The 115,343-nt window shown below is 39.3% G+C and carries 118 protein-coding genes, 6 tRNA genes and 3 pseudogenes (1 of these 127 running past the window's edge); 40 read left to right on the top strand and 87 right to left on the bottom strand.

Going from position 1 to position 115,343, the window contains the following annotated elements:
• Window positions 1-407: 407 nt before the first annotated feature.
• The 3 genes and pseudogenes from J580_RS15060 to J580_RS15070 all read right to left on the bottom strand — a co-directional run bounded on the left by J580_RS15060 (window position 408) and on the right by J580_RS15070 (window position 3,244).
• Window positions 408-1,494, bottom strand: a pseudogene (locus tag J580_RS15060) (DUF6670 family protein).
• A gap of 17 nt (window positions 1,495-1,511) precedes the next feature.
• The gene (gene pssA / locus J580_RS15065) at window positions 1,512-2,345 is read right to left on the bottom strand and encodes a CDP-diacylglycerol--serine O-phosphatidyltransferase (RefSeq protein WP_032004784.1); all 834 of its coding nucleotides are present in this window, start codon (window positions 2,343-2,345) and stop codon (window positions 1,512-1,514) included.
• A gap of 41 nt (window positions 2,346-2,386) precedes the next feature.
• The gene (locus J580_RS15070; protein ID WP_016143005.1) at window positions 2,387-3,244 is read right to left on the bottom strand and encodes a 23S rRNA (adenine(2030)-N(6))-methyltransferase RlmJ; all 858 of its coding nucleotides are present in this window, start codon (window positions 3,242-3,244) and stop codon (window positions 2,387-2,389) included.
• A gap of 117 nt (window positions 3,245-3,361) precedes the next feature.
• Here J580_RS15070 and J580_RS15075 point away from each other — a divergent pair, with 117 nt between their 5' ends.
• Window positions 3,362-3,967 (top strand): 2OG-Fe(II) oxygenase, encoded by a 606-nt coding sequence (locus tag J580_RS15075; protein ID WP_017386964.1) that lies wholly within the window; start codon window positions 3,362-3,364, stop codon window positions 3,965-3,967.
• Between the two features lie 67 nt (window positions 3,968-4,034).
• Window positions 4,035-4,562, top strand: a complete 528-nt coding sequence (locus J580_RS15080; protein WP_002119538.1) for a hypothetical protein — start codon at window positions 4,035-4,037, stop codon at window positions 4,560-4,562.
• 62 nt (window positions 4,563-4,624) lie between these two features.
• On the opposite strand, the gene J580_RS15085 is transcribed toward J580_RS15080, so the two are convergent.
• From J580_RS15085 to J580_RS15100, 4 genes are all read right to left on the bottom strand, one after another.
• The gene (locus J580_RS15085) at window positions 4,625-4,870 is read right to left on the bottom strand and encodes a DUF2789 family protein (protein ID WP_032004786.1); all 246 of its coding nucleotides are present in this window, start codon (window positions 4,868-4,870) and stop codon (window positions 4,625-4,627) included.
• A 172-nt stretch (window positions 4,871-5,042) separates the two neighbouring features.
• The gene (locus J580_RS15090; protein ID WP_002119517.1) at window positions 5,043-6,029 is read right to left on the bottom strand and encodes a malate dehydrogenase; all 987 of its coding nucleotides are present in this window, start codon (window positions 6,027-6,029) and stop codon (window positions 5,043-5,045) included.
• Window positions 6,030-6,240: 211 nt separating this feature from the next.
• The gene (locus J580_RS15095) at window positions 6,241-6,903 is read right to left on the bottom strand and encodes a ribonuclease T2 family protein (protein WP_005804634.1); all 663 of its coding nucleotides are present in this window, start codon (window positions 6,901-6,903) and stop codon (window positions 6,241-6,243) included.
• A gap of 57 nt (window positions 6,904-6,960) precedes the next feature.
• Window positions 6,961-8,904 carry a lytic transglycosylase domain-containing protein gene (locus J580_RS15100; protein WP_032004787.1) on the bottom strand — a complete coding sequence of 648 codons (1,944 nt, stop codon included), beginning with the start codon at window positions 8,902-8,904 and terminating at the stop codon, window positions 6,961-6,963.
• A gap of 287 nt (window positions 8,905-9,191) precedes the next feature.
• Between J580_RS15100 and miaB the strand changes: the two genes are divergently transcribed.
• From miaB to ybeY, 3 genes are read left to right on the top strand one after another with little or no spacing between them, the layout of a single operon-like run.
• Entirely contained in the window at window positions 9,192-10,643 is a 1,452-nt protein-coding gene (gene miaB / locus J580_RS15105) for a tRNA (N6-isopentenyl adenosine(37)-C2)-methylthiotransferase MiaB (protein ID WP_002119558.1), read from the top strand.
• A 37-nt stretch (window positions 10,644-10,680) separates the two neighbouring features.
• Window positions 10,681-11,769 carry a PhoH family protein gene (locus J580_RS15110; RefSeq protein WP_002119513.1) on the top strand — a complete coding sequence of 363 codons (1,089 nt, stop codon included), beginning with the start codon at window positions 10,681-10,683 and terminating at the stop codon, window positions 11,767-11,769.
• A 9-nt stretch (window positions 11,770-11,778) separates the two neighbouring features.
• Window positions 11,779-12,255: an rRNA maturation RNase YbeY gene (gene ybeY / locus J580_RS15115; RefSeq protein WP_002119528.1), complete on the top strand. Its 477-nt coding sequence runs from the start codon at window positions 11,779-11,781 to the stop codon at window positions 12,253-12,255.
• Window positions 12,256-12,307: 52 nt separating this feature from the next.
• On the opposite strand, the gene J580_RS15120 is transcribed toward ybeY, so the two are convergent.
• On the bottom strand, window positions 12,308-13,192 hold the full coding sequence (locus J580_RS15120) for an energy transducer TonB (protein ID WP_032004788.1): 885 nt from the start codon (window positions 13,190-13,192) through the stop codon (window positions 12,308-12,310).
• Window positions 13,193-13,424: 232 nt separating this feature from the next.
• Here J580_RS15120 and J580_RS15125 point away from each other — a divergent pair, with 232 nt between their 5' ends.
• From J580_RS15125 to J580_RS15135, 3 genes are all read left to right on the top strand, one after another.
• On the top strand, window positions 13,425-14,096 hold the full coding sequence (locus tag J580_RS15125) for a hypothetical protein (RefSeq protein WP_002119526.1): 672 nt from the start codon (window positions 13,425-13,427) through the stop codon (window positions 14,094-14,096).
• A gap of 158 nt (window positions 14,097-14,254) precedes the next feature.
• A complete protein-coding gene (locus J580_RS15130) occupies window positions 14,255-14,968 on the top strand; it encodes a DUF3108 domain-containing protein (RefSeq protein WP_002119525.1) in 714 nt (237 codons plus the stop codon).
• Between the two features lie 72 nt (window positions 14,969-15,040).
• Window positions 15,041-15,616 carry a xanthine phosphoribosyltransferase gene (locus J580_RS15135; protein WP_002119547.1) on the top strand — a complete coding sequence of 192 codons (576 nt, stop codon included), beginning with the start codon at window positions 15,041-15,043 and terminating at the stop codon, window positions 15,614-15,616.
• Window positions 15,617-15,667: 51 nt separating this feature from the next.
• On the opposite strand, the gene wrbA is transcribed toward J580_RS15135, so the two are convergent.
• Window positions 15,668-16,270: an NAD(P)H:quinone oxidoreductase gene (gene wrbA, locus J580_RS15140; protein ID WP_212750315.1), complete on the bottom strand. Its 603-nt coding sequence runs from the start codon at window positions 16,268-16,270 to the stop codon at window positions 15,668-15,670.
• Window positions 16,271-16,631: 361 nt separating this feature from the next.
• Between wrbA and J580_RS15145 the strand changes: the two genes are divergently transcribed.
• Window positions 16,632-17,879: a YihY family inner membrane protein gene (locus J580_RS15145; RefSeq protein WP_032004792.1), complete on the top strand. Its 1,248-nt coding sequence runs from the start codon at window positions 16,632-16,634 to the stop codon at window positions 17,877-17,879.
• Between the two features lie 103 nt (window positions 17,880-17,982).
• Here the strand turns inward: J580_RS15145 and J580_RS15150 are convergent, their stop codons facing one another.
• Window positions 17,983-18,624: a fumarylacetoacetate hydrolase family protein gene (locus J580_RS15150; RefSeq protein ID WP_005078301.1), complete on the bottom strand. Its 642-nt coding sequence runs from the start codon at window positions 18,622-18,624 to the stop codon at window positions 17,983-17,985.
• Window positions 18,625-18,663: 39 nt separating this feature from the next.
• On the bottom strand, window positions 18,664-19,161 hold the full coding sequence (locus tag J580_RS15155) for a YcxB family protein (protein WP_005804627.1): 498 nt from the start codon (window positions 19,159-19,161) through the stop codon (window positions 18,664-18,666).
• A 223-nt stretch (window positions 19,162-19,384) separates the two neighbouring features.
• On the opposite strand from J580_RS15155, the gene J580_RS15160 reads away from it, so the two are divergent.
• Window positions 19,385-20,077, top strand: coding sequence for a nitroreductase family protein (locus tag J580_RS15160; protein ID WP_032004793.1), 693 nt, complete (start codon window positions 19,385-19,387; stop codon window positions 20,075-20,077).
• Window positions 20,078-20,192: 115 nt separating this feature from the next.
• Here J580_RS15160 and J580_RS15165 read toward each other — a convergent pair.
• Window positions 20,193-20,269 (bottom strand) — tRNA-Arg (locus tag J580_RS15165).
• An 88-nt stretch (window positions 20,270-20,357) separates the two neighbouring features.
• Window positions 20,358-20,478: pseudogene (locus J580_RS23555) on the bottom strand (hypothetical protein).
• 372 nt (window positions 20,479-20,850) lie between these two features.
• Between J580_RS23555 and J580_RS15170 the strand changes: the two are divergent.
• A complete protein-coding gene (locus J580_RS15170) occupies window positions 20,851-23,082 on the top strand; it encodes a beta strand repeat-containing protein (protein ID WP_032004794.1) in 2,232 nt (743 codons plus the stop codon).
• A gap of 64 nt (window positions 23,083-23,146) precedes the next feature.
• Here the strand turns inward: J580_RS15170 and J580_RS15175 are convergent, their stop codons facing one another.
• From J580_RS15175 to J580_RS15200, 6 genes are all read right to left on the bottom strand, one after another.
• Window positions 23,147-23,740 carry an HAD-IB family hydrolase gene (locus J580_RS15175; protein ID WP_032004795.1) on the bottom strand — a complete coding sequence of 198 codons (594 nt, stop codon included), beginning with the start codon at window positions 23,738-23,740 and terminating at the stop codon, window positions 23,147-23,149.
• A 105-nt stretch (window positions 23,741-23,845) separates the two neighbouring features.
• Window positions 23,846-23,922, bottom strand: a tRNA-Arg gene (locus J580_RS15180).
• A gap of 39 nt (window positions 23,923-23,961) precedes the next feature.
• A tRNA-Arg gene (locus J580_RS15185) sits at window positions 23,962-24,038 on the bottom strand.
• A gap of 39 nt (window positions 24,039-24,077) precedes the next feature.
• Window positions 24,078-24,154, bottom strand: a tRNA-Arg gene (locus J580_RS15190).
• A gap of 39 nt (window positions 24,155-24,193) precedes the next feature.
• Window positions 24,194-24,270: transfer RNA gene (locus J580_RS15195), tRNA-Arg, on the bottom strand.
• 10 nt (window positions 24,271-24,280) lie between these two features.
• Window positions 24,281-24,371, bottom strand: a tRNA-Ser gene (locus J580_RS15200).
• A gap of 261 nt (window positions 24,372-24,632) precedes the next feature.
• On the opposite strand from J580_RS15200, the gene rnr reads away from it, so the two are divergent.
• From rnr to J580_RS15220, 4 genes are all read left to right on the top strand, one after another.
• Window positions 24,633-27,050 carry a ribonuclease R gene (rnr, locus tag J580_RS15205; RefSeq protein ID WP_005078314.1) on the top strand — a complete coding sequence of 806 codons (2,418 nt, stop codon included), beginning with the start codon at window positions 24,633-24,635 and terminating at the stop codon, window positions 27,048-27,050.
• Window positions 27,051-27,185: 135 nt separating this feature from the next.
• Window positions 27,186-29,240 (top strand): M3 family metallopeptidase, encoded by a 2,055-nt coding sequence (locus tag J580_RS15210; RefSeq protein ID WP_032004796.1) that lies wholly within the window; start codon window positions 27,186-27,188, stop codon window positions 29,238-29,240.
• Between the two features lie 40 nt (window positions 29,241-29,280).
• Window positions 29,281-29,490 carry a YheV family putative zinc ribbon protein gene (locus J580_RS15215; RefSeq protein ID WP_032004797.1) on the top strand — a complete coding sequence of 70 codons (210 nt, stop codon included), beginning with the start codon at window positions 29,281-29,283 and terminating at the stop codon, window positions 29,488-29,490.
• A gap of 11 nt (window positions 29,491-29,501) precedes the next feature.
• A complete protein-coding gene (locus J580_RS15220) occupies window positions 29,502-29,933 on the top strand; it encodes a hypothetical protein (protein WP_005067294.1) in 432 nt (143 codons plus the stop codon).
• A 163-nt stretch (window positions 29,934-30,096) separates the two neighbouring features.
• Here the strand turns inward: J580_RS15220 and J580_RS15225 are convergent, their stop codons facing one another.
• The 5 genes from J580_RS15225 to J580_RS15245 form a co-directional block, all read right to left on the bottom strand.
• A complete protein-coding gene (locus tag J580_RS15225) occupies window positions 30,097-32,292 on the bottom strand; it encodes a TRAP transporter large permease subunit (protein ID WP_032004799.1) in 2,196 nt (731 codons plus the stop codon).
• Between the two features lie 179 nt (window positions 32,293-32,471).
• The gene (rrtA, locus tag J580_RS15230) at window positions 32,472-33,047 is read right to left on the bottom strand and encodes a rhombosortase (protein WP_005078319.1); all 576 of its coding nucleotides are present in this window, start codon (window positions 33,045-33,047) and stop codon (window positions 32,472-32,474) included.
• Between the two features lie 84 nt (window positions 33,048-33,131).
• Window positions 33,132-34,220 (bottom strand): hypothetical protein, encoded by a 1,089-nt coding sequence (locus tag J580_RS15235; protein ID WP_014207738.1) that lies wholly within the window; start codon window positions 34,218-34,220, stop codon window positions 33,132-33,134.
• A gap of 770 nt (window positions 34,221-34,990) precedes the next feature.
• Entirely contained in the window at window positions 34,991-35,380 is a 390-nt protein-coding gene (locus J580_RS15240) for a hypothetical protein (RefSeq protein ID WP_032004801.1), read from the bottom strand.
• A gap of 6 nt (window positions 35,381-35,386) precedes the next feature.
• Window positions 35,387-35,644: a succinate dehydrogenase assembly factor 2 gene (locus J580_RS15245; protein ID WP_002117064.1), complete on the bottom strand. Its 258-nt coding sequence runs from the start codon at window positions 35,642-35,644 to the stop codon at window positions 35,387-35,389.
• 188 nt (window positions 35,645-35,832) lie between these two features.
• Between J580_RS15245 and J580_RS15250 the strand changes: the two genes are divergently transcribed.
• Complete coding sequence (locus J580_RS15250; RefSeq protein ID WP_016143559.1) at window positions 35,833-37,005, top strand: acyl-CoA dehydrogenase family protein; 1,173 nt, start codon at window positions 35,833-35,835, stop codon at window positions 37,003-37,005.
• 49 nt (window positions 37,006-37,054) lie between these two features.
• Here J580_RS15250 and J580_RS15255 read toward each other — a convergent pair whose 3' ends face one another.
• The 30 genes and pseudogenes from J580_RS15255 to J580_RS15400 all read right to left on the bottom strand — a co-directional run bounded on the left by J580_RS15255 (window position 37,055) and on the right by J580_RS15400 (window position 53,268).
• Window positions 37,055-38,545, bottom strand: coding sequence for a flavin-containing monooxygenase (locus J580_RS15255; RefSeq protein ID WP_032004804.1), 1,491 nt, complete (start codon window positions 38,543-38,545; stop codon window positions 37,055-37,057).
• A gap of 181 nt (window positions 38,546-38,726) precedes the next feature.
• On the bottom strand, window positions 38,727-39,104 hold the full coding sequence (gene rplQ / locus J580_RS15260; protein WP_002049717.1) for a 50S ribosomal protein L17: 378 nt from the start codon (window positions 39,102-39,104) through the stop codon (window positions 38,727-38,729).
• 18 nt (window positions 39,105-39,122) lie between these two features.
• Complete coding sequence (locus J580_RS15265; protein WP_002116730.1) at window positions 39,123-40,130, bottom strand: DNA-directed RNA polymerase subunit alpha; 1,008 nt, start codon at window positions 40,128-40,130, stop codon at window positions 39,123-39,125.
• Between the two features lie 17 nt (window positions 40,131-40,147).
• Complete coding sequence (gene rpsD / locus J580_RS15270) at window positions 40,148-40,774, bottom strand: 30S ribosomal protein S4 (RefSeq protein ID WP_000135204.1); 627 nt, start codon at window positions 40,772-40,774, stop codon at window positions 40,148-40,150.
• 12 nt (window positions 40,775-40,786) lie between these two features.
• On the bottom strand, window positions 40,787-41,173 hold the full coding sequence (gene rpsK, locus J580_RS15275; RefSeq protein ID WP_001040166.1) for a 30S ribosomal protein S11: 387 nt from the start codon (window positions 41,171-41,173) through the stop codon (window positions 40,787-40,789).
• A 19-nt stretch (window positions 41,174-41,192) separates the two neighbouring features.
• Window positions 41,193-41,549, bottom strand: a complete 357-nt coding sequence (gene rpsM, locus J580_RS15280; protein ID WP_000090815.1) for a 30S ribosomal protein S13 — start codon at window positions 41,547-41,549, stop codon at window positions 41,193-41,195.
• 106 nt (window positions 41,550-41,655) lie between these two features.
• Complete coding sequence (rpmJ, locus tag J580_RS15285; RefSeq protein ID WP_000867907.1) at window positions 41,656-41,772, bottom strand: 50S ribosomal protein L36; 117 nt, start codon at window positions 41,770-41,772, stop codon at window positions 41,656-41,658.
• A 20-nt stretch (window positions 41,773-41,792) separates the two neighbouring features.
• Complete coding sequence (gene secY, locus J580_RS15290; protein ID WP_014207743.1) at window positions 41,793-43,112, bottom strand: preprotein translocase subunit SecY; 1,320 nt, start codon at window positions 43,110-43,112, stop codon at window positions 41,793-41,795.
• A 45-nt stretch (window positions 43,113-43,157) separates the two neighbouring features.
• Window positions 43,158-43,598, bottom strand: a complete 441-nt coding sequence (rplO, locus tag J580_RS15295; protein ID WP_002116985.1) for a 50S ribosomal protein L15 — start codon at window positions 43,596-43,598, stop codon at window positions 43,158-43,160.
• A gap of 3 nt (window positions 43,599-43,601) precedes the next feature.
• On the bottom strand, window positions 43,602-43,778 hold the full coding sequence (gene rpmD / locus J580_RS15300) for a 50S ribosomal protein L30 (RefSeq protein ID WP_000849088.1): 177 nt from the start codon (window positions 43,776-43,778) through the stop codon (window positions 43,602-43,604).
• Window positions 43,779-43,784: 6 nt separating this feature from the next.
• Entirely contained in the window at window positions 43,785-44,282 is a 498-nt protein-coding gene (gene rpsE, locus J580_RS15305) for a 30S ribosomal protein S5 (RefSeq protein WP_001141025.1), read from the bottom strand.
• A 2-nt stretch (window positions 44,283-44,284) separates the two neighbouring features.
• Window positions 44,285-44,635, bottom strand: coding sequence for a 50S ribosomal protein L18 (gene rplR, locus J580_RS15310; protein ID WP_002049741.1), 351 nt, complete (start codon window positions 44,633-44,635; stop codon window positions 44,285-44,287).
• Between the two features lie 14 nt (window positions 44,636-44,649).
• A complete protein-coding gene (gene rplF / locus J580_RS15315; RefSeq protein ID WP_002116801.1) occupies window positions 44,650-45,183 on the bottom strand; it encodes a 50S ribosomal protein L6 in 534 nt (177 codons plus the stop codon).
• A gap of 13 nt (window positions 45,184-45,196) precedes the next feature.
• On the bottom strand, window positions 45,197-45,592 hold the full coding sequence (gene rpsH, locus J580_RS15320; RefSeq protein WP_002049732.1) for a 30S ribosomal protein S8: 396 nt from the start codon (window positions 45,590-45,592) through the stop codon (window positions 45,197-45,199).
• An 11-nt stretch (window positions 45,593-45,603) separates the two neighbouring features.
• Window positions 45,604-45,909, bottom strand: a complete 306-nt coding sequence (gene rpsN / locus J580_RS15325) for a 30S ribosomal protein S14 (RefSeq protein ID WP_002049689.1) — start codon at window positions 45,907-45,909, stop codon at window positions 45,604-45,606.
• Between the two features lie 9 nt (window positions 45,910-45,918).
• Window positions 45,919-46,455: a 50S ribosomal protein L5 gene (rplE, locus tag J580_RS15330; RefSeq protein ID WP_002116961.1), complete on the bottom strand. Its 537-nt coding sequence runs from the start codon at window positions 46,453-46,455 to the stop codon at window positions 45,919-45,921.
• Window positions 46,456-46,470: 15 nt separating this feature from the next.
• On the bottom strand, window positions 46,471-46,788 hold the full coding sequence (gene rplX, locus J580_RS15335; protein WP_002116820.1) for a 50S ribosomal protein L24: 318 nt from the start codon (window positions 46,786-46,788) through the stop codon (window positions 46,471-46,473).
• A gap of 9 nt (window positions 46,789-46,797) precedes the next feature.
• Window positions 46,798-47,166: a 50S ribosomal protein L14 gene (gene rplN, locus J580_RS15340; protein WP_001982634.1), complete on the bottom strand. Its 369-nt coding sequence runs from the start codon at window positions 47,164-47,166 to the stop codon at window positions 46,798-46,800.
• Window positions 47,167-47,258: 92 nt separating this feature from the next.
• On the bottom strand, window positions 47,259-47,516 hold the full coding sequence (gene rpsQ, locus J580_RS15345; RefSeq protein WP_002116661.1) for a 30S ribosomal protein S17: 258 nt from the start codon (window positions 47,514-47,516) through the stop codon (window positions 47,259-47,261).
• Window positions 47,513-47,710, bottom strand: a complete 198-nt coding sequence (rpmC, locus tag J580_RS15350; RefSeq protein ID WP_000849928.1) for a 50S ribosomal protein L29 — start codon at window positions 47,708-47,710, stop codon at window positions 47,513-47,515. Before rpmC ends, rpsQ begins: the two co-directional genes overlap by 4 nt.
• Complete coding sequence (rplP, locus tag J580_RS15355; RefSeq protein ID WP_002049688.1) at window positions 47,710-48,123, bottom strand: 50S ribosomal protein L16; 414 nt, start codon at window positions 48,121-48,123, stop codon at window positions 47,710-47,712. Before rplP ends, rpmC begins: the two co-directional genes overlap by 1 nt.
• Window positions 48,063-48,879, bottom strand: a pseudogene (gene rpsC / locus J580_RS15360) (30S ribosomal protein S3). The gene rplP and the pseudogene rpsC overlap by 61 nt, the downstream one beginning before the upstream one ends.
• 1 nt (window position 48,880) lies before the next feature.
• Window positions 48,881-49,210, bottom strand: a complete 330-nt coding sequence (gene rplV, locus J580_RS15365; protein ID WP_001982638.1) for a 50S ribosomal protein L22 — start codon at window positions 49,208-49,210, stop codon at window positions 48,881-48,883.
• Between the two features lie 11 nt (window positions 49,211-49,221).
• Entirely contained in the window at window positions 49,222-49,497 is a 276-nt protein-coding gene (gene rpsS / locus J580_RS15370) for a 30S ribosomal protein S19 (protein WP_001138119.1), read from the bottom strand.
• A 13-nt stretch (window positions 49,498-49,510) separates the two neighbouring features.
• On the bottom strand, window positions 49,511-50,335 hold the full coding sequence (gene rplB, locus J580_RS15375) for a 50S ribosomal protein L2 (protein WP_002049686.1): 825 nt from the start codon (window positions 50,333-50,335) through the stop codon (window positions 49,511-49,513).
• Window positions 50,336-50,346: 11 nt separating this feature from the next.
• Complete coding sequence (gene rplW / locus J580_RS15380; protein ID WP_002049693.1) at window positions 50,347-50,667, bottom strand: 50S ribosomal protein L23; 321 nt, start codon at window positions 50,665-50,667, stop codon at window positions 50,347-50,349.
• Window positions 50,664-51,266, bottom strand: a complete 603-nt coding sequence (gene rplD / locus J580_RS15385) for a 50S ribosomal protein L4 (RefSeq protein ID WP_002049755.1) — start codon at window positions 51,264-51,266, stop codon at window positions 50,664-50,666. Before rplD ends, rplW begins: the two co-directional genes overlap by 4 nt.
• A gap of 11 nt (window positions 51,267-51,277) precedes the next feature.
• On the bottom strand, window positions 51,278-51,916 hold the full coding sequence (gene rplC / locus J580_RS15390) for a 50S ribosomal protein L3 (protein ID WP_014207747.1): 639 nt from the start codon (window positions 51,914-51,916) through the stop codon (window positions 51,278-51,280).
• Between the two features lie 58 nt (window positions 51,917-51,974).
• Complete coding sequence (gene rpsJ / locus J580_RS15395) at window positions 51,975-52,286, bottom strand: 30S ribosomal protein S10 (RefSeq protein ID WP_000070912.1); 312 nt, start codon at window positions 52,284-52,286, stop codon at window positions 51,975-51,977.
• Between the two features lie 253 nt (window positions 52,287-52,539).
• Window positions 52,540-53,268 (bottom strand): type 1 glutamine amidotransferase, encoded by a 729-nt coding sequence (locus J580_RS15400; protein ID WP_032004806.1) that lies wholly within the window; start codon window positions 53,266-53,268, stop codon window positions 52,540-52,542.
• A gap of 168 nt (window positions 53,269-53,436) precedes the next feature.
• On the opposite strand from J580_RS15400, the gene J580_RS15405 reads away from it, so the two are divergent.
• The 7 genes from J580_RS15405 (at window position 53,437) to J580_RS15430 (ending at window position 59,603) form a co-directional block, all read left to right on the top strand.
• A complete protein-coding gene (locus J580_RS15405) occupies window positions 53,437-54,627 on the top strand; it encodes a PLP-dependent transferase (protein WP_032004807.1) in 1,191 nt (396 codons plus the stop codon).
• 42 nt (window positions 54,628-54,669) lie between these two features.
• Window positions 54,670-56,217, top strand: a complete 1,548-nt coding sequence (locus J580_RS15410) for a helicase HerA-like domain-containing protein (protein ID WP_017403247.1) — start codon at window positions 54,670-54,672, stop codon at window positions 56,215-56,217.
• The gene (locus J580_RS23560) at window positions 56,207-56,359 is read left to right on the top strand and encodes a hypothetical protein (RefSeq protein WP_155762377.1); all 153 of its coding nucleotides are present in this window, start codon (window positions 56,207-56,209) and stop codon (window positions 56,357-56,359) included. Before J580_RS15410 ends, J580_RS23560 begins: the two co-directional genes overlap by 11 nt.
• A gap of 2 nt (window positions 56,360-56,361) precedes the next feature.
• A complete protein-coding gene (locus J580_RS15415; RefSeq protein WP_014207751.1) occupies window positions 56,362-57,126 on the top strand; it encodes a globin domain-containing protein in 765 nt (254 codons plus the stop codon).
• An 87-nt stretch (window positions 57,127-57,213) separates the two neighbouring features.
• Window positions 57,214-57,651 carry an RrF2 family transcriptional regulator gene (locus J580_RS15420; RefSeq protein ID WP_002116968.1) on the top strand — a complete coding sequence of 146 codons (438 nt, stop codon included), beginning with the start codon at window positions 57,214-57,216 and terminating at the stop codon, window positions 57,649-57,651.
• Between the two features lie 100 nt (window positions 57,652-57,751).
• On the top strand, window positions 57,752-58,528 hold the full coding sequence (yihA, locus tag J580_RS15425) for a ribosome biogenesis GTP-binding protein YihA/YsxC (RefSeq protein WP_002116788.1): 777 nt from the start codon (window positions 57,752-57,754) through the stop codon (window positions 58,526-58,528).
• A gap of 124 nt (window positions 58,529-58,652) precedes the next feature.
• A complete protein-coding gene (locus tag J580_RS15430) occupies window positions 58,653-59,603 on the top strand; it encodes a metal-dependent hydrolase (protein WP_075384066.1) in 951 nt (316 codons plus the stop codon).
• Between the two features lie 45 nt (window positions 59,604-59,648).
• On the opposite strand, the gene J580_RS15435 is transcribed toward J580_RS15430, so the two are convergent.
• Both J580_RS15435 and J580_RS15440 read right to left on the bottom strand, forming a co-directional pair.
• Complete coding sequence (locus J580_RS15435) at window positions 59,649-60,914, bottom strand: dicarboxylate/amino acid:cation symporter (protein WP_032004808.1); 1,266 nt, start codon at window positions 60,912-60,914, stop codon at window positions 59,649-59,651.
• A gap of 109 nt (window positions 60,915-61,023) precedes the next feature.
• A complete protein-coding gene (locus J580_RS15440; RefSeq protein WP_002116924.1) occupies window positions 61,024-61,896 on the bottom strand; it encodes an acyl-CoA thioesterase in 873 nt (290 codons plus the stop codon).
• A 276-nt stretch (window positions 61,897-62,172) separates the two neighbouring features.
• On the opposite strand from J580_RS15440, the gene plsB reads away from it, so the two are divergent.
• Window positions 62,173-64,746, top strand: a complete 2,574-nt coding sequence (gene plsB, locus J580_RS15445) for a glycerol-3-phosphate 1-O-acyltransferase PlsB (protein ID WP_032004809.1) — start codon at window positions 62,173-62,175, stop codon at window positions 64,744-64,746.
• Between the two features lie 46 nt (window positions 64,747-64,792).
• Here plsB and J580_RS15450 read toward each other — a convergent pair whose 3' ends face one another.
• Together J580_RS15450 and J580_RS15455 are read right to left on the bottom strand one after the other, a co-directional pair.
• Window positions 64,793-65,776: a putative solute-binding protein gene (locus tag J580_RS15450; RefSeq protein WP_032004810.1), complete on the bottom strand. Its 984-nt coding sequence runs from the start codon at window positions 65,774-65,776 to the stop codon at window positions 64,793-64,795.
• A 79-nt stretch (window positions 65,777-65,855) separates the two neighbouring features.
• A complete protein-coding gene (locus J580_RS15455) occupies window positions 65,856-66,671 on the bottom strand; it encodes an NAD-dependent epimerase/dehydratase family protein (RefSeq protein WP_032004811.1) in 816 nt (271 codons plus the stop codon).
• Between the two features lie 20 nt (window positions 66,672-66,691).
• Here J580_RS15455 and recG point away from each other — a divergent pair, with 20 nt between their 5' ends.
• Window positions 66,692-68,737, top strand: a complete 2,046-nt coding sequence (gene recG, locus J580_RS15460; RefSeq protein ID WP_005078352.1) for an ATP-dependent DNA helicase RecG — start codon at window positions 66,692-66,694, stop codon at window positions 68,735-68,737.
• Window positions 68,730-69,359: a ComF family protein gene (locus J580_RS15465; protein WP_032004813.1), complete on the top strand. Its 630-nt coding sequence runs from the start codon at window positions 68,730-68,732 to the stop codon at window positions 69,357-69,359. The genes recG and J580_RS15465 overlap by 8 nt, the downstream gene beginning before the upstream one ends.
• A 1-nt stretch (window position 69,360) precedes the next feature.
• On the opposite strand, the gene J580_RS15470 is transcribed toward J580_RS15465, so the two are convergent.
• The gene (locus J580_RS15470; RefSeq protein WP_032004814.1) at window positions 69,361-69,765 is read right to left on the bottom strand and encodes an NUDIX hydrolase; all 405 of its coding nucleotides are present in this window, start codon (window positions 69,763-69,765) and stop codon (window positions 69,361-69,363) included.
• 14 nt (window positions 69,766-69,779) lie between these two features.
• Entirely contained in the window at window positions 69,780-70,361 is a 582-nt protein-coding gene (locus J580_RS15475; RefSeq protein WP_032004815.1) for a TIGR00730 family Rossman fold protein, read from the bottom strand.
• A gap of 157 nt (window positions 70,362-70,518) precedes the next feature.
• Between J580_RS15475 and J580_RS15480 the strand changes: the two genes are divergently transcribed.
• Window positions 70,519-71,532: a magnesium and cobalt transport protein CorA gene (locus J580_RS15480; RefSeq protein WP_002116978.1), complete on the top strand. Its 1,014-nt coding sequence runs from the start codon at window positions 70,519-70,521 to the stop codon at window positions 71,530-71,532.
• Between the two features lie 72 nt (window positions 71,533-71,604).
• On the opposite strand, the gene J580_RS15485 is transcribed toward J580_RS15480, so the two are convergent.
• The 9 genes from J580_RS15485 to dxs all read right to left on the bottom strand — a co-directional run bounded on the left by J580_RS15485 (window position 71,605) and on the right by dxs (window position 80,374).
• Window positions 71,605-71,892: an STAS domain-containing protein gene (locus J580_RS15485; RefSeq protein ID WP_005078357.1), complete on the bottom strand. Its 288-nt coding sequence runs from the start codon at window positions 71,890-71,892 to the stop codon at window positions 71,605-71,607.
• Window positions 71,893-71,903: 11 nt separating this feature from the next.
• Window positions 71,904-72,545, bottom strand: a complete 642-nt coding sequence (locus J580_RS15490) for an MlaC/ttg2D family ABC transporter substrate-binding protein (RefSeq protein ID WP_002116826.1) — start codon at window positions 72,543-72,545, stop codon at window positions 71,904-71,906.
• 26 nt (window positions 72,546-72,571) lie between these two features.
• Entirely contained in the window at window positions 72,572-73,252 is a 681-nt protein-coding gene (locus J580_RS15495) for an outer membrane lipid asymmetry maintenance protein MlaD (RefSeq protein ID WP_005067241.1), read from the bottom strand.
• On the bottom strand, window positions 73,252-74,028 hold the full coding sequence (gene mlaE / locus J580_RS0104325; protein WP_002117010.1) for a lipid asymmetry maintenance ABC transporter permease subunit MlaE: 777 nt from the start codon (window positions 74,026-74,028) through the stop codon (window positions 73,252-73,254). The genes J580_RS15495 and mlaE overlap by 1 nt, the downstream gene beginning before the upstream one ends.
• Complete coding sequence (locus J580_RS15500) at window positions 74,025-74,843, bottom strand: ABC transporter ATP-binding protein (RefSeq protein ID WP_002116999.1); 819 nt, start codon at window positions 74,841-74,843, stop codon at window positions 74,025-74,027. The genes mlaE and J580_RS15500 overlap by 4 nt, the downstream gene beginning before the upstream one ends.
• A 90-nt stretch (window positions 74,844-74,933) precedes the next feature.
• Window positions 74,934-75,143: a hypothetical protein gene (locus tag J580_RS15505; RefSeq protein ID WP_005067237.1), complete on the bottom strand. Its 210-nt coding sequence runs from the start codon at window positions 75,141-75,143 to the stop codon at window positions 74,934-74,936.
• Window positions 75,144-75,249: 106 nt separating this feature from the next.
• On the bottom strand, window positions 75,250-77,112 hold the full coding sequence (locus J580_RS15510) for a DEAD/DEAH box helicase (protein ID WP_002116866.1): 1,863 nt from the start codon (window positions 77,110-77,112) through the stop codon (window positions 75,250-75,252).
• Window positions 77,113-77,517: 405 nt separating this feature from the next.
• Entirely contained in the window at window positions 77,518-78,348 is an 831-nt protein-coding gene (locus J580_RS15515; RefSeq protein WP_032004816.1) for an inositol monophosphatase family protein, read from the bottom strand.
• 121 nt (window positions 78,349-78,469) lie between these two features.
• Window positions 78,470-80,374 (bottom strand): 1-deoxy-D-xylulose-5-phosphate synthase, encoded by a 1,905-nt coding sequence (dxs, locus tag J580_RS15520; protein WP_032004817.1) that lies wholly within the window; start codon window positions 80,372-80,374, stop codon window positions 78,470-78,472.
• Window positions 80,375-80,677: 303 nt separating this feature from the next.
• Here dxs and ribA point away from each other — a divergent pair, with 303 nt between their 5' ends.
• From ribA to aroE, 3 genes are all read left to right on the top strand, one after another.
• The gene (gene ribA / locus J580_RS15525) at window positions 80,678-81,280 is read left to right on the top strand and encodes a GTP cyclohydrolase II (RefSeq protein WP_032004820.1); all 603 of its coding nucleotides are present in this window, start codon (window positions 80,678-80,680) and stop codon (window positions 81,278-81,280) included.
• Between the two features lie 128 nt (window positions 81,281-81,408).
• The gene (gene hemF, locus J580_RS15530; protein ID WP_019767450.1) at window positions 81,409-82,359 is read left to right on the top strand and encodes an oxygen-dependent coproporphyrinogen oxidase; all 951 of its coding nucleotides are present in this window, start codon (window positions 81,409-81,411) and stop codon (window positions 82,357-82,359) included.
• Between the two features lie 179 nt (window positions 82,360-82,538).
• The gene (gene aroE / locus J580_RS15535; protein WP_032004821.1) at window positions 82,539-83,327 is read left to right on the top strand and encodes a shikimate dehydrogenase; all 789 of its coding nucleotides are present in this window, start codon (window positions 82,539-82,541) and stop codon (window positions 83,325-83,327) included.
• 47 nt (window positions 83,328-83,374) lie between these two features.
• On the opposite strand, the gene J580_RS15540 is transcribed toward aroE, so the two are convergent.
• The gene (locus tag J580_RS15540; RefSeq protein WP_032004823.1) at window positions 83,375-85,717 is read right to left on the bottom strand and encodes a hypothetical protein; all 2,343 of its coding nucleotides are present in this window, start codon (window positions 85,715-85,717) and stop codon (window positions 83,375-83,377) included.
• 257 nt (window positions 85,718-85,974) lie between these two features.
• Here J580_RS15540 and J580_RS15545 point away from each other — a divergent pair, with 257 nt between their 5' ends.
• Window positions 85,975-87,798 carry an acyl-CoA dehydrogenase C-terminal domain-containing protein gene (locus J580_RS15545; protein ID WP_002116803.1) on the top strand — a complete coding sequence of 608 codons (1,824 nt, stop codon included), beginning with the start codon at window positions 85,975-85,977 and terminating at the stop codon, window positions 87,796-87,798.
• A gap of 69 nt (window positions 87,799-87,867) precedes the next feature.
• On the opposite strand, the gene J580_RS15550 is transcribed toward J580_RS15545, so the two are convergent.
• Window positions 87,868-88,515 carry a hypothetical protein gene (locus tag J580_RS15550; RefSeq protein ID WP_081403680.1) on the bottom strand — a complete coding sequence of 216 codons (648 nt, stop codon included), beginning with the start codon at window positions 88,513-88,515 and terminating at the stop codon, window positions 87,868-87,870.
• Between the two features lie 248 nt (window positions 88,516-88,763).
• On the opposite strand from J580_RS15550, the gene J580_RS15555 reads away from it, so the two are divergent.
• Complete coding sequence (locus J580_RS15555) at window positions 88,764-89,018, top strand: PspC domain-containing protein (protein ID WP_002116779.1); 255 nt, start codon at window positions 88,764-88,766, stop codon at window positions 89,016-89,018.
• A 63-nt stretch (window positions 89,019-89,081) separates the two neighbouring features.
• Here J580_RS15555 and J580_RS15560 read toward each other — a convergent pair whose 3' ends face one another.
• From J580_RS15560 to J580_RS15575, 4 genes are all read right to left on the bottom strand, one after another.
• Window positions 89,082-90,182, bottom strand: coding sequence for an HPP family protein (locus J580_RS15560; protein ID WP_032004826.1), 1,101 nt, complete (start codon window positions 90,180-90,182; stop codon window positions 89,082-89,084).
• Window positions 90,183-90,314: 132 nt separating this feature from the next.
• Entirely contained in the window at window positions 90,315-91,112 is a 798-nt protein-coding gene (locus J580_RS15565) for a TIGR03915 family putative DNA repair protein (protein WP_032004827.1), read from the bottom strand.
• A gap of 2 nt (window positions 91,113-91,114) precedes the next feature.
• On the bottom strand, window positions 91,115-92,377 hold the full coding sequence (locus J580_RS15570) for a putative DNA modification/repair radical SAM protein (RefSeq protein ID WP_032004828.1): 1,263 nt from the start codon (window positions 92,375-92,377) through the stop codon (window positions 91,115-91,117).
• A gap of 109 nt (window positions 92,378-92,486) precedes the next feature.
• The gene (locus J580_RS15575; RefSeq protein ID WP_032004830.1) at window positions 92,487-92,903 is read right to left on the bottom strand and encodes a lysozyme inhibitor LprI family protein; all 417 of its coding nucleotides are present in this window, start codon (window positions 92,901-92,903) and stop codon (window positions 92,487-92,489) included.
• Between the two features lie 29 nt (window positions 92,904-92,932).
• On the opposite strand from J580_RS15575, the gene J580_RS15580 reads away from it, so the two are divergent.
• From J580_RS15580 to glyS, 3 genes are all read left to right on the top strand, one after another.
• Complete coding sequence (locus tag J580_RS15580; protein WP_032004831.1) at window positions 92,933-93,358, top strand: hypothetical protein; 426 nt, start codon at window positions 92,933-92,935, stop codon at window positions 93,356-93,358.
• Window positions 93,359-93,447: 89 nt separating this feature from the next.
• Window positions 93,448-94,425, top strand: coding sequence for a glycine--tRNA ligase subunit alpha (gene glyQ / locus J580_RS15585; RefSeq protein ID WP_032004833.1), 978 nt, complete (start codon window positions 93,448-93,450; stop codon window positions 94,423-94,425).
• Complete coding sequence (glyS, locus tag J580_RS15590) at window positions 94,425-96,494, top strand: glycine--tRNA ligase subunit beta (protein ID WP_032004834.1); 2,070 nt, start codon at window positions 94,425-94,427, stop codon at window positions 96,492-96,494. The genes glyQ and glyS overlap by 1 nt, the downstream gene beginning before the upstream one ends.
• Before the next feature lie 53 nt (window positions 96,495-96,547).
• On the opposite strand, the gene J580_RS15595 is transcribed toward glyS, so the two are convergent.
• Window positions 96,548-96,832: a YciI family protein gene (locus J580_RS15595; RefSeq protein ID WP_017390992.1), complete on the bottom strand. Its 285-nt coding sequence runs from the start codon at window positions 96,830-96,832 to the stop codon at window positions 96,548-96,550.
• Window positions 96,833-97,017: 185 nt separating this feature from the next.
• On the opposite strand from J580_RS15595, the gene J580_RS0104335 reads away from it, so the two are divergent.
• On the top strand, window positions 97,018-97,467 hold the full coding sequence (locus J580_RS0104335; RefSeq protein WP_032004836.1) for a hypothetical protein: 450 nt from the start codon (window positions 97,018-97,020) through the stop codon (window positions 97,465-97,467).
• A gap of 172 nt (window positions 97,468-97,639) precedes the next feature.
• Here the strand turns inward: J580_RS0104335 and J580_RS15600 are convergent, their stop codons facing one another.
• Window positions 97,640-98,527, bottom strand: coding sequence for a DMT family transporter (locus J580_RS15600; RefSeq protein ID WP_032004838.1), 888 nt, complete (start codon window positions 98,525-98,527; stop codon window positions 97,640-97,642).
• A gap of 108 nt (window positions 98,528-98,635) precedes the next feature.
• Between J580_RS15600 and J580_RS15605 the strand changes: the two genes are divergently transcribed.
• From J580_RS15605 to J580_RS15615, 3 genes are all read left to right on the top strand, one after another.
• A complete protein-coding gene (locus J580_RS15605; RefSeq protein ID WP_032004841.1) occupies window positions 98,636-99,502 on the top strand; it encodes a LysR family transcriptional regulator in 867 nt (288 codons plus the stop codon).
• 147 nt (window positions 99,503-99,649) lie between these two features.
• Complete coding sequence (locus J580_RS15610) at window positions 99,650-100,069, top strand: hypothetical protein (protein WP_005804579.1); 420 nt, start codon at window positions 99,650-99,652, stop codon at window positions 100,067-100,069.
• A 95-nt stretch (window positions 100,070-100,164) separates the two neighbouring features.
• Window positions 100,165-100,599, top strand: coding sequence for a hypothetical protein (locus J580_RS15615; protein ID WP_017387017.1), 435 nt, complete (start codon window positions 100,165-100,167; stop codon window positions 100,597-100,599).
• A 102-nt stretch (window positions 100,600-100,701) separates the two neighbouring features.
• On the opposite strand, the gene J580_RS15620 is transcribed toward J580_RS15615, so the two are convergent.
• Window positions 100,702-102,057: a S8 family peptidase gene (locus tag J580_RS15620; protein ID WP_017387018.1), complete on the bottom strand. Its 1,356-nt coding sequence runs from the start codon at window positions 102,055-102,057 to the stop codon at window positions 100,702-100,704.
• Between the two features lie 35 nt (window positions 102,058-102,092).
• Complete coding sequence (locus J580_RS15625) at window positions 102,093-102,401, bottom strand: hypothetical protein (protein WP_005078399.1); 309 nt, start codon at window positions 102,399-102,401, stop codon at window positions 102,093-102,095.
• A gap of 586 nt (window positions 102,402-102,987) precedes the next feature.
• Between J580_RS15625 and J580_RS15630 the strand changes: the two genes are divergently transcribed.
• Window positions 102,988-103,782, top strand: coding sequence for a hypothetical protein (locus tag J580_RS15630; RefSeq protein ID WP_032004842.1), 795 nt, complete (start codon window positions 102,988-102,990; stop codon window positions 103,780-103,782).
• A 59-nt stretch (window positions 103,783-103,841) separates the two neighbouring features.
• Here J580_RS15630 and astE read toward each other — a convergent pair whose 3' ends face one another.
• From astE to J580_RS15670, 8 genes are all read right to left on the bottom strand, one after another.
• Window positions 103,842-104,816, bottom strand: coding sequence for a succinylglutamate desuccinylase (gene astE, locus J580_RS15635; RefSeq protein WP_032004843.1), 975 nt, complete (start codon window positions 104,814-104,816; stop codon window positions 103,842-103,844).
• Between the two features lie 12 nt (window positions 104,817-104,828).
• On the bottom strand, window positions 104,829-106,172 hold the full coding sequence (astB, locus tag J580_RS15640) for an N-succinylarginine dihydrolase (protein WP_002116805.1): 1,344 nt from the start codon (window positions 106,170-106,172) through the stop codon (window positions 104,829-104,831).
• A 19-nt stretch (window positions 106,173-106,191) separates the two neighbouring features.
• Window positions 106,192-107,661 (bottom strand): succinylglutamate-semialdehyde dehydrogenase, encoded by a 1,470-nt coding sequence (gene astD, locus J580_RS15645; RefSeq protein WP_032004845.1) that lies wholly within the window; start codon window positions 107,659-107,661, stop codon window positions 106,192-106,194.
• Window positions 107,661-108,692 carry an arginine N-succinyltransferase gene (astA, locus tag J580_RS15650; protein ID WP_032004847.1) on the bottom strand — a complete coding sequence of 344 codons (1,032 nt, stop codon included), beginning with the start codon at window positions 108,690-108,692 and terminating at the stop codon, window positions 107,661-107,663. Before astA ends, astD begins: the two co-directional genes overlap by 1 nt.
• Window positions 108,693-108,710: 18 nt before the next feature.
• Window positions 108,711-109,925, bottom strand: coding sequence for an aspartate aminotransferase family protein (locus J580_RS15655; protein WP_032004848.1), 1,215 nt, complete (start codon window positions 109,923-109,925; stop codon window positions 108,711-108,713).
• A 136-nt stretch (window positions 109,926-110,061) separates the two neighbouring features.
• Window positions 110,062-111,333 carry a Glu/Leu/Phe/Val family dehydrogenase gene (locus J580_RS15660; protein ID WP_005078412.1) on the bottom strand — a complete coding sequence of 424 codons (1,272 nt, stop codon included), beginning with the start codon at window positions 111,331-111,333 and terminating at the stop codon, window positions 110,062-110,064.
• Between the two features lie 1,031 nt (window positions 111,334-112,364).
• Window positions 112,365-113,798, bottom strand: coding sequence for an amino acid permease (locus tag J580_RS15665; protein ID WP_032004849.1), 1,434 nt, complete (start codon window positions 113,796-113,798; stop codon window positions 112,365-112,367).
• Between the two features lie 413 nt (window positions 113,799-114,211).
• On the bottom strand, window positions 114,212-115,343 hold the 3' portion of the coding sequence (locus J580_RS15670; RefSeq protein ID WP_032004850.1) for a hypothetical protein. Its footprint extends 146 nt past the window's final position; the window shows 1,132 of its 1,278 coding nt (coding positions 147-1,278); its start codon lies beyond the right edge, outside the window — the gene reads right to left on this strand; it ends in the stop codon at window positions 114,212-114,214.

The raw sequence follows: 115,343 nt of genomic DNA on the forward strand, positions 1-115,343 counted from the left end.
ATTCTGGCTCATCAATTACTGACTTAAATTTCGCTCAAATAAACTTCGAGTAATTTAAACCAATCAATCAATGAAAATTATTTCGATTAATCAATCAGTAAAAATCCACACAAGTTGTTCTTCAATTCTCTTAATGATCTTCTTCCTGGTTCGTCACCAGCAAGCTAGGTCGGCTATATTACTCTTAATCTCTTAAAAGTCAACAGGTAATTTCGATATTTTTAAAACTTAATCTTAAAACCAACTTACCATCAAATTCATCACTTAAAGCAACCAACTCAATTCCAAGTAACTGTTTTTCAACAAGTTTCTATCTGCATCACCGCCGATGGATGTGCATTATAGACCATCTCACCCCCTTTGCAATACCTTTTTTAATATTAGTCCAACAACAGTTCGCTTTTTAATCAAAAACGATAAAAATAGTCATTTTTTATATAAACATGGTTGTAAAAGCATCAATTTATCTAAAATTTTCTCGTCTTGATTCTTTTCTTGCCATCTAAGTGGACGACAATCAATATATTCACAGTATCCACCCTCTCCTTGCAGACACTGTTCATTCCAGCTTAATTGATATTGAAAGCTTCCGACATATCCCGCCGCCAAACCAAACTTATAGTCACCACGGCTTTGTGCATAAAGCTCAAAAATTATTTTTCCATTTTTCTCACATTGCCAAGAAAACTCCCTAGGCAAGTACATCTCTTTACCATTCGGTGTTTTAACCTTTGGATAAACTCGATGGATATGTAAATTTACGTCGTCTGTAAAACTTTCAACAGGCTTCCCAAATTCTTGAATATCTAATCTTGAACATAGGATGATATTCCACTGATTTCTTATTTGTAAGAATGTAAGCTGCGTCGTTTCATTTAAGTTTATAATTTGGCATGTATAGAAACATAAAGACAAGAACGGCAAGTGCAAAGCTCGCGCGTGTTTAAATCGCCCCAACCCTTCAATTTGATATTTCTGTCCTTTATAAAAAATTTCACCTTCACATATACATAGTGTTGACCAATAGTCGGAAACACCCCACTGCAAAGCAGAGGCATTAGATATATTTTCTGGAATCTGAATCGTAAGATCACACCCCATTTCTGGGTCTAATCGTTGAAGGCGAATCACGGGAATTTGCCATTGAATCAGGTCGGTTTTATCAAATTGATATAGCGCCGAATCAAACTGGCATTGGCGTCGAATAGAATATGTTTTTAAATGTCCCACACTATGTTGGCTATTACTTACAAGCACTGTTGCAGTGTCGATAGCTGAAGTTGTAATGCTGTGGGTGTTATAACACAGAGGAATACGTGGCTGTCCTACTAAACTAATATAATTAAAATAACGAAGCGGGGTTGGTAAATTTGGAAGGATCAAGCCTTGATAAACAATTTTAAAAAAGCCACGAGAAGGTTGATAAACAACCCCCTCTTTAGCATTAGGGTCCAGCTGCTGTAATTGATTAATTTCATTTATCAACTTAGGCATACTGAACCTCTTCTATTTTATGTTTTTATTGTTTCATTACTCTTGCGTGCAAATAAAGTCGTAACAAAACCAGATAGAGCATAGATAATTGAAACTGTCAAAATGCCCATTGGAATATTATAAGTGATTGCCGCAAAAATCAGTACTACTGGCAACATAACTACAAAAGGAACGCGTTTACGATCCATCTGTTTGAAAGAATAATATTTAATATTGGAAATCATGAGTAATCCCACAATTACCATAAGAGCAGCATTAATAGTTTGAATCGCAATATCACGTAAATCAAAAATAAAAGGATAATCGCGAGCAACCCAGACGAGTGAAATAATGATAATAGCAGCGAGTGGACTTGCAATGCCGATAAAATAACGCTTATCAACAACGCCAATTTGCACATTAAAACGCGCTAGTCGGAAGGCTGCGCAGGCTGTATAAACAAAACAACAAGCCAGACCAATACGACCTAAATCATGCAAACTCCAGCTATACATCAGCATTGCTGGAGCCACACCAAAAGCTAACAAGTCCGAGAGAGAATCATATTGTTCGCCAAAAGCGCTTTGCGCGCCAATTGCTCGAGCAACTCGACCATCTAAACCATCTAATAGCGCTGCAATAAAAATGGCATAGATCGCTTGATTAAAATCGCCATTCATACTTGCAATGATGGAATAGAAACCGGACAACAGAGCAGCGGTTGTAATTAAGTTAGGCCAAAGATAAATACCTCGGCGCTTCACTTTTTGTCCTTCCGGATTATCTTCTTCTTCAACCACTTCAAATGTAATCCCATCAAATGAATGTTCATTATGAGTTAAATCTTGCTCTGGTTTAGGCGCATTTGTCATTATTTTCTATTCCAAACATGTGCATTGATTTAAGTTAACTGTTACTCACCTACCAACCAGCGAACAGCAGCATGACCACCAGTTTCTTGCATGCGTAGATGCGGGAATAACCACTGTAGTGCTTGGTCTGCTTGTTCAGAGAACTGCCAAGGTGGGTTAATCACTAATAGACCACAACCATTTAGACCTACAGGAGTGTCATCTGGCCACACACAAATTTCACAAACTAACTGACGGCGAATACCCGTTTTAAACATTTTCTTTTCAAAACGCTCAATCATCGCTCGGTCTTTGATTGGATACCAAACTGCAAAAACGCCTGTTGGCCATTTTTTATAAGCTTGTTGTAAAAGTTCAACTAATTGCGGAAAGTCTTTACGTTCTAATTCGTAAGGAGGGTCAATCATAACAAGACCGCGCTTTTCTTTTGGCGGAATTACGCCAAGCAAGCCTTCATATGCATCACGCTCATGTAAACCTGCACGTTTATCACGAATGTTATGACGTAATTGCTGAAATACATCGCGCTGCATTTCAAATATAGTCGCCTTGTCGATTTCACGCATGCCTTGCAGAGCGAACCAAGGAGAACCTGGATAGCTTCCCTTACCTTCTTCAGAACGCAATTGTTCGACTAACTTCAAATATTGCTGGATTGCTTCAGGTGCCTGACGCTTTTCCATATCAGATAGTTGAACTAGACGATGAATGCCTGTGAGAAATTCTCCAGACTTTTGTGCAGGTGCCAGAGATAAATCATATTTGCCTGCCCCTCCATGCGTATCGATATAACGATAAGGTTTATCTTTAGCATTTAAACGGTTGAGAAGCTGTAGCAAAAGCACATGCTTCATAACATCTGCAAAGTTGCCCGCATGGAAATGGTGACGGTAATTCATGTTGACTTTAATTCCTCAATTCAACAAATAGTTTAACATGAAAAAAATATTCTTTCGTAAGGTTGTGATCATCTAAAATAGAGCTGCTTGATATTTTTACGATCTACTCGAGGTTATATGCACTCTCATTCACTTCCTGATTCATGGAATTTGGATCAAATTTTAGATGATTTAAATGCGCATGGCTTTGCCATTATAAATCAAGCATATCCAGATCAATATCGCGCACAGGTTTCTCAAGAATGTAGCCATCATATGGATGAGTTTAGAGAAGCAGGCATTCAAAACGGCGTTGTAAGTAATATTCGTAGTGACCATATTCTCTGGATTAACGATCAACTTCCTATTGCTCAGCAACATATTGAAACCTTAACTTTATTCTCACAAAGTCTAAATCAAGCATTCTATTTAGGGATTAAAGAGGTTGAAGCTCATTTTGCTCGTTATAATTTGGGTGAATTTTATGCTTTACATCGAGACAATCCTCAACAAAAAAATGATCGTATTATCTCAACTGTCTATTATCTACATCCAGAATGGCAAGAAGATTGGGGTGGACAATTACGACTGCAAGATAAAAATGAGAAATGGCATATTGTTAATCCTGAACCCAATCGACTGGTAATATTTCAAAGTGATTTATTACATGAAGTATTAATTTCAAAACAACAAAGACTCTCTATTACAGCCTGGCTTCGTAGTGGAAATTCCATTTGGGTCTAAAGGTTACTCTTTAAATTTGGTAAATGAACCCGATATAAGAGCTATTGATTAAAAAAGGTGATGGCGTATGTCTATTGAAAGTAAAACAATTGTGAACCGAATTGGTGAAACAGACCAACTTTATTTGACTGAAAATACGCCTGAGCTTGCTTTAGAGCGTGCTGAGTTACGCATGCAACTTGTAGTATTAAGTCGTGTTCGCCAAGAACAACTTCATTTCTTACAAGAAGCTATTGTCTTGCTTGAACAAGCTCGTATGGAATATGAAGAAATGCCATTGAGCTTATACCTTAATTTGTCTTTACACTTAGCCAAAGCCTATATGCTTTATTTTGAACTAAACAAAGAAAAACGTTTTGCGCTGATTACTCAACAAATTTTGAAGCCATTAGCACATCATGAACATGCTGATATCTATTTCTTCTTGGCATATGCGTCAGCAGCACGACAAGAGTCAGCATTAACACGACATTGGTTAACTAAATATTTATCAACGTCTACATGTGATCTTGAATTGCTTCATGGCCAACCTGTATTTGACCTTGTACGTCATGAGCCATGGTATAAAGATAAATTAAAAGTAAAAACACATTAAACTCTTAATGCAATAAAGCCTGTTTTACGTATTACTTGTAAAACAGGCTTTATTTTTTGAACTTATTTTTTCACACTGTCTTCATGCAGTTGTTCATTAAGCTCATCAATCACCACAATCCACTCATCATCTTTTTCCCAATGACTCTTCAAAAAATCGCTTTGACCTTTTGACCAAAAAGAAGCTTCATGTAATTTTTGCTCGGCTGGCAATTGATGTGTTTTGATAAAGTTTTCAATACTTTCTTCATCAGAATCTAAACCCAACTGATCAAATAAAAGCTCTAAAGTCGGTTGCTGTTCAAACATTGTTATTCTCCTATAACTTCTTTTAAATCATCTATTAACTAATCTAACAATAAAACGTTTTTACTTGCATGATAGTGTCTATATTTTCTTGTTGCTTTTTGTGTTTGCTTTTTCAGGATTCAATAAAAAAGCACTCTAAAGAGTGCTTTTTTTAACTCATCAAGTTGATGAATTATTTTACCATGTCAGCAATTGCTGCACGCTCTTCTTCAAGCTCATTTAGAGTGAAGTTGATACGCTCACGGCTGAATTCATCGATTTCTAAACCTTGAACGATTTTGTATTCACCGTTTTCAGTTGTAACAGGGAAACCGAACATAACGCCTTCAGGAATACCATAAGAACCATCAGATGGAATACCCATAGTTACCCATTTGCCGTTTGTACCAAGCGCCCAGTCACGCATATGGTCAATTGCAGCGTTAGCAGCAGAAGCAGCAGAAGACAAACCACGCGCTTCGATGATCGCAGCACCACGTTTACCAACAGTTGGAAGGAATACGTCTTTGTTCCAAGCTGGATCGTTGATTTTGTCTTTTAAGCTTTCGCCGTTTGCAGTTGCAAAACGGTAATCAGCATACATTGTTGGAGAGTGGTTGCCCCAAACTGTTAAGTTTTCGATATCAGCAACTGCAACACCAGCTTTTTGAGCAACTTGAGTCAACGCACGGTTGTGGTCAAGACGCAACATCGCTGTGAAGTTTTTCGCTGGAAGATCTGGAGCAGATTTCATTGCGATGTAAGCGTTAGTGTTTGCAGGGTTACCTACAACTAATACTTTAACGTTACGGCTAGCAACTTCGTTTAATGCTTGACCTTGGCCGATGAAAATTTCACCGTTAACTTTTAACAAGTCAGCACGTTCCATACCAGGACCACGTGGACGAGAACCTACCAATAATGCGTAGTCAGCATCTTTAAATGCAACTTTCGGATCATCAGTCCCGATCATGCCAGCCAATAAAGGGAAAGCACAGTCATCAAGTTCCATCATTACGCCTTTAAGCGCTTGTTGTGCTTTTTCAACTGGAACTTCAAGCAATTGTAAAATAACAGGTTGATCTTTACCTAACATTTCACCGCTTGCGATACGGAATAATAAGCTGTAACCAATTTGACCTGCAGCGCCAGTCACGGCAACACGAACGGGTTGCTTCATGTAATTGTCTCCAATGAGTGTCCTTAATCGGGCTAAATAGGAATTCCATCTAACCAAATCATCATAAACGGCAAAGATTGTACTCTAAAGATTTGGCAGATGCATGTAAAAGCGACTCGTTTTCACCAAAAGTCTGATAGAAAATACAAATTAATCTTTACAAATAGATTCAATGTATGGTCAGCATTTCCTTACAAAATGTTGGTAAGCTTTAATAACTACCTTTAATCATGATTTCACCAGGGCAATTCGATACCACATGATTTGCACACTGTTTATATTGACCCTTTACCGTATAACAAACTTTCACTTCTGTTAAGACCACATCTGAACGTGATAATTGACAACTAAAACGGATACCATTTTGAGGTAAGCTGGGATTAAGGCGTACAAACTGCTGTCTTAACGCGGATTGCTGCATTTCAACATTTGTTGAACTTGTGAGACTAGCCGGAATTTTTAAACGTTCAGCAAAATTAATAACCGTACGGAAATATTGGCTTGCATTCATAGGAACGCATCCGCCTACACTTTTCCAAAGCTGTACACGAGCATTATTATCAGGCATAACCCGAGCTACGACTTTGGCTTGCAATGGAGACAAGGTTGCAGAACTGTCTGTTGAGCAATTACTTTGGTTCGTTTCTGGCATGAGGCCTGTAATTGTCAGTGAATATCCTTCAAGACATTTACGTTGTTTTTGTTTAGAGGGATCTAATGCACATGCGGCAGGTGTCATTTGCACATGCATAACATACCCTTGTAAATTAACAGGTTCGGCATGTAAAACGGAACTCATCAACCCTACTCCCGCACAGATGAGCCACCATGCAAGTTGCAAAATTGAACGAAGTTCCAAATATCTATATTTCATTTAATTAAAACTTGAATATGCCAATTAAAAGAAGATCCATCATCAACCACCTTAAAGTTAAGGCGACGTACGCATTGGAATGACTTTCATACGCTGCGATAACGACTGGGCGCCTTGACCCAATATTACGCCGTAATGTGTTGCATTCGTCATAACGTGCTTGACATAGTCTCTGGTTTCTAACAATGGAATTGTCTCAGTATATTGGTCAGCCGAAATTGATTGATAGTCCGGCTGCCAACGTCTAGCCCGATTAGGCCCCGCATTATAACCTGCTGTCGCCAAAACAGGGTTATTGCTTAATTGTCCCTGAATCATCGACAAATAAAATGTTCCATATCGAATATTGGTATTCATTTCATTTAATGCAGCCGGATTATAAGTTTCACCCATTTGACGTGCAATCAACTTCGCTGTATCAGGCATAATTTGCATAAGACCACCCGCCCCAACGTGAGAACGCGCAGAAGTTACAAACCGACTTTCTTGACGCATTAAACCATAAGCCCATGCAGGATCAATTCCTGCATTGTAACTATGACTTACGACATTAGTCTTATGAGGAGTCACATAGCGATAAGTATCATTATGCTTATTTGTTGTACGATCTGCTGCATAAATTGCACGGTCATACCACCCCATGTCATGAGCACGCTTTGCCGCAGCTAAAAGTAGCCCATCGTCATGCTGAAGATACGCTTGACGAACTGCCCAATTCCACTCTCGATTCGTATAAGTTGGATTTGCATTAATACGTTTTAAAGTAAAAGCACGATTAAAGTGAATATTCTGATCTAAACGTCTTAAATCACTTGCTGTCGGCTGATCATCATAAGGTTGGTGGTTATAACGCTCACCTAAGCGATCTTTTGCTAAAAGGTTATGATAGTCATCACCCGCCTGAGCCAGTTTTCTATAAATTTGTTGTGCTGTTGCTTTAGAAGCACTATCACCACGCTGCTCTGACGCACGAGCAAGCCAATATTGCCAGCGGTCTTCTTGTTTTTGGGTTACCGTCATACTATCAATAGCGCGAATTAAACTTTCCCACGCCCCAAAACGAATCGCCTGACGCGCATAAATTTCGGCTTCTTCTGGACTTAATGGATAACCATAACTTGCATCAAAATATTGAAGAACTTCACGATTAAAATTATTTTTCATTACCGTGGTGCCACCAATATAGGCTACCGTACGATATAAATATTTTTGTACATTTTGTGGCGTACCTTGGGCAACACGCTGCACATTTGAAAAAGCATTACTTAAGTCATTATTAGCTAAACGCCCTAACGCGAAAATCAAATAAGCATAATCTGCATCATTTGTTTTAGGCGCACTCCATAAATAATTGAGTGGGTTGGCCTGAATTTGGTTAAGCTGGGCCAAAGAAAGATTCAAGCCCAAAGTTTGTGCTGTCGCGAGCGCCTGTCCCGACAAACCTGCACGCAATTGTACCCATAGACGCTGTTGTTTATCTTGTGCGCTCATTAAAGGGCTAGATAACATCATGCGCCCTAAACCTAAACAAGATTCTGGTTGTGACTCAGTTGCTAACCAAACATCTTTATATTCAGCAAAAACTAATGCATCACCGCTTTTCGCCCGCACCTGTGCCAAAGCACAATTTTCGGCTTGGTCAGGGTTGGTAACATAAGATAAGACGGGTTGAGCAGATGCAAAGTCAGCTTGTTTAACTTTTTCTTCAACATAATCGGCTGCTAATTTTTCAGCCATTGCTGATTGTGGATAGCGTTGAGCAAAGCTTACGATAGAGGCAGTAGGTTGAAAGCCAAGGTTTGTATTAAGTTTCCAATATTCTGGATAGTATCCCAACACATCATTTTGCATAGCAAGCTGATATTGGTCTAATAACGCTGTATTACCACTATTTGCAGCATTTAGTGCATCATTAAACTGCTCTTCGGCAGCATAGGTAAATGAACAACCAAGTAAACACATAGCTCCTAACCAGCTACGATGCATATATTTATTTTTCATTACACGACTATGGATTGATGAGCTCTTTCTACTTGGTCTCATATATATGCTAAACCTTGACTATTCACCTTCAACGCATAGTTTAATTATTCTTCGTGCTTTCTTTTGTTGTGTTATGTAACTCTATGATTCAACATCATTAAAATTCACCTAATTTACTTCACAAAAACCGTGTCATGTTCTGAAAGTTTACTGTTATCGGTTCAGCTCAAATACTGCTATAATAGATGGTTTGACCCATTTTGGGCCAATTTATTCTTTTTTAGATCGATCTGTTAGGAGCCTGCATGACGGTTCAAACCTTCATTCCCAATGGTGCCAAAGCTGCCTCAGAAAACACTGTTACCCAGCCAACGCACACCACTGATGTTTCAATAAAAAAACTTTATATTGAAACTCAAGGGTGTCAAATGAATGAGTATGACAGTCACCGTATGGCAGACCTTTTAGGGGATTCTCACGGTTACGTTTTGACGACCAACCCTAATGAAGCAGACATTCTGCTCATGAATACGTGTTCTATTCGTGAAAAAGCGCAGGAAAAAGTATTTAGTGAATTAGGTCGCTGGCGCAAACTAAAAGACAAAAACCCTGATCTTGTGATTGGTGTCGGTGGATGTGTTGCGTCTCAAGAAGGTGACAACATTCAAAAACGTGCGCCTTATGTAGACATGATTTTTGGCCCACAAACATTACACCGTTTACCGCAGATGCTTGATCAACATAATGCTCAAGTAGAAAAACCTAAAAAAGATAAAATCAAACTGGTTGATATTTCTTTCCCAGATATTGAAAAATTCGACTTCTTGCCCGAACCACGTGTAGAAGGGTTTAAAGCATTCGTTTCTATTATGGAAGGCTGCTCTAAATACTGTTCTTTCTGTGTAGTTCCCTACACACGCGGTGAAGAAGTTTCTCGTCCATTAGATGATGTACTTGCAGAAATTGCAGGTCTTGCGGAAAAAGGTGTCCGTGAAATTTCACTTCTGGGTCAGAATGTAAATGGATATCGCGGTGAAACCTTCGAAGGTGGCATCTGTACCTTCCCTGAATTGTTACGACTCGTTGCAGAAATTCCAGGTATTGGACGTTTACGTTATACAACATCGCACCCACTTGAGTTCTCTGACGAGCTAATTCAGTGTTATGAAGATTTGCCTCAAATGGTGTCACATTTACACTTACCTGTTCAAAGTGGATCAAATGATGTCTTACAGGCAATGAAGCGAAATCATACGATTGATGTTTATATCGACAAGATTGCTAAATTAAGAAAAATACGTCCTGATATGCACTTATCGAGTGACTTTATTATTGGTTTCCCTGGTGAAACTGATGAAAACTTCGCCGAAACACTTCAATTTATCAAAGACTTAGATTTTGATCACTCATATAGCTTTGTTTATTCAAAACGTCCAGGTACACCTGCATCAGACTTACCTGATACTACGCCTGAGCACGTTAAGAAAGAGCGTTTAGCTCAAGTTCAGAAAGTGATTAAACAGTCTAGCATTGAAAAAACTGATGCAATGCTTGGCAAAATTGAACGTGTTCTTATTGAAAAAGTTTCGGACCAAGACCCTAATATTTTACTAGGTACAGCCGATAATACACGTCTAGTCACTTTTGTCGGTGATGCTTCTTGGGTAGGTCGTTTTGCAGAGATCGAGATTACTGAAATTAAAACTTTAAATTTAGTTTACGGTGAGCTCTTGAATCTTGAGCCTGACGTGGCGTAATGTAGAGGTATTCTAAAGTCTACTGAAAGGTTTTCTCTTGACTGCAGCGATTCGACGTACCGTAACATTTCCTGAAATTTCAATGGAACGTTTAAAGAGCATCTTGGGTGCCTATAATGGGCACCTTAAGCAAATTGAACAGCGTTTAGATGTCAAAATTACTCATCGTGGAGATGTTTTTCATATCGATGGTGAGATAGATGCTGTTGGGAGAGCCGAAGCGTTATTGCAACGACTCTACGAAGAGTCTGAGGTATCTCAGCAAATCAGTGCTGATCTGTTGCATCTGTTAATTCAATCTTCTCAAACTGAACGTAATTTCGAGTTAGTTGGAGAAGAAATGGATGAACATGATGCACCAATGGATGTCTATTTCCAAACTCGAAAAGGCCGTATTAACCCACGTGGTGCCAATCAAAAACGCTACGTACAGCGTATTTTGCAAAGCGATATTTCTTTTGGTGTTGGCCCTGCGGGTACAGGTAAAACCTATTTAGCAGTTGCCGCCGCAGTAGATATGCTTGAACGTAATGAAATCCAACGGATTTTACTTGTACGTCCTGCTGTAGAAGCTGGAGAAAAGCTAGGTTTCTTACCGGGTGATTTAACTCAGAAAATCGACCCATACTTACGCCCTCTTTACGATGCTCTTTACGAAATGCTTGGCTTTGAAAAAGTTGCCAAGTTAATCGAGCGTCAAGTGATTGAAGTTGCACCTCTTGCCTATATGCGTGGTCGCACACTTAACCATTCATTTGTAATTTTGGATGAAGCTCAAAACACAACGCCAGAACAAATGAAAATGTTCTTGACCCGTTTAGGTTTTGGTTCTCGTGCAGTGATTACAGGTGATATTACCCAAGTAGATTTACCTCGAGGCCAACAATCTGGTTTGGCACATGCACTACGTGTACTCGAGAACATTAAAGAAATTCATATTACCCGTTTCCATTCCCGTGACGTTGTACGTCATCAACTTGTTCAAAAAATTGTTGAAGCGTATGAAGGTTGGGATGGTGAACAACAGCGTCTTAATGCTGAAGCACGTGCTGAACGTAAAGCACGTCAAGAAGCATTAGTTGCTGAAAACGATACAGCAGCAGACTTGCAACACCAGGATGCTTAAGGATTCATTTTGAAAATCAGTTTAAGTTTACAACAAGACTTTCAATCACCTGAGTTAGAGCTCAAACGGGCTCAACTCAAAAAAATTATTGAGACCACTTTACGCCACGTTGGTTATAAAGAAGATTGTGAAATTGGAGTTGCTTGCGTAGATCTGGATGAAAGCCAGCAACTCAATTTGCAATACCGAGAAAAAGATAAACCAACTAATGTTTTATCTTTCCCAAGTGATATTCCAGAAGAAGTTCTACCAATGCTAGATGCCTTACCATTAGGTGATTTAGTTATTTGTATTCCAGTGGTATTACAAGAGGCTTTGGAACAAAAGAAAACTGCACAAAATCATTTTGCACATCTGTTAGTACATGGTGTTTTACATTTACTTGGTTATGACCATGAAACCAGTGATGAAGATGCAGAAGAGATGGAAGGCTTAGAAATTGAAATTTTAGCAAAACTCAATATTGCTAACCCTTATCAGGAATAATCTGATCATTAGTAAAATGTGGATATCCTAAAAGTTATCCACATTTTTTTAATTAGTGAACCTCAAATTCAGCTTCAGCTGGGTCAAAACGCCAAGTACGTACAATACGCAACTCCGAAATATCTTTCATATTGGCATCAAAATGCCCAAATGGTGCGCCGCGGCGTACTGAAGACTTCGCTGCTTCATCTAGAACTGGATGACCTGAGCTTTCAAGCAAGCGAATTGCACGAATTCCCCCTTGAGCATTCAAAATTACCATTAAACGCACTTCACCTCTTAGCTGTTGCTGTTTGGCTTCTTCAGGGTAATAGCGGTTGCCATAAAGCTCTACTTTTTCACGGAACTTATCCAAATAAGCAGCCGAAGCATCTTTCTTTGCTTGAATACCATCTACTGTTTTTATCTTTTGCTGACGGCTGAAATCTTGTTGGCGTTGCAAATATTGTGCTTCAAGGCTTGCAACCATCGCAGCTTTTGCTTGAAATTGACTTTGTAATTGTTCTAGTTCTTTTTTTCTTTGGCTTGCATCCGCTTGTTTCTGCCAACTCAAAACCGTCATTAAAACTTTTTCTTCAAATTTAAGTTCTCTTTGCTGCTGAATCTTTTGCAAACTTTCTAACTCAGTATCTCCAGTTGAAGCATCATTGAGCATCGGATTTGGAGTATCACTAGAAGTCCGATGAGCTTCACGAAATGCGCCCGAGCCTTGCTGATCTGCTTGCGCTAAAAAATCTGCCTGAACAACTGGCTCATTGCTTGGCCGAATTGAAATTGCAATTTCTTTAGTAGATTGCTCTGACGAGCTAGGCATAGCAAAGTGAATGAGCAACACAAAAATATGCAGTAAGATTGCCAATATTGTTGCAGCAATAAAGACTCGGTCTTGCCACCAATGATGAAAAGGCTCTATGGATAAACTTCTTTTGTTCAACATAATCTTAAAAGCATATAAATGCCTTTTCCCCACGGTTTAATACCGAATAAAATACAAACTGATATTCAAATATGGATAAAAGTGTGATTCACTTCAAATATAGGGTTTTATCCATTTTCATTTTGTCAAAATGTATCAAGTAAATTTGCTACACTGCAATATCAAAACCCGTTTTTTATCATAATAAAGATTGTGTGGGCTCTTTAGTAAATTATCTTCTGGAAGTTCTTTTATGCAAACGCTATTTTCCTCATTAGTCAGACGCCTTCAAAAAGTCTATAAAAAAGCAGAAGCATTCATTGAGGAAGAAAGAGATTTTACATTATCGCAAACCTTTCTGAATGCTACTTTGCAACGTTACGTGACCAATAATGTTGAGTTTTTAGATGACCTACATGCAGATCTTTATCATGACTGGTTAAGATTATATGCAACTATGCATGTAAAAGGTCTAGAAACCACACTATCGGTTGATTTAAAACTGATCCAGATGGAATTTAATAAAGAACAACAACTTTTAGTTTTTGAACAAATTAGCAATACACAAATTATTGAAGCGAAATATAAAAACTTTTGGCAAAAGATCGCCGTAAAAGCCGCAGTTTTTTATTACCATAAAATTTTGAAAAAAGACCCTTTGGGGATGATTCTTGAACGTTTTAATGTAGCAGAAGAACGCGATGAACTCATTTTTCTTGATCTCAACCGTTGGTTTGGCAAAAAAGCCAGCATCATCGAGACATTAGGCAAAGTACATATAAATTACGCACGAGTTCGTGAAGCTGAGTTAGTTGTATTTGGAAATGTGAATTTAGCAGCCTTACTTTCTCGTGATCAGGACGACGATTTTGAAGAAGAATTCGCGGATTCTGAAATAACGCCAATTCAGCAAAAAGATGAATAAACGGTTTATAAATGAAGATGAATTAAATGCCAAAAAACACAAATAGATTACACATTTAGCATAAATCCTGATTTTTTCTCCATGATCAACAGGCATAATATGTTTAAGTTACAGATGCATCAGCACTGACTTTTTAGTCTGTACAAGGATATTTACTTATGGCAACAAAATTTCTGAAATCATTTGGCATCGCAACAGGTATTTCAACAACTTTGCTTTTTGCAGGCTTCTCAAGCCATGCACTTGCCATGAGCCCATTTCAGGCAAATTATCAGTTTACTTATAATAATAAAGGTATGGGGTCGGCTACACGTGCCTTAAGCCAGCAAGGTAATAACTGGACTTATAAATTCACTGCAAAAGCAGGTGGAATTGCGTCCGCAAGTGAAACAAGTAAATTTAGTTTCACCAATGGTAAAATTGGGTCTCAAAGTTTTAGCCGTACCAGCAAAATTTTGATTCATAACAACACCATGAGTATTAACTTTAATCCAAATAGCAAAACTATCTCTACCAAGAAAGATGATAAAGCTCGTTCATTTGCTTGGCAGGCAGGCGTTCTTGATGAGTTAAACGCAGAGTTACAACTGCGTGAAGACTTAAAAAATGGTTCACTGAAGTCGTCTTATCCACTTGCAGATGCAAAAGAAGTGGAGAACCGTCGATTTGTAAAACAAGGTAATGAGAAAATTAAAACCTCTTATGGAACATTCGATACCATTAAAGTGGTTTTACAACACAACAAACCTGAACGCAGTACAATCTTTTGGTTAGCGCCGAAATTAGATTATTTACCAGTTAAAGTAAGTCATATTGATGGTAAAACTTCTTATGGATTGTTATTAACAAGTTATACAGGTAAGACGAATTAAAGCTTGCATTTTTTTGGATGCTTTTTAAAATACGCATTTGCTTTAAAAAGCATCCGTCTAGAGGATTCTCCCGTGCACGCACTAGAACAGAAAATCTTAACAGAAGGTATCGTTCTATCTGATCAAGTCTTGAAAGTCGACGCTTTCTTAAACCACCAAATTGATCCTGTATTAATGCAGCAGATTGGTAAAGAATTTGCCGCTCGCTTTAAAGATGCAGGGATTACCAAGATTATTACCATTGAAGCATCAGGTATTGCACCTGCAATCATGGCAGGGTTAGAACTTGGTGTACCTGTAATTTTTGCTCGCAAATATCAGTCATTGACTTTAAAAGATGACTTATATCGCTCTAAAGTATTTAGTTTTACTAAACAAACTGAAAGCACGATTGCGATTTCAAATAAACATCTTCATTCAACTGATAAAGCATTAGTTATTGATGACTTCTTGGCAAATGGTCAAGCAGCATTAGGCCTGATTGATTTAATTCACCAAGCAAATGCAGAAGTTGTAGGTGTGGGTATTGTGATTGAAAAATCATTCCAGCCAGGTCGTGATTTATTGCTTGAAAAAGGCTACCGCGTTGAATCATTAGCACGTGTTCACTCTCTTACAGATGGCAAAGTTACTTTTGTAAAAGAATAAAATGTATATCTAAAAAAGAGCGGATATCCGCTCTTTTTTATTTGTTCAAAATTAATCTAAAAGCTTTTTAGCAATCTCTCCTAAACGTTTTCCTTGAGCTTCACACAAAATCTTTTCGTCCTGACTTAAGTTCTGGTCATGACGCGGTCCGCTTACATGGCTTGCGCCATAAGGTGTTCCACCTGTTTTAGTATTAGATAACGCTGGAATTCCATTAGGTAATCCCAAAATCATCATGCCATGATGAAATAACGGCGGCAGCATAGTCAGCAAAGTACTTTCCTGCCCACCATGCATTGAACCAGAAGAAGTAAAAACGCAAGCAGGTTTATTATGTAATGCTCCATTGAGCCAAAGACTCGTTGTTTGATCCCAAAAATATTTCATTTCACTTGCCATGTTACCAAAGCGAGTTGGGGAACCTAACGCTAAACCTGCACAATTCGCTAGATCATCTAAAGTACAATAGATATCACCTTCTTCCGGAATGCTTGGCTCGGCTATTGTGACAGCTGGAGCAATATTTGGCACTGTCCGAATTTTCACTGACATACCCGCAGACTCAACACCGTTGGCAATTAAATGAGCCATTTCTTTAGTAGAACCATATTTGCTGTAATAGAGTACAAGAATGTAAGGTTGCATCGGTTTCATAAATTTTGTTAAAAAGAACACTATACGGGATTTTTTATTTTTTTGGCGCAACCAATTTTATGAAATTCTAGAGGTGATTGATGGTGCAGTACAAAAGATAACACGAGCAAATTTATCGGACTCATCGAGTAAAAAGTTTATCTACTTTTGGTAAACCCTTGCTTAGACAACAGAAAGCCTACTTTGTTGAAAAAAGTTTATGGCTACAATTCTTTCTATAGCACATAGTAAACTTACAGAACGACTTTAATTCTATAAGTTATTATTTTGCTTTAATCTACGATTTGAGTTCTTAAGCTCATACTTTGATAAGCTATCAATCGCCCAACATGATGATTAAAAAAATCGGGATAGACGACGCATGTTACAACGTTTTTTAAGTAAGCTTCCTTTTTATAATAAAACCTGGTTTCAGTTCGTTTTATATGTATTTAAGCGTTTTGAAGCTGATCGGTGCCGTGAACAAGCTGGCTCTCTCACCTATACAACGCTATTCGCAGTTGTGCCGATGTTAACAGTTTTTTTAGTAATTATTTCTTCAATCAAAGCGTTAGAACCCGCAAGACAACAGCTGCAACATTTAATCTATAGTAACTTTTTACCAAAGAGCACGATCGCATTTGATAAAGCGCTAAATGCTTTTACAGAAAAATCTAGCAACTTAACCGTTATTGGTGTGCTTTTTTTATTCGTTACTACTGTCTTAATGCTGACCTCAATTGAAACCGTCTTTAACCGTATTTGGCGTGTAAAAGAAACTCGTAGTGGCATTATGGGCTTTATGCGCTATTGGACGATCATCTCTTTAGGTCCCATTATTTTAGGAAGCGCATTTGTTATTTCATCAACAGTTGCATCGATGAACTTATTAAGCAATAACTTCACAGGTTATCAACTTGATGGGGCATTTCTACTCTGGCTAATTTCTTTTGTACTTACTATTTTGGGTTTCTTCATTTTATATTGGACCATTCCCAATCGCACAGTCCCAGTTTATGCAGCAGGAATAGCGGCTTGTTTAAGTGCTGTACTGTTTGAAATACTCAAAAATTTCTTTAGCTTTGTGATGTCAAATTTCACTAGTTATGAAATTATTTATGGTGCATTTGCAGCAGTGCCAATTTTCCTTCTATGGATCTTCCTGTCATGGAACATTATTTTACTTGGTGTAGAAGTAAGTTTTGCTCTAACTGCTTTTCACTCGGGTAAAGAGCAGAAACGTCATCCTGTTTTAATGCTATTAGATATTCTCGAGCTGTTTTATAAAAAACAGAAACTCGGTGAAAGTGTAAGTGACAAAGAAGCTTTAGAAATTTTAGGTCGTGGAGAGATTGGCCGCTGGCCAGCTTATGTACTTTTGCTTGAAGAGCAAAATTTGGTTAAACGTACCGATAAAGATGAATATGTTCTCGCGCGCAATTTATCCCAAGTTGACTTCTGGAGTTTTTTCACTGCTCTCCCATACCCTTTACCATTACGTGAAGATATTCTAAATGTACACGATGACGATGAATGGATGGAAAAAATAGGACCAGCCTTGGTCGAATCTAATGATTATTTAGCAGCAAAACTTTCTATTCCGCTCTCAACAATTTTTGAAGAGAAATAAGAAAGTAAAACTATTTAACAGTATAGGCACTCTTTCCTACCCAATAAAAAACCCTATTATTAAAAAAATAATAGGGTTAAAAATTGGCAATTTTAGGAATGGGTTATGCTTTTACAAAAGTTTCCCATGCAAAATCTTGCGTTGCACCTTTTAATGTCATTTTCAACTGATCGCCTGCATGTAATGGTCCAACCCCAGCAGGTGAACCTGTCATAATCACATCACCTGGTTCTAGTGAAAAAACCTGATTAATATCAGTTAAAAGTTCTCCAATAGTAAACATTAACAGTGCAGTATTACCATCTTGACGCAATTCATCATTAATATGGAAAGTGAATTTGGTCTCTTGCCAATTTGTAATTTCTTTTGTATCAACCCAATCTGCCAAAACACAAGCACCATCAAAAGCTTTAGCTCGCTCCCATGGGTGGCCTTTACTTTTCAGATCATTCTGTAAGTCACGCATTGTTAAATCAAGACCTAAAGTTACTGCTCCAATCGCTTTTAAAGCTTTTTCAGGGTCAGTTTCACCTTTCAAAGGTTGATCAATACGTAACACTAACTCACACTCAAAATGGCAACTGCCCCACGCTGGATTCCAAGAAATACCGTCATTTAAACCAATCAAGCTACTCGGTGGTTTAATAAATAATATAGGGCTGTCAGGCATAGCATTATTTAATTCTTTGACATGATCGGCGTAACTTCTGCCCACGCAAACGATTTTTGAAGGACGTGTATTCATGAGGCTTCCTTTGTTGTTGCGGCTAATAATTCCAATAATTTATTTCTTAAATGTATTTTCAAATATGGTTTGATCTGAAACCTGTGCAAATGCACGCTTTGGTACAATAATTACAGTTTTATTCTTTAGCTCAAGCATGTAAGTCAGTTTGCCTTTAGCAAAAGTTTGCACATCCGTATATTGCATCACCTGCTTACGACCATTGGCATAAAGCTCAAAGTAATCTTGATATAAGTCGATTCCCTGCTCACTCTTTCCAAACTGGTAACGAACAAATTGACGCTTAAATAACATGGGTAAAAGCCAGTAACGCATCAGACCTTGCATCACCAGAAAAAACACGCCTAACCCAACATAATATCGTCCAACCCCAGAGAGACCTAAATAAAATCCCCAAATAATAATTGCGATACTAATTGCAGGTGTAAGAAAACGGGTAAATTGCTTTTTCCCAAATGTCACTAATGAAAATCCATCTTGTGACTCTTCTAAATTCAAATAGTAACGTAAAGATAAAGCTGTTTTTTGCTCAGTCATTGCACTGCATCAATACTCAATAAATCGAAACTATTAGAGCATATTCATTTCAGCTTTAAAATGAATCAAAGGCTATTTTTTATTTTGTTTAAAAGTAGAGCTTATTATGAGATTCGAAGATCAACTACGTTGCATATATAGAACATAGATTCATATTTTTTGAGCTTATTTCAGTTTTTAAAATTTCTACAATAAAAGAATCACCTTCTTAGTGGAATGTCTCATGTCTTTTTTAGCAAAATTATTTGGCTTAAATCAAAAAGCAACTGTCTCAAAAGATGTGGTTACGCAAACCACTCAAGAGTCCTCTCTTTTCAATCAGCCAAGCTTTTTAGAATTAATTAAAAAACGTCGTTCTATTTATTCGATCGGGAAAAACTTACAACATACTCCTTCGGAGATTGGAGGGTTAATTCAAGAAGCGGTCAAACATAGCCCTTCAGCATTTAACTCTCAGTCATCTCGCGTTGTAATTTTATTTAATCAGTCTCATCAAAATTTCTGGAATATTGTTTTAGATGTATTAAAAACTATTGTTCCTTCCGAAGCACTAGCGGGAACTGAACAAAAAATTCAAAGTTTTGCAGCGGGTGCTGGTACAGTTTTATTTTTTGAAGACCAAGATGTGATTAAAGGTCTACAAGAGCAATTTGAATTGTATGCTGATAATTTCCCAGTCTGGTCTGAACACTCAACAGCAATTGCACAATTTGCAGTGTGGAATGTATTGGCTGAACAAGGTATTGGAGCTTCTTTACAACATTACAATCCAATTATCGATGAGAAAATTAATGCTGCTTTTGAAATTCCTGCTCAATGGAAACTAAGAGCCCAATTAGTATTTGGTTCAATTGAAGGCGAAGCAGGTGAAAAAGCTTTTATTGAAGACGAAAGCCGTTTTAAAACATTTGGCTAATTTTTTTCAACTTCAAATCATTTAAGAGCTGGTTGCCATGAGCACTAATTTTTAAATCGAACTAATAAAAAACGGGTACAAAAAAACCGCTATATATAGCGGTTAATTCTTCAAGTGGTGCGCTCAGAGAGATTCGAACTCCCGACCCCTTAGTTCGTAGCCAAGTGCTCTATCCAGCTGAGCTATGAGCGCGTACTTGATGTTGCGCATTATACGCATTTTTTAAGGCTTAGGAAGCCTTTTTTCATCTTTCTGTCATCAAACGTCTAGTTCTTAGCCATCACTCTAGTTTACATAGCTTTGTAGCTAAAGTTATTGAAACTTTGCTCACCAAAGATGTATCTGAAATATTTTTTTTCAAATAAGTTTTATAGAGTTTTTTGAAGCTTTTTGCCATTTATCTAAAAGATAAAGGCTACTGTTTTAGTCAACATTATATAAATAATATATTTCTGGTTGAACCTAACCATTATAAGACTGTTTGAAATTTAACTAAGATAATGCTTCAAATAAGTGAAAATATGATTAAAAAAATAATTAGTTAAAATTATATAATATAAAAATTATTATTATTTTTATGTCTAAATTAAATAAATTATTATTTCTTTAAATATCATTTAATAACAAAAAATGTGACTAAAAATACACATTGACAGCTTTTGAGATCTAACCAATACTAAATCGCAATTATTGAGATACACATCTCATTAATTATAAAGCGCAATAAATAATACTTACTTAAAAATACAAAATTATATAGGAAATAGACCAACATGTTCTTACTAACAAACCTCGTATCTTCGATATCAAAAATTACTCAAGATTTGGGTAATATTGTATCGGTGAACACTACTGTAACTGGTAGCTCTTCTATTGAAGGCCAGATATCAACTTCTGGTTTACTTTCAGATACTCTATCTACAGTAACAAATACCCTTACAACAACCACAACAGGCCTTGTTTCTGATGCCGTTGGTACTGTTACTGGCAGTATCGGTTCTACAAGTCCTGTAGACACAGTAACTAATATTATTGGCGGAGTAACTGGCGGTATTGATCTTGGAACTTCTCCAATTGCTCCAGTTATTGACGTTGTTCAAGGTGGTATCGACATTCTTCAGGGTGTTGAAAGCCTAAAAACTGAAATCATCAACACAGGTATCGACACTGTTGCTGATACTATCATTGGTGTTCTTCCTCAAACTGAACACCCTGTTTCTGAAATTGCTGATCTTGGCACTCTAACTTTCGAAACTTCTCGTGACACAGTAAATGGCACGCTTGAAGTCATTTCCGATCTAGTGGGTGGAGACATTCAAGGCGCAACTGAGTCTGCTACTGGTGTCGTTGAAACATTAATCACTAATGGTACAACTGCGACAGGTATTGTTACTGACGTTGTCGGAAGCATTACAGATGTCGTTGGTGGTGTAACTGGTGGCGTTGATGGCAACCCGCTTGAAGTAATTACTGACATCATCGGTGGCGTAACTGGTGGCGTTGACGGTAACCCGCTTGAAGTAATTACTGACATTATCGGTGGTGTAACTGGTGGTGTTGACGGTAATCCGCTTGAAGTAATTACTGATATTATCGGCGGCGTAACTGGCGGTATCGGTGATGGCACATCTCCAATCGCTCCAGTGATTGATGTCGTTCAAGGCGGTATTGATATTCTACAAGGTGTAGAGAGTCTAAAAACTGAGATCATCAATACTGGTATCGACACTGTTGCTGATACTATTATTGGTATTCTTCCACAAACTGAATATCCTGTTTCAGACCTAGCAGATCTTGGCACTTTAACTTTCGAAACTTCTCGTGACACAGTAAACGGTGCACTTGAAGTTGTTTCTGATTTAGTTGGTGGTGATATCCAAGGTGCTACTGAATCTGCTACCGGTATTCTCGATACGCTGATTACAAATGGGTCAACTGCTACCGGAATTATTAATAACATTATCGGCGGTGCAACAAGTGGTGATAGCCCACTTGGCGTGGTAACCGACATTATTGGTGGTGTAACTGGCGGTGTTAGTGGTAATCCTCTTGAAGTCGTGACTGACATTATCGGCGGTGTAACTAGTGGTGTTGATGGTAACCCGCTTGAAGTAATTACTGACATCATCGGTGGCGTAACTGGTGGTGTTGATGGCAACCCACTTGAAGTAATTACTGACATTATTGGCGGTGTAACTGGTGGTGTTGACGGTAACCCACTTGAAGTAATTACTGACATTATTGGCGGTGTAACTGGTGGTATCGGTGATGGAACCTCTCCAATCTCTCCAGTGATTGATGTTGTTCAAGGCGGTATTGATATCCTTCAGGGCGTAGAAAGCTTAAAAACTGAAATTATCAACACTGGCATTGATACAGTTGCAGATACAATTATCAGCATTCTTCCACAAGCAGAACATCCTGTTTCTGAACTTGCAGACCTCGGCACATTAACTTTCGAAACTTCTCGTGACACAGTAAATGGCACGCTTGAAGTCATTTCTGATCTAGTGGGTGGAGACATTCAAGGTGCTACTGAATCTGCTACCGGTATTCTCGATACGCTGATTACAAATGGCACAACTGCTACTGGCTTAGTAACAGAAATCATTGGTGGATTGACAGGAACTATTGGTGGGGTTACTGGTGGAGATAGCTCACTAGGCTTAGTCACTGATTTACTTGGCGGTTTAACTGGTAGCGTAGATGGTGATAGTCCTCTTGGCTTAGTGACCGACCTTCTAGGCGGCTTAACTGGTGGCGTTATTGGCGGTACAGACAACCCTATCGGCATCGTAACAGATATCGTGGGTAGCTTAACGGGCGGTGTGACTGGTGAAGGCGGATTAGATGTTATTTCTAATTTACTAGGTGGATTAACTGGTGGTAGCTTACTTGGTGGTGTAACTTCGACAGTATCAAGCGTAACTAATACAACGCATACTATCGTACCTACATCATTACTTACCGATAACTTCTTAGAAAACTCTTTCAATACTGTTTAATATAAGTCATTAAAATAAAGCCACTTATTACAAGTGGCTTTATTTATTAATATATCTTTAAATATTAATTCACTTCTTCCCATCTATAATATTTCTTATGCGCTAGCTCTAACATTGCATAATCATTAGGTGTATCACCATAAGCATAAATTGTAGAATACTGAGTTAAATCATATTTGTTTTTTATTCTATTTACTTTTTCTAAATAACCACAATCACCATTAATAAAATCACCTGTCAAAATACCATCACGTATTTCAAGTTGATTACATATAACGTCTAAATCTAAAGATTGGCACCAGCTTTCTAAATAAACACCTAATGATGCAGATACAACAACAATCTGATCACCTTGTTGTTTATGCCAGAGAATACGTTCCAAAGCATTTTGACGCACACAGGTAGGAAGGATATTTTTAGCAAACTCTTGTCCCATATATTTTAGGGAAGCCGCATCATAGCCCACGTATCCCACCTGACAGAGTTTAGTTCGAATAGTTTTATCGGTTACCCATCTAAGCTTATAACCCGCTATATAAGGTGCAAGTCGAATACCACCTAGTATTTGAGTTTTTTTATTTAAAGAAAATTTAAGGAATAGACTGAATGTATCGTTATGAGTGATCGTGCCATCAAAGTCAAATAAAGCTAAGTTCATTTATGATTATCTCTAATATAATTAAAAAGTTATAAATTTAGATTTTTTAAAGTACTAAAAAACAGGCACAAAAAAACCGCTATAAAAGCGGTTAATTCTTCAAGTTGGTGCGCTCAGAGAGATTCGAACTCCCGACCCCTTAGTTCGTAGCCAAGTGCTCTATCCAGCTGAGCTATGAGCGCGTAACTTGTGTGCCTTTCAGCGATTCGTTCTATTTTACTTGGTGCGCTCAGAGAGATTCGAACTCCCGACCCCTTAGTTCGTAGCCAAGTGCTCTATCCAGCTGAGCTATGAGCGCGTAACTTGTGTGCCTTTCAGCGATTCGTTCTATTTTACTTGGTGCGCTCAGAGAGATTCGAACTCCCGACCCCTTAGTTCGTAGCCAAGTGCTCTATCCAGCTGAGCTATGAGCGCGTAACTTGTGTGCCTTTCAGCGATTCGTTCTATTTTACTTGGTGCGCTCAGAGAGATTCGAACTCCCGACCCCTTAGTTCGTAGCCAAGTGCTCTATCCAGCTGAGCTATGAGCGCATTAAGTAAATGGCGGTGAGAGAGGGATTCGAACCCTCGATACCAGTAATAGGTATGCTTCCTTAGCAGGGAAGTGATTTCAGCCACTCATCCACCTCACCGGAACGAGCCGCCATAATACAAACTAAAACCCTATTGTTCAAGTCATCATAGTGAAATTTTCTTGTTTTTTAGTTCAATGAATTATTTTTTAAGCAATTTTCTCATTATTTTCGTCTTTTTCGATCAAACGCTTGTTAAGATAGATATTATTTCTTCATCAAAATACTGTAGTGCATAACACATTATTGCAAACCTAAACGTGCAGTTCGGGTCTGCATGACTTATGCTAAACTTATCTGCCAAGCGTGAAACCAAACGACATGACAAAAAACTGGGCTGACCCCGAAGCGAAAGCTGAAGCTGAACGTTATGACAATCCTATTCCAAGCCGTACTCTTATTTTAGATACATTGGAACAATTGCAGACACCGCAATCTCATGCAGAACTTGTCGATCATTTTAATATTCATGACCAAAAAAGTATTGAAGCACTCAGTCATCGCTTAAGTGCTATGGTTCGTGATGGTCAAATCATGAAAGACGGGTTTAAATTTCAGTTGGTGGCAGATCAACCGACCTATGAAGCAACTGTTTATATAAATAGTAAAGGTTTAGGCACAGCGCATATTGATGGTCAAAGTGACCTTTTACTTCCTGAACGTGAATTACGTTTAGTCTTTAACGGTGACCGAGTTAGAGTGCGACAGACTTCAGTTGATCGTAAAGGCAAACCTTGGGGATTTATCACAGAAGTTTTACAACATCGTGTTAAACAATTAATTGGTAAATTGTCGGTTCATGATGGCGAATATTTTATTCAGCCCAACAATCCAAATCAGCACCAGCCTATTCCTTTAGAAAAAGAACTGGTAACGCATGCTGAAGCAAATGTTGGCGATATGCTACGTGTCGCAATAGATAGTTATCCGACTCGTGAAGAATTTGCGACGGCGCATATTATTCAATCTATGGCCGACAAAGCTGATACAGAAATTATTATTCCGCAGACTATTCTTGAGTTTGGCTTACCTTACGAATTCCCAGATGAAGTTATAAAAGAAGCTGAAAGCTTTAAAGAACCATCTGCTCAAGACCGTGAAGGCCGCATTGATTTACGAGATTTAGCATTAGTTACGATCGATGGTGAAGATGCTCGAGATTTTGATGATGCGGTTTATGCAGAAAAACGTCCAGGTGGCGGTTATCGTGTAGTGGTCGCAATTGCTGATGTTAGCCATTATGTACGCTTAGACTCAGCCCTCAATGAAGAAGCTGAGGAACGTGGTACTTCGGTATACTTCCCGCATTTCGTATTACCGATGCTACCAGAGGCATTGTCAAATGGCTTATGCTCTCTAAACCCTCATGTAGACCGTTTATGTATGGTCTGTGACTTGAAACTCTCTCGTACAGGCCGTGTAACTGGTTACGATTTTTATCCATCAGTGATGCATTCAAAAGCGCGTTTGACCTATACACAGGTAGCACAATATTTTGACGGCGCAACAGATGCAATTCCAAAAGACCGTGATGTTCATAAATCGTTAAATACGCTTTTCCAGCTTTATCAGATTTTGAAAAATTTACGTGCTGATCGTCATGCAATGGAATTTGAAACCATTGAAACTTACATGACTTTTGATGAGCTAGGCGGGATTAAAGAAATTTTGCCACGTACACGTAATGAAGCACATAAGCTCATTGAAGAGTGCATGTTACTTGCTAACGTTGCTGCGGCTGAATATGCATTAGAACATGATGTTCCAATGTTGTATCGCGTACATGAAGCTCCAGAGTTCTCACGTATTCAGAAAGTAAAAGACTTTGTTAAATTACTGGGTCTACCCTTCCCTGACCAACCAACTCAAGCAGACTATCAAAGAGTAATTGAAGCAACTAAAGATCGTATTGATGCTCCTAGTATTCATGCCGTCTTATTACGCTCAATGATGCAAGCTTATTATGGCGCAAAAAATGCAGGGCACTATGGTTTGGCTTATGAAGCTTATACGCATTTCACTTCGCCAATTCGTCGTTACCCAGACCTATTGTTACACCGTGCCATTAAAGCACACTTGAAACAAAAGCCTTACCCTCTCTCTGGTGCTGCACTAGATGATGCAGGTGAACATTTCTCTCAAACAGAGCGCCGTGCTGATGAAGCTTCTCGTAGCGTAACAACTTGGTTGAAATGTCACTACATGCAGCAGCATCTAGGTGATGAATTCATTGGTATTGTAAGTGCGGTGACCGAATTCGGTTTATTCGTGACACTGAAAGATTTATATGTCGATGGTATGATTCATATTAGCCAACTCGGCGATGACTTCTTTATTTATGACCAAGCGAGTCAAAATCTAGTAGGTCAAAATCGTGGTCAAGTCTTTGGTTTAGGCGATGAAGTTAAAATTCAGGTTGCTGGTGTCAATCTGGAAGAACGTAAAATTGACTTTCAGCTCATTAAGCAAGTTACCCATGCAGGCCGAGTAGTTCGTAGCCGTGCGCCGCGTACGACTAAAACTACTACGCAGGCGACTGAAGAAGTTTTCAGTAAACCAACTGTCAGTAGTGATGGTGAGCGACCTGTTCACAAAAAGAAAGAAAAAAGTAAGCCAAGTTCTTACACCAAAAAATCTGGTAAGAAAACCTCAGCAAAAGCCGAGACTAAATCAGAAAAGGTGAAGAAAAAATCTAAGCCTAAAAAGAAAAAGTCGAATGCAAAATCAAAGGCTGAATAGTGAGTAAATAATTATCACGTTTCAAAAATAAGTCTCCAATAGGAGGCTTATTTCTTTTTAAAAGGGGTTATTTTACACATTAAGCTTGATTTCCGACTTGAGAGGACCTACATCTAATACCATGTTTAAAAAATAATGTGGCTATTAGCAATGACTTTACAGCAAGCGACTTTACCAACTCCGCGTTTTGACCAAATTGAATTAGAAAATTTAAAACAAGACATTCAACAAGCGATCCAAGCAGGTCAGGAATTTTTAAATACTCTTACGGCTGCACCTACAGATGCAGCTCAGCAACTTGCCGTACTTGAGCAAGTCGATACGCTTGAAAATAATCTAAGTGAATCATGGGGCGTTTTATCGCATTTAAACGCTGTAATGAGCAATGCAGAAACGAGAGAAGTCTATCAATCTTTATTACCAGCATTAAGTGAATATTACACTCAGCTTGGTCAACACACGGCGCTTTATCAAACCTATCAACACATCCATGATGGTCAAGGTTATAGCTCTCTTAGCCCTGCACAGCAAAGTGCTATCCGTCTAGCTTTACGTGACTTTAAACTTTCAGGTGTAGCCTTAGAGGGTGAAGAGAAAAAACGTTATGCAGAGATTTCTGCGCGTCTTTCACAGCTTTCTTCTGATTTTTCAAACCACGTACTTGATGCAACACAAGCTTACTTTAAACCACTTACCGAAGATCAGCTAAAAGGTCTTCCAGAAAGTAATATTGAGTTATTAAAACAGTACGGCAAACAACGTGAACTTGACCAAGCTGTAGCAACCCTAGATTTCCCAGCATATTTTGCAATCATGACTTATGCAGATGACCGTGCATTGCGTGAAGAGCTTTATAGAGCTTATGTGACTCGCGCATCTGATCAGTCTGAACAAACTGAGTTTGATAACAGCAAAATTATGGAAGAAATTTTGAGTCTTCGTCAGGAAATGGCGAAACTACTTGGTTTCAATAACTATGCTGAATATTCTCTGGCAAGCAAAATGGCACCAGACGTAAAAACAGTACATGAGTTTTTGGTTGACCTAGCAGAGCATGCGCGTGCTCCTGCGCTTCAAGAAGTTGCCGAACTTCAAGATATTGCTAAACAAGATGGTGTTGATGAGCTTAAACCTTGGGATACAACTTACTATTCTGAAAAGCTTAAACAGCAACAATTCAACTTATCTCAAGAAGCATTAAAACCTTATTTCCCTGCACCTAAAGTTATTCAGGGATTATTCCAGATTGTGCAGCGTCTATACGGCATTAACATTATTGAAAGACAAGCACCTGTCTGGCATCCAGATGCACGTTATTTTGAATTAGAAGACCAAGGTCAAGTGATTGGTGGCTTCTTTTTTGACATCTATGCACGTACAGGTAAACGTGGTGGCGCATGGATGAACGGCTTCCGCTCGCGCATGCAAACACTTCATGGCTTACAAAAACCAATTTGCTATATGGTGTGTAATTTTACTCCTCCTGTAGGTGACCAACCTGCTTTATTGACTCATGACGAAGTGATTACTTTGTTCCATGAGTTCGGACATGGTTTACATCATATGTTGACCGAAGTAGATAATATCTCGGTTGCAGGAACTCATGGCGTTGCTTGGGATGCGGTAGAACTACCAAGCCAGTTTATGGAATTCTGGTCATGGGATAAAGAAAGTCTAGATGTATTAAGTGAACACATCGATAGTAAACAGACTTTGCCACAAGAATTACTAGATGCTTTATTAAATGCTCGATTCTTCCAATCTGGTATGCAAACTTTACGTCAGCTTGAATTTGCATTATTTGACTTGACCATTCACACCAAAACGCCAGCCCTGAACAGTGAGCAAATTCAGCAAACCTTAAACGATATTCGTAAGCAATATGCGGTCGTTCCTACTGTCGACTACAACCGCTTCCAACATAGTTTTAGTCATATTTTTGCTGGCGGTTATGCCGCAGGTTATTACTCTTACAAATGGGCAGAAGTCTTAGCGAGCGATGCATTTGATCGTTTTGAAAATGAAGGCATTTTTAACACTCAAACGGGTAAAGAATTCCGTCAGGCAATTCTAGCTGTGGGTGGAAAAGACACTGCGCTTGAGGCATTTGTTAATTTCCGTGGACGCGAGCCTAAAATTGACGCATTGTTACGTCATCAAGGTTGGACGAATGACAACAAAACCGCTTAAACTATGGGCCTAAATTGATCGTGTGGTTAGGGTGATAAAGATGAAAAAACGTTTCATTGCTGGGGCAAAATGTCCAAAATGTGAAGCCATGGATCGAATTGTCATGCTAACCACCGCAGAAGACGAATGGATTGAATGTATCGAATGCGGTTATAGCGAAAATCGTCCGACTCATGTTGATGAGCCTGAAACACCTGCTGAACCGGATGAAATTGGGGTAATACAGTTCAAGCCACGTCGTCCCGACTAAAGGTCTTAAACATGCCACTACAAAGAAAACAAAACTCAAAATTATTATGGATTTTAATTGGGGGCTTAAGCATTCTCGTAGTGCTTTTTTTTGCAGCGCAATGGTTTTTTAAAAAAACCGAGTCGTCAGCACCACTGGTTGATCCACAACCTGTCTCGACTCCTGCTCCTGCTAAACCGAAACCAGCTGAGCCATTACCAAGTTCTGAACCCTTAGCTGAAAATGCAAGCTCTCAGCAACTTGTCAGTGAAAATGTGCTTAAAGAGCCTGTCCCAGCACAAGAGTCTTTAGCAAAAGAAGAAGTATCTAAACTTGAAGATATTCATCGCCAGCTAAAAGATCAGGAAGCCACCTTAAAAGCTCAGCATGCAGATGCGGATCAACTAACTAAACTCAAAGAAGAACAAGTTAAATTGCTTGAAGCTCAGCTTAAACAGCAATAATTTTTCAATGAACTCTTAAAAAAAGCTAAAGCTGTACATCTTTAGCTTTTTTGGCCGGATTTAAATAATTCTAATCATCTTGTTCTAAATTTACTCAATCTACTTATTAAAAAAGCCCTCCATTTAGGAAGGCTTTTTTGTATAACCAATACTTTGATTTAAGTTATTTATACCAATCGAATAACTTAAATACATATGGCACATAAGTCACTAATACCAATGATGAGAACAAGACAATAATTGGTAGCAACCAGCGCTCATAACGGAAGTAGAAGCTTGTATATTTCTCTTTCGCTTCAGCATCAGCAGCGTTCACTTCATCATCTCCCACGGACAACCGCGTAAGTAGATGGTTCAAGGCAACTGGTGGTGTTACGTAACCAAATTCGAATGCAACCAACACAATCATCCAGAAATGAATTGGATGAATACCATTTTCGTATGCTACAGGTGCAATAGTTGCAGCAACTAAAATTACAGCACCAAATGGATCTGTACACATACCAATAATTGCAAGTAATAGCGCAATACATGCGAGTGAAATGTAAATACTGCCCAAATGAGTCGGTAATAATTCGACCACTTCAGAGCGTTCGATTAAACCACCTACACTTGCAGACAATGCCATCAAAATAATTAAAGCACCGATATGACCTACAGTTTCTGAGGTCGCAAAACGAAGTGCTCCACCAAAACCGAGACGGTATTGAGAGCTATGCGGATCATGTGCACGAAGAAATGGTGATTTTTGTTCGTGTTCACGAACAATCGCTTCATGAATATTGATTGCAGGTGCTTCTTTTGTCGCAACTAATTTATCATACAAGATCATTGCGATCAGGACTAATGGCAAAATTACTGGTGCAGTAAATTCGTTCATTCCTGTATCTAATGCATATTTATAGATCGCAAGAACAACAGCAGTGATCAGAATGTATGGAATTACAGGTACAAAGGCACGCATCATGCCCGGAATCGCAACTTTTGGTGAATTCACACGGAATTTTTCTTCAGCCAAGAGTAGTGAAACACCCAAGAAAATAAATGCAGTTAACCAAAATACATAAATACCATGCCCAAATAGCTCATCCGACGTAACATGACGGCTATCAAGCATTGCAATTAAAACGACTAATAGACATGGACGTACAACTACCCCTAAAGAACCTGACATTGCAGACACAGCCAAAGCATATTGACGGCGAGCACCCGCATTCCAGACTTCTTTATAAATAATTGCACCTGCTGCGATAACGAAAATACCAGATGCACCTGTATAAGCTGTTGGTACAGCAGCAGCAATTAGAATTAACCAAGTTAAGGTTTCTGGTGCCAAGTTCCATGGACGAAGCACATTAAGGAACAAGTCCATAACACGTGTTTGAGTCAAAAGCATACCTGCCCAAATAAACAAGGCAAGGTTTAAGAAGATACCTGAGAACTCAACCAATAAACCAAGGTAAATCCCTTGCCCCATTGGGTAATCCATAAAGAACGTAAATACGATGCCTGTAATTAGGGCCATGTAGGCATATAAAGGCACTGATAATAATGCTAAGCCTATATTCCCGCCTTCACGCTTCGGTGGAGGTGAAACAAATAATTGATAAAGACTAATTAAGGTCAGAACAACAAATAGAATCATCCAGATCCAGTAAATCGTTACTGTTTCATAGGTAGGTGTTACCCCAGAATTTATGACTGAACGATACTGACTAATGACAGAACAGCTAAGTAGTGCATTACCAATCAACATAAACAGGGAATACACTTTGTAATCTATTTTTGTTGCTGGATTACGAAAGCCAATATGGTGATATTTCAACGATGCAGTAATCGCAGAAATCAGAACCATAAAGACTAGTAAAATGGCTCGGTTCTCTGTACCGAATTTAAAAATACCAAAGAAACCAGTTTCAATAGCACGGTAAGTACGTACCCCTGGGTTAGCTTCGATATATTTAATAGTTTTATCATACGCCTGATATTTTTCATCACATTGTTGCTGCGCTGCGAGTAGTGATGCACGGACATCACTTTCCGATGCTGCACCAAAGAAACTCGCGAAATCATCAGACGCATTCGCTTTCATTTGTTCTTTTACTTGAGCCTCGATATTTGGATGTCGATCACAAGTTGGCTTTTCAGGCTCAGCACGCAAAAAAGAATATTGCATACCTGTAGCAGGGTCGCCATAAAGACGTTCCCCGATACGTAATAATTGTCCGTGGATCATTTCCCCGGTACCAATAATTAGCGTCATTAATAGCAGAATGAGGATGACGAATGTTGAGATCCATTCGTTCCAGATATAACCCAGCAGACCTAATCCAGATCTTTTTTCTTGATGTTCTTGCATAAATATTCCAATTTTGTTCTCTCAAGTCCCTAAAAATTAAAGAATTGAGTCATGCAATTTTTCTTGGTCAGGGGTTAAATCCATACCCCTTCTACCAATCCCTTTATTCAACGATCAAATTTGCATCAAACTTTGTTAATAAAGAATGACTAAAATCTCTTTTTTAACAGTTTGTATTGTCAATGTTTCTTTTTTAATCTCTGAAAAAGCCAATAGCATCCTCCAAAGATTGCGCCACCTATTGCTCCATATAGGTGAGCTTCAGTTAAAACTGGACTCCCTATTAATTGAGCGGTCCCTGTTTGCCCAAAAGTGTTTTCCCATATAAGTTTGGCAATAATTAACCCTAAAACCAGCAAAGCAAAATTTCGCTCTTTACGATATTGCAGATAGACTAAAGCAACCGCTGTATATAGCCCATGTAAGACACCAGATAGGCCCGCATAAGCTTCGATATAAGGTAAATAAAAGTAGAACACCAAACTAATAAAAGGTGGCAATAGCAAAAGTAGACTTAGAAGATGCCATGCTTTTGTATGTGGAAAGATAAAGGGTAAACAGGCGAATGCCATCATATTTAAAAGGAAATGAACCCATCCAACGTGTACCCAATGTGCAGTCCATAAACGCCAGAATTCGCCAAGTAAACTTTCGCGCCAATAAATAAAAGTATCAGGAAACACCTGTAGACAAGCAGATATGGAAATGCACACTGCGACCAGAAGCACTTTACTATTCAGTACATGATCCTTCATGGCATACTCCTTGAAATTAAACTTCTTACGATTATTGTAGAACTTAACAATAGACTCGCAAGAAGTTAGCCTTTCAAATATTCTTTACTGCGCTGCTGGTGGAGCAGATGAATCAGCAGGAACTTCAGAAGCGGCTCCCCCATCAAACAACTCATCTAGCTCTGCTGCACCTTCATTCTTATCATCCCAGAAATGAGACATGCCATCATCTCCGGTACGTACACCAGTATGTTCAGTCCAGTAACGGTCAGAAATACCACGTACAATAAGGCCAGCCATACTATCGATTAACTTAAAGTTAGGATTGACAGGTTTGTCATCAGCTTGAGACGCCGCATAAGATCTTAATGCATCACGGATTTTTGCATCATCACCGCTTGCTTGGGCAGCTACCGCATATAAGGCATGAGATAGGCGAACACCTTTTTTCTCACCAATCTGAATTGACTGTTTTAAAGTTTGGTATGGATCAGGTTTCCCTTCATCAGCACCTGGCAATAAAGTCCAGATAACAGCACGCGTTGCATTAGGTGCGCCCCAGAATTTTTCATTATCTAGACAAACCATGCCACGCTCTACAATAGCAGCAATATCTTTAGGAACATTGACTGCGCCGCCTGAGTTAATATCGTTGGTCACAGCCTGAAGACCACTGATCATGCCAAGTAAATAAACGGTTTGATCAGTATCATTACGCATCGTTGGGCAAGAGTCACCTAAGTGGTATTTATATTTAGATTCCCAACGATCAGCAAATAACTTATAGCCTGTATACTGACGTTCAGCTGCAATTGCTGCCCAACGCTTCTGTGCAATACGTGCATCTTGGGCTTCTGTTACCTGCCCTGCTTTTGAAGCACGTAAATAACGCAGTTCTTGTTCTAAAGCTTGATTTTCCGCACATACACCTGATGCTGCATACATTAATACTGCAACACGTGTCGGATCTGCACCCATCCCTTTGGTAGACATGATTGCAGGTGTTAACGCACTACCGGTATTACATACCATTTCAGCATCTTGCATTGCCAAAATAGGTGGAACGACGTGCTTTTCCGTAAAACCTAGAGCAACATTTGCTCCGGTTTTCACGACGTATGAACAACCTGATAAAACTGAAGCTGCAAGAAAACTCACCGCCAAACCTTGGCTTATTTTTTGGACTTTAGACATCTTCCTGTCCTCTATGTAATTTGTTTTTTCCTTTTCAGATGTACATTAGCAGATGCATATCTTGAATAAAAGAGTAATTACTCTAATTGTAGCGCTTATACTTTGACACACTTCACAGCAGATAAAATTGACAGTTTTTCGAGGAAACACAAATTTTAGGCAAAAAAAAGTAGCATTGCGACGGTTCAGCACATGCTACTTATTAACTGGGATAAGCTTTTAACGGCTTATATTATTTTTGTTCTATATAATCCTTAAGTAAAGTTCCTGCTCTTCCTACTACTACAGCCATAACGACTGCAATTAACAGAAACATCCACATTGAAATCTCCATGAGAGACCTCCTTACTACAATCGCACCCAGTTATAAACTGGACACTTGATGAAATTAATCGATTAACCAATTTTAATAATTGACTGATCGACGACCTTGCATCCTCTGTCTCTTAACCTTGTTAAAACTAACTTTGTTAAGATGTTCCCTGAGTAAAGTTCCTGCTCTTCCTATCACCACTGCCAGAATTATAGCAATGACCAAGAACGACCATGTTGGCATCTCCATTTTGAGACCTCCGACACACTTTACGTTGGTGTTTGTACTTTAACCGATCAAATAGCTACCCATAGGCGAAATTGTCAGACAATCATATTTCCTTGGCTTTTTTCTATATTTTAATTAGACAATCTGAAGTTTAATAAAGAAAAAAATTATTAAATTATTGTTTTTTATAATTTTTAAATAAATATACAAATGTAGAATTGTCTAACAATTAATAGAGTTTTTCTAAAACTTTTAATCTTTTCCACTGCTGAATAGGAAGCTGATCGAACCAAACAATAGCTATGTTCGTAGGAGTTTCTTCAAGATAAATAACTACAAATAACTGATAATCAATTATTTTAGTAATTTCCGCACGGTAAATTTCTTTTTTCGAAAAATATGTAACCGACCATAATTTTTGATCTAAATATTCAATTTGAGATATTTGGGCTTGCTTTAGAAAGAAAATAAAACCAATAAATAGAAGAATGACAGCACATAGCCACCATATCGGTGTTAATAATTGATAAAGCAGGATTGCTAAACCCAAACCAACAAAAAGCTGAAATATTACCGAGACACGGCTATCTTTCAGCTCAAAATTTAATTCTTTTATCAAAACAGTTTAGCCATGCACATACTGTTTTAGTTTATAAATAAATTCACGTAACTCAGTACGTGGAGGCTCAGAAACTTCCATGAACCAATCTAATAAATCTGGATCTTCTTGATCAACTAGCTCTGCAAATAATGCTTTTTCTGCTGGATCAGCTTTTAAATAATAATTTTTTACATACGGGTCAAAATAGACGTCAATTTCTTTTAAGCCACGGCGTGCTCGATAAATTACTTTACGTTCTTCCAAGGTCATTTCGTCAGACATTTACGTCCCCATCTGTGGTGATAGTGCGCCTAGTTTACCTGATCACATCCTAAAGATCGCTAAAAATATCAAATTGACCAAATTTATCATCTTGTCCGCATAATTGAGCATTCATCACATTGTGGGGCATGAAATGCTTACGTATGTTTAGGGCATAACATCACACCTGAACCAAGGAAGAAATACAAATGCAATCTGGTGCCATCCGTCCTATTCCAAATATGTTACCAAGACAATTATTCAATGAAGAACACGAAGCTTTCCGTGAGACAGTGCGTAAATTCTATGAAAAGGAAGTCGTTCCCAATATAGAAAAATATGAAAAACAGCAACATGTTGACCGAGATCTTTGGAATAAAGCTGGAGAACTAGGTCTTCTTTGCACCACGATGCCAGAGCAATATGGTGGCTCTGGGGTAGATCGCCTATACAGTATGATTCTTATTGAAGAACAGGCGTATGCGATGGACTCAAGTACTGGTTTTTCTCTACATTCCGATATTGTTGCTAATTACGTTAATAATTTTGGTAATGAAGAGCAAAAACAAAAATGGTTACCCAAAATGGCAACTGGAGAAGTTGTTACTGCTATTGCAATGACGGAACCAGGCACTGGTTCAGATTTACAAGCGGTAAGAACCACCGCCGTACTTGATGGTGATGAATATGTCATTAATGGCTCTAAAATTTTTATTACGAATGGCTACTTATGCGACATGGCAGTAGTCGTTTGTAAGACTGGCAATAGTGATAAAGGTTCGGCAAACTTATCCTTAATTATTGTAGAAGCCGATCGTGCTGGTTTCAGTAAAGGTAAACCTCTAAACAAAATTGGTATGAAAGGCCAAGATACCTGCGAATTATTCTTTGATAACGTTCGAGTTCCTAAAGAAAACCTTTTAGGCATGGAAGGTATGGGCTTTATCATGCTCATGAAAGAATTGGCATGGGAACGAATGTTAGTTGCTATTATTTGTCAAGCAGGTGCTGAAGCAGCATTTGCACATACCGTTCAATATACAAAAGATCGTAAAGCTTTTGGTAAACCTATTGGCGCATTTCAAAATACGCGTTTTAAACTTGCCGAACTCAGAACAGAAATCGATTTCTGCCGGACATATTTAGATCGTTGTATGGAATTACAACTTGAAGAAAAATTGAGTGTAGAAGCTGCCGCAGCTGCTAAATATAAAATTTCTGATATGTTCTCGAAAATTGTAGATGAATGTCTTCAATTACATGGTGGTTATGGTTATATGCTTGAATATCCAATTGCACGTGCATACATTGATCATCGAGCAAATCGAATTTATGCAGGTACAAATGAAATCATGAAAGAATTAATTTCAAGAACACTTTAATAGTTTCATAAAAAAGGGGCATTACGCCCCTTTTCTTATTTCATACGAATTAAGATACTAATTTTGGTTTACGCTCATTTGCTTCAGAACGCTTATGAAAATGAAGAATGCCATCTTCAAATTTTGCATTTTTCAAAGACTTTCTATCTTCTAAATAGTTATTAGTCACCTGCCATGGAGCACGCTTACCTTGTTTAGGAAGTTCATGTGCTGCACGGTTAATATAACCTGAAGATAGTTTACCCATTACGGTGTCTTCTTCCATCACAGTCTTATCGCCCGATGGAATCACTTCATCATAACTATTTTTGTCCATATAGTTTAATAAGCGACAAATATATTCGGCAGCGATATCTACTTTGAGTGTCCATGAGGCATTCACATAGCCAATAATCATAGCCATATTCGGCACATCACTTAGCATTATGCCGTTATAAAGCATATGTTCAGATGAGTTGATTGGTTTCCCATCAAGAGTAGCCTGAACTCCACCCATAATCTGAACTTGTAGTCCTGTTGCAGAAACAACGATATCAGCATCAAGATGTTTGCCAGATTTAAGTAAAATACCTTTTTCAGTAAATTTCTCGATTTGATCAGTTTCTACACTCGCTTTGCCTTCACGTAAAATCTTAAATAAGTCACCATCTGGCACCACACATAAACGCTGATCCCAAGGATTGTATGAAGGCGTAAAATGCTTCATATCAACCTTACCTTTAAGCTGTACTTCAATTGCTTTTAAAAGTAAACGACGTACAGTTTTAGGATGTTTCTGAGAAAGAGCATAAATAGCGCGCTGCATACCAATGTTGCGGGCACGGGTAAATTTATAAGCTGCCTCTTCAGACATAAATTTACGCGTTTTTTCATAGATGAAATCGATAGAAGGAACGCTAGCAATATACGTTGGTGAACGCTGCAACATGGTCACATGACCTGCCCCACCTTTAGCCATTGCTGGTACTAAAGTAATCGCTGTTGCACCACTACCAATAATAACCACCTTTTTACCTGTGTAATCTAAGTTTTCAGGCCAATGCTGTGGGTGAATGAGTTGCCCTTTAAATGCTTCTTGATTTGGGAAAGAAGGCGCATAGCCCTGATCATAATTATAGTAACCTGTACAACCTACAACAAAGTTGGCAATCCAAGTCTGCTGTTTTTTATTGCTATCTTCTACTACAACCTGCCATTTTTTTGAAGCCGAATCATAATTAGCAGAAAGTACACGATGACCAAAATGAATTTTTTCTTTTAATTTATATTCATGAATTACTTCGCCTAAATACCCTTTAATAGAAGCACCATCAGCTAATACATTCACTTTACACCATGGTTTAAAGTTAAAACCAAAGGTAGACATATCTGAATCTGAACGGATGCCAGGATAACGGAAAAGATCCCATGTTCCACCAAAAGACTCGCGACGTTCTAAAATCTCGAATTGTCGTTGTGGTGAATTTTTTGATAAATGGGCAGCGATTCCGATTCCTGAAATACCTGCGCCAATGATTAAAATATCAACTTGCTTTTCCATTTTATTTTTATACCCATTGTTGAGAATATAAGTTTATTAAAACACAATTTTGACAATACACAATGTCAAGTTTGACCGTTTATCTGCTTTTTTATGTCACTTGAGGACATTTTTATAATTTATTTTGTGACTAGAAATAAAAAAGACCGGTATAAAACCGGTCTTTTTTGAATAAAATCAATTATTCAGCTGAAGTGTTTACTTCACGATCTACAAGCTCAACGTAAGCCATCGGTGCTGCATCACCAGCACGGAAGCCCGCTTTAAGAACACGTAGATAACCGCCGTTACGTTCTTTGTAACGAGGGCCGAGTACGGTAAATAATTTACCAACAGTTGCAGCATTACGAGTACGAGCAAATGCTAAACGACGATTTGCTACAGTATCGTTTTTTGCTAGAGTGATTAAAGGCTCAGCAACACGACGTAATTCTTTAGCTTTAGGCACAGTTGTTTTGATCAACTCGTGTTCAAATAAAGAATTAGCCAAGTTTTGGAACATCGCTTTACGATGGCTGCTTGTACGGCCTAATTTCACACCACTATTACGATGACGCATGGTGATAGTCCTACTTAATTAACGGCTACGATAGGCAAAACGGTCGTCCATACGAAGACTAGCTGGTGGCCAGTTTTCAAGACGCATACCGAGTTGTAAGCCTTTCGATGCCAAAACATCTTTGATCTCTGTTAACGATTTTTTACCAAGGTTAGGAGTTTTTAATAACTCAACTTCAGTACGTTGAACAAGATCACCAATGTAGTAAATATTTTCTGCTTTCAAACAGTTAGCAGAACGAACAGTAAGCTCTAGATCATCTACTGGGCGAAGCAAGATTGGGTCAACTTCTTCACGAGGCTCTTGAGCAACTGGAGTTTGGTCTTTCTGAAGATCAACAAAAATTGCAATTTGTTGTTGCAAGATTGTTGCCGCTTTGCGGATTGCTTCTTCAGGATCAACCGTTCCATTTGTTTCGAGGTCGATTACCAGTTTATCTAAATCGGTACGTTGTTCTACACGCGCATTTTCAACGGTGTAAGAAACACGTTTAATCGGGCTATAAGAAGCATCTAATTGCAAACGACCAACAGGACGTGTTTCACCTTCAGGGAAACGAGAATCAGATGTTTCATAACCACGACCTTGAGCAACTTTCAAGCGCATTTTTAATGAGCCTGAAGCACTTAAAGTACCGATTAAATGTTCTGGGTTAACCACTTCAACATTATGAGGTAAACGAAGGTCAGCAGCAGTAATATCGCCAGGACCTTGTTTTTCTAATGTTAAATATGCTTCATTTTGATCGAACAGCTTAATAGACAATCCTTTTAGGTTCAGCAAGAGCTCGACGATGTCCTGCTGCAAGCCTTCTAAAGTACTGTACTCGTGCTCGACACCTTCTATCTCTACTTCAACCACAGCAGCGCCAGGTAAAGAAGACAATAGAATGCGACGTAAAGCATTACCTAGAGTATGGCCAAAACCACGCTCTAAAGGTTCTAGAATCACTTTTGCCGAGGTCCCGCTTACCGCTTCGACCTTGATCGCTTGCGGAGTTAGAAACTCGTTTGCAGTACGCGTCATTATTGCTACCTCAAGGATTATTTAGAATACAATTCTACAATCAAGCTTTCGTTGATTTCAGCAGGTAAATCAGAACGATCTGGTGCAGCTTTAAACGTACCTTCAAGCTTAGAATGATCAACTTCGATCCAAGCTGGAATACCACGTTGTGCAGCTAACTCAATCGCGTTTTTAATACGCAATTGTTGTTTAGCACCTTCGTGAACCGCAATTACATCACCAGCTTTAACTTGAATAGATGCGATGTTTACACGACGACCATTCAAAGTAATGCTACGGTGACTTACTAACTGACGAGCTTCTGCACGTGTAGAACCAAAACCCATGCGATAAACAACGTTATCAAGACGGCTTTCAAGCAATTTCAACAAGTTCTCACCTGTTGCGCCTTTAACACGAGCTGCTTCTTTATAGTAGTTACTAAATTGACGTTCTAACACACCGTAAATACGACGGACTTTTTGTTTTTCACGTAATTGTAGTGAATACTCAGATTGCTTACCACCGCGTGCCTGACCATGTTGACCAGGTGCTTTGTTAGCTTTTTTAGTTTTGACGTCAAATGGTTTAACGCCAGATTTAAGTTGCAGGTCTGTCCCTTCGCGGCGAGAGAGTTTGCATTTTGGACCAATATAACGAGCCATGAATGTTTCTCCTTACACGCGACGTTTTTTAGGTGGACGGCAACCGTTGTGAGGAATTGGAGTCACATCGGTAATGCTGTTAATCTTATAACCCACTGCGCCTAATGCACGAACCGCAGACTCACGACCTGGACCAGGACCTTTTACAAGGACGTCCAGATTTTTCAAACCGTAATCTAAAGCTGCTTTACCAGCAACTTCAGCAGCTACCTGAGCAGCAAACGGAGTTGATTTACGTGAACCACGGAAGCCTTGTCCACCTGAGGTGGCCCAAGCCAATGCATTACCTTGACGATCAGTAATCGTAACAATGGTGTTATTAAAAGACGCGTGAATGTGTGCAACACCTTCAGAGACGGTACGAGTGACCTTCTTGCGTGTGCGAGTATCTTTAGCCATCTTTTAGCTTCCAGAAATCTTACTTTTTAATCGGTTTGCGCGGACCTTTACGGGTACGTGCGTTAGTTTTGGTGCGTTGACCACGGACAGGCAAGCTGCGACGATGGCGAAGGCCGCGGTAGCAACCCAAATCCATTAAACGTTTAATGTTCATGGAAATTTCGCGACGTAAGTCACCTTCGGTAGGAACCTTAGCAACTTCTGCACGAATCGCATCAAGCTGAGCATCGTCCAACTCACGGATCTTAGTAGTTTCAGTAATACCAACTGCAGCTAAGATATTCTTAGCAGTGTGGCGACCGATACCAAAGATGTAAGTGAGGGAGATAACAGCATGCTTGTTATCCGGAATGTTTACACCGGCAATACGAGCCATTCACTTTCTCCAAAAAGGCAGTAGAGATAATCAACCGCCCCACAAAAATCTTGAGGGGCGGATATTAACCCAATTCGCCTACTGAAATCAACAGGTCTTGATTAGATTAACCTTGACGCTGCTTATGACGAGGTTCTGCGCTACAAATTACGCGAATAACCCCATTACGACGGATAACTTTACAGCTACCACAAATTTTCTTTACAGAAGCTTGTACTTTCATGATGAAACCTCTAAGTGCGCTTATCCCTTAGGATGAGCAGTCGTTTTTCTCATTAATGTTTGATTATCATATTGATGAGATGTTAAATGCGCTTGTAGCTGAGCCATAAAGTCCATAACCACGACAACTACGATCAATAATGAGGTACCACCCAAATAGAATGGAATCCCAAAAGAGCTTTGTAGAATCATTGGCATTAAACAAATGACCGTAATATAAATCGCACCAATAAACGTCAAACGATTAAGAATATGATCTAAGTAACGAGCAGTTTGCTCACCTGGGCGAATACCAGGCACATAAGCTCCGCTGCGTTTTAGATTTTCTGATACTTCCTTAGGGCTAAATACTAAAGCCGTATAAAAGTAACAGAAAAAGATAATTAACGCACCAAAGAGCACCAAATACAAAGGCTGTCCAGGCGACAATACTAAAGCTAAATCTTGTAAGCTGCTTTTAATAAAACCAGCATTTGGATCTGCACTTCCCACCCATTGACCAAGACTTGCTGGGAACAAGAGTAAAGAACTTGCAAAAATCGCAGGAATAACACCAGCCATATTAATTTTTAATGGCAAATGCGTCTGCTGTGCTGTAAATATACGACGCCCTTGTTGCTTTTGCGCATAGTTTACTGGAATGCGACGTTGTGCTTTTTCAATAAACACAATAGCTGCCAATACACCTAAAGACAAAAGACCAAAAATTACAAGACCAATTAAACTTGTCTGACCATTATCTACAGAAGAAACTGATTGCATAATTAGTTTAGGCAAACCAGCAACAATACCTGCAAAAATAATCATTGAGATACCGTTACCAATACCTCTTTCAGTGATTTGCTCACCTAGCCACATTAAGAACATAGTTCCAGCGACAAGTGAAGTTACTGCTGGGATATAAAACGCAAGACCAACTGACAGAGTAATACCCTGACCAATCAAACCTGCGCACATACCAACTGCTTGAACCACTGCAAGCAACAATGTGCCCTGACGCGTATACTGATTAATTTTACGCTTACCTTGCTCACCTTCCTTTTTCAAGGCTTCAAGTGATGGAATTACAGTAGACATTAACTGCACAATAATTGACGCAGAAATGTACGGCATAATCCCTAAAGCAAGAATAGACATTCGCTCTAAAGCACCGCCAGAAAACATATTGAATAGCCCAAGAATAGTTCCTTGGTTCGCATGAAATAAATTTTCTAACGCAGCATTATTAATGCCTGGTACTGGAATATGCGCTCCTAGTCGAAAGACCAGCAATGCACCGATTAGAAAACTCATCCGGCGAATAATTTCACGGTATTTCACATGAAATGGCTGACCTTTCATCATGTTGACATGACCTGAAGAACTAGGAGACATAGACACTCGAGATTACTCCTCGACTTTACCGCCAGCTGCTTCAATCGCAGCTTTAGCGCCTTTAGTCAATGCAACACCTTGAACAGTGAATGCACGAGTGATTTCACCAGAAAGTACGATACGAGCACGAATTTGGTCACGACGAACAACATTCGCAGCTTTCAAAGTTTCTAGGCTAACGATGTCGCCTTCAACTTTGCTTAACTCAGATAAACGTACTTCAGCAGTTTTTAAAGCGATTTGGCTAGTGAAACCGAATTTAGGTAAACGACGATAAATCGCAGTTTGACCGCCTTCAAAGCCTGGACGAACGCCACCACTTTTACGTGATTTTTGACCTTTGACACCACGGCCACCAGTCTTACCAACGCCAGAACCGATACCACGGCCTAAACGACGGTGTTCACGTTTTGCACCTTCTGCAGGCGCAAGTTCATTTAAACGCAGAGTCATGGCTTATTCCTCTACACTAACCATATAGTAGACTTTGTTGATCATACCGCGGTTAGAAGGCGTATCTTGCACTTCTACAGTATGACCAATACGACGCAGACCTAAACCTTGTAAGCAAAGCTTGTGATTTTTCAAGCGATGTGAAGAAGATTTAGTCTGGGTAACTTTAATCGTTTTCATGATTGATTACCCTTGAATTTCTTCTACTGATTTACCACGTTTCGCAGCGACTTTCTCAGGAGAAGTCATATCACGCAAACCTTTGAAAGTTGCGTTTACTACGTTTGCAGCATTAGTAGAACCATAACATTTAGCAAGTACGTTATGTACACCTGCAGCTTCTAGAACGGCACGCATAGCGCCACCAGCGATTACGCCAGTACCTTCAGAAGCAGGCTGCATATATACACGGCTTGCACCATGACGAGCATTCACAGGGTGTTGTAAAGTAGTACCTGCAAGGTCTACAGTAATCATGTTGCGACGTGCAGCTTCAAGTGCTTTAGAAATAGCAGCTGGAACTTCACGAGCTTTACCACGACCAAAACCAACACGACCATTACCATCACCCACAACAGTTAATGCTGTGAAAGAGAAGATACGACCACCCTTAACAACTTTGGCTACACGATCAACGGCAACCAGCTTTTCAACAAGACCTTCGTTTTGTTCAACTTTAGCCATGATTAGAACTCCAAGCCGTTTTCACGAGCAGCATCAGCCAAGGCTTTGATACGACCATGATATTTAAAACCAGAACGGTCAAATGCAACTTTAGTTACACCAGCTGCTTTCGCACGCTCTGCGATTAAAGCGCCTACTTTAGTAGCCGCGTCTACATTACCTGTAGTACCGCTACGTAAAGATGCATCCAAAGTTGAAGCTTGCGCTAAAACTTTGCCACCATCTGCTGAAATAACCTGAGCATAGATGTGACGCGGAGTGCGGTTTACACACAAACGAGTCGCACCCAATGCACGAATGTGCAAGCGTGTGCTTTTCGCACGACGCAAACGGGATTGTTTCTTTTCGTTCATAAGAACCTCGCGCCTTATTTCTTCTTAGCTTCTTTACGAAGAATGACTTCATCCGAATAACGAACACCTTTACCTTTATATGGTTCAGGAGAACGATATGCACGGATTTCTGCCGCTACTTGACCTAACAACTGCTTGTTTGCTGATTTCAAAATGATTTCAGTAGCAGTTGGAGTTTCCGCTGTTACACCTTCAGGTAAAGCGTAGTCAATTGGGTGTGAAAAACCAAGGTTAAGGTTTACAACAGTACCTTTAACCGCAGCTTTATAACCAACACCAACTAGCTGCAACTTACGTTCGAAGCCTTCACTAACCCCTTTTACAAGGTTATTCAATACAGCGCGAGCAGTACCAGCTTGCATCCAAGCATCTTTCGATTCTTTAACTGGAGCAAGTTGAAGTTTACCTTCTTCCTGTTTTAGCTCGACCAGCGCATGCAGGTTGAAAGACAATGTACCTTTGCTGCCTTTCACTTCGACCTGCCGGCCGTTCTGAGTAACTGCTACACCATTAGGTACAGTTACTGGGGCTTTAGCCACACGAGACATGAGGAATCACCTATTAAGAAACAAAAGCAATAACTTCACCACCAACGCCCGCAGCACGTGCAGCGCGATCAGTCATGATGCCTTTGCTTGTAGAAACAATTGCAATACCTAAACCTTGCTTAACGCTTGGAAGTTTATCTTTACCACGGTATTGGCGAAGACCTGGACGGCTTACGCGTTTAACCATTTCGATAACTGGTTTGCCTTCGAAATATTTTAAAGTAATTGTCAAAGTAGATTTTGTCTCTTCTTGAGCAACTTCTACATTTGAAATATAACCTTCTTGTTGAAGTACGTTTGCAATTGCAACTTTCAACTTAGAAGAAGGCATAGAAACAGTTTGTTTCTTAGCCATTTGTGCGTTACGAACACGTGTTAGCATGTCGGCAACGGTATCTTGCATACTCATTTAGTCGCTCCTTACCAGCTTGCCTTAACAACGCCTGGCACATCACCCTGCATTACTGTGTCACGTAATTTGTTACGGCTTAAACCGAACTTACGGAAGTAACCATGAGGACGACCAGTTAAACCACAACGGTTACGAAGACGTACCGGAGATGCATTACGTGGCAATGCTTGTAACTTTAACATCGCTTCGAAACGCTCTTCTTCACTTGCATTTACGTTTGCAATCGTAGCTTTTAATTCAGCACGTTTTGCAGCGTATTTAGCAACTGTTTTTTCGCGTTTCAATTCGCGATTAATCATACCTTTCTTAGCCATATCGACCTCTTATTTGAACGGGAAGCCGAATGCACGCATAAGCGCACGGCCTTCGTCATCGGTGCGAGCAGTCGTAGTAATAGTAATATCCATACCACGAATACGATCAATCTTATCGAAATCGATTTCAGGGAAAACGATTTGCTCTTTCAAACCCATTGAGTAGTTACCACGACCATCAAATGATTTCGAAGAGAAACCACGGAAGTCACGGATACGAGGGATTGCGATTGAGATCAAACGGTCCAAGAATTCGTACATTTGGTCGCCACGTAAAGTAACTTTACAACCAATCGGCCAACCATCACGGATTTTGAAACCAGCGATAGATTTACGAGCAAGTGTAATTACTGGTTTTTGACCAGCAATTAATTGCATGTCGACTACAGCGCCATCTAATAATTTCTTATCAGTTGCAGCTGCGCCTACACCCATGTTTAGGGTAATTTTTGTGATGCGTGGAATTTCCATCACGTTCTTAATGCTAAGTTCTTCTTGTAACTTTGCTTTAAGTTCTTCGTTGTAACGTGCTTTAAGTCTGGCCATTGCCTTTTCAACCTATTACTTCGCTACCGCCACTGATTCACCATTTGATTTATAAACGCGAGTTTTCACGCCATCAATCACTTGGTAACCAACACGGTCAGCCTTCTGGGTTGTAGCATTTAAAATTGCCACGTTTGAAATATGAAGCGAAGCTTCTTGAGTAACGATACCGCCTTCAGCGCCAGTTACACGATTCGGCTTTTGATGCTTCTTCACTAAGTTAAGGCCTTCAACCTTAACGCGGTCTTCAGAAACAGACAATACAGTACCCTGTTTGCCTTTTTCTTTACCTGCGATCACGATAACTTGATCGCCTTTTTTAATCTTAGCCATGATTGCCTCTTATAGAACTTCAGGAGCCAATGAAATGATTTTCATGAACTGTTCAGTACGAAGTTCACGAGTCACTGGTCCGAAGATACGAGTAGCAATCGGAGCTTTGTTGTTGTTCAGGATAACTGCAGCATTATCATCAAAACGGATCACAGAACCATCTGGACGACGAATGCCGAATTTAGTACGAACTACAACCGCATTCATCACGTCACCTTTTTTAACACGTGCGCGTGGGATTGCTTCTTTTACAGTAACTTTAATAATGTCGCCAACAGAAGCATAACGACGATGTGAACCACCAAGTACTTTAATACATTGTACGCGGCGAGCACCACTGTTGTCTGCTACGTCGAGCATAGTTTCGGTTTGAATCATTGCCCTACTCCAAAACCGAGCATCACCGGTCACAATTTCGAAAGGCTCAAAGAGTACTCGAAATTGACCGATGATGCAACAAGAACGTCGAATTACTCAGCAGCTGCTTCAACTACTTCCACTAAAGTCCAAGCTTTAGTTTTAGAAATTGGGCGGCTTTCTTTAATGGTCACAACATCGCCAAGTTTAGCAACATTGTTCTCATCATGAGCGTGTAACTTAGTTGAACGGCGAATTGATTTGCCATACAACGGGTGTTGAACGCGGCGTTCGATAAGAACAACAATAGACTTGTCCATTTTGTCGCTTACTACTTTGCCGGTTAACGTGCGGACTGTTTTTTCACTCATTGTCCGTTCCCCTGTTTTTCGGTAAGGAGTGTCTTAATACGAGCAATTGTCTTACGAGCAACTTGCACTTCATGCGATTTACCCAACTGACCAGTTGCTTTCGCCATACGAAGACGGAATTGATTAAGCTGTTGCTCATCAAGCAAAGCTTTCAACTCTTCTACCGATTTTTCACGTAGATCTTTAGTTTTCATTACATTACCGTCCGAGTCACGATAGTGGTTTTAAACGGAAGTTTAGCAGCAGCTAAAGCAAATGCTTCACGCGCTAATTCTTCGTTCACACCTTCAATTTCGTACAGGATCTTACCTGGTTGGATCTGGCAAACCCAGTACTCCACGCTACCCTTACCTTTACCCATACGCACTTCAAGAGGCTTTTGAGTAATTGGTTTATCCGGGAATACGCGAATAAAGATTTTACCACCACGCTTAATACGGCGGCTAATAGTACGACGTGCAGCTTCAATCTGACGAGCAGTCATACGACCACGTTCAGTTGCTTTGATTGCAATCGAACCAAATGATACTGTACTACCACGATGCGCTAGACCAGTATTACGGCCTTTGTGCACCTTACGGAATTTGGTACGTTTAGGTTGCAACATGGATTATTCTCCCTTGTCAGCAGCACGGTCACCGCGACGACCACGACGCTCTTGACCTTCACCACGACCACGACCACGTTTAGCTGGACGATCTTCAGCAGGAGCAGGGTTCATGACTTGTTTCATGCCACCTAAAATCTCGCCACGGAAAATCCAAACTTTAACACCAATCGTACCGTAAGTTGTTTCTGCACGCATAGTTGCATAGTCAATGTCTGCACGTAGCGTATGTAAAGGTACACGACCTTCACGATACCATTCTGTACGAGCAATCTCTGCACCACCTAAACGGCCAGACACTTCAACTTTGATACCTTTAGCACCAGCACGCATAGTGTTTTGAACCGCACGCTTCATAGCACGACGGAACATTACACGCTTTTCTAATTGAGAAGCGATTGCTTCAGCAACTAAACGCGCATCTAAGTCTGGGCGATCAATTTCGTTGATACTTACTTGCGCTGGAACACCCATAATGCTGGTAAGTTCGCGCTGTAATTTCTCAATATCTTCGCCTTTTTTACCGATTACGATACCAGGACGAGCTGTGCTAATAGTTACTTTAGCAGCGCCTGATGGACGTTCGATAAGAATGTTGCTTACCATCGCATTCTTAAGTTTTTTAGTTAAAAACTCACGAACTTGAAGATCTTTAAGCAAGTATTCAGCGTATTGTTTCGGATTCGCATACCAGTTAGCGTTATGACGTTTCACAACACCTAGGCGGATACCGATTGGATGAACCTTCTGACCCATATCAAACCCCTACCTTAACGGTGATGTGACAAGTACGCTTAGTAATACGATCTGCACGGCCTTTAGCACGTGGCATAATACGTTTAAGGCTCATGCCTTCGTCAACGTAAATCGTAGATACTTTAAGATCGTCAACATCTAAACTGTTATTGTGTTCAGCGTTTGCAATCGCAGATTCCAATGCTTTTTTTACTAAAACAGCAGCTTTTTTATTGCTGAAGTTTAAGATATTTAAAGCATGCGCAACAGATTTGCCGCGAATAAGATCTGCAACCAAACGTGCTTTCTGTGCCGAGATAGCGGCACCGCGTAATTTAGCAGTTACTTCCATCATGACACCTATTAACGTTTAGATTTCTTGTCAACACCGTGACCACGATAGGTACGAGTTGGCGCGAATTCACCGAGTTTATGACCAACCATATGCTCAGTAACAATTACTGGAACGTGGTTACGACCATTATGAACAGAAATTGTTAAACCAACAAAATCTGGAAGGATCATCGAACGACGAGACCAAGTTTTAATCGGCTTGCGAGAGTTACTAGCAACAGCCGCTTCAACCTTAGCGAACAAGTGCGCATCGACGAATGGGCCTTTTTTCAGAGAACGAGGCATTAGTCAGATTCCTTTACTTGACGCGACGGTCGCGAATAATCATCTTAGTCGTACGCTTATTGGTACGTGTCTTGTACCCTTTAGCTTTTTGACCCCATGGGCTTACAGGTTGAATACCTTTGTTACGCCCTTCACCACCACCGTGCGGGTGATCAATCGGGTTCATCGCCATACCACGTACGGTAGGACGAACACCACGCCAGCGCGAAGCACCAGCTTTACCCAATGAACGAAGGTTGTTTTCTTGGTTAGAAACTTCACCAATTACAGCGCGGCATTCAACATGTACTTTACGCATTTCGCCTGAACGAAGACGAATAATTGCGTAAGAACCATCACGACCCAACAACTGAACAGAAGCACCAGCAGAACGCGCTAATTGCGCACCCTTACCAATTTTAAGTTCAACGTTATGAAGTGTAGAACCGATCGGCATATTACGAAGTGGCAAACAGTTACCTGGACGAATTGGAGCATCGTTACCAGATTGTACTTTATCGCCAGCACGTAAGCCTTTAGGTGCGATGATATAACGACGCTCACCATCAGCATATTTCAACAAAGCAATATGTGCTGTACGGTTTGGATCGTATTCAATACGCTCTACAACAGCTGGGATGCTGTCTTTGTTACGCTTGAAGTCAACGATACGATAGTGTTGTTTATGACCACCACCAACGTGACGAGTAGTAATGTGACCGTTGTTATTACGACCACCAGTACGTTTTTTAGCTTCAACCAACGGTGCGTAAGGAGCGCCTTTGTGAAGATGGTCATGAACCACTTTCTCTACAAAGCGACGTCCTGGAGACGTTGGCTTACATTTTTGAATCGGCATAATTTTCGTCCTTATTCCGCTGCGCTTTCAGCGGTATCGCCCAAGTCAGCCATTTCAACATCTTGGCCAGCTTTCAGGGTGACGTATGCTTTTTTAACATCAGAACGGCGTCCCAATGTACGACCAAAGCGCTTAGTCTTACCTTTAGTAATAGTTGTGTTAACTTTAACAACTTCTACACCAAAAAGTTTTTCAACTGCTTTTTTGATTTCAAGTTTAGTAGCATTGATGTCTACTTTAAATACTTGAACACCAACAGTATCACCTAATACTTGTGCCTTTTCTGAGAAGACTGGTCCTTTTAGGACTTGATAGATACGTTCGTTGTTCATCCGAGTTCTACCTCAATTTTCTTAGCAGCAGCTACAGACATCACAACTTTATCAAACGCGATCAAGCTTACAGGATCGATTGCAGTTGCATCTACCACATCTACATGCGGAAGGTTGCGTGCTGCAAGATATAAGTTCTCATCTACAGCGTCAGTAACGATTAATGCACGAGCAGCATTTAAGTCGTTAAGCTTTGCAAGCAATTCTTTAGTTTTTGGAGCTGCAACTGCAAACTCTTCAACTAATACAAGACGATCTTGGCGAACAAGTTCAGCTAAGATACATTGCATTGCACCGCGGTACATCTTACGGTTTACTTTTTGAGACCAATCTTGTGGACGAGCAGCAAAAGTTTTACCACCGCCAACCCAGATAGGGCTACGAATAGAACCCGCACGAGCACGACCAGTACCTTTTTGACGGAATGGCTTTTTACCACCGCCAGAAACGTCTGCACGTGATTTCTGAGCACGAGTACCTTGACGACCACCTGCTAAGTAAGCAGTAACAACTTGGTGTACAAGAGCTTCGTTAAATTCACGTCCGAAAGCAACTTCAGACAATTCAACAGCAGAGCCGGAAACAGTTTTCAAATTCACGGTATTTCCCCTCAGGCCTTGATGGTAGGACGTACAATCACGTCACCGCCAGTTGCACCAGGAATTGCACCTTTAACAACTAAAACAGAACGTTCAGCGTCAATAGATACGATTTCAAGACCTTGTACTGTTACGCGTTCATCACCTAAGTGACCAGCCATTTTCTTGCCTTTGAACACGCGTCCAGGAGTCTGGTTTTGACCTGTAGAACCTAATACACGGTGAGAAACTGAGTTACCGTGAGTAGCGTCTTGAGTACGGAAGTTCCAACGTTTAACACCACCTTGGAAACCTTTACCTTTTGATTGACCAGTTACGTCAACAATTTGACCAACTGCGAACAAATCAACGCCAATAGTACCGCCAACTTCACGGCCTTCAAGCTCAGCTTCAGTAACACGGAACTCTTTAACTAAACGACCAGCAGCAACACCAGCTTTCGCGAAGTGACCTTTCTGAGCGTTAGTTACGCGAGATTCGCGACGTTCACCAGTAGTTACTTGAACAGCTTGATAACCATCAGTTTCAAGTGTTTTGATTTGCGTAATGCGGTTTGGATCGACTTCGATGACTGTAACAGGTACAGAAACACCTGCATCTGTAAAGATGCGAGTCATACCACATTTGCGACCGACTAAACCAATAGCCATGTGCATAAACCTCTAAAAAAGCGGCCTAATTAACTTAGAAGTTAATCAACCGAAAGCCTTAACCCAAAGCGATCTGAACATCAACACCAGCCGCAAGATCTAATTTCATCAATGCATCAACAGTTTTATCTGTAGGTTGAACGATGTCGATCAAACGTTTATAGGTGCGGATTTCGTACTGGTCACGCGCATCTTTATTAACGTGCGGTGAAGTAAGAACGTTGAAGCGTTCGATGCGAGTAGGCATCGGAATTGGACCACAAACTTGTGCGCCAGTACGCTTAGCGGTTTCTACGATCTCTTGAGCAGATTGATCAATCAGACGATGATCAAAAGACTTCAAACGGATACGAATTCTCTGGTTAGACATACCAGTAAACTCCAAGCCAAACATATAAAGAATCACCCTTGACGCATCTCACCCATTGGTAAGTGTCAAAGGCAGTGAAAATCACTAAGGTCATGATCGATGCCACGACTGTAATGCACATTTACTACTTTCTTCGCAGTAAATGCCCCTCCTTTTGAGGGTCGCCCATTATAACGATTGTTTAAGTCTTATGCAATTCTCTTTTTCTATTTTTTGTTCAAAACGCACTTTAACCTAGTATTCTCAACTCACTCTAGGCATTTATGACAAATTCAATCGCTTTATTTAAGAGTTGATTACCTTGTTCAAATTTTTGTGCTTCTGAATATTGCAGTTCATTCACAGGCTGAACATATTCCCCATTAAAAATAGATAGCTCTTCTTCATTTTCAAGCAAGAGTTCTAACGTTGCTGGTGTCATTTCTGGATGAAATTGAAAACCAAGCACATTTTTTCCAATTTGATACATCTGATTACGACAAGCTATATTCTCGGCTAAGTGTATAGCACCTTTGGGTATTTCAAATGTTTCGCTATGCCACTGCATCACCTTTATCTTTTCAGGCAATGGAAAACTGTCTTGAGGTAAATTTGCCACCCTCTGAACTGTCGACCAGCCAAGTTCCTGATAACGGTTTCGACTGACTGCGGCGCCTAGTGCATTAGCAATTAGCTGCCCACCCAAACAGAGACCTATAGCAGGCTTTCCTGCTGCTAAATAACGACGCAACCATCTTTTCTCTATCTTAAGCCATGGATAATTCGCCTCATCATTTACACTCATGGTGCCACCCATGACTAATAATAAGTCAACCTCATCAATTTGTGGTAAAGCTTCTATTTCAAGTGACCGATCAACCGGAAGTGCAAAAAACTCCGTAGAACTAATAGTCGCGTGGTGAGCTTTTAAAAATGAATAACAACTCCCAAAACCCTCACCCGCGATATGTTGAAAATAATGAACTCTTAAATGCGACTTCATGCGCTTAAACCTATTGTTGTTAGAATGTTGTAGTGGTCTTTGCAAAAATAAAGCCAAGTTTTTGTTTTATAGGTCTACTGTAACGAAACGTCTTACAAAACTTTATAAATCTAGCGAAGAATTTAAATTTCTCTTAATCTAACTTTATCATTTAAAACATAACGCACTATGAAAAAGCATAACGATTTCCAGACTCGTCTCATTCATGCCCCAAGAAAGGCTCCGCAATTCATTGAAACAGTGCAACCTCCCTTATTTCGCGCATCAACTATTATTTTTAAATCAACTTCGCACCTTTTTGATCGTCACTGGACGGATAAGTATGACTATAGCTATGGAACACATGGCACCCCTACTACATTCACCTTAGGCGACAATATTGCGCAAATTGAAGGTGGTTTGCATTGTTTGCTTGCACCAAGTGGCCTATCCGCAATTAATATTGTGAACTCAGCATTTTTAAGCACTAATGATGAAGTATGGGTTCCAGACAATATTTACGGGCCAAATCTAGAACATTTAACTTATCTACAAAGTCAATATGGCATTATTGTTAAAGTATATAACCCCATTGACGCTGCAAGTTTTCAACCCACCGAAAAAAGTAAACTATTATGGTTAGAAGCTGCAGGTTCGGTTACTTTAGAATTCCCTGATCTTAAAAATTTAGTCAAGAAAGCTAAAAAGCATGGTGTATTGACAGCTCTAGATAATACTTGGGGAGCTGGGCTTGCGTTTAATGCTTTCAATTTTTCTGATGAACATCTATCTGTCGATTTAACCGTTCACGCACTAACAAAATATCCAAGTGGTGGTGGTGACATCTTAATGGGTAGCATTGTAACTCGTGATGAGAAACTTCATCACCGCTTATTCCGTACGCATGCTATTTTGGGCATCGCAATCTCTGGAGATGATGCAGCTCAAGTTCAACGCAGCCTTGCTCATATGTCTTTACGCTATGAACAACAGTCAGCTAATGCTCACAATCTACTTAAATGGCTAAAGAACCAGCCTCAATTTGCACAAGTTCTACACCCAAGTGATGAATCCTCACTAGGCCATCAATATTGGCAAGAAATCTGCATAGACGGTCAAAGTGCTGGCTTAGTGAGTGTTATTTTTAAACCTGAATATGACATTACAGCAGTACGTCGTTTCTGCGATGCATTAGAGTTATTTAAGCTCGGTTTTAGCTGGGGTGGACCCGTTAGCCTGATTATGCTTTATGATTTAAAAATGATGAGAAAACTTGAGAATACACATTTACAACAAGGATTATTGGTTCGATTCTGTATAGGACTAGAAGATCCGCAAGATTTGATACAAGATATCGAAAATGCACTGAAACAACTGTAAAACGACAAGATTATAGTGACTCAAACCATAGGATAAAAATATATGGGTACACCGATTGTTATTGCTAAAAATATTAAGGACACATCAAAAGAAATTGTTTTACTTCCCCAGTTTGCTAACCGTCATGGACTTATTGCAGGCGCGACAGGTACAGGTAAAACAGTTACGTTAAAAGTTCTAGCAGAGAGTTTCTCTCGAATCGGTGTGCCGGTATTTCTTGCCGATGCTAAAGGCGATGTTTCGAGTCTTGCAAAAGCTGGTGAAGCTTCGGATAAATTTAATGAACGCTTAAAACTTTTACAAATTGATAGTGTTCCATTCTCAGCAAATCCAGTTGTTTTTTGGGATTTATTTGGTCAGCAAGGTCATCCTATCCGAACCACCATTTCTGAAATTGGGCCAATTTTATTAGCACGCATACTAAACTTAAATGATACCCAAGAAGGTGTTTTATCTGCTGTATTCCGTATTGCAGATGACCAAGGTTTACTTTTAGTCGATTTTAAAGACTTAAAAGCCATGATCACTTTTGTGAGTGAACATGCAGCTGAATTTAAAGCTGAATATGGCAATTTATCTCCAGCAAGCCTAGGCGCTATTCAGCGCAATTTATTAGCACTTGCCGACCAAGGTGGAGAACAGTTCTTTGGGGAACCAGCTTTAAATATTCTGGATTTTATCCAAACCGATGCAAATGGGCATGGCTATATCAATATTCTTGCTGCTGACAAGCTTATGAATACGCCTAAGTTATACGCCACTTTCCTCTTATGGATGCTTTCAGAGTTATTTGAACAGCTACCAGAAGTGGGTGATATGGATAAGCCTAAACTCGTATTTTTCTTTGATGAAGCTCACTTGTTATTTGATAATGCCAGCCAAGCTCTACAAGACAAAATTGAACAAGTGGTACGTTTAATCCGCTCCAAAGGGGTGGGTATCTACTTTATTACTCAAAACCCACTCGATTTACCCGAAAGCGTTCTTGGTCAACTTGGTAATCGCGTTCAACATGCATTACGTGCATTCACCCCTAAAGATCAAAAAGCTGTAAAAACCGCAGCAGACACTTTCCGTGCTAATCCAGAGTTTAAAGTTGATGAAGCTATTACCCAACTTGGTGTTGGTGAGGCACTCATTAGCTGTCTAGATGAACAAGGTACGCCACAAATTGTAGAACGTGGTTGGGTTATGCCTCCGTACTCTGCATTTACACCGATCACTCCAGAAGAGCGTCAGACTTTAATCTCGCAAAGTATTATTGCTGGAGTTTATGAACAAGCTGTAGATCGTGATAGTGCCTATGAAATGCTACAGAATAAAGTTGCTGAACGCGAACAACAGCAGCAAGACGCCGAACTTGCAAAACAACAAGCTAAAGAACAAGAAACTTTAGCAAAACAGCAAGCTAAAGAGCAGGAACGTTTGGCACGTGAGCAATTAAAAGAGGAAGAAAGAGCAGCCCGTGAACGAGCTAAACTCACACAAGACATTGTGGGAACTTTTGCCAAAAGTGCTGCACGCAGTTTAGGAGGAAGTACCGGCCAAAAACTCGTAAGGGGCTTGCTCGGCTCTTTATTTGGTAAATAAAAATATTAAAAAAATTACGTTAATTTTAGGGGATTTTATATCCCCTAATTTTTTTATGGTTTTTTATAAAAAAGTTATTGCCATTAATTTTTTAAAGATGTATTTTAAATACATCTTATATAGCCAGATAAATAAGGTCTAGCCATGACTCCACAACAAATTGAACTTGTTAAATCTACTGTACCGGTTTTACGTGAACACGGCGTTACGCTGACTACATACTTCTATAAGCGCATGCTTAATAACAATCCCGAGTTAAAAAATGTTTTTAATTTAGATGACCAAACCAGCTTACGTCAGCCACGTGCTCTTGCAGCTGCTGTGCTTGCTTATGCAGAAAATATTGAGAACCCTACCGTGCTCGCTAAAGCGGTAGAACGCATCACCACTAAACACGTGAGCTTAGATATTCAACCAGACCAATATGCAATTGTTGGGGACAACTTGCTTCATTCAATTAGTGAAGTACTCAATGTGCCATTCGAATCAGAGCTTATTGAAGCGTGGAAACAAGCATACTTACAGTTGGCTGATATCTTGATTGGTGTTGAAAAACAAAAATACGAACAACTTGAAAGCTTAAAAGGTGGATGGGCTGGCTGGCGTTCATTTGAAATTACTCAAATTGATCCTTTGGAATCTGGCAAACGCTTCACTTTAAAAGCAACTGACCATGAAGACGTACTGACTAGCCCAGCAAATGCCTTTATTTCAGTTAAAGTACAAGTTCCCGAACAACAACTTGAACAACCGAAAGCTTTTAAATTTACTGAAGCTCAAGAAGATAACTCGTATCACTTTGAAGTGCAGCCTGAAGAAAATCATACTGAGTTTTCAGTTGCTAATATTCTACTTGAGCATTATAGAGTGGGTGATCAAGTACAGGTTTCAGCCCCTTTAACGCTGTAATGTAAAAACCTCTTACCTGAAAGTTTTCTTATTAAGACTTTCAGGCTAAGATGATCATCCTTTTAATCTCTTCCATTTTTGGTGATCATGCAGCTTAATAAATTTACCGATTATGCATTACGACTCTTAATGTATGTTGCACGCCCAAGTGATGCACCCTACACGATTGCAGAAATCGCGAAAGATTTGCATGTTTCACAAAACCATCTAGTTAAAGTTGTTCACTTCATGGGCAAGCAGGAATGGATTATTACCATTCGTGGAAAAGGCGGCGGAATTCGCTTAAATCCAGATGCACTTAACTCAAATTTAGGTTCAATTGTTCGAATATTACAGGGCGACAATCAAATTGTTGAATGTAATACACCACCTTGTGTATTACGCAGTCACTGTGGTTTAAAAGGTATTTTAGATCAGGCTTTAGAGAGCTTTTATCAAAGTCTAGATCAATACACACTCGGAGAAGTTTTGCAGCAATCAAAATCTGCTCCTGCCAACTCCCCTATTGCATTTTTACAAATCTAAGCTCTACTGATTTTGATAAGTCGACTTATTGAAAATTAGCAAGAATACCCAAGCTCCTTTATACTAGGCGCGAGCCCTCTCATTTAAAAAGTTATTTTTTATGCGTCGTAGTGAAAAATCGAAAGACACCAAAGCCAGACTCGCACCCAAGCAAAAGATCAGCTATGAAAAGAAACCAGATCCAGCGATCACAGCATATGCTGTGCAATCACTCAACTGGTTACGCCAAGCTGAGTTTCTAATGAGTGCACCTAAATTGGCACTTTGTGTTGAAGATAGTGGCTACGAGATCGCTTTTGCAGGACGCTCAAATGCCGGTAAGTCTAGTGCTATCAATGCATTAACCAATAAAAAACAGTTAGCGCGCGCCTCTAAAAAACCTGGCCGTACTCAGATGATTAACTTCTTTAGTCTAGGCAACCCAGATCAACGTTTAGTCGATCTTCCTGGCTATGGTTATGCAGCCGTACCTGAAGATATGAAACGAGTATGGCAAAAAGAATTAGAGAACTATTTAATCCATCGTAAAAGCTTACAAGGCTTAGTATTACTGATGGATATTCGCCATCCTCTACAGCATTTCGACATGATGATGCTAGAGTGGGCTTATTCACGTCATCTCTTTGTTCATATTCTCTTAACGAAAGCAGACAAACTTAATCGTGGCCCTGCAAACAAAGTACTATTAGAAGTTAAGCAACAACTGAAAAAAATGAAGCTTGATTTCTCGATTCAACTTTTCTCATCACTTAATAAATTAGGTTTAGAAGAGCTAGCAAGTGTTATGGCTGGACGCCTACATTTTACGCTTGATCAAGAGCCGGAATTTGACGTTGACGCGATCCCTGAAGCATCAGATGAGGATACTGAAGAGTAAATCGTCAAAACAGATACAATTTCTTTATTAAATTTATTTTCAAATTGGCCCCTATTGCTAAACACAAATGTAGGGGCTTTTTTTATACTCGTTATAACTTCATCGAGTTAAAAATCAGGACTAAATGATGAAATTGTTATCTTTTTTGAAGAACAAGGCTTTAGGTTCTTCTATTGACTATAAAATTCTTCCACGTAAAGTAAAATTTGACTGGAAAGATACCCCTGTTGACTGGATTCCAAATCAGCCTTTCGCAAGTTATTTTATTAATGAAATTAATAACATCTTGCCTGCCGGAGAATTCTGGTTTTGCCGTTTGTACAATAAAGTTTTACCACAAATTAAAGATGAAAAACTTAAACAGGATGTGCAAGCATTTATCCGCCAAGAAGCTATGCATGCCAATGCGCATACTTCTGCCAATAAAGAATATTTAAGCGCACGTAATATTGATATCCAGCGAAATCTGGACATTATGAATTATCTATTTACCACTGCCTTAGCAGATAAACCATTCGACAAAGAAGTCCCTCAATTTCTACAAGGGCAATGGGACCTTTTCCGTTTAGGCGTTATTGCAACTGTTGAGCATATGACTTGTGTATTAGGGAAATATGCACTCTATAACGAGCGTTGGGAAGAATTAGGCGCTGACCCTGAAATGGTTGATCTGGTTAAATGGCATGGTTCAGAAGAAATTGAACACCGTACCGTTGCTTTTGATTTATATCGCCATTTGGGTGGTGGATATATTCCACGCTACTATTTAAGCCTTGCAGTGATTGTACTGGTGCTTGGATTATGGGTAGATGGCGCTGCACATATTATGAAACAAGATCCACGTTTTGCTGATGCTGCTAAATCTAGATTTTTCCCAGTATGGGTTGCTGTAGAGTGGTATAAAATTAGCAGAAAAGATAATCAGGTTTTACCAAACCCAATCTGGCTGATTGCCCAACAAATTGATTACCTCATGCCTTGGTATGATCCAGTTAAAGAAGGCAGCACTGAAGATGCGGTTAGCTATTTATCGCAATCTCCAGCAGCAAAAAGAGCAGAACTTCAAGCCGCTTAAAAATAAAAAAGCAGGATTTTAAATCCTGCTTTTTTATTTAGGAGATTAGACACTGATATCTTTATCTTTCGTATAACGATCTACAACCACACTAATCATCATATCACCCTGCACATTTACCACTGTTCTTACCGTATCCAATAGGCGGTCAATCGGAAGTAAAATGGCGATTGCTTCAGCTGGTAAACCTACCGATTGTAAAACCATAATCATGGTGACCATACCAGCACTCGGAATTCCAGGGGCCCCTAGTGATGCAATCATTGCTGTTAAACACACAATAATTTGTTGTGTCAGGTTTAAGTCTAGCCCCACCAAATTTGCGACAAATAATGCAGCGGCTGCTTCATATAGTGCAGTGCCATCCATATTAAGCTGTGTACCTAAAGGAATTACAAAACCAGCTGTTTGCGGACGAACACCTAAGTTTTCCTGTGCGCATTTCATACTAAGGGGCATTGTGGCAGAACTAGAGCTGGTTGCAAATGCTGTAATTAGCGCTGTACGTGTTCCTTTGAAAAAAGTCCAAGGACTCATGCGGCCAAAAATCCAAAGTAGCAACGGTAAAACAACAGCACCATGAAAAATGGTAGTCCCTGTCACTACAACAGCAAACTCAGCCAAACGACTGAGTACCGAAATATCTTCCGTTGCCATTAACTTTGCTAATAAGGCAAAAATACCCAAAGGTGCTAGCTTCATTACCCAGCCGACTAGCATCATCATCATTTCAAAAAATTGATGACTTAATAAGCGAATACTTTTAAAACGCTCACCGCCATGGACTAAAGCAACACCAACAAATAGTGCAAACACCACAACAGCTAAAACGTTACCATCGCTGAATGCTTTAAATGGGTTAATTAATGTATTTTGAATAAAATTAGTGAAAAAACTTGCAGGATTTAAACTATCTGGCGCCTGATAGTTTTGCATAGACGTTTGGAAAATAGAGATATCTATACCACGTCCTACTTCAAATAGATGAGCACAACTTATACCTAAAATTAAAGCCAATGTTGTTGTAGTCAAACAGCATAAAAAGGTAATTTTCCAGACTGGACCTAACTGTCCTCCCGCCTGCAAATTAGAGACACCCACAACAATCGAGCTAAAAATCAAAGGCACCAACAACATTTTAAGCAGCCCAATAAAGACACTACTTAATATTCCTAACCCATATAAACTATGTTTTACAAACGCAGTATCAGGATACAACGTTAATATAAAACCAAAGGCTAAGCCTAAAATGGCCGCAATAAGAATTTGTGTGTTTAAGTTCATATCAGCATTATTTTTTTCAGTTGGCAATCCTTTTGCAAATATGACATGAGCTTGCTTTTCATACGAGCAATTTTTTGTCACATCGTTTCAATTAAAAATAAAAAAGCCATCTAATCAGATGGCTTTATAAATAAGCTTATTGTGTTTCAATTTCCCGCAAACGAATTAAACCCTCTTGCACGGTACTGCATACAAGTTGGCCATTTTGCCACATACGGCCAAAGTTCAAGCCGCGAGAGGCTGCGCTAACGGTTGCTTCCATATCGTAAAGCATCCATTCATCAGCACGCAGCGGGCGGTGAAAATAGATGGCATGATCAATACTCGCACACTGTAAACTTGGAGAAATATAGCTGAGCCCATGCGGTCTCAAAGCAGTTGTCATTAAGGTAAAGTCTGAATAAAACGCAACAATCGCTTGATGGAGGGCAATATCATCTAATTGTTTTGGAATACGGTCATGTGTGCGGATATAGTGCGCATTATAAGGAGCTTCAGGTTGCGGTTGAAACGGATTTACCGGATCAATTGGGCGAATTTCCACATGGCGCTCACGCATGAAACTAGCACGAACATTTTCAGGTACGAAATTTAAAATACCTTCTTTGAGTTCATTTTCAGATTTAAGAGTCTCTGGTGCAGGATACTCTGGTTCTTGATGTTGATAGTTCAAGCCTTCTTCGGGGTTAGCAAAAGAAACCATCGCCGAGAATATAACTCGTCCATGCTGAATTGCACGAACCTGACGACTTACGAAACTCTTTCCATCACGTAAACGGTCTACTTCATAGATAATTGGAGCATTAATATCACCGCCATACAAAAAATATGCATGCAAAGAATGCGCTGGACGATCGGTTGTATAAGATGCCGCACGTAAAGCCTGACCCAAAACCTGTCCACCAAAGACACGTTTACCGACAAGATTACGGCTTATGCCACGGTAAATATTTTCTTCTAACTTTTCTAAAGTGAGAAGATCGACTAGTTCTTGGGTTAACGCATTCATGAGAGATACCTTCATATTTCAGGTAAAAAATCGTATTAAAGTACAGATGTGTAGAATCTATTGTGCCATAAAAAACTATTTGAACATGGAACAATCAGTCAACTTCTGACGAACATTGCTCATATAACAGCTAAAAATACGATTTTTAACGATAAAATATGCCAAAAGCATTATAATTTATAAGAAAGTAGCATATTGTTTTTTTTAATAAATGCCGCAAAATAATTACCCTCTGCATTTGGTGCTGGGATTTGTCTTTAAGAAGTAGGAGTTCTTATGTCCAAGAGTGGGTTTGGTCAAATGTATCGTCGGCTTTCGAGTAAACTACTTGACCTCGTGGTAACACCACATGTTCTTGGGGAAGTTCCTACTGAACCAGTATCAGAAACAACAGAAACAGAAGCAAAAACTGACCGCCAAAAAGTGGTTTGTTACGTCTTACAAAACCACTCTCGAAGCAATGCTCTGGTGGTTGATGGAGAAACGCGTCGTTTAAATTTAAAACCTGCGTTAGATCCATTAGTTGTTGGCACTCATCAGGAAAAAGCATCAGTTTTATTTTTACAGCACAATGATGAAAATAATTTACTGAATCCGCCTCCTCATGCTTTTCCACCGCGTTTAATAAAACTGATTGAAGTTTTACAAGAAAACCCTGAACTTGATATAGAGCTTGTTCCGGTTACAGTTTTATGGGGCCGTTCGCCAGATAAAGAAGATTCTTGGTTTAAATTATTATTTTCAGACACATGGGCAACACCAAGCACAGTTAAGCAGCTGGTTAATATTGGTTTGCATGGCCGTCAGTCTTATTTAGAATTTCATGAACCACAATCGCTACGTGAATTGGTTGAATATGCACAGCAGCATTATCCAAATCTTTCACCAGCAACTTATATTGTAAGTACGTTAAATGATTATTTAGACCGTCAGCGTGAAGTCGTGTTAGGCCCCGATTTGTCGGATCGCCGCAATGTCATGCAATCGGTTGTTAAATCTCGTGATGTGCAAGAAGCAATCCGCCGTGAAAGTATTCGCGGAAAAGTGAGCATGCTTGAAGCTGAACGCCGTGCGATTGGCTATGTGAATGAAATCGTATCGGATTATTCACACTCAGCAGTGCGCTTTGCCGATCTTGCCTTAACACGCCTATGGACCCAGCTTTATGACGGCGTAGAAGTACATAACTTTAGTACCGTTCGTGAACTAGCGAAAGACTATGAAGTTGTCTATACACCGTGCCACCGCAGTCACATTGACTATTTACTATTGTCATATGTCATCTATAAACGTGGCTTAATGGTTCCATATATTGCTGCGGGCGATAACTTAAACTTACCTTTTGTTGGACAGCTTCTACGTGGTGGCGGTGCATTCTTCATTCGCCGCTCTTTCCGTGGAAATGGACTCTACACTACTGTATTTAAAGAATATCTATATAGTATTTTGTCACGCAACACGCCTCTTGAATACTTTATTGAAGGTGGACGTTCACGTACTGGACGTTTATTACCGCCTAAAACCGGTATGCTTGCCATGACAGTTCACAGCCATTTACGTGGCCGTGCCAAACCGATCGTTTTCTTACCAACTTATATTGGTTATGAACGACTTATGGAAGGCTCAACTTACGTAGGCGAAATGCAAGGTAAGCCAAAAGAAGCCGAATCTATTTTTGGTATTGTGAAAACCTTACGAAAAATTGAACGTATCTTTGGTAAAGTCCACGTGAACTTTGGTGAACCCGTTTTCCTTGATGATCTGCTTAAGCAACATAATGCAGAAAACGTTTATATCGAGAAAAATGACGACCCAATTCCTCAAGCTGTTTCAGATGCAGTAAATAGCTCTGCACATGCAATTTTAGAAAATATTAACCGAGCTGTGGTGATAAACCCTGTTTCTTTACTTTCTATTATTTTGCTTGCAACTCCAAAGCATACGCTTGATGAAGAAATTTGTATTAAGCAGCTAGAAGCTTATCGTAACTTGGCATCGAACTTCCCATATGACCAACGTATGGAAGTAACGCCACTTTCTGGTAAAGAAATTATTGCGTATGGTTTAAAGCTTAAACTCATTAAACGCGTTCAGCATGCGCTTGGCGATATTATTGCGATTGAAGATAATCAAGCTGTTCTTTTGACTTACTTCCGTAATAACATCTTGCACGCCTTTGTTTTACCTTCTCTAGTAGCATCACTTGTTGAGCATAATGGAAAAATCAGTCGTTCAGATTTAACTAATGTCATCTATACGCTCTATCCATTCTTGAAAGCTGAGTTATTCCTTAAATGGAAGAGTAGCGAGCTTAAGGCACAAGTTGAGCAATATGCAGATGCTCTAGTTCAATCTAACCTTATTCAACAAGACGATGAAGGTAACTTGATTAGCTCTGCGCCAAATACAGAAGAGCATAATCAGCTTGTTGTTTTAGCAACGCCAGTTAAGCAAAGTCTTGAGCGTTACTACATGACGCTTGCACTCATTACTCAACGTGGTTCTGGTAATATTTCTGCTAAACAAGTTGAAGAGTTAAGTCATTTATTAGGACAACGTTTATCAGTTCTATATGAATTTAATTCGCCAGAGTTCTTCGACAAAGCTTTATTCCAAAGTTTCTTAAAAGTGCTTACACAGCAAAATTATATTCGTACCAATGACCAAGGCCAAATTGAGTTTGATGATAACTTCCGTCAAATGGCTGCTGGTGCACAGTTGGTACTTGATGAAGTAACCTTACAAATGTTACAGCACATCACCACCTTTACCGACGAAGAATTGAAAGATGCTCTTGAAGCAATGGCATCTCAACAAGCTAAACGCCGTTTAAAACGCAAAAAAGCTTAAAGTCTTCAGTCAAAATAAAAGGCAACTTCGGTTGCCTTTTATTTTATTAGCGAATTGGACATTCAAAATAACGTGGATCGTCCATACAACGTAAGCGCTTCATAAGCTGAACAAAATAAGCATCGTAATAACCTGAAAGAACATACTGATTACGTATTTTGGCAACCATTACGTCATAACTTTGCTTCTCATAAAAAGAGACATCTACCCAATAATAAGCAGGTAAATGATTTTCCCATTGTGTCGCACGATTCGTCAGCAATTGGCTATTTTGAACGAACCATCCTCGAATTTTCCGGCCAAAATTAGCGGGATAAGCTTGCGGCTTAATAATTAAATTAACACCGAAATATGCCAAAGGAAAATTAATGACTTGAGTATCTAGTCCAAATTCTTTTTGTAAGTTATACGGCAATAATCCATACACTGGGGCAGCAATAATATCGATTTTATTTTGCTTAAACTGCGCAATCGCGTTAGATAAATCGACATAAACTGGCTGAGCACCTACACTTCGCACCAGTGCTTGTTGTGGTGGATTGTTGGGTAGCACCCCAATACGCTGATTTCTTAATTGAGCGACTCTAGAGAGGTTCTTATTTTTTAGAACCATGTAAGCAGTTCCAATTGGAATCATTCCTATAGCTTCATAATTCTTAGAAACTAACCTTTTCTCGATTGTAGGATGATTTAAAAGCTGCAAAAAGCTTTTGGCCGTACGGTTATTAGGAATAAGCCCTATACCCGCGGTACTTCCCATAAACTGGTTATAACGATAAGTATTGAAATTGGATGCAGCTAAACCCGAACATTTCCCATCATCAAAAGCTTGTATAGCCTGCTGTTCTTTTTGATAGGTAACTACTTTAAATTTGACTTGATATTGCTGGGCATATAGCCGAATGTCATTTAAACGGCGAGTAATATCCCCTTGGGACCCGATAGGATCATAGGCACACCACACCTGATCCTCAGCCCAACTCGCAACAGCTGTTATGCTCAAGATAAGAGCTAAACAAATTTTTTTCACTTTCAACCTTTTTATCTTTATCGGCAATTTGACTGCCTCATCAGGTATTTATGTTCTTATTTAAAGTTTAATCAAAATTTCATTTAGTGCTATGAACATTTAAACATAATAAATAGTCATTAAAGCAAATCGGATGTTCTAACTGAAAACCTGTTGTAGATAAATGTCTTGCATAAATTCTTTTACCTGAAATTTGGTTTGATTCTAAAGTTAATTCTGGCAATCCCAATTGTTTTTGAAACCACACAATAATTTCATGCAAAGGCAATGGTTGATTATTCGTCACAATATAGCTTGCTTGATGACTTTCATAATCAGCCATAAAAGCCAAAAATCTCGCTAAATCATCAATATGTATTCGATTGCTATAATGTATATTTGGATAACTTTGATTATTTTCAGCCATTTTCTTTAAGCGGGCAATGGAAGTTCCATAAATACCTGTAGGACGAACAATTACAGATTGAGTTGGATAATATTTTTGCCAGAGTAACTCCATATTACGCAATATATAGCCTTGTGCATCATTTGGATGAATTTCACTAAAATCATCAATGATCTCCCCTGCATTTTCACCATATACCCGCGTAGAGGAGACAACGATTATTTTTTTCACTGGATGTATTTTTAATGCTTCTCGAATCGGTTCAATACTATCAACATAAGTTTGCTGATAGCCCTCAACCGTACTCTCATTTGGAGAAAGTAAAATATATACGACATCTACAGGTTCAATTTTACTTAAATCGAGCGTAAAAATATCCTGAACAAGATGTGTTGCGTAACTATCCGTTTTTACACTACGGCTGATTGTGGTAATTTGATGTTCTTTCTCAAATAGTTGTTTAGCAACACGCTGAGATGTTTTACCATAACCGATAAATAATATATGCATAGAAAACTCGTTGAGGGGACATGACTTCAGTCCATCAGTTACAAGGCGTTGGATCGGCTTCAGCAGCCCTGCTCGAAAAACTAAATATTTTTACCACAGATGATTTACTGTTTCATCTGCCACGTGATTATGAAGACCGCAGTACGATTATTCCGATGAATCAACTTGTAGTTGGACGTAGCTATTTACTCGAAGGCGAAGTCAAATCAATTGATTTCCCTCCGGGGAAAAGAAAATCTATGGCAGCCTTGGTGCAAGATGAATTCGGTAAAGTCACCTTACGCTTTTATCATATTTATAAAAACCTGACTGATAAAATAAAACCCGGCCATCGCTTACGTATTTTTGGTGAAGTTCGCGTGGGTGCTCGCGGCCTTGAGATGTATCATCCTGAAATTCAGCTCATTCATGAACATACTCCCCTTCCAAAAACTCAGCTGACAGCAATTTATCCAAGTACGGATGGGTTAACTCAACCCAAATTACGCGAATACGTTAAACAAGCTTTAAAGCATCATAGCGACGCCTTACCAGAGCTACTCCCAAAGCAATATACCAATGGCTATGCGCTTAAAGAGGCTTTGTATTACATTCATGAGCCTCCAGTTGATGCCAACATGCTGCAATTGGCTCAAGGCTCGCACCCTGCACAGCAACGGCTTATTTTTGAAGAGTTGGTTGCGCACCAAATTAGTTTACTTAATCGCCGTGCTTATATTCGACAAATTGCGTCACCTGCATTTTCAAGCAGTAAAGTATTAGCTAAAAAACTATTAGAAGCTTTACCATTTCAAATGACCAATGCACAAAAACGTGTATCTAAAGAAATTTTAAATGACTTAAAACAACACCAACCTATGCTACGTCTAGTACAAGGCGACGTAGGGGCTGGAAAGACCCTAGTTGCAGCTGTAGCCGCTTGCCATGCTTTAGAAGCAGATTGGCAAGTTGCATTAATGGCTCCGACTGAAATTCTTGCAGAACAACATTATTTAAACTTTAAACGTTGGTTTGAACCATTAGGTATTACCGTGGCATGGTTATCTGGCAAGCAAAAAGGTAAAGCCCGTGCCCAAGCAGAACAACAGATTAAAGAAGGCCACGCGGAACTTATTGTGGGTACCCATGCCTTATTCCAAGACAATGTTGGCTTCGCTAAATTAGGGCTAGTGATTATTGATGAACAACATCGTTTTGGTGTAGATCAACGTTTAGCTTTACGAAATAAAGGTGCTGAGCAGTTCACTCCACATCAACTCGTAATGACGGCTACCCCTATTCCAAGAACTCTAGCAATGAGTGCTTATGGTGATTTAGACACATCTATAATTGATGAGTTACCTCCAGGCCGTACCCCAATTCAAACAGTTACGATTCCTCTTGATCGTCGAGAGGAAGTGCTTCAACGTATTGCTTCAAATTGCAGAGATGGGAAACAGGCCTACTGGGTATGCACATTGGTTGAGCAGTCTGAGACTTTAGATGCTCAAGCAGCAGAAGCAACTTACCAAGAGATGAAAGAACGCTTTCCTGAACTCAATATTGGTTTGGTACACGGCAAAATGAAAGCTGATGAAAAGCAAGCCGTCATGCAAGCATTTAAAAATAATGAATTACAACTTCTTATCGCAACGACAGTGATTGAAGTTGGAGTAGACGTTCCTAACTCTTCCATTATGGTGATTGAAAATGCCGAGCGCTTGGGCCTTTCTCAGTTACACCAATTGCGTGGTCGCGTAGGTCGAGGTGCTCAAGCTAGTTTTTGCGTACTTTTATATAAAACGCCTCTCTCTCAAAATGGACAAGAGAGACTTTCTATTTTAAGAGAAAGTAATGATGGCTTTGTGATTGCAGAAAAAGATCTGGAACTACGTGGACCAGGTGAATTACTAGGGACTAAACAAACTGGGGACATGGGATTTAGAGTGGCTCGTTTAGAGCGAGATGATCACCTACTGAGTCAAGCCCACTATGTGGCACAGCAAGTTTTAAAAGATTATCCAGAACAGGCAGATGCTCTATTAAAACGTTGGCTTCCTGAGGCGCCTCGCTACGCCTATGTTTAATTTTTTAAACTTCCAACCTCTTATTCAGTTATTTTCACCTTGCTCATTGTGCGAGTTAGGCATGCGAGAAAAATACTCGCTCTGTAAAGACTGTTGGGAACAGCTACCTTGGCTTAAACAAACGATTCAACGTAATAATCAATCTGTCCTTGTAGCCTGTAATTATGCTTATCCAGTTAACCGGATTATTCAGCAGTTTAAATATGAACAAAAGTTACATTATCAAATATTATTAGGTGAAATTTTAAAACAATTAAAATTTCCCAAGGTACAAGCGATCGTACCTATGCCCATTTCCAATCAACGTTTAATCGAGCGTGGTTTCAACCAGTCTTTGCTACTTGCCAATATATTAAGCAAACACTTAAAAATACCTATTTGGCAACCAATTCAACGCTTAAATGAGCACTCTCAAAAAGGGCTTACTCGGCTAGAACGCTTTGAAAATATAGAACAACAATTTTTACCCCATCATCAAGAGAAACGACGTTATCGCCGCGTTCTCATTATTGATGACGTGATAACCACAGGAAGCTCTGTTCATGCGCTCAGTCAGGCACTTAAACAATTAGGCTGCACATCCATTCATACGGCGTGCCTAGCAGCGACGCCGAAGAGTTAAGCTATTGCCCTGTAGATAATAAATACTCTTCACACCAAGGAATGACAATTTCTCGGGTCAATGGTGCAAGTTGAGTTTCCGAATCATTTAAATCTATCCACTTCATTTCTGCAATTTCGGCTGCAATTTTAGGTGCTTGGTCGAGCTGAACTAGATATAAATGACTCACCAGAATATGATCTGGCTCATTCGCAGCTGCTGTTTCGAAATGACCAATAAATTGCTCAATCACACAAGAGCTTCCGACTTCTTCTAAAATTTCTCGCTGCATGGTGATCTCTGGTGCCTCATTAGGTTCCAGCTTGCCACCCACTTGCATAAAAGCGTGTGTATTACGCTTTCTTACAAGCAACAACTGATTTTGCTCATTTAAGATCACTGCGGCAGCGACCGTAATTGTTTTCACCTATTTAACCTCGTTTATGGTTGGACGTCTGCGTTTGTCCATTTTGGAGCAGGAGCCTGATATTGCTCAAATTGCTGAAGGATATCTTCAATTTCGTCTGATGCGATCAATTTATCAACGAACCGTGCTTGGCTGAATCCATTATCCACCGTTCCTTGAATCATTTTAAGTAAATCTTCATAAAAGCCCGCTACATTTAAGAAAGCACATGGCTTTTGATGAATCCCTAATTGCGCCCACGTCCATTGTTCAAAGATTTCTTCCAATGTACCAGCGCCACCCGGCAAAGCAATAAAGCCATCTGAAAGATCCGCCATCTTGGTTTTACGCTCATGCATATTTTCAACCACATATAATCTGGTTAGGCCCGGATGAGCTAACTCACGATCAACTAAAGCACGAGGGATCACGCCAATGACTTGTCCACCTGCTTGTAAGGCGCTATCGGCCACCACACCCATTAGGCCTGAGCGACCACCACCATAAACCAAGGTCTTCCCTTGTCTTGCAATAGCCTCGCCTGTAGCTTGAGCAATTTGTTGGAAAATTGGATTTGAACCAAGAGATGAACCACAGAAAATACAAATTGATTTCATAGTGTAAAAAACCGTTTTATTGAACTGTCATGCTGACAAACTAAACTATCGATAGAGTTTTTTTTGCAAAATAGCGTATTGGCAAGTGTTTTTCGGCAAATCCTTGTCTAAAATACACCCATCCATTTCCATCAGACTGCGTGAGGAAAAAAGACACATGCTTGAAGCCTTTTATGCCACAGAACGCGGAAGTCTGGAAGATGCCACCATCAATGGTGGATTTGATCTACATCCCGAATTAGTCTGGCTTGATCTTATTGCACCCTCGCAAGAAGAGCAACAATGGGTATTAGATGCCTATGACCAAAATTTACCAACACTAAAGTCGCTTGAAGACATTTCATCTTCTGCACGATTTTACCGTGATGATGACGGTATTTTGCACATCAGTACTTATTTTTTAACGAAAAATAAAAATTATCAGGTGGATGGCGACGCTGAAGAGTCATCACATATGCTTGCCATGGTGCAAACCGTAGCTTTCATTTTACATAAAGACCGCCTCTTTACGATGCGTGGAGAAAAACTAGTTGCGTTTCGTGCCTTTCGTGCCCGTGCTCGCCGAAATGACTATGACATGGACTATAAAGATCCAACGTGGATTTTATTAGGCCTTCTTGAAGCAAAACTCGATGAGCTTGCGGATATCTTAGAAGATATCCACAAAGATTTAGAAAAATACTCCACCGAGGTTCTTAATAACCACCAACGTGAAAAAATTCTAGATCTCGATGACATGATTACACGCCTAGCTCAACAAGAAGACATGCTAGGGAAAGCGCAGCTTTGTCTCATTGATTTAAGACGTGTACTTACTTTCTTATCGCGTCCACGTGCATTAGGCAGTCATATTTATGATGCAGACATTCGAGAGCTCAGTGAAGATGTGCGCTCACTGGTAGAACATGATGCGTTCTTATTCCAAAAAGTACGATTCTTACTTGATACGACGTCTGGATTCATTAACACAGAACAGAATGACACGATTCGTCGATTCTCGATCTTACCAAGTATGTTAGCTCCTCCGATGCTTATTGCCAGTATTTACGGTATGAACACAGACGTATTACCTTTTGCACATGGTACGACCAGTTTCTTCGTTGTTTTGCTGATTATTATGGGTTTCTTTATTGGGCCGATCATTTATTTCCGCTGGAAAAAATGGATCTAAGCTTTGTAATAAAATACTAATTTCGAGCATAAAAAAGCACCTAAATATAGGTGCTTTTTTACATCAAAAACATCAGATCATTTGCAGATCATCCTGCAAATGACAGGCTTGAATGATCTTCAGCATTTTTTCAGGGACATTTTTAAAATGCAAACCAGTATTTTTTGGAGTCTCTCGTAACCATTGAACTAAAACAGCCAATGCCAAAGTACTACCATGCTCAAGCTCAGTTAAATCCACCACAAGTGGGAAGCTTTGCTGCTTCTTTATGATGGCCAAACCTGCTTGATACTGTTGTTCCGCATTTTCAAAATCAATTTTTCCCGAAACAACCAATTGTTGGTTGAGATACTGAACCACACGTCACCTACTTATTTCTTTTTGTTTTGATTAACAGCTGCGTCTGCATCAGGTTGGAACGTAGCAATTGCTTTATTTAAATCACCGCCATTGCGTTTCACTGTTGCAGCAAACTGATTACGGAACTGTAATCCTAGATCAATACCAGAAACATTGATATTACGGATTTTCCATTGAGTACCTTTGTCAGCCAACTGGAAAGAAACAGGAATTTTTTCACCATTGTGATTAAAGTCCAATGTCACTACAGGGTTTTTACCCGCAGTTGCCTTGTAAGGACGCATGGTATAGCTTTGATTTGTATATTTAGCAAATGCGCTACCGTAATTTTCAATTAATGTATTACGGAAGTTTGTTTCAAACTGAGCACGCTGTGCAGCTGTACTATACTGATTCGTCGCATAAGTACCCATCACAATACGAGTGAACGCTTGTGAATCAACATATGGGTCTAAGTTCTGACGTACAATTGATTTTACTAAAGCAGGATTGTTCTGCAACTTAGCATGATCTGCTTTTAAACGAGCGATCAAGCCATCAGCAACACGCTTGATAAAATCAGGTGGTGCTTCTGAAGGTGCAGCAAAAGCTGTACCTGCAATCATAGTAGACAAAAGACTTGCTGTCAGGGTTTGTTTAAACAACGTATTCACCTGGAACCACTCCTTCAAATAAACTCTTACTCAACAAATGACGGCTGTGCACTGCTGTCGGTACTTGCAGGAGCTTTTTCTTCTGCTGAGGATGAACCAGCGGCAACTTTACCTGCGCCACCACCAGTAATAAATTTACTAATTAAATCTTCTAAATCCATGGTTCCTTGGGTATTTGAAATTGTATCGCCACGTTTAAGATAGTTTAAACCACCACCTGGAACGACTTTCAAATATTTCTCACCCAACAAACCATTGGTTGCAACCATTATATAAGCATCTTCATCAATACTGGTGATGGAGGACATGTTACTGATCAGTTGCTGTTCCATTGCTTTTTGTTGCTCTGGAGAAGCCTGCGTATAGTCAGAACTATAACGTAGTTCATCTAAAGCATTTTTTTGAACTTCTTTTAGCTGCTCAGCATTAAAACTTGTCAATTTTCCATCTAAACCAAAGGTTACCGTAGCCAAACGCGTAACTGGATCAAGGGTAATTGAATCAACACGACCAATTGTGACACCGCTCATCGTTACTTTAGCACGAGGCTTTAAACCATTAACGTTATCAAACTGAGCCTTCATGGTATAACTATCATTTAAGTTGGTACCAACAAGGCCACTAACTTTCATGGCTAAAAAGAACAAGGCAATACCGAAGATAATAACAAAGATACCTACGGCCAGCTCACTACTACGTGATTTCATTAAATCCCTCCGAACATGACCGCAGTCAACACGAAATCAAAACCTAAAACACATAATGAAGAATATACAACTGTTCTCGTCATTGCAGTTGCGATTCCTTCTGGAGTCGGATCACACGCATATCCTTGATATACCGCAATCCATGTACATAACAAAGCAAACACAATACTTTTGATAATGCCATTTACGACATCATGCCCAAATTGCACGTTGTTTTGCATACCGCTCCAGAATGAGCCTTCATCGACGCCAAGAAAATCGACACCTACCATTTTACCGCCCACAATACCAATCGCAGCAAAAATGACAGTTAGCATCGGTAAACTGACCACTCCCGCCCAAAGACGTGGTGATACGATTTGTTTTAATGGGTCAACCCCGATCATTTCCATGCTGGCAAGTTGTTCACTTTGCTTCATTGAACCAATTTCTGCTGTTAATGCAGAACCTGCTCGACCAGCAAATAATAACGCAGCAACCACAGGTGCCAATTCACGCAGCAATGTTAAAGACACCATGGTGCCTAGCATTGATTCACTGCCGACGTTCACTAAAATTGAATATCCTTGTAAACCCAGTACCAAACCAATAAATAGGCCCGATACAGTAATAATTAACAAAGACATCACCCCTACCCGATGCATTTGGTATATAAATCGTCCAAACCCACCAGATGAAGGAAAAGAAAAAACAATTTGTAAGAGCATTAGTGCCGCAACACCAATCCCTCGAATCCGCTCAATAACGAGTCTACCTAACCAGGCAATCGTATTCATGGACGAACCTCGTTATCTAAATAGGCTTGATGACTAAATTGGTATTCAACTGGTCCTTCTGCCGAACCTGTTAAGAATTGGCGCACAAATGGAGAAGCATATGCCTGTAATTCTTCTGGTGTTCCTTCCCCCTGAATCTTTCCTTCTGCTACCACGTAAATGTAGTCAGCAATAGAAAGGGTTTCGGGAACATCATGTGAAACAATAATTGTGGTTAAATCTAAAGCTTCTCGCAATGAACGAATTAAACGTGTCAACACGCCTTTTACAATAGGGTCTTGCCCTGCAAACGGTTCATCGTACATGATTAAATCAGGGTCAAGTGCGATCGCACGTGCTAAGGCAACACGACGGTTCATACCACCTGAGAGTTCTGTAGGCATTAATTGTTCAGAACCACGCAAACCAACTGATTCCAGTTTTAATGCAACCAGTTCAGCAATTAGATTTTCAGGAAGCTTGGTATGTGCTCGAATCGGAAATGCCACATTTTCATAGACCGACATATCCGTAAATAAAGCACCGCTCTGAAATAACATTCCCATACGTGCACGGGCTGAAAAAAGTTCCTGACGGGACATTTTTGCAATATCTTTACCGTCGAGCAAAACTTCGCCCTGATCAGGAACTAACTGTCCACCGATCAGACGTAATAATGTTGTTTTACCTGTACCAGAAGGTCCCATAATGGCCGTAATCTGGCCACGACGTATATTTAAACTAATATTGTCATAAATGACGCGTTCCCCTCGATTAAAACTCAAATTTTTCACTTCAATAAGTGGTTGAGTCGAGAGAGGAGTTTTATTATTCATAATGGCAATCGTTCCTGCACTTTTATGCACGCATACTATAACACTGAAAATTGGCAAACTTGTTGTTATTTTGACAAAAGCAAAGCTAAGTTAGTTGGTAGAAATAGACGAGGTATGTTCGTAAAAAGAGGTTAATTCAGAAATTTGAAACTGCTCAATAGAACTTCCAGTTATAAAAGCATAGGCAAAATAAACCCCATTACACAAAACAAGTGCAATAAAAAGATAAGGCAAGCCGTGCTGAACTAATAAGTTCTTCAACTGTGCCATTATTGTTTCTTTTCGTTTACTTTTACTCATTATTTAATAAAAAATTGAACCAATTCACACTTTGTTATTTTATAACAAAACTGGAAAATAAAAAAGGCCAGTATTTCTACTGGCCTTTCTTTAAACGAACTTTTGATTAACGGTCGAATTTACGACGCGGTTTATCATCAAAACTACGACGTGGACGATCTTCACCACCGAAGCTACGTTTTGGACGATCTTCGCCACCAAACGCTGGACGCTCACCACGTGGTTTATCATCAAAGCTACGACGCGGTTTATCGTTAAAACCACCTTCGCGACGTGGACGATCTGAGTTGAACTCACGACGTGGACGATCTTCGCCACCAAATGATGGACGTTCACCACGTGGTTTGTCATCAAAGCTACGACGTGGACGATCTTCACCACCGAAAGTACGTTTTGGACGGTCACCAAAACCATTTTCACGACGTGGTTTGTAATCTACACGGTTACCACGGTTGTCATCATTTGAGTCAAAACGCGGTTTATCGTTGAAACCACCTTCGCGACGCGGACGATCTGAGTTGAACTCACGACGTGGACGATCTTCAAAACCACCTTCACGGCGTGGGCGATCTGAATTGAACTCGCGACGTGGACGATCTTCCCCACCGAATGGGCGTTCACCACGTGGTTTGTCATCAAAGCTACGACGTGGACGGTCATCACGACCACCTTCACGGCGTTTGAAGTTGCTTTCGCCTTCAAAACGACGACCACCGCCAAAACCGCCACCACGACGACCATCACGACCACCGTTGCCGCCACGACCACGACCACCGCCATCACGACCTGAACGAGCAGGAGGTGGAGATGGCTCTAAGCCTTCAATTTCAGAAACACTTAAACGTGCATCTAAATAGTCTTCAAGCGCACGGATTTTACCGCGTTCACGATAAGTCGCTAAAGTAATTGCTTGACCTGTACGACCAGCACGGCCTGTACGACCAATACGGTGTACATAGTCTTCGTGTTTCATTGGTAAACCGAAGTTAATTACGTGTGAAATTGTCGGTACGTCAAGACCACGTGCAGCAACGTCTGTCGCTACCAAGATTTTTGCACGACCTTCACGAATACTACGTAAACGACGGTTACGAACTGTTTGTGGCATTGCACCGTGAAGTGCAACTACAGAGTGACCTGCTTCTGCAAGTTCTTCAGCCAACATATCTGTATCTTCTTGAGTGCTCGCGAATACAACCGCTTGATCAAGAGTTTCATCAGCCAACCAGTGAGTCAGAAGTTTCTTCTTGTGTTCGAAACCATCTGTCCAGTGTAAAGTTTGGGTAATGTCAGTGTTTGTACTGTGACCTGTTTCAATTGCAATACGCTCAGGTTCATTCATCATGCGCTCAGCAAGACGAATAATACGGTCAGCGAAAGTTGCAGAGAACATTAATGTTTGACGACGGTTACCAGCTAAATCGCTAATCGCTTCTAAATCTTCAGAGAAGCCAAGGTCTAACATACGGTCAGCTTCGTCAACGATTAAAGCTTCAACTTTATCTAACTTTAATTGACGACGGTTTACTAAATCTAATAAACGACCTGGAGTCGCAACAATAACTTGTGCGCCTTTAAGTTGTTGGATTTGCTTACCAAAAGGCATACCACCCATGATTGCAGCAATACGAACACCTTTCATGTGACGTACGAAAGCAATCGCATCTTGGCTAACTTGTTGAGCCAATTCACGTGTTGGGCATAAAACTAAAATGTTAGGTTGGGTCACAGCTTTCATACGTTCTTTGAACGGAACAAAAGTTTCTTGACCAGCTAAATTATGTAATGTCGGTAATAAAAATGCCGCAGTTTTACCAGAACCAGTCTGGCTAGATACTAGAAGGTCTTTACCTTCTAAAGCTGCAGGAATAGATTGTTCTTGCACAGGAGTCGGGGTAGTAAAACCTAAACCTTCAAGCGCTTGTTGTAAGGTTTCATGCAAAGAAAATTCGGCAAAAGTTTTGCTCATAGAGAGTTTCACCCTAGTGGGTGCTCCATTTTTAATAAATACAAAATAGACATCGGCACAAAGCGGCAAAGCAAAGTTAGCTGAAACGTTTTTTCAGCAGCAATCCGAGTAACGACGATGTGGACTAAACGCACGCTTGATTACGGCCGAACCTGAAGAATCGCTGAGCGATCGGGGCGCAAGAAATGGTCCTCTCTATGGACAGCGTGCGCTTACAATGAATAGAACAGAATGTTCAGGTAATGAACGGAAATTTAAGTGCGTGGGCGGATTATAGCAGAAAGAAATTAAAAGTCATGTGTTTTAATCAACTTTCTTTATATTTATTGAACTAACTAAAATTTACCAATCACTTAAAAAATAAAACCCTCTGATAAAAGAGGGTTTTATTTACAAATAATTAAATTATTTTGCAGCTTGAGCCCAAGCTGGAACTACAGTTTGCATTAAAGGTTTTAGCATTTTAAGTGAACATGCAAGCACTTGACCATTTTCAAGAGACTCATTACCACCACGTGCATCAACCACTACACCGCCCGCTTCTTTAATAATAAGCTCACCAGCAGCGATATCCCATGGTTTTAAACCAAGCTCAAAGAAACCATCAAAACGGCCAGCAGCAACATATGCTAAATCTAGAGCAGCTGAACCACCACGACGAATTTGTGCGCCTGCTTGAGTAACAGCTAATAATGAAGCAAAGTGTTGTTCTGCATAAGACACGATCTCACCAGCACGTTTAGCACGGTAAGGATGGCCTACTGCCAAGAATGTATTTTCTAAAGTATCTTTTACATTTACACGAATACGGCGTTGGTTCATAACCGCACCGCGACCGCGACTTGCAGAGAATAATTCGTCACGTACTGGGTCGTAGATTACGCCGTGCTGAGTAACGCCTTTATGCTGAACTGCAATAGAAATACAGAAATGAGGGAATCCATTAATAAAGTTTTGCGTGCCATCAAGCGGGTCGATTACCCAGCACCAGTCTGCATCGTGGCCTTTCCCTTCTTGCAAACCGAACTCTTCACCTAAGAAGCTATGGTTTTTATAACTTTTACGTAATGTATCAATCGTCAATTGTTCCAAATAACGATCTACACGTGTTACTGGGCCATCAATGCCTTTCTCTTCAACTTGCAAATCGAGTTTATGACGATTTTGATGCGCTTTTAAAAGCTCTTGACCAACTGTTTGAGCCGCACGCGCAGCCATAACCACCATAGGTTCCATTGAACACCCACTACAATACAAATTTGAAGATTTTGACAAAGAATAATGCATAAAAGCGCATACATTTTAGCAAATGAATGCGCTTTAGGGGAAAAAATGTTTCAAAAATTTTATTAAAGGCTTAAACCACCTGATTTAGCTTAAGCCAAGCTCGTTCAATTGAGCTCAAAATACCTTTAGCATCTAGCCCACAATCTTGTAGCATTTGACCATGTGACGCTTGTTGTAAAAACAAATCTGGCAGACCTAAATTAATGATAGGTTTAACAATTTGTTCTTGCGCCATGAACTCATTTACTGCACTGCCTGCACCACCCATAATTGCGTGTTCTTCAACAGTTACAAATAATTGTGTATGTTCAGCAAAATCACGAATAATTTTTTCATCAAGTGGTTTCACAAAACGCATATTTACAACACGCACACCGACATCATGTTTTTGTGCAAACTGCTCAGCAGCTTCTATGGCAACCATAACGCGACTACCAAACGCTAAAATCGTAATCTGCTCATCACAAGCAGGTTTAATTTCCGCGACTATTTCTGCCTTACCTAACTCAATAGCGGTTAGCTCTTGCTGAATTTCGACGCCTACCCCCGCACCACGAGGATAACGTACTGCTGCTGGCCCATTATAAGCATAGGCGGTATGTAGCATTTGTCGGCATTCATTTTCATCTTTTGGTGCCATTATGACCATGTTCGGAACTGTACGCATATATGCATAGTCATATGCACCAGCATGAGTTGGACCATCTTCACCAACCAAGCCTGCACGGTCAATTCCAAAAGTCACATCAAGATTTTGTAATGCGACATCATGAATAAGCTGGTCGTAACCACGCTGCAAGAATGTTGAATAGATCGCAACAACAGGTTTCAAGCCTTCACATGCCATACCCGCTGCAAGTGTTACTGCATGCTGTTCGGCAATTGCAACATCGAAGAAGCGCTTTGGAAATTCTTTAGCAAACTTAACCATGCCCGAGCCTTCGCACATGGCTGGGGTAATCGCTAATAAACGTTCATCCTGTGCAGCTTCGTCACACAACCATTGACCAAATACATCAGAATATTTTGGTGGCGTTTTACCTGCTGAAGACGCATTAATTTTGCCAATTGCATGATAGGTAATTGGGTCAGCTTCTGCCGGAGTAAAGCCTTTACCTTTTTTAGTATAGACGTGGACTAAGCGTGGACCTTTACGCTTTTTCAATGCATTAAATACTTGAACGAGTTGATTTACATCATGTCCATCGAAAGGACCGAAGTAATCAAAACCAATCGCTTTAAATAAATTATCGGCCGCATCTGTTGCCGATTGATGTAACCGAGAGTTATACGTCCATTTCGGATGTGGCTGTACATAAGCCTCGCCATGTTCATCGACGTTAACTAAATGACCTTTTTCCCAAATTGCAGCTAAATGTTTAGCAAAACCACCTGTACTGCAAGAAATCGACATGTCATTGTCATTAAGTACAACAATTAAATCGGCATCGTGTGCCACAGCATCGTTCATGGCTTCAAATGCCATACCTGCTGTCATTGCGCCATCACCCACAATACAAACGACTTCACATGGGTCATTTTGATAGCGACGTGCTAAAGACATTCCTAAACCTGCTGAAATTGCAGTTGATGAATGCCCTACGCCAAAAGTATCAAAAACTGATTCTTCTCTAGCTGGAAATGCTGCTAAACCGTTCTTAGCACGGATTGTTGTCATTTGCTCACGGCGACCAGTCAAGACTTTGTGTGGATACGCCTGATGTCCTACATCCCAAACTAATCGGTCATTTGGAGTATTAAAGCAATAATGCAGCGCAACCGTCAGCTCAACCACGCCGAGGTTAGCACCGAAATGGCCACCACTCTGGCCTGCTGCATATAAAATATATTGACGCAACTCATCAGCCACTTGAACCAATTGGCTATGCTCGAGCTGACGTAATTGTTGAGGATGATCAATTGCATCTAACAATGGCGTAACAGGGCGTTGAGTTGGAATTTCGGTATACAACATATGTGGCAAAGCCTTTATAAGCCTGGCAAATCCTAAGCTGGGTCAAAATGGGTCGATCATACAATCGAATGAAGTCACCTTCAATCAGCCACATTTGCGAACGAGGTCATGCAAAGCAGTCTCTCATACAGTATGGGTATGGTTGGCAGATTATCCTGAATAATCTGACTATTTATCAACTATTATCGTCTTCTTTATACAAAAAAGAAAACCTTAGTGTTCAAAATGATTATGACAATTCGACCAATCTCCCAGCATTACGCTATACTTTAAACCGTTTTCGGTTAAAAGATGAGTTAATCTGTGCCTATAGAGTTCATTGCAACATCAAAACTCCCGACTGCTTTTGGTGAATTCAATATTTCTGTGTTTCAAGATCCAGTATCAGGTGAAGAACATGTGGCACTTTCTAAAGGGTTAGAAAATCCACCCACAGGCCCTGTTTTAGTACGTGTTCATTCTGAATGCTTAACGGGTGATGCTTTTGCGTCATTAAAATGTGACTGCGGCCCTCAATTACAGGCAACTCAAAAGCTCATTAACGAAGCAGGTCAAGGCGTTATTTTATATTTACGTCAAGAAGGCCGTGGTATTGGACTTACAAATAAAATTCGTGCATATGCCTTACAAGATCAAGGTCATGACACGGTAGATGCAAATTTACTTTTAAATTTCCCCGCCGATGCACGCCGTTATGACATGTGTAGCATTATGCTTGATCATTTAAAAGTAAAAGAAGTTAAGTTAATTACTAATAATCCTTTGAAAATTCAGGCACTCAAGGACCAAGGTATTAATGTGGTTGGTCGTGTTCCGTTAACGGTTGGACGTAATCCTTTTAATGAACAATATTTAAAAACTAAACGTGAACGCATGGATCACCTTTATCAAAAAGATGATTTCTAAAACAAAATTATAAATTTAAAAATAATTGGAAGGGATTTTTAAGACATTTCTTAAAAATCCCTTACTTTTTTTATGGTTTTGTGTTTTGATGTATCTATCTCCTATCTCAATCATCTTTGAGGGTCACTATGCAACATCCGACTTCAACAGATATTCAACGTGTCCGCGAATTTCTCCTCGATTTACAAGCCCGTATTTGTGCTGGTTTAGAACAACAAGAAAAAGCTGGCGGTGGTACGGGTGAATTCATTATTGATGATTGGGAACGTCCAGAAGGTGGTGGTGGTCGTTCACGAGTTTTACAAAATGGTACCGTGATTGAAAAAGGTGGTGTGATGTTTTCTCACATCAACATTAGTAAACTGCCCGCTTCTGCTACAGAAAGACATCCTCAAATTGCTGGTGCTAAAGCACAAGCGCTCGGTGTGTCATTAGTCATTCACCCTAAAAACCCGAATATTCCAACCTCCCATGCCAATGTACGTTTATTCGTTGCAGAGCCTGAAGGACAAGATCCAATTTGGTGGTTTGGCGGTGGTTTTGACTTAACACCGTTCTATCCAGATGAACAGGATGTTATCGATTGGCATCAAGCCGCATATGACCTATGCCAGCCTTTTGGTGACAATGTCTACGCTGAACATAAAAAATGGTGTGATGACTATTTCTATCTAAAACATCGAGATGAACAGCGTGGTGTCGGTGGTTTATTCTTTGATGATTTAAATTGCTGGGATTTCGAAACCTGCTTTAAATATATCCAAGCTGTAGGCAATGGTTATTTAAATGCCATTCTGCCAATTTTTGAAAAACATCGTGAACAGCCTTATACCGAAGCTCAACGAGAGTTCCAGCTTTACCGTCGTGGTCGTTATGTCGAATATAATTTAGTCTATGACCGCGGAACATTGTTTGGTTTACAAACAGGTGGACGTATTGAGTCTATTTTAGTCAGCCTGCCTAATCTTGCAGCTTGGTCATATCGTCCAGAATGGGATGAAGACTCGCCAGAAAAACGCTTAACCGACTATTACTTAAAACCTCGTGACTGGTTAAACCTAAAAGAAAAAGTCGCTTAATTTTTTGCTTTTCGGAGATTCTTTGGCTTCCACCCTAAAGAATCTCCTTTTTTATTTCCAATTTTCTGAATCTCATTCAAATATTTTTTCTTATTAAAATTTGGCTTATAGTGAGGCCTGCTGAAAATTCAGTACAGACTTTATCTGCCTCATGCCATTTTAAAATTTTGGATATAAGAATGACCAAACAGTTTGCAGTAATTGGCAACCCCATCGAACAATCACGCTCTCCTGAATTGCATCATGCTTTCGCTCAAAAAACAGGTGTTGACCTAGACTACCAAAAACGTCTCGCACCTCTTGATGGTTTTGAGCCGAGTATGCGTAGTTTCTTTGAAAATGGCGGGAGTGGCATGAACGTTACCGTGCCGTTTAAAGAACAGGCGTTTGCTTTGTGTGATGTGCTGACTGAACGTGCTCAAATTGCCAAAGCTGTAAATACACTTTGGATGAAAGATGGCAAATTACATGGTGACAATACAGATGGCCAAGGCTTAGTTGCCGCAATTCAAGCTTTAGATTGGAACCTAGAAAATACAACAATTTTAATTTTAGGCGCTGGTGGTGCAACTCGCGGCGTTATTTACCCGCTTGTGCAGGCTGGTGCTAAAAAGATTGTGATTGCAAACCGGACTCTTGCTCGTGCTGAACAACTTGTAGATGACCTAAAAGCAGCAGTTCCTCAAGCTCAATTGCAAGCAATTTCTCTAAATGAGCTAGAAGGGAAATTTGATATTGTAATTAATGCAACTTCTGCAAGCCTGTCTGGTGATGCATTACAACTACCAGAAAGTCTAGAGTTCAAATATGCCTATGAGATGGCCTATGGCAAGCCATCTAGCTTCCTTGATCAAGCGAAACAGCGCAATGTACCTTATGCGGAAGGTTTTGGCATGCTCGTTGGCCAAGCCATTGAAGCCTTCTATATCTGGAATGGTGTAAAGCCAAAATTAAAAGATTTTCTATAAGTCAAAAAAAGAACCTACACGAAGTAGGTTCTTTTTTATTTCATCTATTATTTTTTAGCTGTAACCATCTGCTTATAAACATCTCGGAAAATCTCATAATCAATAAATTCATTATGTTCAGGTTTTAAATTCTGAATTGTTTTTTCCGTAAGTTGCTGTTTACGAGCAGCGACATAAACTTTACCTAAAATATCAGCTGTTTCTGACAACAAATGTTTTTCTTCATCAGAACTACCATTTTGTTTTTCAAACTCTAATTGATACTGTTTTGAGAAAAGCTGTTCAGGTTGCTTATATTGTTTCTGTAGTTTTTGCCATGCTTCACGCCCAGCTTCACCTTGTATTGTTGTGATCACAATATGGTCCACAGCTCGGCCTAAGTCATTATCAAACTGATCTTCTTGCTCAAGATGATGTTTTTTCTGTAACGCCTCAATACGTTCTAAAGCTTTGCCTTGAGGGTTATAAGTTTCCTCTTCAGAAAACCAATAAGCATAGACCTCGGCAATTTCTTGCAACTGTTGAACTGAATAATAATGAATATATGACGGTTTTTCGGCAGTCAATTTTGCAATAAACACAGCCTTATACGTCTTGTCATAAGCATGTGTTGCATCATAAGTTTGGTTAGCCAACAGCGCCAGACTCGAATCTAAATCTTGTACATCGCTATGAGCGCCAACTGGATGCTCAGAAACATCACTCTGCCCAAGTTTTTCACTAAACCCTTTTATGAAGTTTTCAAATAAAGAACCTTTGCTTGCTTCTGCAACTGATTTAGCCTGTTTAAGCTGCTGCTGATTAATTGGGGTCGCTTTACCATAATTGAGGATTTGCATGTCTGCTTTAATATTAAAGCGATGGTTAAATTCAACTGGTGTATACGCAATCTCATAATCCGCGTTGACTAAACGGCCCTTTTCATCCAGTCCGACATCAATCGCAACCGGATTTCTTTGTTTTGGTAAAGCTTGTTCAATTTCTGCTTTATGCTTGTTCCATAGAGCCTTGAATGCTTCATCATCAACAAACTGGTTTTGATCATAAGCAGCAAAAGTTTGTTTCAACGCAGCTTGACGAGCTTTAATCTGAGTTTTTTCGGTATTTACAGCACTCCGATCAAGCACATCAATACCGTAAATTTGACAGTAATTAATATCACCTAAGGCAACGGGACTTTTTTGAGACTGTAATTCAACACACTGATCTTCTGTAAGTGAAGCCACTTCTTCATCTTGTGTGACTTCTTCAGCATCTGCTACAGCAACATCTTCGGCTTGAGCCGTATCAGAAGCTTCCTCTTCGGCTGCCCCATCTTGAGCTGCACTTGATTGGTCTTCATCACCATATTCAGAATCTAAAGCATTACCGAAATGAGCATTAATAAGTGAATAAAGTTGCTGGCTAACTGCGGCTGCATCTTCAGAAGAAACTTTTTGCCCATCAGCATTACCCTCTTTACTCTTCGCTTCCGAAGCAGCTAATTCAGTTGCTATAGTTTCGGCAATCTTTTCTTCATCAAAACCGAAAACATTTTTTTGCAGATATTTAGCATTGACCTGACTATAGAGCTCCGATTGTAGCAATAACGCTTCAACCGTATCTTTTAAACGAATTTTTTCTACAACCCCCGCTTTACGCTCAGCTTCACTAACTGATAAACGCTGTAAATTTTGCGGTTCAGCCAAACGATAAGATACAGCGCCAGAAGCTTTCGCATATTCAACGAATTTCTTCATATCGACATTGGTAAACAGATTTTTATACTTTGAAAAATCGACATATGCCAAATTATTTTGATTATCTTTATTGACCAGATAAGGCATTAATCCGAAATAATTAACGTAAAATTTATAATCCTTCAGATCAAGTACCATTGGCAATTTTGCCTGTACCAGTAAGGTTGGTTTCTCATATCTTGCAGTGAGATTTAACGACCCCATTTTTTGACGATAATGAACCGAACCATCGTAACTAAATTGAAGATCATTTAATAAATTAATTAATACGGCGTTTACTTTTTCTGAGCGTGATTCACCAGAAATGCCCGAGTCCGCTTGCTCATTTGCAATTGCGGCATACAGTGCCTGCTTCTGTTTTTTATTCAAATTAATTTTTTGTTCACGTAAATATTGATCTACTTTTTTTTGCACTGCAGCATCTAGCTGCACTGTTTTTTCTACATTATTTATTTTTTTTGACTGATTTGGATCAACATTAACTTTAAAATGCCCACGATAGTCATAGCTTGGGTATTCATATATTGCATTCATACCCTGAATGACTTTTTGATCTAACTGAGTAGATGCTACCGATGGACGTAGGTTATGCTGCGCACAAGCGGTCAAACCCAAACTAAATAAACATAAACTGAGATATTTTAGATGCATAACCTTTTTTAAAACCTTATCGCTTTATCTTTTTAACAAAACTTGCTAAAAATAAGAAAATTAGTTGTTTTTTCACATAAAAGTATAAGTCCTGAATGTAGCAGAAATTATAATTTCAGGTGTATTTATTTTCGACAAAATTCGCTTTTCTGACATTTCTTTCGGGTGCGATTAACATTGTATTTTTATCATGCGAGTGAATAATCAAATCATCGATACAGATAATCCCACAATGATTCAAAATTAGGATTAAAGCCATGCCAGCATATAAAGCTCCGCTACACGATATCCGCTTCTTAATGAATGAAGTACTAGATTACCCTGCTCACTATAAAACTTTATCAAATGGTGAAAATGCTGATCCAGATACTGTTGATATGATTCTTGAAGGTGCGGCAGATTATTGTGAAAACGTATTATCGCCACTTAACCAATCTGGTGATGAAGAAGGTTGCCATTTTGACAACGGCGAAGTAACTACGCCTAAAGGCTTTAAAGAAGCTTATGACCAATTCGTAATGGGCGGTTGGCAAGGTCTTTCTTACCCAGAAGAATTTGGTGGTCAAGGCCTTCCAATGTCTTTAAACCTGATTAAATCAGAGATGATGGGTACTGCAAACTGGTCATTTACCATGTACCCAGGTTTAAGTTCTGGTTGTATGAACACTATTTTGCAATTCGGTACTGATGAGCAAAAACAAACATACATGCCTAAGCTTGTTGAAGGCACTTGGAGCGGCACAATGTGCTTAACCGAACCTCAATGTGGTACAGACTTAGGACAGGTAAAAACTAAAGCTGAACCTCAAGCAGACGGTAGTTACAAAATCACCGGTACAAAAATCTTCATTTCTGCTGGTGAACATGATTTAACTGAAAACATCATTCACATCGTACTTGCACGCCTTCCAGATGCACCTGCTGGTACTCGCGGTATCTCATTATTCATCGTACCAAAATTCATGCCTACAGCTGATGGCGGTGTTGGTGAGCGTAATACAGTCGCTTGTGGTTCAATCGAACACAAAATGGGGATCCGTGCATCTGCAACTGCGGTACTCAACTTTGATAATGCAACTGGTTATTTAATCGGTGAAGTGAACAAAGGCCTACATGCAATGTTTACCTTCATGAATACAGCACGTATTGGTACTGCTGTTCAAGGTATTGCACACGCTGAGTTATCTTTCCAAGGCGCATTACCATATGCCAAAGATCGTATGTCAATGCGTGCGCTTTCTGGTAAAAAAGATCCAGATAAAGTTGCTGATGCAATCATTCACCATGCAGACGTACGCCGTATGCTGTTAACTCAAAAAGCAATCGCTGAAGGCGGTCGCTCTATGATTTACTACGCTGCTCAAATCGCTGACAAAATGACAGATGCTTTAGCGCGTGGTGATCAAGCTGCTTTTGAAGACTACGATGATAAACTTGGTTTCTATACACCAATTTTAAAAGGTTTCTTAACTGAACTTGGTTTAGAAGCTGCTAACCACGGTATGCAAGTTTACGGTGGCCATGGCTACATTAAAGAATGGGGTATGGAGCAAATCGCACGTGATGCACGTATTGCGACTTTGTATGAAGGAACAACTGGTGTTCAAGCACTCGACTTAATTGGTCGTAAAGTGTTGTTAAGTTCAAAAGGTAAAGTAGTTCGTGAATACACTGCTGAAATCTTAAAATTCTGTGCTGCACATGCACGTAATAAATATTTACGTCGTTTTGCTTGGGACTTAACTAAGCTTTGTGCTCAGTGGAACACTTTAACAGTTCGTATCATGCTTGCTGCACGTAAAGACCGCGACATCGTATCTTCTGCTTCTGTAGATTTCTTGATGTTCTCAGGCTACGTGATGATGGCTTATTTCTGGGCTCAACAAGCTGTGGTTGCTTCTGAAAAATTAGAAGCAGGTAACGGCCAAGAAACTGCTGAGTTCTATAAAGCAAAAATCAAAGTTGCTGATTTCTACTTTGACCGTTTATTGCCACGCGCTCAAGGTCATGCAGAATCGATGGTGACTACATCTCGCACACTAACATCATTACCAGTTGAACACTTTAGCTTCGACTACTAAAGATTTTTAAGTCATAAAATAAAAAGAGCGCAATTTAATATTGCGCTCTTTTGTATATTTATCGGATATCTATTCTTTAGTTAAAACATAAGCCTGATTTGGAACAAAATAGTTTTGCTCTAAAAATTCACGATTTTTTCCATAGTCGCTATAAAGTAATTTTTCTAAATTTGTGACCAATCTTTTATTTGAATCAATATTAAAATAAAAATTAACTTTAGATAATGGACATTGAATCGTTAACTCACGCTCTTTTTCATCCACTTTCCAATTTAGAGTAGGACATAATTGATTTACAGCGGCACTTTTCGCCCCGTCTTTACTTCCCACACGACCAAAATGAACAACATTCCAATAAGCCGACCCATTTGGTAATAAATTTAAAATGTACTCTGCTTCGCCTGATTCACAATCAGCAAAAGCATCCTCGCATGAAATACGAGTGTGATATCGCCCTACATATTGCAATGAAGCTGCGTTTAATTTTTGGGTTTGATCTGAGGTATCTTCAGGCAAGAAAGTTCGTCCAGCGACATAATCTAATGTTTTTATAGACGTACTACTTTTTATTAAGTTTTCTTCATGATTAGAACTAGAACTTGTAGTCGAGTGATCTTTTGAATTGGTATGGTTTATATCGCAAGCAGTCAGTGTCATGCACATCGCAGCCACTACAACCATATGCTTAACTGAAAAACGAGACCACTTCAAAGACATATACATTATTCACAGATAACAGCAACAGCTCTATTTACACTTCAAATCAATTATTAGCTGATGGCCGCTTTAAACTCTTAAGCCCTGAAAGGGTGCATTTTAGTAGATGTTGGTTTCGTTCCTTTCAATCCTTTACATATTTTAACTATTTTACTTTTTAAAGGACTTTAAACCCGTTATTTCGTCTCCATATTTTTATTAAGCAAGAGCAATAGCTTCTTGTAACTTTTATCTTTAAGGAGAATTAGATGGCCAGTTCTGGTTTATATCGCTCGAACCGACACAGCATGATCGCCGGTGTAATGGGTGGTATTGCTGAACGTTTTGGTTGGAACGTAACTTTACTACGTGTCATTTTTGTTTTGATCTCAATTATGAGTGCTGCCTTTCCAGGAATTTTAGTTTATCTGGTTTTATGGTTAGTGATTCCGAAAAAACAGCCAGAACATATTGAAGGCTATCGACAATCCGTCCGAACAGTAAATGAAGAACAAGTACGTTAATTCATAACTTTGGTCGCTACGGTTGCATCCCCTAATCAACCGTAGCTTTTTTTATTCTAAAAATTATAGCTTTCGATTTAACTGTTGCTGTAATGCAGCAATCATATCTGCACGGCTAATCATTCCTATAAGCTTACGATCTTCAACAACAGGAATGTAATTAAAAGACTTTTCAACAAAGTATGGCGCCAAATCTTGAATAGGTTGAGTTGGCAGTACGGTAACCACTCTACGGCTCATGATTTGTTTTACATAATGCTGCCAAGAATTTCTTGGGTCGGCTGCACCTTTAAACCACTCTACGACTTCATATAACGCTAAAGTTCCGACCAAATGGTTTTCTGCATTTACTACAGGGAGGCTCATTAAGTTCACTTGTTTAAACTTATCGAGTGCCTGATGAATATCATCATCTTCATGTAGTTTAATCACATCACGACTCATAATATCCTGACAGATATATTGATTTACCATACGCTCATTGGCATGTTCCTGAGCTTCTAAAATGATTTTTTCTAAGTCGTATTGGCTAATATCTAAAAGCTCAGTGTGATGCCCTAATGCATACTCAATATCTTTCGGCTGAATTGATACTTTTTGAGTTGGCGTTGGGTCCTTACTTCGCTCATTTAAATGAGCAGTCACTGGATAATGTCGCCCAATCAATCGATTAAAGAAAACAGCAAACCCAAGTAGAAGTAACGAGTTGAGTAAAACTGGATAAAAAATAAAATAAAAGCCCAACTTATGAATTGCTGCACCACCCAACACGGCTGTAATCGCAACCGCCCCACTCGGCGGGTGCAAAGAGTCGGTGGTCATCATTAAAAATATGGCAAAACCTACCGCGACACTAAAAGCTGTGGTTAAATCCGGAATCCACTGTGCACAGGCAACGCCAATTATGCCGGCTAAGGTATTACCAACAATTACATTCCATGGTTGGGCCAAAGGACTGGTCGGCACAGCAAAAAGAAGAACAGATGAGGCACCCATTGGGGCGATGTACCATGCATTAATTCCCCCGAGAACATACCAGCTAATTAAGGAGGAAATTGCTAAACCACACAACGCTCCAATACCGCAAAGTAACCGTTCTTTTAAGGGTAAAACCTTAAAATTTGGCTTTAAAATCTGTAACCATTCTCGCTGTATAACACTCACAGTACACCTTAGGGGATATGCCGTCATTTATAACGGGCAAAAGTATACGCCCAAAGCCACATAAAGTGCATTTAAATTATACCTTTCAACAATAAGAAAACTGGCTGAACTATTTTTTATGATTCTAAAACTTTAATATTCCATCAATTTTTCATTTAAATAACGCCAATAACGCTTCGGCAAATATTGCACATGAAGTTTTATATTTTGCCGTTCAGTAATATTTACGCTGTTAAAATAATCCTTCCAAAGCTGATCATATAAAACTTCCTGCTCATCAAGCTCAAGCTGAAAGCTTTGACTCATCCCATTTTTTAAATTGCGGTCAACCTCAGAAGCCTCGAGTGAAACTTCATGTATTTCTCGTAAATCATAATAAAGCCCTAACTTGCGTTGCTCGTCATAAATAAGCCAACGCTGATCTTGATAGCGCCGTTTAAAATGTGGCTGAATAAGCGGTAAAACATTAAAATCAGGACGTACTAAACTTAAAAAAAGCTCATCTTTGGTTTTCTTAAACCGAATAAAAGCTTCCATCCGATGCTTCTCTCGCCCGACCTTTTTCGTCCACTGCGCAATCGCTAAAACACTTGGATTTGAATAATCTTTTTCTATAGAAACATGGCTAGTAAACACATAAATACAGTAATTAAATAAATGCTGATAGGCATCTAAAGATTCAGATAAAGAGGCAAAATAAAATTGTTTTAATGAAGAAGATGAAAGCTTTTTTTGTAGCGCTGACCAAACACGCTCGGCATGTTGCTCATTGTTTGAAACCTCAATTTTATCAGCAAATAAGCCATGTTGAGCCGCATCATTCAAGCAAAGCCTGACCTGTAATTCTTTAAATTGAAATGCACGAAAAACACAGCTCAGCAGCCCAACCATTGAACCATCAAAATAGTAAGCTACTTCATCATTAAACATGGCTAAAATCCAAGGCTTAATTGTGGCGAGAGTTGCTGCACATATTTCGAAGATCCCTGCGTTAAAATCTGCTGCCGAATAAAACTTGAGGATAATTCTTTCTGGAATTTAGGACTGTCTTCACAGCGAATAAAGAATTTTGCACGCTGATAAGCTACGCCTAGTTTTTTAAGTAAATCGATATGGATTTTTCCAAAACGGCGAGCCTGAACAATTTTCTTCGCCGATTTCACTCCAATACCCGGCACACGCAAAATCATTTGATAATCGGCACGATTTAAGTCTACTGGAAACTGTTCAGGATGCCTTAATGCCCAGCTTAATTTCGGGTCTACATCAAGGTCTAAGTTTGGGTGTTTTTCATTGACGATTTCATTGACTTCAAAACCGTAAAAACGCATCAGCCAATCGCTTTGATAGAGTCGGTTTTCACGAAGCAACGGAGGTGCTGAACCAACGGCGGGCAAGTAATTATTTTCAGTATTAATTGGGATATAACCCGAAAAATAGACACGTTTGAGTTTAAATTCTTTATAGTGCTTGTCTGCCATAAACAAGACATCTTGGTCTGACTCTTGATGGGCCCCCACTACCATTTGTGTGGTTTGCCCTGCTGGCACATATTTCGGCACATGCTTAATGACTTGTCGCTCATCTTTAAGCTGAATGAGCCTGTCACGGACCAAACCTAAATCTTTTTGCACTTCCTGATGTGATTTTTCTGGTGCAAAAGTTTTTAGCCCAATTTCGGTCGGCATCTCTAAATTAATACTCATCCGGTCAGCATATAAACCTGCTTCATGAATCAGTTCAGGCGATGCTCCCGGAATAGTTTTAAGATGAATATAACCATTAAAGTTTTCTTCAAGACGCAACTTCTTTACGACTTGAAGCATACGCTCCATCGTGTGATCTGCCGATTTAAAAATACCCGAGCTTAAAAATAAGCCTTCGATATAATTACGGCGGTAAAAATTAATGGTTAAGTCTACGACCTCTTGCACCGTAAATGCTGCACGCTGGACGTCATTAGAACGACGTGAAACGCAATAGGCGCAGTCAAAAATACAAACATTACTAAATAGAATTTTTAAGAGAGATACACAGCGGCCATCTTCAGTATAGCTATGGCAAATACCCGAATGGCTGGCATCTCCCAAACCTTTATCTTTATTTTTACGGTCACTGCCACTTGATGAACAAGACACATCATATTTAGCAGCATCAGCAAGAATCTGTAGTTTTTCCCGAATGCGATCAGACATATCAAACGACTCATTTATGGCATCGTTTAAAAAATATCATTTTGCATTCTTAAATTTAATCCAGTGAAGTACGCTCGGCGTCATGAGGTGACGTTTAAAATAATCCGTCTTAATTAACGTATTCTTCTAGTTGCTTTACACGCTCGGCATACTCTTGCATTGGGCAATATGAATACATCGGTGAGCCAATGTATGAGCCTGCATTACTACATTCCTGATCTACATAAGCTTTCCAAAGTCGTTGAGATTTTAAAACATCTTGGTAACGCTCTGGCTGTTTATATTCTTCGCTTTGTTTACGAATTTGATCAATCAGAGCAACTATTTTTTCTTCATAAGTCTTTTTAGCTTGTTCAGAACAGCTATGCACAACCATATTGTTAATACTCTCAAGCTGCATTTCTTTAATGGTCTGCTCTACACATTGGTTGTACTCGTCTTGCTCATCAGTTTCGGTTTGTGCATACAACCATGTACTACAGAAAAGGCTGGATAAAACAATGAGTTTGCAGCAAAATTTCAGCATAATTTATTCTCGATTCTATAATTTTTAATATGCTTCAATATAACAAAAAAACGATTATTCGTGCACTTGCGCTAGCTCCCATCCCTTTGTTGAGTATATCTGCCTTAGGAATAATCATCTTTAATGCGGAATTTAGTCTTTATTCGATTGCAGTTATTTTTCTAGCCCATTTCTTATTTTATTTACTTTTTTATGGCCTTCTGGTTATTCCTTTCGCATATATCACTTCATATTTTCTCGCGCGTAAAAATCGTTTAAATCTGATGAGTATTTTTATCTGCGCAACTGTCATCTGGATTTTGATTAGCCCTATTACACGCTTAATTTTTGTCGGTTCATTCCCTTCTCCTTGGTGGCATATTTATAAGATCTATAGTTTTTATCTTATGATTTTATTTACCAGCTTTTGTTACTGGTTAGGCTTGGAATGGCTGAGGCGAAAACAAATCGGCTAAACACATATTCCTGTGATTAAGCCTTTGCCACTCCCCCACAAAATCCTTATACTTAGTGGCAATTTTTCTCATAAATTCGTGGATGCTACATGAGTCGCGCCATCTCGCACATTGATACATTTCAGGGCTTAATTCTTGCCCTACAAAACTATTGGGCCGAACAAGGCTGCGTCGTATTGCAACCTTACGACATGGAAATGGGCGCTGGAACATTCCACACCGCAACATTCTTACGCGCTTTAGGGCCTGAAACTTGGAATGCTGCATACGTTCAACCTTCACGTCGTCCAAAAGATGGCCGCTATGGTGAAAACCCGAACCGTTTGCAACACTACTACCAGTTCCAAGTGGTACTTAAGCCAAACCCAGACAACATTCAACAGCTTTATCTTGATTCTTTAAAAGCAATCGGGATTGATACGCTTACTCACGACATCCGTTTCGTAGAAGACAACTGGGAATCTCCAACGCTAGGTGCTTGGGGCTTAGGCTGGGAAGTTTGGCTTAACGGTATGGAAGTAACTCAGTTCACTTACTTCCAACAAGTTGGTGGTGTTGAATGTTACCCAGTAACAGGCGAAATCACTTACGGTTTAGAACGTCTTGCAATGTACCTTCAAGGTGTTGACTCGGTTTATGACCTTGTTTGGACCAAAGGCCAATTTGGTACGGTAACTTACGGCGACGTATTCCATCAAAATGAAGTTGAGCAATCGACTTATAACTTTGAATACGCTCCAGTTGAAAAACTATTTGAACTATTTGATTTTTACGAATCAGAAGCAAACCGTTTAATTGAAGCAAAACTTTCTCTTCCTGCTTATGAGCAAGTCGTTAAAGCCTCTCATACTTTCAACTTGCTTGATGCACGTGGCGCAATTTCTGTGACTGAGCGTCAACGTTACATTTTACGTGTACGTACTTTAGCGCGTGCTATTGCACAAAGTTATGTACAAGCACGTGCAGAGCTTGGCTTCCCAATGGCAGAACCACACTTACGTGATGAAGTATTGGTACAGCTAAAAGCACAAGCTGAAAGTGAAGCAGCAAAGGCGGAGAAAAACTAATGAGCAAACATACTGTTTTATTCGAACTTGGCTGTGAAGAGCTTCCACCAAAAAGCTTGAAAACTTTACGTGATGCTTTACAGGCAGAAACGGTAAAAGGCTTAAAAGATGCGGGCTTAAACTTCGCATCAATCGAAGCTTATGCTGCCCCACGTCGCTTAGCCCTTAAAATTGTTGATATCGATGCTGCACAAGCTGATACACAAAAACGCTTTGATGGCCCTGCTGTTCAAGCGGCTTACGATGCAGAAGGTAAACCGACTAAAGCACTTGAAGGCTTTATGCGTGGTCAAGGCATTACAGTTGATCAGCTTTCTACTTTCCAAGCAGGTAAAGTTGAAAAAGTTTGCTATTTAAAAGATGTGAAAGGTCAAAGCCTTGATGCTTTACTTCCACAGATTTTACAAACTGCATTAGACAATTTACCAATTGCTAAGCGTATGCGTTCTGCTGCAAGCCGTACCGAATTTGTACGTCCAGTGAAATGGGTTCTCTTACTTAAAGATGACCAAATTGTTGACGCCACTATTCAAGATCACAAAGCTGGCAATGTGACTTATGGTCACCGTTTCCATGCACCTGAAGCTGTGACTTTAGCGCATGCAAATGACTATTTAGCTGCTTTAGAAAAAGCTTACGTTGTTGCGAACTTTGAAAAGCGTCAAGCAACTATTCAAGAACAAGTGAAAAAGCTAGCTGATGAAGTTAACGCGACTGCGATTGTTCCGGCTGACTTACTTGATGAAGTAACAAGTCTGGTTGAATGGCCTGTAGCTTTACGTGCAACCTTTGAAGAACGCTACTTAGCTGTTCCTCAAGAAGCTCTTATTACGACAATGCAAGACAACCAGAAGTATTTCTGTTTGATCAATGCAGAAGGTAAATTACAACCTTACTTCATTACTGTTTCAAACATTGAGTCTAAAGATCCAACTCAAATTATTGAAGGTAACGAAAAGGTTGTACGTCCTCGTTTGTCTGATGCTGAATTCTTCTTCTTACAAGATCAAAAGCAACCGCTTGCATCTCGTAAAGAAAAACTAGCAAACATGGTATTCCAAGCACAACTTGGTACACTTTGGGATAAATCAACACGTATTGCTAAACTTGCTGTTGCATTATCTGCAATCACTGGGGCAAACCCAGCAGATGCTGAAAAAGCTGCATTACTTGCTAAATGCGACTTAACGTCTGAGCTTGTTGGTGAGTTCCCAGAACTTCAAGGTATTGCAGGTACTTACTATGCACGCATTGAAGGTGAGAACACTGAAGTTTCTGAAGCTTTAGGTGAGCAATATTTACCAAAATTTGCTGGTGATGTTTTACCAAAAACTAAAACAGGTACAACGATTGCTCTTGCTGACCGTTTAGATACACTTGTTGGTATTTTTGGTATTGGACAAGCGCCTACAGGTTCTAAAGACCCGTTTGCTCTTCGCCGTTCAGCAATTGGTATTTTACGTTTAATCATTGAAAATGAATTAGATGTAACAATTGAAGAATTAGTGAATCTTGCACTTCAAGGTTATGGCGATATCGTTAAAGACCATGACAAAACTCGTGCTGATGCGGTTGCATTCTTGGAAGGTCGTTACCGTGCTAAGTATGAAGACCAAGGCGTTGCTGTTGACGTACTTCAAGCGGTTCAAGCACTTGCACCAAAATCTCCACTCGATTTTGACAAGCGTGTAAATGCTGTTAACCACTTCCGCACATTACCTGAAGCTGCTGCACTTGCTGCTGCAAATAAACGTGTTGCTAACATTCTTGCCAAAGAAGCAGCACCAGAAGGTTCTGTAGTTGAAGCGAACTTAGTTGAAGATGCTGAAAAAGCATTATTCGCTGAACTTCAAACAGTGACTCCTGCGGTTGAACCATTACTTGCAGCAAAAGACTATACTGCTGCCCTTTCTAAGCTTGCAGCACTTCGCGCGCCGATTGATGCATTCTTTGATGCTGTAATGGTAATGGCAGATGATGCCGACCTAAAGGCAAACCGTTTACGTTTATTGGCTCAGTTGCGTAACTTGTTTACTGCTGTTGCCGATGTGAGCGTGTTGCAGGGCTAATTAGCTTATTATGAAATAAAGGGATCTTTTATAGATCCCTTTATTTTTTTGAGTTAAACAAATTCTTTAATTTCTTCTAAACTTTTCGATGGCTCAAACCACATGAAATCATAATCGGCCACATCATGAATATAGAACGGATCATTTTTCATAATCTCCTCAGCTTCTTGAATCGAAGAGCTTAGAACTAAAATCACCCCACCTACTCTATTTTCTCGGCGCCCCGATGCCAGAAATTTCTTTTGCTCATAGTAATGATCTAAAAATGCAATATGTTCTTTCAATACAGCATCAACTTCGGCTAATGGTTTTTTATAGGTCAAGGTAACAACAATCATCTTATTCTCTTAAAGCAAGTAGCGTATGACATAGCATTAGTCTATAGATAGTTTAATGATCTATAGATTATTCGATAGTACGCCTATTCCCCCAATTCATCTACATTAAAACTTTTTATAATAATTTGATATTTTCAAAAAATATCGTTATAAATTAGCAGCTTTTATTAATTAAGATTATATAAATGAAGAAGAATATTTTATTACTTGTTATTTCTATCTTATCCATTGGACAAATGGCCTGTTCTATAAACCCTCATCGGATCAATTTACCAGACACTACCAATCCGCCTGCTATAGAAAAGATTAATTTAGTTGGAATGTCTCGAAATGAATTTCTAAATAAATTCCATCCACCCGTAGTAAGTAGACTCATTGGTGAGAAAAGGATAGATACGATCACTTATTATAAAATTAACAATAAACCAAAAGCATATGGAATGGCTTTATATAATGGCTTAATAGCGAATACAATCGTGTCGACATTACATAATGTAATGCCGAGTGAATTATCGCTCGATTCTGTGGACGAAACGGTATCAATCTCAGACTCAGCACTTAACAAAGAGAAAATAGTAATTGAGATTACATATGATTCTTCTAGTCATATTGAAAAAGTCGAAAGAGTCGAATAATTTAATTTTTGGCTATAACCAAACTTTTTTAAAGTAAAATCAATAAAAGTAAATTCTAAAAACTATTTCAGTATGCTGATTTAAATGAATTTTTTAATAAAATTAATATTTTCATTTTTAAATCAGCACTCAATAACTACCACATTATTATTTACTCAGCTTGGTAAAAGAATTATTTTTTCCAATTCATCCACACCAAACTTCCCACAATAATTACTCCACCCAGCAGCACCATCATTGATGGTTTTTCATTTAAGAAAACAACTGCCAGACTCATTGCGACAACGGGCGAACAATATAAAAAATTCGATGCAATCGTTAATGGCATATTTTTAAGTACATATCCCCAAAGTACATAAGCCATTGCACTTGGGAAAATACCCAATAGGACAACTGACATATTGGCTTGCCAAGTAGCATGTAAAATTTCAGGGGGGAAATGAGCACTATAAAATAGTAAAGGAATGGTTCCGAACCAAATGATGTAGCACATCATGCTCAAGGCATCATAATTTAAAGCAAATTTCTTATATAAATTAAAGTAGAGACCCCATGCAATTGCAGCTAAAACTATCAACAAACTATAAGGGCTCGGCACACCAAAACCATGATCTCCACTGACCACCAACACGGCGCCGCAAAGTCCCAATAAAATACATAACCATTGTTTGAAATTGATTTGTTCCTTAAAAAGCAAAGCTGAAATAATAAAGGTAAATAACGGAATAGATTGGCTCAAAATACTAGAGGCAACCGCAGTCACATATTGCTGCCCTGTATTGATAAGCAGATGATGCAGGGTTACAGAGAAAAATCCTAATACAGCAAGTGCAGGAACATCTTTCCAATTTAAAGGCTGAATGCCTTTTTTCATGACCAAAAGCAGTAAAAAAAATGATGCAATCAAAAAGCGGAGCAAGGCAATATGCTGCGGTGTATATGAATGCAAAGCACTATGTACGCCAATAGGGGAATAACCCCAACAAAAGACGGTCACAGCAATACACAAATAGAGCTTAAATGCGGGAGGCTGGGTTTCGGCAGCAAGAGAAATTGCCATGTTAAATCTGCACTAATGAAATGGAGCTCTTTCATCATATGCGCATAGATAGTTGAATAAAATTAACTTATATTGAGTTAAATATTCATTAAAAGTGAATGATAAAACATGGATATCGCTCAGTTAAAAATGTTCCAAACCGTGGTTGAATGCGGAACAATGGCTAAAGCATCAATGCAACTACATTGCGTACCATCCAATATCACAACGCGTATTAAACAACTCGAAGAAGAACTAGGCACACCGCTGTTTTATCGTGAAGGTAAAGCTTTAAAACTCACCCCATCAGGAGAAATCTTTCTCGATTATTGCCATAAAATTTTAGCGCTATGCGATGAGGCAAAACGAAGTATTCATCCAGATGCCCCACCTTCTGGCCCATTAAAAATTGGAGCAATTGAATCTTCTGCTACCACTCGTCTGCCAAACTTACTTGCGAAATATCATCAACGTTTTCCAGAAGTTTCCATTCAAATTATTACAGGCACATGGAAACAGCTATTAGTCGATATTTCTCAGCACAAACTTGATGGGGCAATTGTCGCGGGTAATATTGAGTTTCCGATGCTCAATAAACTCAGTATTTACCAAGAAGATATGGTCTTAATTGCATCTCACTCTTTGGGAGAGATTCATTGCCAAGAAGACCTGATTGGTAAAGAAATTTTTATGTGGACGGAAGGCTGTCCTTACCGTGCAGCCCTTGAAGAATGGCTTAAACTGAAGAATATCTCTCTTCCCATCACCAGCATTACCAGCTATGCCACGATTATTGGTTGTGTCAGTGCAGGCTCAGGGGTGGCTCTGGTGCCCAAGAGCATTTATGAGCAATATAAAAATTTGGCCCATATTCAAAGTTATAAATTTGAATATCTTGCTTTTATGCAAAATCACTTTTTCTGGCACAAAAATGTGAGCAACCATAAAGCCAGAGACATGTTTATAGAATTGATTAAGACTGAATTTAGTTTATGAATTATTGCAATGATTGGTTTAGCGCTATTAAATGATGATTTATCGTAATCAAATCGTATGGGTTTTATCTCATTGCAGTACAAGCTTTATTTTTAACAGTAAGATCACCACTTCATCTTTTGATTCTGGTTGGGGAGATTGATCCATATGAAAACCTTACAAGTGTTATGCGTTGCAAGTTCTATATTGGCTTCATCAACCTTATTTGCAGAAACAACACAGCCACAACAAGTTGTTGAAACAACACCCAAAACACAACCTTATGGTGACAATCCTAGCTTAGGGCGCGTACTGTTATATAAAACAGGCAAAGGCATACAAAATTTAGGAAACTCTATTCAAGGTGCTTCTGAAAAAACATCGAATAAAATTAGTGAGAAATGGCAAAACACCAAAGAATTTACTGCTGAAAAAGCAGAAGTCGTTCAACAAAAGGCAGATACAGCCAAAGTATTTACTGAACAGAAAATAGAACAAGCCAAACAAAATATTACCAGTAGCCGAAATGGTGAAAATATCCCGATCGAGCAAGGTGAATTAAGTAAATCGAGCACAGCAGCTAACTAATTTTTTGGATAGCGCGATAACTTCGCGCGCTTATAAACACAGATATTTATCTAGAAATAATGTCATTAACTATAAGAAAGCTGGGAATCTGCCTTATGAATAGTCAAAAACTCCTCTTTTCAACACTATGCTGCTTAACATTAACTGCATGTGCGACCTCCACACCTCCTTCTTCATCTTATTCTCAGGCACAAGTTTTAGAACAAGATACGAATATCGAGGCTTATCCCTCTACCACAGGTAATGTAGCCAAACTTATTAAACAAGATAAACAGGCTTGTATGATTGAATTTACTGGCTATTTAGGGGGCGGACATGTAACTGAGCACTGGACTTTTAATAATAATGGTCTGATTTCAGCGACCTCATCGACTATGCAGTATCCTGATGAATCAGGCATATTAAATCAGGCAACCAACTCTACAACCAAAAGCTCTACGACATTTAATATTCAAGATCCAGAAATTCAGAATAATTTCAAAAAACTCCAAAGCAACTTTAATCCAGCGAATTTAGCAAAGTGTAATTAATACTTATCCATAAAAAACCCGTTGCAAAAGCCATCTTTTGCAACGGGTTATAGCCATTTATAAATTTCTTGGACCTAATTTTAAAAATTATAAATAAGCTATTTAATTAATAGTCAAACCATTTGTTGCTGCCAGTAAATCAATACGAGGGAAAACCAATCCCGTTCTTGGGTCAGTAATTGGTTTACCTGTCGTTTTTAAACGACTAATCGTTTGATCAATACTTTCTGTCGGACTCACACGATTTGCTCTTAATAAAGCAATTGCCCCAGCCACATGTGGCGTCGCTTGAGATGTCCCGCCCATGGTATACCCCCCCGCCGTAATCATTGCTCCCGGTGCTAATAAAGTCACAAGACTGCCACCATTACTAAAGCACGCTACCTTGTCCGCTGCTGTGGTCGGGTCCGAACATTTCACAGGGTTCCCCCATGACACACCACCAATATTACTATCATAAACAGCCCCCACTCTTACTGCACCAGCAACACAAGCAGGAGATGAGATGCCATCTGAAAATGCATCATTACCTGAAGCGACTACAGGCACCACACCAGCAGCTCGCGCATTGGCAAATGCAGTTCCGTAACTACTATCACTACACTCCGAGGTATATTTAACACCCGGTACGCCAAGGCTTAAGTTAACTGCTTTAATATTATAGGTTTGTGCATTATTTACAGCCCAGTTAATCCCTGCGAGGATATCACTATCATAAGCTGTGCTTACCCATTTACCTTGGGATCTGACCTTTCTAAAAACATCAATACCTATAATTTTGGTCTTGGTGGCAACCTTGGACACAATGCCTGAAACATTACTCCCATGCCCATCATCATCTAAAGCGCCATCATCTGGTGCACTATCAAATGAATAAACCACTCGACATGTGCTTGATGGTGTATTTACTGCCGTACAGCCAAAATCAGAGTGAAGATAATTCACACCTGTATCAATCACTGCCACACTAGAGCCCTCGCCCGTAAAACCATTGGTATTGGCCTGTGGTTGATTAATTAAAGGTAAACTTTCATTGGTCGTAGTCCGGTTAATACGGTTCGGATAAACTGCTTTAACATTTGGGTCATTTAATAAAGTCACCAAAGCTTCGCGATTACTAATTCGATAGAAAGCTAAAGGCAAATTATTGTAGTCCCGAAGTACTTGGACACCACCAGCACGGTTAAACCTTGCCTGTATATTCTTTTTATTTGTTGCAATATAACTCCGCCGTTCTAAACCGGAAGGCACACTCACCGAAGGAATATTGTATTCGACGATTAAATCATTCGAATCATTATTGACCAAGGCATCCAAATCGATTTTGCCCTGAAATACTTTTTGTTTTGCTGCTTGATTTAACCGCTGTTTAGCACCTTGAGAATCCAAAGGAAGAGCGGATGCAGTTGTACTTAATATCGTACATAGACCTAATAGAAATAACGTTTTACTTTGCATTATTTTTCTCCGTAGTTTTTCAACTAACAATTTGCTTATTTCGCTTTTATTTCATTTGCTGGATCTTTTTCTGGATCAATCGGTTGAATAGAAAGATCACTTTTTGTGTCATAAAAAGGAACGGTATCAGCTGATACCGATTGAGGATGAGTTGAATGTTGAGATAGATTTTTAGGTTGAGTAGGCTCCTTAAGTTTAGAAAGAAACGAAGATGTGTCTGGTTGTGGCGAATTCGACTCATGTAAAGCAGAATTGAACACATCAGATGCACCACTTGTTGGCTTAAGATAGAGAACAACGGCGACTAAGCCGACCAATACAAGAAGGGAAGCAATAATTTTCATCTGTCATATCTCTGTTTTTTTGTTTATAGATATCTATTTTTATTTTTGAATATTCGAAATAAAGCGCTATTTCTTTAAATATATTTCATGTGAAATTTCTATTTCATGAAATATACAAACCTGAGAAAAGCTAAAGTACCGTTTCCCGAATAAGCAAAAATATAGTTCTGCCCTGTACATTTATATTTCTGGCAGAATATGGTTCAAAAAAGTGCTAAAAAAGCACTCCATTCTCATAATAAGCAATAATTATGCCGTTTCCTCTAATAAATAATTAGATTCACATCACATTTAAAGATATAAAGGACAAGTCGAGAAAAACCGAAAGAGAAAAAATTAAAGGATATTTTTTAAAAAAGGAAAGATAAGAGAGCTTAATTAGAATATCTAACAAATAAATGTTCTTTTTCACTTTATTATTAATTTTTATTAATCTTCACAATTTATCCCTAGTCTGTTTACTCAACGTAACACTGTTGTAACATTTTGATGAAGACAGTTCACAAGACTATATTCCCTTGGCTATGATTCGTTTGCGTTTATGAAATACCTCACTAAAAGGGTATATTCTTTGAAGGATATCGCAATGAAAATGATGAAAACAGCTATCGTTACTGCAAGTGTTCTTGCTTCTGCCTCTATTTTTGCACAAAGTGCGGGCGTTAATGCAGGTGCTTCTGCTCAAGTAAATGTACAACCGGGTGGTCTTGTTAGTGGCGTAGCCAATACAGTCAAAAATACTGCTCATAATGTAGGTAGCTCAGCGAAGCATGCCGGTCATGTAGCGGCTGACACTACAGTTAAAGCAACAAAAAAAACAACAGGAAAAGTGACTGAACTTTCTTCTAAAGCTGCAAATGGTACAAAACATTTTGCTACCGAAGCTGCGACAGGTACTAAAAATGTAGCAACTAAAGCCGCAACTGGTACTAAACATTTTGCTACCGAAGCAGTAACAGGTACTAAAAATGTAGCGACTAAAGCTGCAAACGGTACTAAAAACTTAGCAGTTGAAGCGAAAGCTGATACAAAAGCAGGTGTTGATGCTGTAAAAGCTAAAGTTGCAGAAAAACAAGCAGACCAAAAAGAATTTACTGCTGAAAAACAAGCTAATGCTCAAGCGCATGTAGATGCTGTAAAAACTCGTGTAGCTCAAAACCAAGCTGAGCAAAAAGAGTTTGTAGCTGACACTAAAGCTGATGCTCAAGCAAAATTAAATGCAGCTCAACCAGCTCATGGAGTTAACGCTCAAACAGGTGTAAACGTTGGTGTTAATGTTGCTGGTATTAATGCAAATGCAAATGTAAATGCAGGCGCTCAAGCGACTACACAAAAAGCTGAAAAGAAATCTTGGGTTAAAGGTCTTTTCGGTAATAACTAATCCGTTATAAATAAAAAAGGGCAATTAATTGCCCTTTTTTATTTATCAAAATCAAGTATTCAATTGGCTTCAGTTAAAACTAAGCCCGCACGCAAACCAAGCTTCACATTTGGATTTGGAAATAAAATCCAGACCTGATCTTGCTCAACCACATAATTACCAGAAGGTTGAGTTGCAATGATTTCACCTTTGGTAAAAGTCGAAAAATTCGGAGCTTCAGCAGATAAATTCATCTGGAAATCTTCATCTTTTTTAATCAAAGAATCAGATACTTTAAAGACCCGAATTTTTGTTTTATTGCGTAGCGGTAAGGCTTGCTCAGAAACTACATTACGAATAACTTCATCAATTGCTGCAAATTGGCTCAAGTCATTTTGTCCAAATGGTAAGGCTTTGCCTAACTCTAAAGTTGCGCTCGCCGCTTTAAAATTCTCACTCGTAAAATGTGTAAACGTTTTACCTACTGCATTGTGATAAACTAAAGCATCTAAATCAGCTGCTTCAAGACTTGCTGTTAAATCATCATCATAGCCATGCGTTTGATAGGGAAATAAAGCAAACGTTGGTAACAATGAAGCACGAATTGCTGTGTGCAAATCATAGTGATAGCGTTTAGCGTCACTTGCACTTTCTTGAAAGAAATTTGTGACAACTTGTTCTAAAACTTCAGCACGCTTTGATTCTTCAGTCACGGCTAGAGTTTTATATCCACCACAAAACATTCGATTTACATCGTCATGCACATAGCGTTTGCCTTGACGCATTGCATAAGGGTTACCCAACACAAGCAGCAATCTCACAGCAAGGTTTAAACGCCCTGCAAATAAATCCGTGCAAAGATGAGATAACAATTCAATTGGTGCTGTTTCATTACCATGCACTCCAGCTGACAGTACGACAGCTTTGTCGTACTGTGCGTTTGGCGTACATTCAAGAAGTCCTTCACCCAACCAGCGCCAAGAAAAATTATTTTGTTTTCCTTCGCGAGTTGTAGGCTGCTCACCTTGTAAGGTTAATGCTAGAAAATCTTGCATGTCACCTCCTCATTATTTTTGGAAAGGATAAACCGAACCTAAACCTAAAATTTTGGTCAGTTCGTCAAGTGCCATACGGCTTTCCATTAACAAATGCGGATCAGCCAAATCTTCTTGTGCTAAACGATCACGATAATGTTTATCAACCCATTGATTGAGTGTGCCAAACAACTGATCGTTCATGAGTACTTTTGGATTTACGGCATTTAACTCAGTTTCGTTTAAAGCTACACGTAAACGTAGACAAGCTGGACCACCACCGTTACGCATACTTTCACGTAAGTCATATACCTGAATAGCATCAATTGGTGTGCCCATTTGAATCATGTCATTCAAATAGCCCCACACTGCTGCATTTTGACGAGACTCTTCTGGTACAACGATAGTCATTCCACCATCTGGACGAGTCAAAATTTGGCTATTAAATAAATAGGTTGCTACGGCATCGTCAACGGTAACACGGTTTTCAGGGACTTCAATTGAAATAAAGTCTTCACCGATGCTTGCCATTTTTTGACGAATTTCAGCAAAAGCCTGATCTTGATTTAAAAAGGCATGTTGATGATGGAATAAAACCTGCTGGTTACTTACCGCAATTACATCATTATGGAAAACACCCTGATCAATCACATCCGGGTTTTGCTGAACAAAAACGGTATGTGCATCATCTAAACGGTGCAAACGTGCAATTGCTTCACTTGCCTCACGCGTTTGACGAGCTGGATAGCGTTTTGGTCCCGGTAAGCCATTATTTAAATGTTGTTGACCATAAACAAACACCTGAACACCGCGCTTAGCATAATCACCCCCTAAACGATTGTGATTGGCTGCACCTTCGTCACCAAACAAAGCCACTTGTGGCAATGCTTCGTGGTGTACAAAGTGACGTTCATTTTTAAAGATCGCTTGTAAAACTTGGCTTGTAGTTTCAGCTTCAATTGAACGGTGAAACTTATTATTCAAGTTCGCTGCTGTGAAATGCACACGCTCATCTTGGCTATCTGCTGAAGGTGAAACGGTAGCCGCATTGGCAGTCCACATTGGAGAAGCTGAACTTAAAGATGATAATAGTTCAGGTGAATGACGCATTGCTTGAGCAACAACGCTAATGTCATCACCTGTAAAACCTAAACGGCGTAACATTGGAACATGTGGACGCTCATGCGGAGCAAGTACACCTTGTTTCATTCCCATGTCAGCCAAAGCTTTCATCTTTAGCAAACCTTGTTTAGCTGCTAATTTTGGATTCGAGGTATTATTACGGTTTTTTGTCGATGCTTCATTACCAAACGACAAACCCGCGTAGTGATGTGTTGGTCCCACTAAACCATCGAAATTTACTTCATATCCTTTCATTTTTTTCTTTCCCTAGTGTTTAAGGCAACACAATCCCTGGAGATAATTTTTCTGGTAAGGTTAAGCTGCCACTTTCAAGTGATGCCATTGGCCAAGCACAATAGTCGGCAGCGTAAAAAGCACTCGCGCGGTGATTACCTGATGCCCCTACACCACCAAACGGTGCGGCACTTGAAGCACCAGTTAATGGCTTATTCCAATTCACAATACCTGCACGTGCTTCAATGAGTAAGTCATCAAACAGTTCACGTTTTGGTGAAACCAAACCAACTGACAAGCCAAAACGAGTTGCGTTAGCAATTTTTAATGCTTCATCAAAACTGTCATAACGTTGAATGGTGGTAAGTGGACCGAAATATTCTTCATCTGGAATATCTTTCACGCCTGTGACATCAACAATACCCGGAGTAAGTAATGAGCTGTCTTCTTGAGGACGTGTCATGGCTAATAAACTTTTTGCACCCAACTCAAGTAATTTTTGCTGAGCATGCATCATGTTTGTTGCAGCAACTGACGAGATAACGCCACCCATAAATGGTTGTTGTTCATCATTCCAACGACCAACTTTTAGGTTTTTAGCAACTTCAACAAAACGTTGAATAAATGCATCACCTTCAGCACCATTTTTTACCAAGATGCGGCGCGCACATGTACAACGCTGACCTGCCGAAACAAAAGCAGATTGAATAGCAAGATTAACTACTGCATCGACATCAACAATTTCATCAATAATCAATGCATTATTGCCACCCATTTCAAGCGCAAGAATTTTTTCAGGTGCACCCGCCATTTGCTTATGCAAGTGATAACCAGTGTTTGCACTTCCGGTAAACAATAAACCATCAATTTCATGTGAGGCAGCCAAGGCTTCACCAGTTGTGCGTCCACCTTGCACCAAATTCATCACACCATTTGGCAGACCAGCTTGCTGCCAAAGTTTTACAGTTTCTTCAGCAGTCCATGGCGTTAATTCACTTGGTTTAAATACAACTGTGTTGCCAGCAAGCAATGCAGGAACAATATGCCCATTTGGTAGATGGCCCGGGAAGTTATATGGGCCAAAAACTGCAAGCACGCCATGCGGACGATGACGTAAAGATGCTACACCATCGGCCATTTCAGTTGAGCTTTCGCCTGTACGCTGGTGGTAAGCACGAATCGAAATCGCAACTTTGCCAATCATTGATTGAACTTCAGTTAATGTTTCCCAAAATGGCTTACTGGTTTCTTGGCTAATGACTTCTGCTAAATGCTTTTTATTTTCTTCAAGCAAAGCGGCAAATTTTTCAACAATCGGTACACGCTCTGCAAGTGGTAAACGCGCCCAAGCTGGAAACGCAGTACGCGCTGCCTGACAAGCTTGTTCTACATCAGTAGCAGTAGCCTCGGCACCTGACCATATAGTTTGGTTATCAACAGGATTTGTTTTTTCAAATGTTGCGCCGATGCCTTGTAACCAGACACCGTTTATAAATAAAGAGTTTGACATCAGGATACTTCCATTGGATTTAGTGATAACACACGAACAACGTGACCTTCTTGTACACCGAGTTTTTCAGCTTGTTCATATGTTAAATTTATTGTGTTATCAACAAGATCAAGCTTTAACAGCATTGCCTTATAGTCATGATAATTATCATTAGCAATGAGATATTGGGTCTTACCGACCGCAGCTTCACTTGTAATTTTGACGTTTAGTAACTGACTTTCTTTTACTGCTCGCAATTCATCGATATTGGCTTCAATAGTTGGACCAGCATCAAAAATATCGACATATCCTTGATAGCGTAAGCCTTCCGACTCAAGCACATGATAAGCAGGTAAAGTTTGTGGATGCATTTTTCCAATTACCTCTTGCGCATCTTTTGGCAAGAGATCTACATAGACTGGGAAACGTGGCATAAGCTCTGCAATAAATACTTTTTGCCCAATTCCACTCAAATAGTCTGCTGTTGAAAAATCCATATTAAAGAAATGGTGACCAATCGCATCCCAAAATGGAGAACATCCATTTTCGTCTGAGAAACCACGCATTTCAGCAATTAACTTTTTCTCGAAATATTGCTTAAAGGCAGCGATAAACATAAAACGGATCTTCGATAAGAATTTACCGTTTTGGTTTTCACGACGCTCTGGATCTAAAAATAGTGTACAGAGTTCACTACTACCTGTTCTGTCATTACTTAAAAATAAAGTAGGTAATGACTTATAAACATTTAATGCTTTTGAAGCGTGTACTTGAGTACCAACATGAAAGTTGTACCAAGGTTCAATGAGTCCCACAGCAACTTCAATTGCACTTAACCCAATAACACGTTGAGCTTCTGTATCTTCAAGAACAAATAAATAACCTTGTTCACTTTTATGGACATTGCCATTTAAAGTATTGCGAGTACGTGAAATTCGAGCCGAAAGTGTATCCATATTTTGTGGCAAGGAAGTCAGGCCTACACCCGACTTACCTGCTAATTTATAAATATCTTCAAGGTCTCGAAACTCGGCATGACGGACGATCATCATGGCTAGCTTTCCTTTTTTTTATTTAGCCAACTTTGCCAATGCGCGTTTTAAACGAGCAATCCCTTCATCAATATCTTGTTCAGGAATAATTAGAGACGGTGTAAAACGAACCACGTTTGGTCCCGCAATTAAAGCAAGCAAACCTTCTTCGCCCGCCCAAGTCGTAATGTCTTTCGCTTTCCCTGCATACTCAGCTTTTAATACACAACCAATGAGTAAGCCTTGACCACGAATTTCTTCAAAAATCGGGTACTCAGTATTTAATTTATTTAATGCGTCTAGGAAATATTGATGACGATGTTTTACACCTTCAAGTACTTCAGGCGTATTAATAAACTCAAAGACTGCACCAGCAACCGCACTTGCTAACGGATTACCACCATAAGTCGTACCATGTGTACCTACTGAAAAATGCGGAGCAAATTTATCTGTTGTTAACATTGCACCGACTGGAAAACCACCACCTAGTGCTTTTGCAGTGGTTAATACATCTGGAATAACGCCAGAGTTCATGTAGGCGTATAGTGCACCTGTACGGCCAACACCAGTTTGTACTTCATCAAAAATAAGTAAGGCACCGAACTCATCACACAGTGCTCTTAAGCCTTTTAAAAATTCGATGTCAGCAGGAATAACGCCGCCTTCACCTTGGATTGGCTCAACAATCACGGCACAAGTTTGTTCATTAATGACCGCTTTTGCAGCTTCTAAATCATTAAAGGCAACATGGTTGATACCATTTGGAAGAGGTGCAAAGTCTTGTGAATATTTAGGTTGACCACCCGCCGAAACGGTAAATAAGGTACGGCCGTGGAACGCATTGTTAAATGCCACAATACCACTTTTGCCAGCAACACCACTGTCGAGTCCAACTTTACGAGCTAGTTTTAATGCCGCTTCATTCGCTTCTGCACCTGAGTTACAGAAGAATACTTTATCTGCAAATGTATTTTCAGTGAGTTGTTTTGCAAGACGTAGAACGGGTTCATTTGTATAACCGTTACCGACATGCCAAAGTTTTGTTGCTTGTTCTGTTAAAGCATTTACTGCCACTGGATGCGCATGACCTAATGCGTTTACTGCAATCCCGCCTGCAAAATCGATATATTCTTTATTTACTTGATCCCAAATACGTGAACCTTCGCCACGTACCGGAATGAAATTTGCCGGTGCAAAAACTGGAACCATCCAGTCGTTAAAGTTGCTTCGAGTTACAGAAATTGGCTGTTCCATGCTTACCTCAGTATTTATTTAATATATTCGATAACACTTAAATTTGAATAATTCAGAAAAAGGGACTGAACAAATAAACCCTATAACATCCTTTATATTTGTTCAGACCACTTTTTCTAAAAGTAATTTCCGCAGATTAGCCTGGGAAAATACCGCGTTCTTTACGAGCTTTTAAGATACGCTCACATGCCAAGATGTAAGCCGCTGTACGTAAAGTACAAGCGTTGCTGTTTGCTGTATTCCAAACATCTTCCATAGCTTGAACCATCAACTTGTCTAAACGCTCGTTGATTTCTTCTTCGCTCCAGAAGTAGCTCGCCATGTCTTGAACCCATTCGAAGTAACTTACAGTTACACCGCCGGCGTTACATACCACGTCAGGAACTACAACAATGCCACGCTCAACTAATACGTCTTCAGCTTTAGGATATGTCGGGCCGTTTGCGCCTTCTAAAATCAACTTAGCTTTAAGTTTTTGAGCACGTTCAACAGTGATTTGGCCTTCCAATGCAGCTGGAACAATAATGTCAACTTCAGCTGTCCAGAAATCTTCGTCAGCAATTGATTGCGCACCAGCAAAACCACCAACACCTTGATTTGCATTTACGTGATCACGTAATGCTTCAAGATCAATACCATCAGCATTGAAAATTGTGCCAGTGTGGTCTTGAACGTGTGTAACTTTCGCTTTTGATTCAACAAACAAGAAAGCTGCTTCACTACCTACGTTACCAAAACCTTGAATAGCAACTTTCGCGCCTTCAATTGGTAAATTAATTTTTGCTGCTACTTCACGACCTGTAACGAATACGCCACGACCAGTTGCTTTCACACGACCTAAAGAACCGCCTAAGTGGACTGGTTTACCAGTTACAACACCAGTTACCGTGTGACCTTGGCTAGTAGAATAAGTATCCATCATCCAACCCATGATATTGGCATTCGTACCAACGTCTGGAGCAGGAATATCTTTTTGAGGCCCAATAATATGACCAATTTCAGTCGTATAACGACGAGTCAAACGCTCTAATTCACGAGTTGATAATTTACGTGGATCAACACGGATACCACCTTTTGCACCACCAAATGGCAAGTTCAAAACAGCAGTTTTAATTGTCATCCATGCAGACAACGCCATCACTTCATTCAAATCAACATTTGGATGGTAACGAACACCGCCTTTACCCGGACCACGAGACAAGTTGTGTTGTACACGGTAACCTTCAAAGTGCTGGATCGAACCGTCATCCATCACGATTGGCACGTCAACAATAAGCGCACGCTTAGGACGTTTTAAAGTATCGATATAATCAGCTAAATGTTCTAAATATGGCGCTACACGGTCAATTTGTGCCAAGTAAGTTTGCCATGCATCGCTATGTTCGTTTACGTATGAAAGATCTGACATCTTTTTTCCTATATACCTTCATAGACTCAGATTTGATAAATCCGTAGTCTTTATTATTCAGCAACTAAAACCTTGCAATAACAAAGTCTTAGTTTATTTACTAAACCTTCTGCTCTTCTAAAGCATTAGGTTTTTTAAATTCCATTTGTTGATACTAAAAGTATGATCTACTTTTATATATCGATATCTTTTACAAGCTTTCTTTCATTTAACTTACTGTTTATAAAGCTATCTTTATAAAAGCAAAGTTCAACCACAACCCACTTAATCCAGTCGGCTGAAATATAAATACAAAAGAAATGGCATAACCGTTTGGGAGTTAAAAAGAACGATGATTTATAAAAAAATCATATGTCCATAAAAATTATTTTGACTAATCGATAGGTCCCTCCATTAGTCTTTTTAAAAATAAACATTGTTCAATAATGCTACAGATTAATTATCTCTACACATACCGCTTAAAATTAAGCCGGAACATAGCTATAAAATCTTCTAATAAATATAGCATAGAGCACACTCATTTAGAACATTTTAAAATAAATAAGCAGAGAAAAAATAATCAAATCGCACTAATCCTTATAATAAAAAAACAACAAATATTAAAAAAACCTTAACTTTAATAAAAAAAATTTATAGAAAACATAAAATCATAATTTAAAAAAATATACTAAATTAAAATTATAAATAACAATGACTTAAAAATTAATCACCTTCATGAACTTGTCAAAAAATTATACTCTCTCTACATTAAATCTATAATAAGTCCATTTCTAATTCATATTTCATAAAATCTAAAAAACCTCTTTATCAAATAACCAAGCTAAACATAGACTTAATCAACTATTAATAATAAATAAATATTAATAAGAATCCGATAAATTGTAATTTTATAAAACAATATTTGTTTTCATGATTAAAAATAAAACTTCATTTTTAAAAAAAATACAGAAATTCTTTCTTTTGTGGTTCCTCTAAGGCACAAAAAAGGTCCCTTTCGGGACCTTTAAAAACACATTTTTCGACTAAAAAGCTTAGCTTTGCACTAGATCTTTCTTTCGATAAAAAATGAAGTAGCTTGCATAGCATAAAATGATAAAAATAATGCAGCAGATAAAACCAACTTGCATAGATGAGTCAAACACCATACTGATACAGGTAACGATACAGAACAGCCCACCTACAATTGGAGTAAGAGGGAAAAGAGGTGCCGCGAAGCGTAAATCTTTTGCCGTTTTACCCGACTTATACCACTGTCTACGGAAGTTAAATTGTGAAACGCAAATCGCAATCCAAACCACAACCATCGTAAAAGCAGCTACTCCCAACAAATTCTTAAAAATTGTTTCTGGTGCAAATTGTTCTGAAAGCAATCCAGGAATTGCACCAAACATAGTTACAGTAATGGCAACAATCGGTGTTCCAGAAGGAGTTAATTTAGAAAATATTTTTGGTAATTGATTTTTTGCCGAAAGCGACCACATCATACGTGAAGCAGCAAACAAACCAGAATTTGCAGCAGAAAGTAAAGCCGTAATAATTACAAAGCGGATAATATCTTCTGCGTATGGAATACCAATATAGTTAAATACCGTCACAAAAGGACTATTACTTACTTCACTTGCACTAAGGCCTGCAAGCTGGAACGGCAGTAATGAACTAATCACCACAATTGTACCAACAAAGAAAATCAGTAAACGCCAAATAGCCGCATTGATTGCTTTAGGAACTGTCTGTGCTGGATTCTCAGCTTCCCCCGCCGCTACTCCAATTAATTCTGTGCCCGAAAAAGCAAAGTTAACAATCAGCATAGTAGCAAAAATTGGGAAGAGACCGTTTGGGAACCAACCGTGAGCAGTTAGATTACTAAATAATGGCGCTGTTTCATGTCCGTGGTAAGGAATAAAACCAAAAATTGCCAGTAGACCTAAACCAATAAAACAAATAATAGTGACAACTTTGACGAGGGCCAACCAGAATTCAGATTCGGCAAATAATCGAGTTGAACTGATATTAAGGAAAAAAACTAAGGCGCCAAAAAAAAGAGTCCAAGCCCATACCGAGGTAGATGGAAACCACTCCTGAACCAGTAAAGCCGCAGCGGTAAACTCAGTTCCTAAAGTTGCAGTCCAAGTTAACCAATAGAGCCAAGTAATCATATAGCCCGTACCCGGACCAATATAACGACGCGCATATTCCCCAAAAGAACCTGATTCCGGCACATGAACCGCAAGCTCACCAAGGCATAACATCACGGTATAGGCAATTAAACCGCCCAAAAAATAAGAAATAATTGCGCCAATTGGGCCTGCTTGGGAAATTACATCACCAGACCCTAAAAAAAGACCTGTACCTATGGCACCGCCAAGGGAGATCATCACCAAATGTCGAGTACTCATTGCTCGTTTCAAAGGTGCAGAACTTCCATGTTGCGATGCATCATTATTCCGATAATTTAATGATTGCATATAAAAAACTGTAACGACAATTTAGTAAAAAATCATTTTAGGAGAAAAAAATAAATATGCAATTATCTTTGAATAGTGAACTTATTTTAACCAAGCTCTTTAGGTAAAAATAAAATATATAGTAAAAACATTTAGTTATATTTTTTTATAGCTATAACTGTATTTTAATTAATCTTATATTATTTCTATAATTTATGTGTTAGGAAAACCCATTTATTTTTAAATATAATATTTATATACATTACTAGTTATGCCTACTTTAAATACAGCAGATCACCATATAATAAACCTACTATTTATTTAAATAATGAATTTTAAAATAATATATAAATAAGTTTATAAAAAAATATTTTTTAAGCAAAAAATAAAGCCCAAACCTAAAGGTCTGAGCTTTATTTAAACACTATAAAGTTTTAATAGCTGATGGTAGTCAACTGCTCTGTAGGTTGAATTGAACCTTCCGTAAATTCACACAGCCCTTGTTCATCAAAAGATAAATTTAGTTGCTTATAGCTAATCGCAAAGCAGTCGGAATATTTTTTGATTACAAATGGGCTCATATCAGATGTTAAAGGCTCTTCACTCTTGAACAATTTAATGACTTTGCGATCATTCATCGCTAACAAATAAATTTCATTATTTAATTCAATATTCACTACACCAGTTTGCTCAGCCACAATTGGAACCAAATAAGATTTATTCGCCAGTAGAGTGTCTACCGTGTAACTTTCAAACTTTGAGTTGATGAGGTTGAATACCAAAATTAAACCAAAGCTAGTCTGCAAACCTTCTTTGTAATTTTCATCTTCTTGAATTCGTTGTACTTTAATACCAAGCTTTTGAAAATCCAACTCAGTTGCTTGATTTGTTTTTATCAGACTACGTGTAATAGCCTGTTTAAGTAGGTTATCAAAATAACGTTCATCTAGCTGAAAATCATTTTGGCGTAATATTTTTAACAACATTTCATCATGTTGGGTAAGAACATGCGCAAGTACATTACGGAAGTAAAACTTACTTTGTTTTTTGACCTTACGAACTTGCTGATAAAAATAGATTTCATCGAAATCATGTTCAATAAAATCATGTAATAAACTTGAACTAGCCAATACAGACAATGCTTCATGACCAGTAAATGGCAAATGAATCGTATGTAAGCTTGGTAACAGCTCTTTTATTTTTAAGTAATGTTCACGGTCAATCGAGAAATATGGGTCATAAACAATAACGTATTCACGCGCTGAATCGACATCTTGCGGCTGAATCTGCATGTCCTTGTTTGCTACCGAATCAAAAAACTCAGCGTAGCGTCGGTCTTCAACATGCTCTGGGTCAATTGAATATTGAGGCACAAATGCAATCACACGGTTCATATTCAATAAATTAGAATATTTGATTGCCGCATAGCCGCCCATTGAACCGCCATAACCCACAATATTTTTAAAGCCTTCTAGAATAGGCGAAATTGCTTTTGCCAGCTCAATCATGCTTGCTTGAGGAAACCATGATTTTTGTTTTGGCATTACCCCAATAACATTATATTGG

It is taken from the genome of Acinetobacter sp. 1542444 (assembly GCF_000581835.1).
Classification (GTDB): domain Bacteria; phylum Pseudomonadota; class Gammaproteobacteria; order Pseudomonadales; family Moraxellaceae; genus Acinetobacter; species Acinetobacter pittii.

Bases quoted from the DNA above. Each gene is read 5' to 3' on its own strand.
- pssA (WP_032004784.1), bottom strand. From the start codon at position 2,345: ATGACAAATGCGCCTAAACCAGAGCAAGATTTAACTCATAATGAACAT.
- J580_RS15070 (WP_016143005.1), bottom strand. From the start codon at position 3,244: ATGAATTACCGTCACCATTTCCATGCGGGCAACTTTGCAGATGTTATG.
- J580_RS15075 (WP_017386964.1), top strand. From the start codon at position 3,362: ATGCACTCTCATTCACTTCCTGATTCATGGAATTTGGATCAAATTTTA.
- J580_RS15080 (WP_002119538.1), top strand. From the start codon at position 4,035: ATGTCTATTGAAAGTAAAACAATTGTGAACCGAATTGGTGAAACAGAC.
- J580_RS15085 (WP_032004786.1), bottom strand. From the start codon at position 4,870: ATGTTTGAACAGCAACCGACTTTAGAGCTTTTATTTGATCAGTTGGGT.
- J580_RS15090 (WP_002119517.1), bottom strand. From the start codon at position 6,029: ATGAAGCAACCCGTTCGTGTTGCCGTGACTGGCGCTGCAGGTCAAATT.
- J580_RS15095 (WP_005804634.1), bottom strand. From the start codon at position 6,903: ATGAAATATAGATATTTGGAACTTCGTTCAATTTTGCAACTTGCATGG.
- J580_RS15100 (WP_032004787.1), bottom strand. From the start codon at position 8,904: ATGAAAAATAAATATATGCATCGTAGCTGGTTAGGAGCTATGTGTTTA.
- miaB (WP_002119558.1), top strand. From the start codon at position 9,192: ATGACGGTTCAAACCTTCATTCCCAATGGTGCCAAAGCTGCCTCAGAA.
- J580_RS15120 (WP_032004788.1), bottom strand. From the start codon at position 13,192: ATGTTGAACAAAAGAAGTTTATCCATAGAGCCTTTTCATCATTGGTGG.
- J580_RS15125 (WP_002119526.1), top strand. From the start codon at position 13,425: ATGCAAACGCTATTTTCCTCATTAGTCAGACGCCTTCAAAAAGTCTAT.
- J580_RS15130 (WP_002119525.1), top strand. From the start codon at position 14,255: ATGGCAACAAAATTTCTGAAATCATTTGGCATCGCAACAGGTATTTCA.
- wrbA (WP_212750315.1), bottom strand. From the start codon at position 16,270: ATGAAACCGATGCAACCTTACATTCTTGTACTCTATTACAGCAAATAT.
- J580_RS15145 (WP_032004792.1), top strand. From the start codon at position 16,632: ATGTTACAACGTTTTTTAAGTAAGCTTCCTTTTTATAATAAAACCTGG.
- J580_RS15150 (WP_005078301.1), bottom strand. From the start codon at position 18,624: ATGAATACACGTCCTTCAAAAATCGTTTGCGTGGGCAGAAGTTACGCC.
- J580_RS15155 (WP_005804627.1), bottom strand. From the start codon at position 19,161: ATGACTGAGCAAAAAACAGCTTTATCTTTACGTTACTATTTGAATTTA.
- J580_RS15160 (WP_032004793.1), top strand. From the start codon at position 19,385: ATGTCTTTTTTAGCAAAATTATTTGGCTTAAATCAAAAAGCAACTGTC.
- J580_RS15170 (WP_032004794.1), top strand. From the start codon at position 20,851: ATGTTCTTACTAACAAACCTCGTATCTTCGATATCAAAAATTACTCAA.
- J580_RS15175 (WP_032004795.1), bottom strand. From the start codon at position 23,740: ATGAACTTAGCTTTATTTGACTTTGATGGCACGATCACTCATAACGAT.
- rnr (WP_005078314.1), top strand. From the start codon at position 24,633: ATGACAAAAAACTGGGCTGACCCCGAAGCGAAAGCTGAAGCTGAACGT.
- J580_RS15210 (WP_032004796.1), top strand. From the start codon at position 27,186: ATGTGGCTATTAGCAATGACTTTACAGCAAGCGACTTTACCAACTCCG.
- J580_RS15215 (WP_032004797.1), top strand. From the start codon at position 29,281: ATGAAAAAACGTTTCATTGCTGGGGCAAAATGTCCAAAATGTGAAGCC.
- J580_RS15220 (WP_005067294.1), top strand. From the start codon at position 29,502: ATGCCACTACAAAGAAAACAAAACTCAAAATTATTATGGATTTTAATT.
- J580_RS15225 (WP_032004799.1), bottom strand. From the start codon at position 32,292: ATGCAAGAACATCAAGAAAAAAGATCTGGATTAGGTCTGCTGGGTTAT.
- rrtA (WP_005078319.1), bottom strand. From the start codon at position 33,047: ATGAAGGATCATGTACTGAATAGTAAAGTGCTTCTGGTCGCAGTGTGC.
- J580_RS15235 (WP_014207738.1), bottom strand. From the start codon at position 34,220: ATGTCTAAAGTCCAAAAAATAAGCCAAGGTTTGGCGGTGAGTTTTCTT.
- J580_RS15245 (WP_002117064.1), bottom strand. From the start codon at position 35,644: ATGTCTGACGAAATGACCTTGGAAGAACGTAAAGTAATTTATCGAGCA.
- J580_RS15250 (WP_016143559.1), top strand. From the start codon at position 35,833: ATGCAATCTGGTGCCATCCGTCCTATTCCAAATATGTTACCAAGACAA.
- J580_RS15255 (WP_032004804.1), bottom strand. From the start codon at position 38,545: ATGGAAAAGCAAGTTGATATTTTAATCATTGGCGCAGGTATTTCAGGA.
- rplQ (WP_002049717.1), bottom strand. From the start codon at position 39,104: ATGCGTCATCGTAATAGTGGTGTGAAATTAGGCCGTACAAGCAGCCAT.
- J580_RS15265 (WP_002116730.1), bottom strand. From the start codon at position 40,130: ATGACGCGTACTGCAAACGAGTTTCTAACTCCGCAAGCGATCAAGGTC.
- rpsD (WP_000135204.1), bottom strand. From the start codon at position 40,774: ATGGCTCGTTATATTGGTCCAAAATGCAAACTCTCTCGCCGCGAAGGG.
- rpsK (WP_001040166.1), bottom strand. From the start codon at position 41,173: ATGGCTAAAGATACTCGCACACGCAAGAAGGTCACTCGTACCGTCTCT.
- rpsM (WP_000090815.1), bottom strand. From the start codon at position 41,549: ATGGCTCGTATTGCCGGTGTAAACATTCCGGATAACAAGCATGCTGTT.
- rpmJ (WP_000867907.1), bottom strand. From the start codon at position 41,772: ATGAAAGTACAAGCTTCTGTAAAGAAAATTTGTGGTAGCTGTAAAGTT.
- secY (WP_014207743.1), bottom strand. From the start codon at position 43,112: ATGAAAGGTCAGCCATTTCATGTGAAATACCGTGAAATTATTCGCCGG.
- rplO (WP_002116985.1), bottom strand. From the start codon at position 43,598: ATGACTCTGCGTTTAAATGAACTTGCGCCTGCAGAAGGTGCAAAACGT.
- rpmD (WP_000849088.1), bottom strand. From the start codon at position 43,778: ATGAAAACGATTAAAGTTACCCAGACTAAATCTTCTTCACATCGCTTG.
- rpsE (WP_001141025.1), bottom strand. From the start codon at position 44,282: ATGGCTAAAGTTGAACAAAACGAAGGTCTTGTTGAAAAGCTGGTTGCC.
- rplR (WP_002049741.1), bottom strand. From the start codon at position 44,635: ATGAACGAAAAGAAACAATCCCGTTTGCGTCGTGCGAAAAGCACACGC.
- rplF (WP_002116801.1), bottom strand. From the start codon at position 45,183: ATGTCTCGTGTGGCTAAAGCCCCAGTAACTGTACCTAATGGTGTAGCA.
- rpsH (WP_002049732.1), bottom strand. From the start codon at position 45,592: ATGAGTATGCAAGATACCGTTGCCGACATGCTAACACGTGTTCGTAAC.
- rpsN (WP_002049689.1), bottom strand. From the start codon at position 45,909: ATGGCTAAGAAAGGTATGATTAATCGCGAATTGAAACGCGAAAAAACA.
- rplE (WP_002116961.1), bottom strand. From the start codon at position 46,455: ATGGCCAGACTTAAAGCACGTTACAACGAAGAACTTAAAGCAAAGTTA.
- rplX (WP_002116820.1), bottom strand. From the start codon at position 46,788: ATGGCTAAGATTAAAAAAGGCGATCAAGTTATCGTGATCGCAGGTAAA.
- rplN (WP_001982634.1), bottom strand. From the start codon at position 47,166: ATGATTCAAACCGAAACTATGCTCGACGTAGCAGACAACAGTGGTGCT.
- rpsQ (WP_002116661.1), bottom strand. From the start codon at position 47,516: ATGAGTGAAAAAACAGTCCGCACGTTAACCGGCAAAGTAGTAAGCGAC.
- rpmC (WP_000849928.1), bottom strand. From the start codon at position 47,710: ATGAAAACTAAAGATCTACGTGAAAAATCGGTAGAAGAGTTGAAAGCT.
- rplP (WP_002049688.1), bottom strand. From the start codon at position 48,123: ATGTTGCAACCTAAACGTACCAAATTCCGTAAGGTGCACAAAGGCCGT.
- rplV (WP_001982638.1), bottom strand. From the start codon at position 49,210: ATGGAAGTAACTGCTAAATTACGCGGTGCCGCTATCTCGGCACAGAAA.
- rpsS (WP_001138119.1), bottom strand. From the start codon at position 49,497: ATGCCTCGTTCTCTGAAAAAAGGCCCATTCGTCGATGCGCACTTGTTC.
- rplB (WP_002049686.1), bottom strand. From the start codon at position 50,335: ATGCCGATTCAAAAATGTAAGCCAACGTCTCCAGGACGTCGCTTTGTA.
- rplW (WP_002049693.1), bottom strand. From the start codon at position 50,667: ATGAACAACGAACGTATCTATCAAGTCCTAAAAGGACCAGTCTTCTCA.
- rplC (WP_014207747.1), bottom strand. From the start codon at position 51,916: ATGGCTATTGGTTTAGTCGGTCGCAAATGTGGTATGACTCGCATCTTT.
- rpsJ (WP_000070912.1), bottom strand. From the start codon at position 52,286: ATGTCTAACCAGAGAATTCGTATCCGTTTGAAGTCTTTTGATCATCGT.
- J580_RS15400 (WP_032004806.1), bottom strand. From the start codon at position 53,268: ATGAAGTCGCATTTAAGAGTTCATTATTTTCAACATATCGCGGGTGAG.
- J580_RS15405 (WP_032004807.1), top strand. From the start codon at position 53,437: ATGAAAAAGCATAACGATTTCCAGACTCGTCTCATTCATGCCCCAAGA.
- J580_RS15410 (WP_017403247.1), top strand. From the start codon at position 54,670: ATGGGTACACCGATTGTTATTGCTAAAAATATTAAGGACACATCAAAA.
- J580_RS15415 (WP_014207751.1), top strand. From the start codon at position 56,362: ATGACTCCACAACAAATTGAACTTGTTAAATCTACTGTACCGGTTTTA.
- J580_RS15420 (WP_002116968.1), top strand. From the start codon at position 57,214: ATGCAGCTTAATAAATTTACCGATTATGCATTACGACTCTTAATGTAT.
- yihA (WP_002116788.1), top strand. From the start codon at position 57,752: ATGCGTCGTAGTGAAAAATCGAAAGACACCAAAGCCAGACTCGCACCC.
- J580_RS15430 (WP_075384066.1), top strand. From the start codon at position 58,653: ATGATGAAATTGTTATCTTTTTTGAAGAACAAGGCTTTAGGTTCTTCT.
- J580_RS15440 (WP_002116924.1), bottom strand. From the start codon at position 61,896: ATGAATGCGTTAACCCAAGAACTAGTCGATCTTCTCACTTTAGAAAAG.
- plsB (WP_032004809.1), top strand. From the start codon at position 62,173: ATGTCCAAGAGTGGGTTTGGTCAAATGTATCGTCGGCTTTCGAGTAAA.
- J580_RS15455 (WP_032004811.1), bottom strand. From the start codon at position 66,671: ATGCATATATTATTTATCGGTTATGGTAAAACATCTCAGCGTGTTGCT.
- recG (WP_005078352.1), top strand. From the start codon at position 66,692: ATGACTTCAGTCCATCAGTTACAAGGCGTTGGATCGGCTTCAGCAGCC.
- J580_RS15465 (WP_032004813.1), top strand. From the start codon at position 68,730: ATGTTTAATTTTTTAAACTTCCAACCTCTTATTCAGTTATTTTCACCT.
- J580_RS15475 (WP_032004815.1), bottom strand. From the start codon at position 70,361: ATGAAATCAATTTGTATTTTCTGTGGTTCATCTCTTGGTTCAAATCCA.
- J580_RS15480 (WP_002116978.1), top strand. From the start codon at position 70,519: ATGCTTGAAGCCTTTTATGCCACAGAACGCGGAAGTCTGGAAGATGCC.
- J580_RS15495 (WP_005067241.1), bottom strand. From the start codon at position 73,252: ATGAAATCACGTAGTAGTGAGCTGGCCGTAGGTATCTTTGTTATTATC.
- mlaE (WP_002117010.1), bottom strand. From the start codon at position 74,028: ATGAATACGATTGCCTGGTTAGGTAGACTCGTTATTGAGCGGATTCGA.
- J580_RS15500 (WP_002116999.1), bottom strand. From the start codon at position 74,843: ATGAATAATAAAACTCCTCTCTCGACTCAACCACTTATTGAAGTGAAA.
- J580_RS15505 (WP_005067237.1), bottom strand. From the start codon at position 75,143: ATGAGTAAAAGTAAACGAAAAGAAACAATAATGGCACAGTTGAAGAAC.
- J580_RS15510 (WP_002116866.1), bottom strand. From the start codon at position 77,112: ATGAGCAAAACTTTTGCCGAATTTTCTTTGCATGAAACCTTACAACAA.
- J580_RS15515 (WP_032004816.1), bottom strand. From the start codon at position 78,348: ATGGAACCTATGGTGGTTATGGCTGCGCGTGCGGCTCAAACAGTTGGT.
- dxs (WP_032004817.1), bottom strand. From the start codon at position 80,374: ATGTTGTATACCGAAATTCCAACTCAACGCCCTGTTACGCCATTGTTA.
- hemF (WP_019767450.1), top strand. From the start codon at position 81,409: ATGCAACATCCGACTTCAACAGATATTCAACGTGTCCGCGAATTTCTC.
- aroE (WP_032004821.1), top strand. From the start codon at position 82,539: ATGACCAAACAGTTTGCAGTAATTGGCAACCCCATCGAACAATCACGC.
- J580_RS15540 (WP_032004823.1), bottom strand. From the start codon at position 85,717: ATGCATCTAAAATATCTCAGTTTATGTTTATTTAGTTTGGGTTTGACC.
- J580_RS15545 (WP_002116803.1), top strand. From the start codon at position 85,975: ATGCCAGCATATAAAGCTCCGCTACACGATATCCGCTTCTTAATGAAT.
- J580_RS15550 (WP_081403680.1), bottom strand. From the start codon at position 88,515: ATGTCTTTGAAGTGGTCTCGTTTTTCAGTTAAGCATATGGTTGTAGTG.
- J580_RS15555 (WP_002116779.1), top strand. From the start codon at position 88,764: ATGGCCAGTTCTGGTTTATATCGCTCGAACCGACACAGCATGATCGCC.
- J580_RS15565 (WP_032004827.1), bottom strand. From the start codon at position 91,112: ATGTTTAATGATGAAGTAGCTTACTATTTTGATGGTTCAATGGTTGGG.
- J580_RS15570 (WP_032004828.1), bottom strand. From the start codon at position 92,377: ATGTCTGATCGCATTCGGGAAAAACTACAGATTCTTGCTGATGCTGCT.
- J580_RS15575 (WP_032004830.1), bottom strand. From the start codon at position 92,903: ATGCTGAAATTTTGCTGCAAACTCATTGTTTTATCCAGCCTTTTCTGT.
- J580_RS15580 (WP_032004831.1), top strand. From the start codon at position 92,933: ATGCTTCAATATAACAAAAAAACGATTATTCGTGCACTTGCGCTAGCT.
- glyQ (WP_032004833.1), top strand. From the start codon at position 93,448: ATGAGTCGCGCCATCTCGCACATTGATACATTTCAGGGCTTAATTCTT.
- glyS (WP_032004834.1), top strand. From the start codon at position 94,425: ATGAGCAAACATACTGTTTTATTCGAACTTGGCTGTGAAGAGCTTCCA.
- J580_RS15595 (WP_017390992.1), bottom strand. From the start codon at position 96,832: ATGATTGTTGTTACCTTGACCTATAAAAAACCATTAGCCGAAGTTGAT.
- J580_RS0104335 (WP_032004836.1), top strand. From the start codon at position 97,018: ATGAAGAAGAATATTTTATTACTTGTTATTTCTATCTTATCCATTGGA.
- J580_RS15600 (WP_032004838.1), bottom strand. From the start codon at position 98,527: ATGGCAATTTCTCTTGCTGCCGAAACCCAGCCTCCCGCATTTAAGCTC.
- J580_RS15605 (WP_032004841.1), top strand. From the start codon at position 98,636: ATGGATATCGCTCAGTTAAAAATGTTCCAAACCGTGGTTGAATGCGGA.
- J580_RS15610 (WP_005804579.1), top strand. From the start codon at position 99,650: ATGAAAACCTTACAAGTGTTATGCGTTGCAAGTTCTATATTGGCTTCA.
- J580_RS15615 (WP_017387017.1), top strand. From the start codon at position 100,165: ATGAATAGTCAAAAACTCCTCTTTTCAACACTATGCTGCTTAACATTA.
- J580_RS15620 (WP_017387018.1), bottom strand. From the start codon at position 102,057: ATGCAAAGTAAAACGTTATTTCTATTAGGTCTATGTACGATATTAAGT.
- J580_RS15625 (WP_005078399.1), bottom strand. From the start codon at position 102,401: ATGAAAATTATTGCTTCCCTTCTTGTATTGGTCGGCTTAGTCGCCGTT.
- J580_RS15630 (WP_032004842.1), top strand. From the start codon at position 102,988: ATGAAAATGATGAAAACAGCTATCGTTACTGCAAGTGTTCTTGCTTCT.
- astE (WP_032004843.1), bottom strand. From the start codon at position 104,816: ATGCAAGATTTTCTAGCATTAACCTTACAAGGTGAGCAGCCTACAACT.
- astB (WP_002116805.1), bottom strand. From the start codon at position 106,172: ATGAAAGGATATGAAGTAAATTTCGATGGTTTAGTGGGACCAACACAT.
- astD (WP_032004845.1), bottom strand. From the start codon at position 107,661: ATGTCAAACTCTTTATTTATAAACGGTGTCTGGTTACAAGGCATCGGC.
- astA (WP_032004847.1), bottom strand. From the start codon at position 108,692: ATGATGATCGTCCGTCATGCCGAGTTTCGAGACCTTGAAGATATTTAT.
- J580_RS15655 (WP_032004848.1), bottom strand. From the start codon at position 109,925: ATGGAACAGCCAATTTCTGTAACTCGAAGCAACTTTAACGACTGGATG.
- J580_RS15660 (WP_005078412.1), bottom strand. From the start codon at position 111,333: ATGTCAGATCTTTCATACGTAAACGAACATAGCGATGCATGGCAAACT.
- J580_RS15665 (WP_032004849.1), bottom strand. From the start codon at position 113,798: ATGCAATCATTAAATTATCGGAATAATGATGCATCGCAACATGGAAGT.